Here is a 112,806-nt window from a genome sequence, read left to right on the forward strand (position 1 = left end):
AACAGGCCCGTGACCGGCAGCTCGGAGGTGTCGCCGGTCTTGAGGTTGCGCAGGGTCAGACCGGAGAGCTTGTTGTCGCCGTGGATCTCGGCGACCTCGCTGTCCCACACGAACTTGATCTTCGGGTCGGCGAACGCGCGCTCCTGCATCGCCTTGCTGGCGCGCAGGGTGTCGCGGCGGTGCACGATGGTGACGGACTTGGCGAAGCGGGAGAGGAAGGTGGCCTCCTCCATCGCGGTGTCGCCGCCGCCGATGACGGCGATGTCCTGGTCCTTGAAGAAGAAGCCGTCGCAGGTGGCGCACCAGGACACGCCGCGACCGGAGAGTTCGTCCTCGCGCGGCAGGCCGAGCTTGCGGTGCTGGGAGCCGGTGGTGACGATGACGGCGTGCGCGCGGTGCACGGTGCCGGCCGAGTCGGTGACCGTCTTGATGGGCTCGGAGAGGTCCACGACGGTAACGTCATCGGGGATCAGCTCGGCGCCGAAGCGCTCGGCCTGGGCCCGCATGTTGTCCATGAGGTCCGGGCCCATGATGCCGTCCCGGAAGCCGGGGAAGTTCTCCACATCGGTGGTGTTCATCAGTGCGCCACCGGCGGTGACGGCGCCCTCGAACACCAGCGGCTTCAGCGAGGCACGGGCGGTGTAGAGCGCGGCGGTATAGCCCGCAGGCCCGGAGCCGATGATGATCACGTTACGGACGTCGCTCACGGGTGTCTTCCTTGTCTCTGCCGACTGCGTTGGGTGGGCTGGAGAAACTCTCATCCCACCCAACGGATCCTACGGGGCGAGCATTCCCGCAGTGTCCCAGCGCACCCGTAGCGGCCCGGAGCCCGGGGCCGGGCTCGGCGACTCAGTGGCGGGCATAGGTCCCGCTGAGCAGGACCTTGCCGGGCACAGGCGGTGAGGCCGAGATGCAGGACGCCGAGACGACGTAGGCGGAGACCCGGGCCCTGTCGGACGGATGGGGCAGCACGACGAGGTAGGCGTCCTTGCCCTGGTAGGTGTCGCGGCTCGCGGCCAACGGCTTCTCGGGCCGGGCGAGGCCCTTGCGCACGCAGGAGGGGATCGTGTCGTCCGCACCGCGCAGCGGCGACTGGGGCGAGCTCTGGGTGCCGACATCGGGGGTCTTGCTGCGGCCGGGCTCGGCGAGCAGATCGCGCACGTGACTGCCCAGAGTCGCGGAGCTGAGCGACCCGTCCGCAGGGCTCTGCTCGGTGGCGGTCACGCCGGGATCCTGGTCGTTCCCCGGGTTCGCGGAACCATTCTGCAGAAGGATGCCGCCGATGCCGAGCACGGCTGCGGCAGCCGCTGTGCCGAGCAGCACCTTGGGCCAGCGGTGCGCCCCCGCCGTGCGGGCGCCGGGGGCCTTGCGGCCAGGCCCGGTGGCGGCGCGAGGGTAGCCGACAGGGCGGTCCGCAGAGCTGCCACCGGAGCGCACCGGCGCTGTTTCACGTGAAACAGCGCTCCTTTTCTCCTCCACGGTTTCACGTGAAACAGCGCCATCATGCGTACCGGTCGACTGTCCAACGACGCGAAAGCTGTCGCCCGAGGTGGTCGATACGAGGGCGGCGTCACCGGCGGGCGCCGTGGCATCGAGTAGGGCTTCGGCCGCCAGGGCGGCGTCGATGCGACCGACGACGTCGTCGGGCATCCGTCCGGGACCCGGCAGCGTGCCGAGCAGTGCGCGGATCTCCTCCAGCGAGCTGTGGACGTCCTCACACAGCGGGCATCCGTCGAGATGCGCGCGAAGATCCGCCGCGCGGGCGGGCGAGAGCAACCCGTCCGCGAGCGCGGAGATCTCCGCGACCTCCGGATGCCCGCCCGTGTCGGTCGTGGCTGTCACGCTCGCCCACCTCCGCCCTTCACGGCCCCTGAGTCATTCGGTCCTGCCGTCTGTGGGACGGATGTCCCCTGCGCCCGGTTCCTTCCCCCGCCTGAGGTGCCCTTATCCCCCTCTTCGGCGCGCAGATGGGTGAGCATCGGGAGGAGCCGGGCCCGGCCGCGCGCGCACCGGCTCTTCACCGTGCCGGTGGGGACGCCCAGTACCTCGGCGGCCTCGGCCACGGGATAGCCCTGCATGTCGACGAGGACGATGGCCGCGCGCTGTTCGGCGGGGAGAGTGCGGAGGGCGCTGAGCAGTTCGCGGTGCAGGTCCTGGCGCTCGGCGGGTACCGCGGCGGATTCGTGCGGCTCGATGAGCTGTTCCAGCCGCTCGGTCTCCGCGATCGGCGAGGTGCGCCGGGAGGCGGCCTTGCGGGCCCGGTCCAGGCAGGCGTTGACCGTGATGCGGTGCAGCCAGGTGGTCACGGCCGACTGGCCGCGGAAGGTGTGGGCGGCGCGGTAGGCGGACACCAGGGCGTCCTGCACGGCGTCGGCCGCCTCCTCGCGGTCGCCGAGGGTGCGCAGCGCCACCGCCCAGAGCCGGTCACGGTGGCGCCTGACGATCTCGCCGAAGGCGTCGGGGTCGCCCTCGACATGGCGGGCGAGAAGTGCCTGGTCGGAGGGGCGGACGTTATCTGCCATGGCCCGCCTCGCAGGAGCCGGCCCGGTGCGGGCCGGGGAGCGCCGGCCGCGCGGACGGCGCCGCGGTGCACGCCCTGCCCGGGGCCGCCCGGGCACGGGCTTCGGCCGGGACGGCCAGGACACCGGCCGGACCGATCTTTCCTACGACGGCGGGCATCACTGCGCCATCACGCATAACCGAACCCCTGGCGTCAAGCTGTACACGGGAGCTTACATACGGGTGCTCGGCGGTACCAGGCTGCAGGAGGACGGCCACCGCGGCCGGCCGCGGGTGCGAAAGGAGGTCCGGGGAGCACCGGCGCCTCCTGGCCGCTGTCCGCATCGACATCCTGGCGCCCCCCTGCTGCCCACCCCTAGCTGCGGACCTTGATCTCCTTGATCTGGCCCCGGTAGTTGCCATCGTCCTTCAACGGGAGGTCGCTGAGCCAGACCAATACGTACTGTGTCTTGATCGGCTCCTTCGCCCGCAGCGTGACCGTCTCCCCCGAGCCGCCGGCGATCTTCTTGAAGCCGTCGAGGGACGTGGGCGCACCACTGCTGTCCTCGGGCGCGGCACGGAAGTCGAGCGAGGTGTCCCCGACGAGGTCGACCTTGACGCTGCCGACCTGCTGGACCTTGCCGAGGTCGAGAATCAGCCCCACGCCGTCCTTGAGGCCGCCGAGATCCGAGCGGCCGTAGTAATTGCGGGTCGGCCAGGACGTGGCGGAGTCCCCGTCGAGGGCCTTGGGGGCGTCCTGCGGGTTCTCCGTGCCGTCACCGCCCGGCGGCGGATCAAAGTCCACGACCTTGTCGACGCTGACGGTCTTGCCCGACGCCGTGCCGCCGTGGCCCCCGGTCGTCTCCGAGCTGCCGGAGTCGTCCTGGTTCCGGTCCTTGAGGAGCGTGTCGGCCAGCTGCCAGCTGCCCAGTCCCAGCGCGGCGATCAGCAGCGCGGAGACGCACCACTTGGCCGCCCTGCCGGTACGGCTCTGCAGCGGAGGCGGCGGGGTGGGAACGGGACGGGTGGCCGAAGCGCCGGGCCGGCCGGCGGCGGCCGGCTGGCCGTACGTGCCCTGCTGGTAGCCGGTGCGCTGGTAGGGCGGCGGGGTGGCGAAGGAGGACTCCGGCGGGCGGATGCGCGGCATCGCGCCGACGGCCTTGGCCAGCTCCTCCGGCGTGGTGCAGGGCTGCTCCTGGCGGGACGCGGTGGCGCCGTCGTTGACGAGCGCGCGCATGGCCAGCTCCGACAGGCCGCGGTGCACGCCGGCCCGTACCTGGTCGGGGGCGATCAGGCCGACGCCCTTGGGCAGCCCGGACAGCCCGTACGCGTCGTTCTCGTACGGCCAGCGCTGGGTGAGCGCGGCGTACAGCAGCGCGCCGATGGCCTCGGTGTCCGTGCGCTGCGGGTGGTCGCTGGTGATCCCGCGGAGCGCGGCCATGATCGCCAGGCCCCGGATGCGGTACTGGCCGGAGGAGGTGCGCAGGACGGACCCGGGGGTCAGCCGGAGGTGCGCCAGGCCCTCACGGTGGGCGGCGGCCATGGCCTGGGCGATCTGCGTCACGAGCTGGTAGGCGTCGTGCGGTTCGAGCGGTCCGGAGGCGAGCACGGCGGTCAGCTCGGTGGCGTCCGGGAGCCATTCGTGGACGACGTAGACCAAGTCGTTCTCCTCGACGGCGTCGAGGACCTGGACGAAGCGCGGGTCACCGAGCAGCGCGGCGGACCGCGCGGCGGAGAGCACGGGGCGGGCACGCGGGTGATCGGCGGGCAGGATGTGTACCCCGACGGCGCGGCGCAGCTTCTCGTCCACGGCACGCCAGCTGCTGAAGCCGTCCAGTCGGGTGACGCACTCCTCCAGGCGGTAGCGCCTGGCCAGCTTGTGACCGCTGTGCAGTTCGGGCGGCTGCGCCTCGGACGCTGTGGCGTTCTTCGCGCCGTCGTCCGCGGTGTCCTGTGCCGCCTCGGTCACCTTCTCGGCCTTCGTGCCGTCGGTCGTGGCCTCGTCCGCCTTGGCGGCGAGCGGTTCTGCACCGCTCGTGTCGGCCACGTCGACGGCAGCCGTGCTCCGTTCCGCCACCGTCGTTCCTGCCTCCCCATCCGTTGCATGCTCAAAAGAGCCAAGTCAATTGTGCCCACAGTCCGCCACTGTGCACGACACACGGTGGCGGACGAAGGTTGTGCTCGCTCAGCGCCCCAGCTTGCCGCGCACCATGCCGACCAGGGCGTTGAGTTCTTCGACGCGCATCTTCTTCGCAGCCGCGTAGAAGACCACCAGCAGGACGGCACCGCCGCCGACCAGCGCGACGAGCGATCCCAGCACGCCGGTACCCAGCCCCAGAATGATCCCGTACACGGCGGCGCCGGAGAACAGGGTGGCGGGGATGCTCGCACCGGCCAGTCGGGCGTACGTACGCACGATGTGTGCGCCGTCCAAGTCGCCGCCCATCCGCTTGCGCAGCCGCCGCCACGCCACACCGACGCCGATGATGTACGCCAGGCCGTAGGAGGCCGCCATGCCCACCACGGCCCACCGGACGGGCAGGACGAGGTAGCACAGGGCCGAGGCGGCCGCGTTGACCGCGGCGACGATCAGCGTGTTGTAGAAGGGCGTGCGGGTGTCCTCGTACGCGTAGAAGGCGCGCAGCACCACGTACTGCACGGAGAAGGGGATCAGGCCGAGGCCGAAGGCCATGAGCATGTAGCCCATGGAGACACCGGCATCGGAACCGGAGCCGGCGAAGATCAGGGTGCACAGCGGGATGCCGAGGGCGAGGAAGCCGAAGGAGATCGGCACGATGGCCACAGCGGACGTGCGCAGGCCCTGGGAGATGTCGTCGCGTACGGCACCGATGTCACCGTCGTGCGCGGAGCGCGACAGGCGCGGCAGCATGGCGGCCATCACGGAAACGGTGATGATCGCCTGCGGCATGTTCCAGATCAGCTGGGCGTTGGAGTACGCCATGTAGCCGGTGCCGGGGTGCCCCTGCCCGGCGGCCTTCTCACCGGCCAGGGTGGAGAGCTTCGAGACGACCAGGACGCCGGCCTGGTTGGCGAGCACGAACAGCACGGTCCACTTGGCGAGCTTGGCGGCCTTGCCCAGGCCGTGGCCCCGCCAGTCGAACCGCAGCCGCAGCTTGAAGCCGGCGTCGCGCAGGTACGGGATCATCGCCAGCGCCTGGACGACCAGGCCGAGCAGCGTGCCGATGCCGAGCAGTCGGATGCCGGCCTCGGGGATGGTCGTGACGCCGATGTGCGACGAGCTGGCGCTGCCGTACACCCAGATGAACAGCCCGAACGTGCTGATCATGACCACGTTGTTCAGGACCGGGGTCCACATCATCGCGCCGAAGCGGCCGCGGGCGTTGAGGACCTGGCCCATGACCACATGGACGCCCATGAAGAAGATTGTGGGCACGCAGTAGCGGGTGAAGGCGACCGCGACCTCGAAGCTTGCCGAGTCGGGGGCGAATCCGGACATCGCCCGCACCAGCCATGGCGCCGCGAACACGGCCACGACGGTGAGGGCGCCGAGGATGACCATCACCAGGGTCAGCAGGCGGTTGGCGTACGCCTCGCCGCCGTCCTCGTCCTCCTTCATCGCGCGTACCAGCTGCGGCACGAACACCGAGTTGAGGCCGCCGCCGATGGTCAGGATGAAGATCATCGTGGGCAGGGTGTAGGCGACCTGCCAGGAGTCACCGAGGACGGCGGCGCCGAGCGCGGAGGCGATCAGCGCGTTGCGGACGAAGCCGGTGAGCCGGGAGACCATGGTGCCGGCGGCCATCACGGCGCTGGACTTCAGCAGGTTGCCGGCCTTGCCGCCGGTGCGTTCAGCGGGCTCCGGCGGCTCCGGTGCGGAGGCCGGCTCGGGCTCGGCCGGGGGCACGGGCTGCGGCCCGCCCGCCGGCTCGTACTGTCCGTTGGCGGGCTCGTACTGCCCACCCGCCGGTCCGTACTGTCCGCCGGGCGGCTGGTACGGGCCCGGGCCGCTGTTCTGGGCCGGCGGCCGCTGCGGCTCCGGCGCCCGCTGGTCACGGTAGAGGTGGGCGAACGCGTCGGGCTCGACCGGCCGGTCGGCGGCCTGGGTGATCAGGTCGTCCACGCCGACGAACTGGGTGGTCGCCGTGGCGTCGCCGTACGGCAGCCGGTGCCCCGGGCCCTGCGGCTCGGGGGCCTGCGGCGCGGGCCACGCCTCCGGACCGGGGGTGTGCCGGGGAGCCGGCGGCTGCTGGTAGAGCGGGTGGTCCGGCGACGCCTGGTGCGGCGGGTGCGCCGCCCGGTCGTACAGCGCGTCGGCCACCGGGTCCTGGGCCGCGGGGTCCTGCGAGGGGAAGGGCGCCCGCGAGTAGGCGTCCTGCACATATGGGTCCGGTGCCTGCGGCGGCTGTGGGGGCCGACCTGCGGCGTCGCCGCTCACAGCCTGGCCGCGGTCACCGTCGTACGGCGCGTTCATAGCTGCCCCACCTCATCCGTCGCCGGCCATCCGGCCCCGCCATGTATCAACGGTCCACTTTCTCACCTGAGCCGGACGCGTCCGTGCTTTCCGAACCGGTGTCCGCAGCCGGGTCACCCGGCTGCTCGGATTCGCCGTCCGAGGGCCGGCCGTCCTCGTCCGTGCCGTCGGGGTCCGGGGTGCCGTCCCCGTCGTCCGAGCCGGCGCCGCCGTCGGTACCGCCGTCCGTACCGTCCCCGCCGTCCGTACCGTCGTCGTCCTCGCGGGCCGCCGCGCGCTTGCGCTGCAGGTAGATCCGTACGCCGGCGAGGACGAGCAGCAGCACGCCGCCCGCGATGACGAGCATGACCGTAGCGGTGATCTCGGTGACGTTCACCTCGAAGGTCATCGCCCGCCCGTAGCGCTTGCCGTCGGCGGTGTAGAGCTGCGCGGTGACCTGCACCGGGCCGTTCGCGTGCGCGGTGGTGTCGAACTTGAAGGACTGGCTGTGCCCGCCCTCGACGTCGATCGTCTGCGGTTCGCCCACGTCCAGGCGGTTGGGCTGGGAGGAGGTGAGCCGCAGCGTCATGCCCTCGACGCCCCGGACGAGGTTGTTCTGCACCGTGACGGGAATCGTGGCGCTGCGTCCGGAGAGCGTGGCGTCCGACTTCTGGATGAGGTGCACCTTGGTCGTCAGGCCGTCCAGGTAGCTGCGGACGGACTTGCGGAACGCCTGGGCGCCCTTCGCGTCGCCGCGCCACGACGTCGACATCATCCGCATGATCGCGTTGCCGAAGGGGGTCTCGACCCGCCACGGCTCGGCCAGGATGACCTCGAAGTCGTCCAGCGCGGTACGGGTTTCCTGCGCCTGCCGGAAGGCGGCCGCCGGCAGCTCGTGCTTGCGCAGCGAGGCCGGGTACGAGGCGGGGCCGGGCACCCGGCGGGTGGCGTTGCGGTCGGGCTTGGCCTTGGCCGCGTCGCTGAGGTCCTGCGCCTCGGCCCAGCCGCTGTCGTCCAGGGCCCGCACGGCCTTCGCCATGGCCTGGGCCTGGCTCGCGGTGGGCATCCGCTGGGGCGCCACCACGACGCTGCGCTGCCGCGACGGGTCCTGAAGGTTGACCATCAGGGTCTGGGAGAGGAAGTTCTGCACCGCCAGGGTCGCGGAGCCGGCCTTGGACAGGTCGCCGGTGAAGGCGGTGGACAGTCCGGCGTCCGCGACGACGGCGGTGTTGCCGCCACCGATGGGCCGGGCGGCGGTGGGGGTGTAGGACAGGCTCTCCCGCATGCTGTCGCTGCGGGCGATGACGTTGTGGGCGCCCGCCGAGGTCGCCACGTCCACGACGGAGGAGTCCACGGCGCCGTCGACGGGCCAGGCGAAGTCGTTGCGCGCCTTCACGCCCGGGAGGACGGTCTCCACGGTCTTCGACGCGAGCTCGGTGGCCGGGCCGAGGTGGCCCAGCGCGCTCGGTACGGCCTTGCCCTGGTGAGCGAGCGAGGCGATGTCGGGATCGCCGAACGGCAGCGCGATCACCTCGTGGGCCTGGACCGCCTGCTCCAGGTCGCTCAGCCACTGCTTGGCGACGTCCTGGTTCCGGCCCGGCCTGGTCGTGCCGTGCGGCCCCTCGACCTTGTACCGGCCGGTCATGGCGTCGACGGAGGCGAGCAGGTCGGGGTCGACGACGAAGGTGACCGGGAGGTCCTTGCCGAGGGCGACGAGCTGCTGCAGCCGGCCGCCCGGGGCGATCTCGGCCGCCAGCTTGTCGTCGCGGAAGATCGGGGTCTGCTGTTCGTCGCCCTCGGTCTCCGCGGTGAGGTGGGTCTTGGAGATCAGCGGCCACAGGTAGGTGAGGTCGGTCTTCTTCGACGCCTCGGCCTCCTGCCAGGGCAGGAAGGTGCGCTCGATGCCGAGCACCTGCTCGTACGGGGCGCTCTTGGACCGGCCGGAGAAGGAGACGCCGAGCTGGTAGACGCCGTCCTTGCTCAGGTGCAGCTTCTTGACCGGGACGCGCAGGGTGAAGGGCTGGGAGACGCCCGGCTTCAGCGCCTTGACCTTCTCGGTTTTGCCGCCGACCTCCTGGCCGTCCAGGCCCGCGGAGTAGCCGGTGCGCCGGGCCACGTCGTCGATGGAGCTGCGGTTGTTCAGTACGGGCCCGCGGCGCAGCCCGATGTGCCCGCCGGTGATCGTCGCGCGGCCCTCGTTGGTGATGCTGCCGGAGACAGTGACCGCGTCGTCGTCCTTGCCGGCCGCCGGCGGGGTGAGCGAGTCGATGTCGACGTCGACCGTCCGGGAGCCGACGGGGGCGGCGTGCGCTGCCTGCGCCGCGGGGACCTGCAACACCCCGGCCAGCAGTGGCGCGCCGGCGACCAGCGCAGCGGCCCGTCGCAGCCATCGACCACGCGGCCGTTCGGTCACCTGGAACCCTGCCGCCTCGGCCACGCGCTCGCCCGTCCCTCGTCGTCGTCAGTGGTCGTCGCTATGTGCGTCCACGCATGGTAACGATGACTGCTGTGGCGAAGTGCTGCGGACTGCTCCACCTGCTCGGACGGGCGGCCGGTCTCCACGGGCTCGTCCCCTTTATACGTGTCCGCCTCGCGCGGCGCGGGCACGTACCCTGTCCTGTTGTGCCGAACGCCAACAATGACACCCACGCCCCGCAGACCGAGAGCAGCGCACAGTCGACGCAGGCGCTGAACCAGGTACAGCGCCGCGCCGTCAGCGAGCTGCTGCGCGTGTCGCCCGTCGCGGACGATCTGGCCCGCCGTTTTCAGGAGGCCGGGTTCACCCTTGCCCTGGTCGGCGGTTCAGTGCGGGATGCCTTGCTGGGCCGGCTCGGCAACGACCTGGACTTCACCACCGACGCCCGGCCCGAGGACGTTCTGAAGATCGTCCGGCCGTGGGCGGACGCGGTGTGGGAGGTCGGCATCGCCTTCGGCACCGTCGGCTGCAAGAAGAGCTCCTTCGACATCGAGGTCACGACGTACCGCTCGGAGGCGTACGACCGGACCTCGCGCAAGCCCGAGGTGTCCTACGGCGACTCGATCGAGGACGATCTGGTGCGCCGGGACTTCACGGTCAACGCCATGGCGGTGGCGCTCCCGCAGAAGGAGTTCATCGACCCGCACAACGGCCTGGAGGACCTCGCGGCGCAGGTGCTGCGCACGCCGGGCACCCCGCAGGAGTCCTTCTCCGACGACCCGCTGCGGATGATGCGCGCGGCGCGCTTCGCCGCACAGCTGGACTTCACGGTGGCGCCCGAGGTCGTGGCCGCGATGAAGGAGATGGCGGACCGGATCGACATCGTCTCCGCCGAGCGGGTGCGTGACGAACTGAACAAGCTGATCCTGGGCGCGCACCCCCGCAAGGGCCTCGGGCTCCTGGTCGAGAGCGGCATCGCCGACCGGGTCCTGCCGGAGCTGCCGGCGCTGCGGCTGGAGCGTGACGAGCATCACCGCCACAAGGACGTCTACGAGCACTCGCTGACCGTCCTGGACCAGGCCATCGACCTGGAGGAGGACGGTCCGGACCTGGTGCTGCGGCTGGCGGCGCTGCTGCACGACATCGGAAAGCCGAAGACGCGGCGATTCGAGAAGGACGGGCGGGTCTCCTTCCACCACCACGAGGTGGTCGGCGCGAAGATGACCAAGAAGCGGATGACCGCGCTGAAGTACTCCAACGAGATGGTCAAGGACGTCGCGCGGCTGGTGGAGCTGCACCTGCGGTTCCACGGCTACGGCACGGGCGAGTGGACCGACTCGGCGGTCCGCCGGTACGTACGGGACGCCGGCCCGCTGCTGACGCGGCTGCACAAGCTGACCCGCTCGGACTGCACCACGCGGAACAAGCGCAAGGCCAACGCGCTCTCGCGGGCGTACGACGGGCTCGAGGAGCGCATCGCGCGGCTGCAGGAGCAGGAGGAACTGGACGCGATCCGGCCGGACCTGGATGGCAACGACATCATGCAGGTACTGGACATCGCGCCCGGTCCGGAGGTCGGCAAGGCGTACAAGCACCTGCTGGAGCTGCGGCTGGAGAACGGCCCGATGGGGCGGGACGCGGCGGTCGCGGCGCTCAAGGAATGGTGGGCCGAGCAGCAGAGCTGATCTCGGCGGCCGACGTGTCCGGCCGCTCATGTTTCACGTGAAACACCACACGCATCGCCCCGGTCGTCCTTCGGCCGGGGCGATGTTTCACGTGAAACGCGAGCGCGCGCCATGGTGAGCGCGACGGCCAGATGGACCACCGCCACCCCGGTGATCAACGCGGAAGAGCGGCCGTCGGGCGGCAGTATGAGGGCCGCCACCCCGGCCGCGCCGACGAAGGAGACGTGGAAGAGCACGTCGTAGAGGGCGAAGACCCGGCCGCGGAACGCGTCGTCGACGGCGGACTGTACTTCTGTGTCCGTGGCGATCTTCGCGCCCTGGGTGGCGAGGCCGAGGACGAAGGCGGCGACGAGCACGGGCGCCAGCGCGAAGGACAGGCTGAGCGCGGGGACCAGTACCGCGGCGATGCCGCCACACGCCGCGATCCAGCCGGTGGCGGTCAGCCGGGTGACGGCCCAGGGGGACAGCACCGCGGCGGCGAAGAATCCGGCGCCGGACGCGGCGACCGCGAGCCCCAGCGTTGTCATCCCGTCGGGCCCGTTCTGCGGCCAGTAGGCACGGCACAGCATCAGCACGGTGATCGTCAGCGCGCCGTAGCAGAAGCGCATCAGCGCCATCGCGGCCAGGGCTCGGGCGGCGGACCTGCGTCGGCCGAGATGGGCCAGCCCTGCGGCGAGCCCGCGAGCGGTGCTCAGCAGGGCGGCGGAGACACGTGGCGCGACCCGGCGGGGATCCGGGCCGAGGAGCGCCGCGGGGATGCGCAGCGCGACGAGTGCGGCGCAGAGATAGAGGACGGCACCGATCAGGACGGCGATCGCGTCGGATTCGGCACCGGCGAGCCGTATGGCGAAGGCGAGGCCGCCGCCTGCCGTGGCGGCGAGCGTGCCGGCCGTGGGGGACAGGGAATTGGCGACCACCAGCGCCTCGGCGTTGTCGACGACCCGGGGCAACGCGGCCGACAGGCCGGCCAGGACGAAGCGGTTGACCGCGGTGACGCTCAGGGCGGAGGCGTAGAAGAGCCAGTCCGGCGCGCCGGTCAGAAGCAGCAGCGCGGTCGCGGCGGCCAGGACCGTACGCAGCAGGTTCCCGTGGAGCAGGACCTGGCGGCGGCGCCAGCGGTCCAGGAGTACTCCGGCGAACGGCCCGAGCACGGAGTACGGGAGTAGCAGCACCGCCATGGCGGAGGCGATGGCCGCGGGGGACGCCTGCTTCTCGGGGGAGAAGACGACGTAGGAGGCGAGGGCGACCTGGAACACGCCGTCGGCGGCCTGGGAGAGGAGCCGGACGGCCAGCAGCCGGCGGAAATCGCGGCGGCGGAGAAGTACGCGGAGGGCACGCACGGCGGACATGGGCCACAGCCTCACACAGGCCGCGGGCCCCTGGGGAGACTCCCAGGGGCCCGCGGTCAGGACGGTGCGGTCGCGGCGGCGTCCGCGGTCGCGCTGTGTCAGCGCTCGATCTCGCCCTTGATGAACTTCTCGACGCTGTCCCGGGCCTCGTTGTCGAAGTACTGGACCGGCGGGGACTTCATGAAGTACGAGGAGGCGGAGAGGATCGGGCCGCCGATGCCGCGGTCCTTGGCGATCTTCGCGGCGCGCAGCGCGTCGATGATGACGCCCGCGGAGTTCGGGGAGTCCCAGACCTCGAGCTTGTACTCCAGGTTCAGCGGGACGTCACCGAAGGCACGGCCCTCCAGGCGGACGTAGGCCCACTTGCGGTCGTCCAGCCAGGCGACGAAGTCCGAGGGACCGATGTGGACGTTGTCCGCACCCATGTCGCGGTCGGTGATCTGGGAGGTGACGGCCTGCGTCTTGGAGATCTTCTTGGACTCCAGGCGCTCGCGCTCGAGCATGTTCTTGAAGTCCATGTTGCCGCCGACGTTCAGCTGCATCGTGCGGTCCAGGACGACGCCCCGGTCCTCGAAGAGCTTGGCCATCACGCGGTGCGTGATGGTGGCGCCGACCTGGGACTTGATGTCGTCACCGACGATCGGGACGCCCGCCTCGGTGAACTTGTCCGCCCACTCCTTGGTGCCGGCGATGAAGACCGGGAGGGCGTTGACGAAGGCGACCTTGGCGTCGATGGCGCACTGGGCGTAGTACTTCGCGGCGTCCTCGGAGCCGACGGGGAGGTAGCACACCAGGACGTCGACCTGCTGGTCCTTGAGGACCTGGACGATGTCGACGGGGGCCTCGGCGGCCTCCTCGATGGTCTGGCGGTAGTACTTGCCGAGACCGTCGAGGGTGTGGCCGCGCTGCACGGTCACGCCGGAGCGCGGCACGTCACAGATCTTGATGGTGTTGTTCTCGCTGGCGCCGATGGCGTCGGCGAGGTCGAGGCCGACCTTCTTGGCGTCGACGTCGAAGGCAGCCACGAACTCGATGTCCCGCACGTGGTAGTCACCGAACTGCACGTGCATCAGACCGGGCACGCGGCTGTCCGGGTCGGCGTCCTTGTAGTACTCGACGCCCTGCACCAACGACGCGGCGCAGTTGCCCACGCCGACGACGGCTACGCGAACCGAACCCATTCCGGTTGCTCCCTGTTTGTTCTCGACGCGGCTCCGCGGCTGCGGAGCCTCATGTGGCGGTGTCATCGGACGGATCCGGCCGGGATCCACCCCGGTGTCGGGGCAGGCCGCCCGTCTCTCCTGACTCGTGACGGTCCGGGGCTGCGGCATCCGGGGCACGCTGGTCGCGCCCGGCCCGCTCGCTCTCGATCAGCTCGTTCAGCCAGCGCACTTCGCGTTCCACGGACTCCATGCCGTGCCGCTGCAGCTCGAGGGTGTAGTCGTCGAGCCGCTCGCGGCTGCGGGCCAGCGAGGCGCGCATCTTTTCGAGGCGCTCCTCCAGGCGGCTGCGCCGGCCCTCCAGTACGCGCATGCGTACATCGCGCGAGGTCTGCCCGAAGAAGGCGAACCGGACACCGAAGTGCTCGTCCTCCCAGGCGTCGGGCCCGGAGTGGGAGAGCAGCTCTTCGAAATGCGTCTTCCCCTCCGCCGTCAACCGGTAGACGATCTTGGCCCGGCGCCCCGCGAGTGACGCGGCCGGGGCGGCGCCCTGGGCCGTGTCTCCCCCGGTCTCCTCGGCCAGCCAGCCATGGGCGACCAAGGATTTCAGGCAGGGGTAGAGGGTGCCGTAGCTGAACGCTCGGAAAACACCCAGTGAAGTGTTGAGCCGCTTCCGCAGCTCGTACCCGTGCATGGGGGACTCGCGCAGCAGGCCGAGCACGGCGAATTCGAGGATGCCGGACCGTCTGCTCATCCTCCGCCTCCCCAGCTGTGTGCGCTCTTTATGCCGAGCTGATGTATCGACTCGATACATCCAGACGATAGAACGGGCTGCTGGGTGGGACAAGGGCGGGGACGGTGAACGGCATCACATCGCCGATTCGCCGTAGCCAAGGTGACTGATTTGGAGTGAATTTTGAGCCTGGGCAGGTTTTGGCCGTGCGTAGTCTGTGCGGCATGCAAACTGCCGGGAACCAAGTGGCGAGAAGTGGCGTCTCCGTCCCCGGTGTAGTGCGGCCCGTTCGACCAATGCGGGCCGTGTTGTCGGGGGGACCTGAAGTGAACTGCCGCCTTCAGGCGATGAGATAGCGCGCCTGCCCGAGGAGTAACCGTTCCATGAGCGAGCACCGTCGCAAACCGCCGCAGCCGCAAGGTGGCGGACGTGCCGCGGCCCGACGCGCCGCACAGCAACAATCGAGTGGCCGCCGAGCCGCGCCGTCGCGCGGTTCCAGCAGGGCGTCCGCTTCCGCTGCCGCTTCCCCGTCCGGCGTGCCTGAGCAGGAGCCTCCCTACCAGGGGCGGGCGGCGGCGCGCCGGGCCGCGCAACGCGGTGGGCGCCGGCGGGTGCCCGAGGCGGCGGCCGGAGGTGGCGGTCGCGGCGGCCGGCGCTCCGGCGGCGGTGCGGGCGGTGACGGCCGCCCGCCCAAGAAGCGGTTCATCGACTACCCGCGCGCGGGCAAGGACGGGGCCCGCCGCTGGGTGCCGTCCTGGCGCCTCGTGCTGGGCAGCTGCCTGGGCTTCATCGCGTTCGTGCTCGGGCTGTCGGGCATTGCGCTGGCGTACGTCGACGTTCCCGACGCGCAGAAGCTCTCGAAGGTGCAGAAGAACGTCTATTACTGGGGCGACGGCAAGCAGATGGTCGTCGCCGGCGGCGGTGAGCTCAACCGCCAGATCGTGCCGATCAGCCAGATCCCCAAGGCGATGCAGAACGCGGTGATCTCCGCGGAGAACGCCTCGTTCGAGACGGACTCCGGCGTCGACCCGATGGGCATCGCCCGCGCGGTGGTCAAGATGGCCATGGGCGGCGAGACCCAGAGTGGCTCGACGATCACCCAGCAGTACGTGAAGAACACGTACCTGAACCAGGAACAGACGCTCAAGCGCAAGATCACCGAGCTGTTCATCTCGATAAAGGTGGGCGCCTCGGAGCCCAAGCCCAAGATCCTGGCCGGGTACCTCAACACGGCGTACTACGGGCGTGGCGCCTACGGCATCCAGGCGGCGTCGCGCGCCTACTACAACAAGGACAGCGAAAAGCTCACCACGAGCGAGAGCGCCTTCCTCTCCTCGCTGCTCAACGGTCCCAACCTCTACGACCCGTACGTCACGACGGAGAGCAAGAACGCGAACCTCCAGCGGGCGAAGGCGCGCTGGTCGTGGACGCTGGACCGGGAGGTCCAGGTGGGCCGGCTCTCCAAGGCGGCACGGTCCAAGATCCACGACGACGACTTCCCCATGCCGCGGCCGCCGAAGAAGGCGATGGACCTGCGGGGCCAGAAGGGCTACCTCGTCGACCTCGCCAACAATTACATCACCGCCAACACCAATATCTCGGACGCCGAGCTGAAGCAGGGCGGCTATGCGATTCACACCACCTTCGACCGGAAGAAGATGGGTGAACTGACCAAGGCCGTCGAAAAGGTCTCCAAGCAGGCACTGAAGCCCGACCAGCGCGCGGTCGACAAGTACGTGCAGTTCGGCGGGGCCTCGGTCGATCCGAAGACGGGCAAGATCGTCGCCATCTACGGCGGCAAGGACGCGACGGAGCACTACACCAACAACGCCGACTACACCGGTGTCCAGGTCGGCTCCACGTTCAAGCCGTTCGTCCTCGCCGCCGCGATGGACAAGGGCGTGAAGGACCCGAACAACCCGGCCGTCCGCACCCCCGTGTCGCCGAACAGCATGTACAACGGCGACAACAAGGTGCGGCTGCTCAACTACGACCGGACCGTCTGGCACGACCGGGACGGCAAGGAATGGCACCAGGCCAACGACGGCAATGAGGACAAGGGCCGCATCAGCCTGCGCACCGCCATGCAGTACTCGGTGAACACGCCCTACATCCAGCTGGGCATGGACGTCGGCACCGATGTGGTGAAGCAGGAAGCCATCGCCGCCGGTCTGCGGGACGACAACAGCATGGCGCGGACCACGCCGACCTTCTCCCTGGGTACCTCGGCGCCCAGTGCGATCCGGCTGGCCGGTGCGTACGCCACCTTCGCCGCCAGCGGCCAGCAGACCGACCCGTACTCCGTCGAGTCGGTGACCAAGGACGGCACGAACTACTACAAGCACCCGACGAAGACCAAGACGGCCTTCGACCCGAACGTGGCCAACAACGTCACGGACGTGCTCAAGAACGTGGTCAAGAAGGGCACCGGTACGGCGGCGCAGCTGCCGGACGGCCGCGAGGCGGCCGGCAAGACCGGAACCACCGACGACAACAAGTCGGCGTGGTTCGCGGGCTACACCAAGCAGCTGGCCACCACGATCGGCATGTGGCGCGTCAACGACCAGGCGAAGTCGCAGCGCTTCCTGAAGATGTACGGCGTCGGCGGCGAGGAGAAGATCCACGGAGCTTCGTTCCCCTCGCAGATCTGGCGCGACTACATGACGCAGGCGATGCAGGGCGAGCCGATGGAGGCGTTCCCGCAGCCGCAGCCGATCGGCAAGGTCGTCTACGGCGAGAGCGCCAGCCCGACGCCGACCCCGACGAAGACGGAGGACAAGCCGACGGAGGAACCGTCGGAGACGCCTTCGGAGAGCCCGAGCGAGTCCTCTCCCAGCCCGTCGGCGAGCGACACCTGCTCGCCCTGGGACCTGGGCTGCCAGGACAACGGAGGCCAGGACAACGGCGGACCGACCGGCGATCCCGGTGATCCCGGTGGCGAGACCTCGCCGCCGGCGACCGAGCCGCCGGGCGGCGATGACGGCGGTGGTTTCTTCGGAGGCCCGGACGGCTTCGATAACTGACCGCGCGCTGTTTCACGTGAAACGCTCGACCGGTTTCACGTGAAACAGCGGATGCGAAACGACGAGCCCCCGACCCGGCATGCCCGGGCGGGGGCTTCGCCGTCTCCGGCACAGGGACGTGCGGCAGGATGACCCCCATGACGAGCGTGCGACAGGACGAGCCCGTACGGCCGACGCAACGGGACGAGGTGGCGGCGGCCGGCAGCGAGCTGATCGGCGGCCCGTTCGGCCGCCGCGTACTGCTCGGTGCGAGCTGGTGGACGCCGGTACGCGTCATCGCTCTGGTGGCCCTGGGCACGTTCGCGCTGGGAATGGTGCAGAAACTGCCCTGCTACAACGGCGCCTGGTTCTTCGGCGCGACCAGCCAGTACACCCACGCCTGCTACTCGGACATCCCGCACCTCTACGTCGGACGCGGGTTCGCCGAGAACCTGGTCCCGTACTTCGACCGGCTGCCCGGTGACATGCAGTACCTCGAATACCCCGTGCTGACCGGCGTGTTCATGGAGGTCGCCTCGTGGCTGACCCCGCACGGCGGCACGATGCAGCACCGCGAGCAGATCTACTGGCTGGCCAACGCCGGGATGCTCATGGTCTGCGCCGCCGTCATCGCTGTCTGCGTGGCCCGCACGCACCGCCGCCGGCCCTGGGACGCCCTGCTCGTCGCCCTGGCGCCCGCCTTCGCGCTGACGGCCACCATCAACTGGGACCTGCTCGCCGTCGCGCTGACCGCGGTGGCGATGCTGCTCTGGTCGCGCAGCCGCTCGCTCGCCGCCGGGGTGTTCATCGGGCTGGCGACGGCGGCCAAGCTCTACCCCGTCCTGCTGCTGGGGCCGCTGTTCGTCCTGTGCTGGCGGGCCGGGAAGTGGCGGGCGTTCGGCGCGGTGGCGGGCGGCGCGGTCTTCTCCTGGCTGGCGGTGAACCTGCCCGTGATGCTGCCCGCCTGGGACGGCTGGCAGAAGTTCTACACCTTCAGCCAGGAACGGCCGATCGACTTCGGCTCCGTCTGGCTGCTGATCTCCCAGCGCACCGGCAATCCACTGGAGTACGCCAACACCTATGCGACGCTGCTGATGATCGTCGGGTGCGGGGCCATCGCGCTGCTCACGCTCTACGCGCCGCGCCGCCCGCGCCTTGCCCAGCTGGCGTTCCTGGTCGTCGCGCTCTTCATCCTGACCAACAAGGTCTACTCGCCGCAGTACGTGCTCTGGCTGGTGCCGCTGGCCGCCCTGGCCCGGCCGCGCTGGCGCGATTTCCTGGTGTGGCAGGCGTGCGAGGTCATGTACTTCCTCGGTATCTGGCTGTACCTCGCGTACAGCGGCAGCGGGGACAAGCACCAGGGCCTGCCGCCCGAGGGATACCAACTGGCCATCGTCCTGCACCTGTTGGGGACCCTGTACCTGTGTGCGCTGGTGGTCAGGGACATCCTGCTGCCGGACCGGGACGCAGTGCGTCGCGAAGGTGCCGACGACCCCTCGGGCGGCGTCCTGGACCAGGCGCCCGACGTGTTCGTGCTGGGGCGGCAGCACCACTCACCGCGGCACGCCGCCCCGTTCGAGGGCGCGGCACGGGTCGAATGGGGACCGGCCGGGGACTGACCACAGGCAGCGGCGCGCGCCGGCAGGTCGGCCGGAGAAACGCGGCGGGCCCGGACGCACGGCGGGGAGCCGGGCGTCCGGGCCCGTTGTCATGGGCCGGAAGGCACAGGTCAGCGGTCCACGAGACGGTCGAACTGCGTGGTGGTGTGCCGCAGATGGGCCACCAGCTCCTCGCCGACCTTCGGCTCCGGCGCGTCGCTGGGCACGAACAGGATGGAGACCTGCATGTGCGGCGGCTCCGCGAACCAGCGCTGCTTGCCGGACCACACGTACGGCGAGAGGTTGCGGTTCACCGTCGCCAGGCCGGCCCGGGCGACACCCTTGGCGCGGGGCATCATGCCGTGCAGCGCCTTGGGGGCCTCCAGACCGACGCCGTGCGAGGTGCCACCGGCCACCACGACGAGGTAACCGTCGGAGGCCGCCTTCTGCTGGCGGTAGCCGAAGCGGTCGCCCTTGGCCACACGGGTGACGTCCAGGACCGCGCCGCGGTACTCGGTCGCGTCGTGGTCGCCCAGCCACAGCCGCGTGCCGATCCGGGCGCGGAAGCGGGTCTGCGGGAACTGGGCCTGCAGCCGGTGCAGCTCGTCGGCCTTGAGGTGGCTGACGAACATGGTGTGCAGCGGCAGCCGGGCGTTGCGGAGCCGGTCCATCCAGCCGATGACCTCGTCGACCGCGTCGGTGCCGTCGGTGCGGTCCAGCGGGAGGTGTATGGCGAAGCCCTCCAGCCGTACGTTCTCGATCGCGGACGCCAGCATCGGCAGCTCCTCCGGCGTGACGCCGTGCCGCTTCATGCTGCTCATGACCTCGACCACGACCCGCGCCCCGGCCAGTCCGCCGAGCCCCTGGACTGAGGAGACCGAGCGGATCGCCCGGTCCGGCAGCGGCACCGGCTCCTCGCCGTGCCGGAACGGCGTCAGGACGAGCAGGTCACCGCTGAAGTAGTCCTTGATGCGGGCCGCTTCGTACGTGGTGCCGACGGCCAGGAGGTCGGACCCCAGACGGGTCGCCTCGTCGGCGAGACGCTCGTGGCCGAAGCCGTAGCCGTTGCCTTTGCAGACCGGGACCAGCCCCGGGAACTGCTGCAGCACCTGCTGCTGGTGCGCCCGCCAGCGCGCGGTGTCGACGTAGAGGGTGAGCGCCATGGCCGGCCCGTGAACCTTTCTCGTTGCTGTGCTGCGTCGGATCTGTGGGGAACGTCGCGGGCGAGCGGTCAGCGCCGCGACATGTAGATGTCCAGCGCCTTGTGCAGGAGCTTGTTCAGCGGGAAGTCCCACTCGCCCAGGTACTCCGCCGCCTGCCCACCGGTACCGACCTTGAACTGGATCAGGCCGAAGAGATGGTCGCTCTCGTCCAGCGAGTCGCTGATGCCGCGCAGGTCGTAAACGGTCGCGCCGAGCGCGTAGGCGTCCCGCAGCATCCGCCACTGCATCGCGTTGGACGGGCGGACCTCGCGGCCGATGTTGTCGGACGCGCCATAGGAGTACCAGACGTGGCCGCCGACGACGAGCATCGTCGCCGCGGAGAGGTTCACTCCGTTGTGGCGGGCGAAGTACAGCCGCATGCGGTTGGGGTCCTCGCTGTTGAGGGCCTTCCACATACGCTCGAAGTAGCTCTGCGGCCGCGGGCGGAAGTGGTCACGCACCGCGGTGATCTCGTACAGCCGCTGCCACTCGGTGAGGTCCTCGAAGCCGCCCTGGACGACCTCGACGCCGGCCTTCTCGGCCTTCTTGATGTTGCGGCGCCACAGCTGGTTGAAGCCCTTGTGGACGTCCTCCAGCGAGCGGTTCTCCAGCGGCACCTGGAAGACGTAGCGGGGCTGCACGTCACCGAAGCCCGCGCCGCCGTCCTCGCCCTGCTGCCAGCCCATGCGGCGCAGCCGGTCGGCGACCTCGAAGGCACGCGGCTCGATGTGGGTGGCCTCGACGTCCCGGAGCCGCTTGACGTCGGGGCTCTGGATGCCGGACTTGATCGCGGCGGCGTCCCAGCGGCGGATGACGACCGGCGGGCCCATCTTCACGGAGAAGGCCCCCTGCTGCTTGAGATGCGCGAGCATCGGCTGCAGCCAGTCCTCCAGGTTCGGGGCGTACCAGTTGATGACGGGGCCCTCGGGCAGGTACGCGAGGTACCGCTTGATCTTGGGCAGCTGTCGGTAGAGGACCAGACCGGCGCCGACGAGCTGACCGGTGGAGTCGAACCAGCCCAGGCTCTCGGAGCGCCACTCGGACTTCACATCGGCCCAGGCCGGGACCTGCATGTGACTGGCCGCGGGCAGGCTCTGGATGTACGCCAGATGCTGCTCTCGACTGATGGTCCTCAGGGTCAGGGTCATGCGGGGCGCTCCTCGGCAGGTTTGTCCCCGTGGTCGGGGCTCCGGCTCTCGCGCCGAAGCCTACTGCGCCAAGGGAGCGCCCCGTCTGGGCCTACGGACGCACGGGTCCGTACGTCATCCGTGCGGCTAGCCCAGCACGCCTCCGAAGAGGCCGCCGTGCGCCATGCCGAGGAAGAACCCGAGTGCCGACGCGCCGAGGCCGATGATCAGCAGGAAGCGTTCCCCGGTCGTCACGGAGATGAATTGTCCCCAGGCACCCGTGCAGATGCCGATCAGACCGGCCCAGGAGCTGAGCAGGTGCAGGTGGGTGAAGTAGGCGGAGATGACGGCGACGAGGCCCAGCACCAGCGTCACCGCGGCGAGGGCGTTCTCGAGGGGGTGCGCCTTGCCGTCGCTGTTCAGCAGGGAGAGCGGGCCGTGCTGGGACTTCTGGGGCTGTACTGCATGTGCCATGCGGCACCTCCGTTGACAGGGCGGCGCACTGTAACGCCGCTCACACCCGTTGTGTTCCAGATTGGGGGGATCGGTGGCGTGATTTCAACCGGAAGCCTTCAGGCAGGTACTCTGTACGGTCTGCGCCCTTGTCTGTCTGCATTCGCTGTACGGACGGGGTGCGGAACGCATCACGACCCTCCTGCCACGGAACGACCGTGGCCGCTGAGTCCAAAGGAGGTGGGTTCCACATGCGTCACTACGAGGTGATGGTCATCCTCGACCCCGATCTGGAGGAGCGCGCTGTCTCCCCCCTGATCGAGAACTTCCTTTCCGTCGTCCGTGAGGGCAACGGCAAGGTCGAGAAGGTCGACACCTGGGGCCGTCGTCGTCTCTCGTACGAGATCAACAAGAAGCCCGAGGGCATCTACTCGGTCATCGACCTCCAGGCCGAGCCGGCCGTCGTCAAGGAGCTCGACCGTCAGATGAACCTGAACGAGTCGGTCCTCCGGACCAAGGTCCTCCGTCCCGAGACCCACTGACCGCGTAAGCGTTCAGCGGACATCGGGTTCGAGTAGCAACACAGCAGCCAGCAGCACACCCGCCGAGAGGTTCCCCTAATGGCAGGCGAGACCGTCATCACGGTCGTCGGCAATCTTGTCGACGACCCCGAGCTGCGCTTCACCCCGTCCGGTGCGGCGGTCGCGAAGTTCCGCGTCGCGTCCACTCCCCGCACCTTCGACCGTCAGACCAATGAGTGGAAGGACGGCGAGAGCCTGTTCCTGACCTGCTCGGTGTGGCGTCAGGCGGCGGAGAACGTCGCCGAGTCCCTTACGCGGGGTACCCGCGTGATCGTGCAGGGCCGCCTGAAGCAGCGGTCGTACGAGGACCGCGAGGGCGTGAAGCGCACGGTCTACGAGCTCGACGTCGACGAGGTCGGCGCGAGCCTGCGCAATGCCACGGCCAAGGTCACCAAGACCAGCGGCCGGGGTGCTCAGGGCGGCGGCTTCGGCGGCGGCCCGCAGGGCGGCGGCCAGGGTGGCGGCGGCTGGGGCGGCGGCCCCGGCGGTGGCCAGCAGGGCGGCGGCGGGGCTCCCGCCGACGACCCCTGGGCGACCAGCGCTCCTGCGGGCGGTGGCCAGCAGGGTGGCAGCGGTGGCGGCTGGGGCGGCGGCTCCGGCGGCGGCTACTCGGATGAGCCGCCCTTCTAGGCACGTACGTCTGGCACGTACACGCGGGGCTGTTTCACGTGAAACGCGGTTTCACGTGAAACGTGGTCCGGCGGCCTGAGGGCGCCAGCACAAACTTCTTGAAACTCACTGGAGAGAGACAATGGCGAAGCCGCCTGCTCGCAAGCCGAAGAAGAAGGTTTGCGTGTTCTGCAAGGAGAAGATCTCCTACGTCGACTACAAGGACACGAACCTGCTGCGGAAGTTCATTTCCGACCGCGGCAAGATCCGTGCCCGCCGGGTCACCGGCAACTGCACCCAGCACCAGCGTGACGTCGCCACGGCCGTGAAGAACAGCCGTGAGATGGCGCTGCTGCCCTACACCTCCACCGCGCGATAAGGGAAGGGTGACCGAAACATGAAGATCATCCTCACCCACGAGGTCTCTGGCCTCGGCACCGCCGGCGACGTCGTTGACGTCCGGGACGGTTACGCCCGTAACTACCTGGTCCCGCGCGGTTTCGCGATCCGCTGGACCAAGGGCGGCGAGAAGGACGTCGAGCAGATCCGCCGCGGTCGCAAGATCCGCGAGATCGCGTCGGTCGAGCAGGCCAACGAGGTCAAGGGTCAGCTCGAGGGCGTCAAGGTTCAGCTGGCCGTTCGCGCTGGCGACGCCGGCCGCCTGTTCGGCTCCGTCACCCAGGCCGACATCGCCTCGGCGATCAAGGCTGCCGGTGGCCCGGACGTGGACAAGCGCCGCGTCGAGGTCGGTTCGCCGATCAAGACCCTGGGCGCGCACCAGGTCTCCGTGCGTCTGCACGCCGAGGTTGTCGCCAACCTCGGTGTCGAGGTCGTCGCTGCCTGAGTGCAGCCCGATCGCACGGCCTGATCACGGGGCCGCGGGCAGCAGCCGCTGACCATGGCCCAGTGACCGAGTCGCGCTGAAGGGGCCGCATCCTTCCGGGATGCGGCCCCTTCGGTCGTCCGGAGCCGGTCGCGCAGCCCGGTGGGCGCGGCGACCGTCGGTGCGTACCGCTCGTCGGTGCGTACCGCCCGTGCGTCGTCAGCGGGCCGCGCCGGTCACGATCCAGCGGCCGGAGCGGGTACGGATCCACAGGGTCACCATGCGTACGGCCATCATCAGCGCCATCGACCACCACAGCGCGGTCAGCCCGCCGCCCAGCGCCGGTACCGCCAGCGCAACGGGTGCGAAGACCGCCAGCGTGACGAGCATCGCCCCGGCCAGGTACGGCCCGTCCCCCGCGCCCATCAGTACGCCGTCGAGGACGAAGACGATGCCGGAGACGGGCTGGCTCACGGCGACCACCAGCAGGGCCGGCAGCAGGACGTCCTTCACGGCCGGGTCGGCGGTGAACAGCGGGATGAACAGCGGCCGGGCCAGGGCGACCAGGATGCCGAGTACGACTCCGGAGGCGATCCCCCACTCGACCATGCGGCGGCAGGCGGCCTTCGCCCCGTCCACATCCCCCGCGCCCAGATAGCGCCCGATGATGGCCTGGCCGGCGATGGCGATCGCGTCCAGCGCGAAGGCCAACAGCGACCACAGGGTCAGGATGATCTGGTGGGCGGCCACATCGGCGTCGCCGAGCCGCGCGGCCACCGCCGTCGCGATCATCAGGACGGCACGCAGCGAGAGGGTACGCACCAGCAGCGGCACACCGGCCTGTGCGGAGGCGCGGATGCCGGCGGCGTCGGGGCGCAGCGAGGCGCCGTGCCGCTTGGCACCGCGTACGACGACGGTGAGGTACACGGCCGCCATGCCGCACTGGGCGATGACGGTGCCCCAGGCGGAGCCGGCGATGCCCAGGCCGGCGCCGTAGACCAGGCCGATGTTCAGGGCCGCGTTGAGAGTGAAGCCGCCGATCGCGACGTACAGCGGGGTTCTGGTGTCCTGCAGACCGCGGAGCACGCCGGTGGCGGCGAGCACGACGAGCATCGCCGGGATGCCGAGGGAGCTGATGCGCAGGTAGGTGGTGGCGTACGGAGCGGCGGTGGGGGACGCCCCGAAGACGTCGACCAGCCAGGGAGCGGTGGGCAGTACGACGGCGATCACGGCGGCGCCCAGCAGGAGGGCGAGCCAGATGCCGTCCATGCCCTGACGGATGGCGGCGGAGAGATCACCGGCGCCGACCCGGCGGGCGACGGCCGCTGTGGTGGCGTAGGCGAGGAAGACGAAGACCGAGACGGCGGTCGTGAGGAGGGCGGCGGCGACGCCGAGCCCGGCAAGCTGCGGAGTGCCGAGGTGGCCGATGACGGCGCTGTCGACCATGACGAAGAGGGGTTCCGCGACGAGCGCGCCGAACGCGGGGAGAGCGAGTGCGATGATCTCGCGGTCGTGCCTGCGGCCGGTGCGCCGGGGCTTCGCGGGAGCCTGTGTCATGCACCCAATCTAATCTTCCACAGGTAAGAGACACAACTAGCTTGTGACCCTTACCTCTCGGGGTCCGAGATGCTCTTCTCCAGGGAGAATGCCGCGATCTTGAACAGGTTGCCGAAGTTTTTCTCCCCCACAGGCTATGGACGAAGAAGCCGCAGGTCAGAGGTGCCAGGCAGGGGTGATTGTGTGTTTGTCCACACTGATTTCCCCCGCGCCGTGCACAGGAACCGGGGAGTTCTCCACAGGTTGGGGGCAATCATCCACACGGCCTGTGGATAACCAGATTGGCGGACGGTCCCCGGCGGCCTACCGTTGTCCGGCGTCCCCTCCCCGTGTCGGTCCCTGGATTCATCCGAACTCGTCGCGCCGTAAGCGGAGTCGGGTGTCTCGATTGTCAGAGCCGTGCCGTAAGAAAGAAGGGCACAGCAAGGTCCGCGTCGCGGACGGGAGGAGGTGGGCGTGGTGAGCGTGCCTGAGCCCATGCAGCCCACGGAGGACCCCTGGGCCGACTCCGGCCCCGGTGACCGGCTGCCCGCCCGCTCCCGGCGGAACGACGGCAAGGGACGCGGCCGCGAGGACCGGTTCGACCGCGAGGACGGCGGTGGCGGGTGGTCCGGCGGCTTCGAGCGGGTCCCGCCACAGGACCTGGACGCCGAGCAGTCCGTGCTCGGCGGCATGCTGCTCTCCAAGGACGCCATCGCCGACGTGGTCGAGGTACTCAAGGGCCACGACTTCTACCGCCCGGCGCACGAGCTGGTCTACCAGGCCGTCCTCGATCTGTACGCCAAGGGCGAGCCGGCCGACCCGATCACCGTGGCCGCCGAGCTGACCAAGCGCGGCGAGATCGGCCGGGTGGGTGGCGCGTCGTATCTGCACACCCTCGTGCAGTCCGTGCCGACGGCGGCGAACGCCGAGTACTACGCGGAGATCGTCCACGAGCGGGCGGTTCTGAGACGGCTCGTCGAGGCCGGCACCAAGATCACGCAGATGGGATACGCCGCCGACGGCGACGTCGACGAGATCGTCAACAGCGCGCAGGCGGAGATCTACGCCGTCACCGAGCAGCGCACCAGTGAGGACTACCTCCCGCTCGGCGACATCATGGAGGGCGCGCTCGACGAGATCGAGGCGATCGGCTCCCGCCAGGGCCAGATGACCGGCGTACCCACCGGCTTCTCCGACCTCGACTCGCTGACGAACGGCCTGCACCCCGGCCAGATGATCGTCGTCGCGGCCCGTCCGGCGATGGGTAAGTCCACGCTCGCGCTGGACTTCGCCCGGGCATGTTCGATCAAACACAACATGCCGAGCGTCATCTTCTCGCTCGAAATGGGCCGCAATGAGATCGCGATGCGTCTGCTGTCCGCCGAGGCGCGAGTGGCGCTGCACCACATGCGCTCCGGCGCGATGACGGACGAGGACTGGACCCGGCTCGCCCGCCGGATGCCCGACGTCTCGGCCGCGCCCCTCTTCATCGACGACTCGCCGAACCTCTCGATGATGGAGATCCGGGCCAAGTGCCGCCGCCTCAAGCAGCGGCAGGACCTGAAGCTGGTGGTCATCGACTATCTGCAGCTGATGCAGTCCGGCGGCTCCAAGCGGGTCGAGAGCCGCCAGCAGGAGGTCTCGGACATGTCCCGTAACCTCAAGCTGCTCGCCAAGGAGCTGGAGCTCCCGGTCATCGCGCTCTCCCAGCTGAACCGTGGCCCTGAGCAGCGTACGGACAAGAAGCCGATGGTCTCCGACCTCCGTGAGTCGGGTTCGATCGAGCAGGACGCCGACATGGTCATCCTTTTGCACCGCGAGGACGCCTACGAGAAGGAGTCCCCGCGAGCGGGCGAGGCGGACATCATCGTCGGCAAGCACCGAAACGGTCCCACCGCGACCATCACCGTCGCCTTCCAGGGCCACTACTCCCGCTTCGTGGACATGGCCCAGACCTGACCCGGGCGCGTGGAGGTCCTCAAATCGGTGGAGGGCCTCAAATTCCGGGTCGGTATCTCACAGCTGGTGCCGGGCGGAAGTCGGATCCGACGTGTCGTTGAGACGTGCAGGTCGCGCTTGTACGTCGTTCGTGTGGAAACGCCGACGCCTGGAAGGCCAACCAGCCGCGCCGGGAACAGCCGGCCCGACCGGCGCTGTTGCATCAGCCGAGGCACCGGCGCCGCACGGGCGGGGAACACGGAGACCACAAGGTTGTCGCCTGCCGGAATTCGGGCCTCGGGATCGCGGTACGCACGCCGCGCACTCGGACCAAGACGTATTTCTGCAGGAGGACTGTTTCATGACTGACCGGCCCTTGACGCTCATGGCCGTACACGCCCACCCCGACGACGAGGCCACCTCGACCGGAGGAGTCCTCGCGCGCTACGCGGCGGAGGGCATCCGCACGGTTCTCGTGACGTGTACCGACGGCGGTTGTGGTGACGGACCGGGGGGCGCCAAGCCGGGCGATCCCGAGCACGATCCGGCGGCCGTCGCCTTGATACGCCGTCAAGAACTCGAGGCGAGCTGTGACGCCCTGAAGATCAGCGATCTGGAGATGCTGGACTATGCCGATTCCGGGATGATCGGCTGGCCGAGCAACGACGCCCCCGGATCCTTCTGGCAGACCCCCGTGGAGGAAGGCGCCGCCCGACTCGCCGAACTCATGCGGCACTACCGACCCGACGTGGTCGTCACCTATGACGAGAACGGCTTCTACGGCCACCCCGACCACATTCAGGCCCACCGCATCACGATGGCGGCGCTGGAGATGACCGCGCTGACACCGAAGGTGTACTGGACGACGATGCCCCGCTCGGGGATGCAGCGGTTCGGTGAGATCATGCGCGAGTTCCATCCGGACATGCCGGAGCCGGATCCTGCCGAGGCCGCCGCGATGGCCGAGATCGGCCTCCCCGACGACGAGATCACCACGTGGGTGGACACCACCGCATTCAGCGGTCAAAAGTTCGATGCGCTGGCCGCGCACGCCAGTCAGGGCGAGAACATCTTCTTCCTCAAGATGGGCAAGGAGCGGTTCGGCGAGTTGATGGGCATGGAGACGTTCGTACGTGTCAAGGACGCCACCGGCGCGGCCGTACCCGAGAACGACCTCTTCGCCGGACTGCGCTGATCCGCCCGTCCGGCCGGGACCTGGAAAAGCTCCTCGGCCGCACAGCGCGATCGAGCGTGTCACATACCCGGAGGTTTCTACGTAAGTTCCGCTTCGGCAGCCCACGATCAGACCTTCGGCCGGCGACGTTGACCTGTGCCCGCACGCCGACCTGACACCGCGCTCGCCCCCAAACCGCCTGGCAACCGCACAGTTGGGAGATCTGCGGGCAGCTGACTCGGAAGGTCCACGACAGCCCAGGTCACAAGCTCGGCGGTCTGCTCCGATCAGGGCAGACCGCCGAGGCAGCGATATGAAGCTGAGACTCCGGTGTCCGACACGCCATGAGACAGCGGAAGAAGAAGCCGCAGGTCACGAGGGCGGTCTCCGACGCGTCGGCCGCGGCACCCGACAGCGCGTGTGCCTGCGGACGGGTGCTGTTCACTCGGGTCGTGCAACCGCGGGGAAGTGCAGCCGCGGAGGAAGCGGCTCAGACGACGATGACCCGGCGCCCGCGCGTGTGGCCGGCCTGGCTGTCGATGTGCGCCGCCGCGGCCTCGGCGAGCGGGTACGACTTCTCGACCGGGATGTGGAGCTTTCCCCGCGAGATGAGGCCGGCGGCCTCGGCGAGCGCATCCGGCACGCTCCCGGCCACGCCGGAGAACCGGACGCCGAACTCAGGCGCACCGAGATCGGCGATGGAGATCACCCTCTGCGGATCCCCGGTCAGCTCGACAAGCTCGCGGATCACGCCCGAGCCGGCCAGATCGAGGGCCGCGTCGACATGGCCGAGCTGCCGCACCCGCTCGCCCCAGCCCTCGCCGTACGTCGTGGCGAGGGCACCCAGACTCCGCAGATAGTCCTGGTTCGCGGCCCCGGCGGTGCCGATCACCGTGATGCCGCGGTCGCGGGCGATCTGCAGCACCGCAGAGCCGACGCCCCCGGACGCGCCGCTGACCAGCAGCGTCTGTCCGGCCTCCACCCCGACCTCGCGGAGGATGCGCAGCGCGGTCTCCACCACGGAGGGGTACCCGGCGGCCTCTTCGAACGTCAGCCCCTCGGGCATACGGGCCCAGGCCGACAGCACGGCGAACTCGGCATAAGTGCTGGAGCCTTCGCCGAACACGTGGTCGCCGACCTCGACCCCGTCGACGCCCTCGCCGACCTCGTCCACCACCCCGGCGGCGTCCAGCCCGACCCCGGCGGGCAATTCGGTCGGATGGGCCCCCAGGACCTGGCCTTCACGGACCCTCCAGTCGACGGGGTTCACGCCCGCCGCCCGCACGGCGACGCGTACTTGGCCGGGGCCCGCGTGGGGCTCCTCGGCATCGATGAGTTGCAGAACGTCCGGACCGCCGAACTCGGCGAAGCTCACTTTCTTCATGCGGCGAAACGTAGCACTAACGGTTAGCGTTACGGAACGGATGCACCTTCGTAGCTGATAGCGTGAGCGCATGACCGTGCAGCCCGGACGCCGCGAGCGCAAGAAGGCCGCGACCCGCCAGAAGATCGCCGACACCGCCCTGCGGCTCTTCCTGGAGCGCGGGTACGACGCGGTGGGCATCCGCGAAGTGGCCGCTGAGGCCGACGTGGCCGTCACCACGCTCTTCTCCCACTTCGCCGCCAAAGAGGCCCTGGTGTTCGAGCAGGACGAAGACTTCGAGCAGCGCCTCACGCAGGCGGTCACCGGCCGGGCGCCGCACGAGCCGCTCATCCCCGCGCTGCGCCGCGAGATCCAGGCCCTGGTGCGGCATTGCACGGCGGACAGCGCCGCCCCGATCTGGCGCATGATCGACGAATCGCCCGCCCTGCGGAAGTACGAGGAGTCGATGAGGCTGCGCCACGCGGAAACGCTGGCAACGGCCATCGCCACCGATCCCGAACTGTCACAGACCGCGACGGCGAGCCGGGCGATCGCGAGGTTCGTGATCGACGCCTATTCGCTGGCCCGCGAGGCGGCCGATCCGGACGCCGCGCTGGACGAGATCTTCCGGATGATCGAAGCGGCCTGGGAGGCCACCTGCCCTTCTCGACGTGCGTGAGGAACTGTTCTTCCAGGCAGGACAGGGGCCGGTCGGGGATGGGCAGCTTCGTTTGGCCGTCGGGACGGCCGTCCCGCATCTGGGGAGGGTCGCTGCCATGACGCCGGAGTTCGTCTGAACGGTCAACGTCTGCCTTGCCTCGTTCCGGAAGACTGAGGCTGTCGGATTTGCGGGTGCGGTACGGGAGTTCGTCAGCGGGCGGCATGCCGGAGCAAGGGAAGGAGCGGGGCGCGTGAGTGGTGCGGCGGGCTGGAGTGGTGTGGCGGTGTCTTCGGACGAGGATCGTCGGGGCGCGGAGCTGTTGCCGGGTACCAGGCGGGGGCTGTGGCGGCGGCTGGCCGTGGGGCAGACGGAGGGGCGGGCGCCGTCCATGGTGGGGGCGGTCGTACGGGACGGGCAGCCGGTGTGGCTGGGGCTGCGCGGGGCGGTGGACGGCGCGGTGCCGCACGCCGACATGCAGTACCGCATCGGTTCGCTCACCAAGACGTTCGTGGCGGTGCTCGTCATGCGGCTGCGGGACGAGGGGCTGCTCGGCCTGGCCGATCCGCTGGGCAAGCACCTCGACGGTACGCCGGTACCGGACGCGACGGTCGCGCAACTGCTCGCGCACAGTGCCGGGCTGGCGGCCGAGGCGCGCGGGCCGTGGTGGGAGCGGACGCCGGGCCTGCTGCGGCCGGGCCCGGCCGACCTCTTCGGTGAGCGGCCGCGCCGCCACCCGGCGGGCCGCCGGCACCACTACTCCAATCCCGGTTACGCGCTGCTGGGCGCGCTCGTCGAGCGGCTGCGCGGCGGCGAGCACTGGGGAGAGGTACTGCGCCGTGAGGTGCTGGAGCCGTTGGGGATGACGCGGACGACCTTGGACCCGGTGGCGCCGCACGCGGCCGGCTGGGCCGTACACCCCTGGGCGGACGTGCTGTTGCCCGAACCGGCCGAGGACACCGGGCGGATGGCGCCGGCCGGCCAGCTGTGGTCGACGGCCTCGGACCTGTGCCGGTGGGCGGCGTTCCTGGCCCGGGGCGATGATCGGGTTCTCGGCGCGGCGAGCGTGGCCGAGATGCGGACGCCTGCGGTACCGGCGGAGGGCGACTGGAGCATGGGGTACGGCCTGGGGCTGCAGCTGCTGCGGACGGACGACGGCCGGGTGCTGGCCGGGCACACCGGCTCCATGCCGGGCTTCCTGGCCTCCCTGTGGGTCGGTACGGACGCCGGTACGGACGAGGGACTCGCGGGTGTCGCGCTGGCCAACTGCACGTCGGGCCCCGCGGTGAGCGGGATCGCCGCCGACTTGGTACGGATCGTGGCCGAGCGGGAGCCGCGAATTCCCGAGCCGTGGCGGCCGCTGACCGGACCGTTGGACGAGGAGCTGCTGGCGCTGACCGGGCCGTGGTTCTGGGGCAGCGCACCGTACGTTCTGCGGCTCCGGGCAGACCGGGAGCTGGAGCTGAGCCCGATGTCCGGCGGAGGCCGCAGCTCGCGGTTCCGGCCGGTGGAGGACGGGAGCTGGACGGGCCTGGACGGTTACTACGCGGGGGAGACGCTGCGCGCCGTGCGGGCCGGGGACGGTTCGGTGAGCCATCTGGACCTGGGCACGTTCGTGTTCACCCGCGCGCCGTACGAGCCGTCGGCACCGGTGCCGGGCGGCGTCGACGCGGGCGGCTGGCGTACGGAGGGGTGAAGACGGTGGGGTGAAGACGGTGGGGGTAGGCGCTGACGGTGCTGGGTGAGCCGGGGGGAGCCAGGCCGACGCGGTGCGGGCAGGGGGCAGCGGGCGCCGGAGTCGGGGTGACGGGGCGGACGTACAGTCGAGCCAGATATCAGGAGTGCCCGGGAACCGCCATCGTGCGGGGCCCGCTACCGCTGGAAGGCCACTGTGACTGCCGTGAACGATGCGACCGCGACCGCGAACTCCGACGCCCCGGTGCTGCTCGACCTGCCGCCCCTCACCGCGGCGCACTTCGCGCGGATCGAGGACAAGGTCGCCGCGCTGATGGGTACCGAAGCGGACGTCGTGGCGATGCAGGGCGAGGCGCTGCTGCCGCTCGAGGCGTGCATCCGCTCGGCCGTACGGCCCGGCAGCACCGCCCTGAACATCATCACCGGTCCGTACGGCGAGACCTTCGGCGGCTGGCTGCGGTCCTGCGGCGCCGAGGTGGTCACGATCACCGCCCCGTTCACCGGCGCGGTCTCGCCGCAGCAGGTCGCGGACGCGCTGCGGGAGAACCCCGCCATCGACTTCGTGAGCCTGGTGCACGCCGAGGCCGCGACCGGCAACACCAACCCCGTCGCCGAGATCGGCGCGGTGGTGCGGGAGCACGGTGCGCTGCTGATGCTGGACGCGGTGGCGTCGGTGGGTGCGGAGCCGCTGCGTACCGACGAGTGGGGCGTGGACCTCTGCGTCATCGGCGGGCAGAAGGCGCTGGCCGGCCCGGCCGGTGTCTCGGCCGCTTCGGTGAGCGCCCGTGCTTGGGAGCGGATCGCCGCCAACGAGCAGGCCCCGCGGCGTTCGTACCTCTCGCTGCTGGACTGGAAGGAGCGCTGGATCGACGGTGGCCGTACGGCGCTGCCGCACGCGCCGGCGCAGCTGGAGATGCTGGCGCTGGAGCAGGCCGTGGACCGGGTGAACGCCGAGGGTCTGGACACCGTCATCGCCCGCCATCGCGCGGCCGCTGCGGCGACGCGTGCGGGAGTACGGGCCCTGGGCGGCCTGACGCCGTACGTGCTCCGCGACGAGGACGCCGCACCGGCCGCCACGACGCTCCGGGCGCCGGAGGACGTGGACGCCCGCGAGATCGTGGCCGCGGCACTGGCTGCGAACGGCGGGGTGCCGCTGCAGGCCGCGGCCGGTGCGCTGGCCAAGGAGATGATCCGGCTGAACCACTACGGCCGGGCGGCGGACCGTGCAGTGGTCCTGTCCGCGCTGTCCGCGCTGGGCGAGGGACTGCGGACGCTGGGTGCGGAGCCGGACGCCGAGGCTGCCGTGGAGGCGGCGGGGGCCGCCTGGGATGCGGTGGTCGGGGGCTGAACGGGGGAGAGTGCAGGCGCTGGCGGAGAGGGTTCGCCGACCGCCGTGTAGGCCATTCGAGTGTCTGATGGGCCTGTAGGCCGGGGGATGGCCTGAGTGGGGCCGTGTTTCACGTGAAACATGGCCCCACAGTCATGTGGGGGGAGGGAGGCGGGGGGGAAGCAGATCCGAGCGCAGAAGTGGAATGAGTGCTCACCGAGGGACGGTGAGCATTCGTCGGCAATTCAGCTAAAAACGGAGCGCCGGTCCCTCTAATTGCCCTAGTTTATGGGCGAGTTGAGTGGTGGGTGGGTGGGGTGCGGGTGAGTCCCGCAGGGCGGCGAGTTTTCGGCCCGCCTCCGGGCAGTTCCCCGCCGGCCCCGGGCAGTTCCCGGCCGGTCTCCGGACAGTTCCCGGTCGGCTGTCGGGGGTGGTCCAGTCGCGTCTTCGTAAACGGAGGGAGCGGCCCGTTTCTGTTGCGGTTTCTCGTTGGCTCTTTTCGGCGGCGCGCCGGGTGCGCGGTTGTCGATCATGCTTTTAGCGGCCCTTAGAATCGGAACGCTCAGCCCGTTTATCCAGGTGGTTTACGAGGCAGAGACGCAGCCGTTTTTGAGGAGGTCGGGAGAATGCCGGAGACCGGGTCCGCCGCATTGCGCGCCGACGCGCGACGCAATCGGGCGCTCGTGCTGCAGGCGGCCCGATCCGCCTTTGAGGAACGCGGGTTGAGCGTTCCGCTTGGAGAGATCGCGCGGCGCGCGGGGGTGGGGGCGGGAACCGTATACCGCCATTTCCCTTCCAAAGACGCCTTGTTCAGGGCGACGGTCGCGGACCGGCTGCGGCTGTTCACCGACACGGCACGGGACTTGGCCGATGTGCCGGACCCGGGCGAGGTCTTTTTCCGGTTCATTTCCTCGGTGGTCAGGCTGGCAGCGCAGAACAAGGCGATGTCTGCCGCGCTGGAAGGGGCGGCAGCGGCCGATGTCCGTCCCGTACTGCCGGGACTGGAAGAGGAATTCTGGTCGGCGCTGGAAGTGCTGCTGGACAGGGCTCAGCGAGCCGGCGCGGTGCGCAAGGACGTGTCCATCGCCGATGTGCGGGTCCTGTTGACCGGGTGCATGGCCATGGAAGTCCGCCGGTCGGCGGCGTCCGGCGGACCGGCGGGGGATTCAGCGGACGACGTGGATTTCCCGGCCGGTACGAGGATGGCGGACGACGCGTCGGGCCGTATGACGGCCCTGATGTGCGACGGGCTGCGGGCCGGGCGGGACGTAACGAAACTCCCGTTCGAAGCCGCAGGAAGTAACGAAACTGTGTGCGAAGAATGCGGCGGACCTGTGCGTACGGCGCATACCGGCCGGCCCGCCCGCTACTGCGGCGGGGCCTGCCGGCAGAAGGCACACCGGACCCGGTCCAGGGCGCGTTCCGGAGATGCCGAAGTGCCTGAGGCGGAGCCCGCCGGTGGGTCCGCCCGTGGAGCTGCCGATGAGCCCGTCGATGGGCCCACAACCGGGGCCGCCGACGGTCCCGCCGAGGTCACAGCTGGCGCTTGAAGCCCAGGTGGGAGGCGTCGAAGCCGATCCGTTCGTAGAAGCGGTGGGCGTCGACGCGGGTCGCGTCGGAGGTCAGCTGTACCAACTCGACGCCGAGTGCGCGGGATTCGTCCACCGCCCAGTCCATGAGCCGGGTGCCCAGGCCGCTCCCCCGCTCCTCGGAGTGGATGCGCACGCCCTCGATGATCGACCGGGTGGCACCGCGCCGCGAGAGTCCCGGAATGACGGTGAGCTGGAGCGTGCCCACGACGCGGCCGGCGCGTTCGGCGACGACCAGGCGCTGGTTCGGGTCGTCGGCCAGGCGCTTGTACGCCGTACGGTACGGAGTCAGGTCGTCCGGGGACTCACGGGTGGCGCCCAGCGCGTCGTCGGCCAGCAGCGCCACGATGGCGGGGAGGTCCGCTTCGGTCGCCCGACGGATCTTGAAATCGCTCATGGGCGCGACCATATGCCGTGTGCGGGCCGCGTCCCAGAGGTAGTGCACGTCGCGCACGCCACGTTGTCCCGCGGTGCGCGGCGCGTGCCCACAGACGCGTCCTAAGCTTCGGCCGAGGCTGTCGTACCCGTAGCCATGCCCTCCACCGCCGCCACCAGAGGTGCCAGCTCCGGGCGCCGGGCGGCCTCGCGCAGGGCCTCGGACAGCGCCGCGTCATGCGTCGGGCGGGCCTCCTCCAGCAGTTGGTGACCCTTCTCGGTGACGTTCGTGTAGATGCCGCGGCGGTCGTCGGGGCACAGGTAGCGGGACAGCAGCCCGCGCTCCTCGAGCCGGGTGACCAGGCGCGTCGTCGCGCTCTGGCTGAGGACGACCGCGTCGGCCACCTGGTGCATGCGCAGGTGGCCGCCCACGCCGTCGTGCTGCTCACTGAGCACGTTCAGGACGGAGTACTCGCGCACGCTCAGCCCGTGCCCGTCCTGCAGGGCGCGCTCGATGTGCGCCTCGATCCGGCCGTGCAGGGCGGAGAGCGCGCACCACCCCTGAGCGAGGCCGGGTGCGCGGACCGTCTGCTGGCACTGCGTCATGAGAACCCTCCTTTGGGTCGTACTCCTCAGGGTAGGCCACCCGCGAAATAGCCCGCGCTTGCAAGTAACCCGCGTCTGCAATTATTGTGAACGCATCCAACCTCCCCCTGCAACGTTTTGAAGGGCCCAGTCATGCCTCTCGCACTTCTGGCGCTGGCCATCGGCGCCTTCGGAATCGGCACCACCGAGTTCGTGATCATGGGGTTGCTGCCGGAGGTCGCCGCCGACTTCGGCGTCTCCATCCCCACCGCCGGCTTCCTGACCACCGGCTATGCGCTCGGTGTCGTGGTCGGCGCCCCGCTCCTGGCCGTCCTCGGTGCCCGCGTCTCGCGCAAGCGAATGCTGATGCTGCTGATGGGCCTGTTCATCGCGGGCAACCTCGTGTCGGCCGTCGCCCCCGTTTTCGGCGTCATGCTGGCCGGGCGGGTGATCGCCTCGCTCGCGCACGGCGCGTTCTTCGGCATCGGCTCGATCGTCGCCGCGGGCCTGGTCGCGCCGCACAAGAAGGCCGGCGCGATCGCGATGATGTTCACCGGCCTCACCGTCGCCAACGTCGTCGGCGTCCCGGTCGGCACGTTCATCGGCCAGAGCGTCGGCTGGCGCGCGACCTTCTTCGTCGTCGCCGCGCTCGGCGTGCTCGGCCTGGCCGGAATCGCCGCACTCGTACCGGCCGACCGCCGCGAAGCGGGCGCCGCACAGCAGCGCACCCACCTCCGCGGCGAGCTCGCCGCCTTCCGCAACCCGCAGGTCCTGCTGGCCATGGCCATGACCGTGCTCGGCTTCGGCGGCGTCTTCGCCGCGATCACCTACATCGCGCCGATGATGACCAAGGCCGCCGGATACGCCGACACCTCCGTCACCTGGCTGCTCGTCCTCTTCGGCATCGGGATGGTGGTCGGCAATCTGATCGGCGGCAAGTTCGCCGACCGCGCGCTGATGCCGATGCTGTACGTCGCGCTCGCGGCGCTGGCCGTCGTGCTCGGGACCTTCACGTTCACCGCGTACGACAAGGTGGCCGCCGCCGTCGCCATCCCGCTGATCGGTGCCTTCGGGTTCGCGACCGTGCCGCCGCTGCAGAAGCGGGTGCTCGACCAGACCGCGGACGCGCCCACGCTCGCCTCCGCCGTCAACATCGGCGCCTTCAACCTCGGCAACGCGATCGCCGCCTGGCTCGGCGGCCTGGTCATCTCGGCCGGCCTCGGCGTCACGGCCCCCAACTGGGTCGGCGCGCTGCTCGCCGCCTCCGCGCTGGTACTGGCCTTCTGGTCGGCCGCGCTGGAACGCCGGGACCGGGCGGCCGCCGGCGGCACCGGCCGGGTCGTCGCGGGTGCGACGGCGGAGAAGAGCGCGGCGGAGCCCGCGCGGGCGTGACCTCACGGGAAGCGGCTCGGCTTCCCCCCCCCAGCCCTTTCCCTCTCATCAAGCAGCACTCTCACCCCCCCCACCCCAAGGAGCACCACCCCATGACCACCCCCGACACCATCCCCGCCGTCCGCCCGCTCACCACCGGGGACGTCGATGCCCTCGTCGAGGCCGCGCGGCGGGCCGCCGACGGTGAAGGCGTACGCGGCAGCGTCACCGTGCTGGACGCCGGCGGCCACCTGCTCGGCTTCCGGCGGGACGACGACGCCGTGCTGATCTCGGGGGAGACCAGCACCCGCAAGGCGTACACCGCGCTGCAGCTGGATGCGCCCACCGCTGACCTGGTCGACCTGGTCCGTCCGGACGGCCTCTTCCACACGCTGCCGACCGCGCTCGACCGGCCGCTGCTGTTCATCGCGGGTGGCGTACCGCTGCACCGCGACGGCCGGCTGATCGGCGCCATCGGCTTCGGCGGCGGCGCGCCGGAGCAGGATCACCGGATCGCCGTCGCCGCCCGTCGGGCCGCCGGCCTGGAGTGATCACTCCCCTGCGGTGATCACTCCACGGCCGCCCGGCCTGCCTTCTCCGGCCGCCGCCCGCGCTTCCCGCGCAGGCGGCGGCCGCGGGCTGTCATCCCCCAGGGCTTCAGTACGGAGACCGCGGTCAGGAAGACGTACAGCGTGAGCGCGACGGCCGGTGCCACGACGAGGTCGGTCTCCGGGGGCACCGGCCGGCCCGCCACCACCGCGCCGGCCGCGGCGTTGATCTGCGTACGCAGCGCGAGGACGGTGGCGACGACCGCGCCCAGCGTCAGCCAGAACTTGGTGACCACCCACCGGTACCGGGCCAGCCCCCACGGCGTGCCGAGCGACAGTACGAGGCCGGAGATCAGGGTGAGCAGCGCGAGCGGAATGATCAGCCAGTCGATGAAGATCTTCATCGAGCGGTAGGCGGCCGCGGCGAGTTCCGTGGCGTCGGCCGTTCCCGAACCGGTCACCGCGCCGGTTTCACGTGAAACACCCGCGGTCGATGCCGCGATGCCGAGCGCCAGCAGGCCGAGCGTCAGCCCGAGCCAGCCGACGGAGACGACGACGTGGACGACGAGGGTGGCCCGGCGCGCGGGACGGCTGAGCTGCTGCATGTCCCCACCGTCGCGCCCGGTGGCCCGCGGCGCGTCTGACGGCGGGAGTATCCGCCCGTACGCGCGGACGAGTACGGACAGCCGTACCGGCCGGATCCGGCCGACGCGCCCCGGCCCACCCGTCCCGCGTACGACGGCCTACCCTCGCCCCATGGCCAAGCTGCACCTCTTCGACCTGGACGGAACGCTGCTCTACCGGTCCGCCGCCGCCGTGGAGATCGCGCGGCAGCTCGGGCTGGAGCGGGAGACCGGCGAGCTGGAGCGCGCCTTCGCGGCCGGTGAGCTGACTCCGCCGCGCTTCGCACAGCTGGCCTGCGACCTGTGGACCGAGCTGACCCACGCCGACGTCGCGGCCGCTTTCGAGGCGGCGCCCTGGCTGGCCGGTATCCGGGACGTATGGGCCGACATCCGCGAGCGCGGGGAGCGCTGTGCGGTGATCTCCCTGTCGCCGTCGTTCTTCGTGGACCGGCTGCTGGTGTGGGGCGCCGACGCGGCGTACGGCTCGCGCTGGCCGGCCGTGCCGTTCCGGGAGCGGGTGGACCCGGCCGGCATCCTGTCCGCCGGGGCCAAGGTGCGGATCGCCGACGAGCTCTGCGCGTCCTTCGGGCTGAGCCGGGCGGACTGCGTGGCGTACGGGGATTCCCGCTCCGACGCGGAACTGTTCGCGGCCGTCCCGTCGTCCGTGGCGGTGAACGCGGACCATCACGTCAGCGAGCTCGCGACCTTCGCGTACGGGGGACGGGACTTGCGGGAGGCGTACGCGCTGACGCTCGGCGGGTAGGCCGTCGGGCGAGTCGGCCCACCGGCTCGCTCCACCGGCCACGCCACCGGCTCACCGGCCGATTCACCCGGAACTCACCCGGGCTTCACCGGGGCGTCGGCGAGCTGCCGCGGAACGGGACTTGTGGATTCGACCGCTGCCGGTATGGTCGACTCCGGTCCACCGGGCGGGCGCGCCGTGGGACAGCCGGGCGTACGTCGGGAGTCCGCCAGCCTACCGGCAACGAGCCGCTCGTTGCCGGGACTTCAGGCTGTTCGTCCGTCCGTACGGGCGCGGGCTGACATGCTGCGGAGGCGTGCGGAGACGGGAACCGCGGTGGATGTGACACCAGTCGGAGCTGCCCCGCTTTCGCGGGTATTGCCCGGCCAGCGGTTGCCGATCAAGAATGCGAAGACGTTCCACGACCGTTCGAGGCGAGGCAGACCATGGACGCTCCGACCACCGAGTCGGCCGGTAACGGCGCCGACGGTGACAGTGGCGCATGGGGTTGGTTCACTCCCTCTCCCGCCAAGTCACCGGAAGAGCCCACCGAAACAACCGCATCAGCCGCATCGGCCGCATCGGCCGCATCGACCGAATCCCCGGGCAGGTCGGCGGGGAATCCGGTACATCCGGACGCGCCCGCGGAATCTCCGGCAGCCGCCCAGGCCGCTCCTCCGACCGCTCCCCGTGCGACTCCGCAAGCCGCTCCTCGGACGGCCGGTCGGACCGCCACGCTCCCGCCCCGCCGTGAGGTCCCGGCTGCGGCCGGGCCCGTGCCGGAGTCCGCGCTGGAGGCGTCGGTCCGTACGCAGCGGCCCATGGCGACCGAGGCGTCCGCCGACGCGCTGCTCATCCGGCGCACGATGGCGGAGATCGAGCCGGTGGCGGAGCAGGTCACCTCGTACTTCTACGCGCTCCTTTTCGTCCGCCACCCCGACCTGCGCCAGCTCTTCCCGGTCTCGATGAACGAGCAGCGCGACCGGCTGTTCAAGGCGCTGCTCACCGCCGCCCAGCGGGTCGACGACGACGCGTCGCTCACCGAGTTCCTGGCACACCTCGGTCGCGGCCACCGCAAGTACGGCACGCTGCCCGAGCACTACCCGGCCGTCGGCGAGTGCCTGCTCGGCGCGCTCGCCCGGTACGCCACGCTCAGCTGGGACCGCGAGGCCGAGGCCGCCTGGATCCGCGCGTACACCAGGATCTCGCAGATCATGATCGACGCCGCCGCCGAGGACGAGGCCACCGCGCCCGCCTGGTGGGAGGCCGAGGTGGTCGCGCACGAGCTGCGCACGTCCGACATCGCGATCGTGACCGTGCGGCCCGACCAGCCGTACCCGTTCCTCGCCGGGCAGTACACCAGCGTGGAGACGCCCTGGTGGCCGCGGGTGTGGCGGCACTACTCCTTCGCCTCGGCGCCGCGCTCGGACGGCCTGCTCTCGTTCCACGTCAAGGCGATACCCGCGGGCTGGGTCTCGGGTGCGCTGGTGCACCGGGCGCGGCCGGGCGACGTCATCCGGCTCGGCCCTCCGGGCGGCTCGATGACCGTCGACCACACCACCGACAACGGCCTGCTGTGCCTGGGCGGCGGTACGGGCATCGCGCCCATCAAGGCACTGGTCGAGGACGTCGCCGAGCACGGCCGACGGCGTCCGGTGGAGGTGTTCTACGGCGCCCGCAGCGACCACGACCTGTACGACATCGACACCATGCTGCGGCTGGAGCACGCCCATCCCTGGCTGTCCGTACGCCCGGTGGTCTCCAGCGGACCGACGGGCGGTGTGTACAGGAGCATCAGCGGGCGGCTGCCGGACGCGGTGCGGGAGTACGGACCGTGGGGCGAGTACGACGCGTACGTGTCGGGGCCGCCCGGCATGATCCGCAGCGGTGTGGACGCGCTGGTCGGCGTCGGCGTACCGTCGGACCGCATCCGGCACGACGCCGTTGAAGAGCTCGTCGCGGCGGGAGAGTAGTACTTGAGCACCGAAGACAGCAGCCGCTGGGGTCACTCGGGCGAGCCCGCGGGCCCGTATCCGGACGAGTACGCGGTCCAGTACCCGGGCCGGTACGCGAGCGAGTACCCGGATGTGTACACCTATGAGCGGCCCAGCCCGGCTGCGCCCACGCACGAGCGGCCCGGTCCGGCTTCGCAGACGTACGAGCCGTCCGGTCCCGAGACGCATGCGCACGAGCGGTCCGGCCGGACCCCACGCGTGCCCGAGCAGTCCGCCGTGCGGCCGGTGCCCAGCTGGGCCGTCGACGAACCGGCCGAGCGGCCCGGCAGCGACGGCGAGCACCTCGTGCAGCAGCGGATGGGGACGACCGACCGCGCCGACCGCTTCTACCGCGATCAGGTCCTGGACCATCTCAACGCGCGGATGCGGGAGTTCGTCGGCCGTCAGGAGATGTTCTTCCTGGCGACCGCGGACGGGAGCGGCGAGTGCGACTCGACCTTCCGCGCCGGACCGCCCGGCTTCGTGCGGGTGCTGGACGAGCGCACCCTGATCTACCCCGAGTACCGCGGCAACGGCGTGCTGGCCTCCCTCGGCAACCTCTCCGAGAACCCGCGGCTGGGCATCCTCTTCGTGGACTTCCTGCGCGACCGGATCGGCCTGCACGTGAACGGGCGGGCCTGGGTCGTCCCGGACGAGGAGATGCGGGTGCGCCACCCCGATCTGCCGGTCGACCCGGTGCCCGGGCGGCGTGCACAGCTGTGGGTGGCGGTCGAGGTGGAGGAGGCGTACATCCACTGCGCCAAGCACATACCCCACCTGCAGAAGGCCCCCCGGCAGGAGCGTGGCGACCGGGCCTGGGGCACGGACGACGTGAAGCGCAAGGGCGGCGATTTCTTCGGCGCGGCGGCCGACGCGGCCGACCGGGCCCCCTACCGTCGTCGGGAAGAGACGCCGGAGACGCCGGCGGAACCGGCGCCGACCGGTCCCCGTACGCGCTACCCCTCTTCCTTCCAGGAGGAGGCGGAGCGAGTACTGGCGCTCGTGCAGCAGCGGGCACCGGCGGACTCCGGCGACTTCCGCGGCTGGTTCGGCTAGCCGATCGGAGAGCAGTCGATCCCTGTTTCACGTGAAACGTGAGGGAAACGGCACGATGCGGACGCGGATGTTTCACGTGAAACGGACGGTCCGCGCGGGGTGGCTGTCAGCCCAGGTCGGGTGCGTGCAGCGCCCGGACGCCCTCGATGTTGGCGTCGAGGTAGTGCCGCAGCGAGAGCGGTACGACCTCGACGGAGGCGATCCCGACGCGGGTGAACGGCACCCGCACGATCTCGTACTCCCCGCACGGCTCTTCCACCTCGGGGCCGTGCCGCCGGCTCAGATCCATGGAGTCGAGCCGGCAGACGAAGAAGTGCTGCACCTTCACGCCGTCCACGCCGCCGTCCGTGACGTGCTCGACCGTGTCGACGAAGACCGGGACGACGTCCTTGACCTTGGCGCCCAGCTCCTCGTCCACCTCCCGGTGGAGGGCGTCGATCACGGTGGCGTCCTCGGGCTCCACGCCGCCGCCCGGCGTGATCCAGTACGGGGCCCGCTCCGGCTTGGTGCGCTTGATCAGGATGAGGTCCTCACCGTCGAGCAGGATCGCGCGGGCGGTGCGTTTGACGACTGGCCGTACGGTCATAGGGGACAGATGCCGCTTTCGACGGCTGGTGAAACCCGCGTCTTGCGGGGCGCGTGACATCCAGCCGCGGAGACGCCGGATACGCCCCGGTCAGTGCCGGAACGAACCCCTCCGAGCCGCTCATCAGCGCGGCACGCACCCCTGCCCGCTGCTCACCAGGCCGCCGCGGCCCGCAGCAGCCACTCGTGCGCGCGGGCGATGTGCGGCAGGGCGAGCGTGCCGGTACGGACGACGAGGAAGTACGTGCGCAGCGGCGGTACCGGCGGGTCCAGCAGCGAGACCACCTCGCCGCGGTCGAGCGCCGGCGCGGCGAGGTAGCGCGGTACGACGGCGAGCCCGGCCCCGGCCGCCGCGCAGGCCAGTACCGCGCGCAGATCGGCGGCTATGACGGCGGCGGGGGCCGTGGGCCGGGTGTCGAAGACGGCGGACCAGTAGCGGGTGACCAGCGGCAGGCTCTCGTGGACCTCGACCACCGGTACGGAGTCGAGGGCCTGCGGGGCGCGCTCCAGGAGGTCGGCGGGGCCGCCGAGCCGGTCCGCCCAGCGGGGCGCGGCGACCAGGACGTGTTCCTCGTCGCACAGCGGGGTCGCGGTGAGCAGGCCGCCGCGCGGCCGGGCGGTGGTGACGGCGAGGTCGTGGTGGCCGGCGGCGAGCCCGGTGAGCAGCTCCTCGGCGGAACCGAAGGAGGTGCGGACGGCGAGGCCCCGGTCGATGAGCGGGGCGAGCGCCGGGAGGGCGCGTTCGGCGGCGAATTCCGGGGGCCCGGCGAGATGGAGGGTGCGGGTGACGGATTCCTCGTCGAGTCCGGCTTCGGTGATCTCGGTGAGCGCGTCGAGGTGCGGGGCGATCTTGTGGGCGAGTTCGTCGCCGACGGTGGTGGCGATGACCCCGCGCGGCCGGCGCAGGAACAGCGGGCGGCCGAGCTGGCGCTCCAGCGACCGTATCTGACTGGTCACCGCGGGCTGGGAGAGTCCGAGGAGGGCGGCGGCGCGGGTGAAGGAGCCGGCCCGGTGCACAGTGACGAAGGTGCGCAACAGCGCCAGATCCATCCATACCCCCTTCTCCTGAGAAGCCTGCTGGAGGGCCAACTATAAATTTGTCGATAGGGCTGTGTCGCTAGCGTGATTGGACACTGACGCTGAGTCAACTAGCCTTGATTGTGCGGTTCGTTGCGCATTGAACCGACGGCGGTCCGAGCCAAGAGGGGGGAGGCTCGGACCGTCTGCTGTGCGTACGGCCGGTCCCGGCCGAGCGGGCCCGCCGACCGGAGCCGTACCGGGCGGTACTAGCCCCGTGCGTCCCCGTCCAACGCCCCGTCCAGGGCCCGGAGTACGTCCGCGACCAGGTCTTCCGGGTCCTCGGCGCCGACGGAGAAGCGGACGAACCCGTCCGGTACGGCATCGCCGCCCCACCGTCCGCGTCGCTCGGCCGTCGACCGTACTCCGCCAAAACTCGTCGCGTCGTCCACCAGCGTCAGTTCGGCCAGAAAACGTTCCGCGTGCGCCCTGTCCGGCAGGACGAAGGAGACGACGCAGCCGAAGCGCCCGGGGCGCATCTGGGCCACCGCGCCCGCGTGCGCGGAGTCGGTCGGCAGCCCTGGGTGGCGTAGCCCCGTGACCTCGGGGCGGTCGCGCAGCGCCTCGGCGAGCGCCAGCGCGCCCACCGCCTGCCGCTCGACGCGCAGCGCGAGCGTGGCCAGCGACCGGTGCGCGAGCCACGCCTCCATCGGGCCGGGGATCGCGCCGACGGTCTTGCGCCACTGCCGTACGGAGTCGGCGAGTGCCTGGTCGCGGGTGGTGGCGTAGCCCAGCAGGATGTCGCCGTGGCCGGTCAGCGCCTTCGTACCGCTGGCGACGGAGAAGTCGGCGCCGAGGTCGAGCGGGCGCTGGCCGAGCGGTGTCGCGAGGGTGTTGTCGACGGCGACCAGGGTGCCCTGGGCGTGCGCGGCCTCGGCGAGCCGGCGGATGTCGCAGACGTCCAGGCCCGGGTTGGAGGGCGTCTCTAGCCACAGCAGCCTGGCGCCGTCCAGGACGTCGAGCTGGGCGTCTCCGGCGGTGGGGGCGGTGCGGACCTCGACGCCGTAACTCTCCAGGCGCTCCCGGACGGCGGGCATGAGCTGGTAGCAGTCGTTCGGCAGGACGACCACGTCGCCGGTGCGGACCTGCGAGAAGAGGACGGCGGAGATCGCGGCCATCCCGGAGGCGAAGACCGAGGTGTGGGCCGGCTCGCCGGGCGACTCCAGCTCCGAGATCGCCGCTTCGAGGAGGGTCCAGGTCGGGTTGGACTCGCGGCCGTAGGTGTACGGCCCGGTGGCGTCGCCCGGCAGGTGGTAATGGGCCGCGAAGACCGGCCCCGGGAGGGTCGGGTGGTACGCCTCGGCCTCGGGGAGGCCGGCCCGTACGGCCCGGGTGCTGTCGCCGGTCATGCGCGCGTCGTCGCCTGTCATGGGCTCGTCCCTGCCTTCTCGTCGTGCGTCTCCCGCCCGGCGAGCTCGGCCCGGACGACCGTGAGCAGGTCCCGCTCGAACCACTCCGGGCGGAATTGCCGGGCGCTGCGCTCCAGGCCGTACCCGGCCTCTTCGACGCGGGCGCGGAAGACGGCCTCGGCCATCGGGGAGCGGTCGGGGCGGGGCCGGGTCAGTCCTTGTCCGGCAGGATCACGTGCAGCGCCCACGAGACGATCGAGACGATCAGGCCGCCCAGTACCGCGGTCCAGAAGCCGTCGACGTGGAAGGCGAGGTCGAGCTTCCCCGCCACCCAGGACGTCAGCATCAGCATCAGAGCGTTGATCACGAGCGTGATCAGGCCCAGCGTGAGGATGAAGAGCGGGAACGACAGCAGCTTCACCACGGGCTTCACGATGACGTTGACCACACCGAAGATCAGCGCGACCAGGATCAGCGTCCAGACCTTGTTCCCGGTGTTGGTGCCGGTCAGCGTGATGTCGCTGAGCAGCCAGGTGGCCACGGCGAGTGCCGCGGCGTTGGCGATCGTCTTGACCAGAAAATTCTTCATGGTGGGATCGTCGCAGACACGACGGCGGCAGTGAGGGGTGCGCGAGTGATGAAGGCGTTCAAGCTGGAGGAACTGGAGGCGGAACGGGCCGCCAACGACGGCGCGTACCTGCAGTTCCTGCGGGAGCGGAACATGTCGGCCGGGCTGTACGCACTGGACGCCGGCAGCAGCGATCCGCAGGCGCCGCACCAGCAGGACGAGGTGTACCTGGTGGTGAGCGGGCGCGCGTCGATCACGGTGGGGGTGGAGACGACGCAGGTCGCGCGGGGCAGCGTGGTGTACGTACCGGCCGGGGTGCCGCACAAGTTCCACCACATCACCGAGGACCTGCGGGTCATGGTGATCTTCTCGCCGCCGGAGGGCTGAGCCGGAGCGCTGAACCGGCGGCCCCGCCTCGGCCTCCTCCCGGCAGCCGAGGCGGGCCTTCCGTACCCGTAGGGGAAGGCTCAGGGGACAGCCGGGGCCGCGGCGCCCCCATGTGGCCGGACATCGCCCTAGCATCGATGGTGCAGGGCGGGACCGGACAGGAGCCGGGCGGGCCGGGCGAGTACCGGGCGACGACCAGAAAGCAGGGCAGAGCAATGGCCGTGAAGGAGATATTCGGGGGACTCCCGTGGTGGGTGAAGTGGGTCGCGGTGCCCGTCATCCTGCTGGTCGTCTTCGGCGGGCTGATCGGCAGCGTGGTGGGCTTCCTCATTGGGCTGCTCTTCAAGATCCTGCTGGCGGTGGCGCTGATCGCGGGCGTGGTCTACCTCGTCCGCAGGTTCACCGGATCGTCGTCCTCCTCGCGCGGCGAGTGGTGACTTCCGCGGCCGCGCGGAATTGCCGGGCGTCCCGTTCCCCCGCCGGGGAACGGGACGCCCTTTGTTTGTCCCCTGCGAACAGGTGTCCGGAGCGCTCGCGGCGGGCGAGCTTCCGGCCAAGCCAAGAAATGCGCCGCCTGAGTTAATTCGCAAGCTAATCGACCTGCGGTCCGCGGCGCTCACGTTAGAGTGCCGACGCGGGGCATCTTCCGGATGCCGGCGTTCCGGAACGTCCGGCCGGACCGGGCGGCGCGGACGGTGTCCGGAAGCGCACGCGGCGCGGGCGCGGGGCCCGAGCCCGGGGTCGGCACCCCGGCGACCTGTCCTGGGGGTTGGTCTTGGCCACGGCGAACGACGCATCCACGACATCCCCGACGCTGATCGGCTCGGTGCAGCGGGCGCTGCGCCTCCTCGAAGCGGTGGCCGCCCACCCGGGCGGTGCCCCCGCCAAACAGCTGGCCAGGGAGACCGGTTACCCGCTCCCGACCACGTACCACCTGCTGCGCACCCTGACCCACGAGGGATACCTCCAGCGCGAGAACGGCGTGTTCCTCCTCGGTGAGGCCGCGGAGCTCATCGGCCGGTCCGGGGCCCGCCGCCGGCGGTACTCCCGGATCGCGCAGGCGCTGTCGGCCATGGGCCAGGAGGTGGGCGCCGCGCTGTACTTCGCGGTGTACCACGCGGGCGAGGTGGAGGTGGTCGCGGTGAGCGACGATCCGGAGCGGCCACCGGTCGAGGAATGGGCGGACTTCCGTACGACCGCTCACGCGCACGCGATAGGCCAGTGCCTGCTGGCCCAACTCGACGAGGAGCGGCGGAAAGATCATCTTTCCCGGCACCAAGTGCAGTCGCTCACGCCCCATTCCGTACGGACGGAGGGGGATCTGCTGCACCGGTTGAACACGGTGCGTAAGGCCCAACTCGCCGTCGAACGCGAGGAATATGCCGTCGGTACGGTGTGCGCGGCAATTCCCATTCGGGTCGGTTCGGTAGCGGCGACCGTGGCGATTTCCCTCCCCGCAGGTGAAGCGGAGAGACTGCTGGCGGTAACCGAAAAGGTACAGAGGATGGCGGAGTCGACCCTTATGACGCTGGCCTTCTCTATCAGTATCTGAAAAATTACTCCTTGTGATCCGTCGACGACTGGTCGACGATGGCGTCAATAGCGGTCGGCGGGTCATTACCGGCCACTTCGATCAAGTAGTGCGGGGCAGTGGTTGATGAGCCAAACAGTGCAGGCAGAAGTGATGATGAGCTTCATCGTCTCCGAGGAACTCGCCTTCCGGATTCCGGTGGAGCTCGATTTCGACAGTGCCGATCCCTATGCCGTGCGCTTCACGTTCGATCTCCCCGGCGATGCCCCGGTGACCTGGGCTTTCAGCCGGGAACTCCTCCTGGACGGCCTGAGCCGGCCGGCCGGTGAGGGGGACATCCACGTGGAGCCGGTCTCGGGCGCGCACCTCAGTGATGTCTTCGTCAGTCTGCAGGTGGGCTCCGAGCAGGCGCTCTTCCGAGTCGGCGCGGCTCCGCTGGTCGCCTTCCTGGACCGTACGGACCGGCTGGTGCCGCTCGGCCAGGAGGAGATCTGCGGCACGCTCGACGCGGAGCTGGACCGGATCTTCGCGAACGCGCAACGGGCGGGCTGAGCGCCGGTCCGGCCCGGTCAGCGCTTGCGGCGGCGGCCCCGTCCACCGCGCCTGCTGCCCGGCTGCCCGGGCCCCGGACCGGCCGCCCGGCCGTGCTCCGCGCTCGAACCGCTCCGGTTGCCGCGGTCCGCGGCGACCACCAGTACCGCCAGCAGCGTGGTCAGCGGTACGGACGCGACGAGCCCGATACTGCCCACGAGCGTCCGGATGATCTCCTCGGCCACCACTTCGCTGGTGGCGACCGTGCCGACACTGCTGCGCGCGATGGAGAACAGCAGGAGCAACGGGAGCGCGGCGCCCGCGTACGCCAGTACCAGCGTGTTCACCACCGACGCGATGTGGTCCCGCCCGATCCGCATCGCCGCCCCGTAGATCTGCCGCCGGCTCGCCGTCGGGTCGGCGTCCCGCAGCTCCCACACGGCCGCCGTCTGGGTCACGGTCACATCGTCCAGCACGCCCAGCGAGCCGATGATGATCCCCGCCAGCAGCAGGCCGCGGATCTCGATGCCCGGATAGAGGCTGTGCACCAGCCCCGTCTGGTCGTCCGTATTGCCCGTCAGCTGTCCCCAGCCGATGAACACCGATCCCAGCAGCCCGATCAGCAGCAGTGACGCCAGCGTGCCGAGCACCGCGACCGAGGTGCGGGCCGTCAGGCCGTGGCACATGTACAGCGCGATGAGCATGATCGCGCTGCCGCCGACCACCGCCACCAGCAGCGGATTCGAGCCTTGCAGGATGGCCGGCAGGATGAACAGCGTGAGGACGGCGAAGCTCGCCGCCAGCGCGACCAGTGCCAGCACCCCGCGCAGCCGCCCGACGACCACCACCGCCAGCGCGAACACCGCGGCCAGCACCCACATCGGGAAGGTGCGGTCCACGTCGGTGACCGAGTACTGCAGGTCCCGGGGCGCCTTGGGCGCGTACGCCACCACGACGTCCTGGCCCTCGGTGTAGCGGCGCGACGCGTCCGGCGTCACCACGGTCTTGAAGCGGTGCCCCGTGTCCTTGCCGGTGGTGACCTCGATGGTGGCCTGCTCGCAGCTCTGCGCGTTCTGCTGCGCGCCGCTGCCGGGACCCGTCGGCTGTTGCTGCTGCATCTGCTGCATCTGCTGCTGTTGCTGCGCGTTGACGTCCGCGCAGTCCACCTTCGTGAGCCGGACGACCCGGGCGGTCTGGGTCTGCTGGTCGAAGCCGACCCCCGACGGCTTGTGCGCGGGCGCGCCGCCGGGCCACAGGGCGATCAGCCCGACACCCACCGCCAGGGCGAACGGGATCAGTACGGCGGCGATGACCTTGCGCAGGTGGCGGGAGACGGGCGCGGCGGGTCCGTGGCCATGGCTGTGGCCGTGCGCATGTGGATGAGTGTGCGACTGGGGCTCGGGCTCGTTGCGGGTCACCGCCCGATCATCCAACAACTCACCGGGCCCCCTGTTCACCACGCGGCTCCGGCCGCTACCGTGGTGGCACCTTTGCAATCGCGGGAGCTCGGAGCACCGGGCTGAGAGGGCGCTGATCCTCGTCCCTGCGGTGTTTCACGTGAAACACCGAGAGACGGAAAGAGCTGCGTCGACCGCCGAACCTGTTACCGGGTAATGCCGGCGTAGGGAGTGGGTCTCAATGACTCTGCAGGATGCACGCACGCCCGAAAACGGCCAGGACGCTGCCGAGACGCAGCAGATCGGCTGGCACAAGGGCTATGTCTCCGGTACGCGCCCGGACCTCCGGGTCCCCGTCCGGCGAGTGCACCTCACCAATGGCGAGCACGTGACGCTTTACGACACGTCAGGGCCGTACACCGACCCCAATATCGAAACGGACGTCCGCCGCGGCCTCGCGCCGCTGCGGGAGAACTGGATCATCGCCCGCGGCGACACCGAGGAGTACGCGGGTCGGCCGATGCGTCCGGAGGACGACGGCCTCAAGCACACCTCGCCGCGTGGCGGCCTGAAGAACCTCGACGCGGTGTTCCCGGGCCGGCCCCGGCAGCCGCGCCGCGGCCGGGACGGCGCCGTCACCCAGCTCGCGTACGCGCAGCGCGGCGAGGTCACCGCGGAGATGGAGTACGTCGCGCTCCGCGAGAACTGCAGCCCCGAATTCGTGCGGGACGAAATCGCGGCCGGCCGCGCGGTGTTGCCGGTCAACGTCAACCACCCGGAGATCGAGCCGATGATCATCGGCAAGAACTTCCTGGTCAAGGTCAACGCCAACATCGGCAACTCCGCGGTGACCTCCTCCATCGAGGAGGAGGTGGAGAAGATGACCTGGGCGACCCGCTGGGGCGCCGACACGGTCATGGACCTCTCCACCGGCCGCAACATCCACACCACCCGCGAGTGGGTACTGCGCAACTCCCCCGTCCCGATCGGCACCGTCCCCCTCTACCAGGCCCTGGAGAAGGTCGACGGCAAGGCCGAGGAGCTCACCTGGGAGATCTACAAGGACACCGTCATCGAGCAGGCCGAGCAGGGCGTCGACTACATGACGGTCCACGCCGGGGTGCTCCTGCGGTACGTCCCGCTCACCGCCCGCCGCAAGACCGGCATCGTCTCCCGCGGCGGCTCGATCATGGCGGCGTGGTGTCTGGCGCACCACAAGGAGTCCTTCCTCTACGAGAACTTCGAAGAGCTCTGCGACATCCTTGCCTCCTACGACGTCACCTTCTCCCTCGGTGACGGGCTGCGCCCAGGCTCCATCGCCGACGCCAACGACGAGGCCCAGTTCGCGGAGCTGAAGACTCTCGGCGAGCTGAACACGATCGCCAAGGCGCACGGCGTACAGACCATGATCGAGGGCCCGGGCCACGTCCCGATGCACAAGATCAAGGAGAACATCGACCTCCAGCAGGAGATCTGCGAGGAAGCGCCCTTCTACACCCTGGGCCCGCTGACCACCGACATCGCTCCCGCCTACGACCACATCACCTCGGGCATCGGCGCCGCGATGATCGCCTGGTGGGGCACGGCGATGCTCTGCTACGTCACGCCCAAGGAGCACCTGGGCCTGCCGGACCGCGACGACGTGAAGACCGGCGTCATCACGTACAAGATCGCGGCCCACGCGGCCGACCTGGCCAAGGGTCACCCGGGCGCCCAGGAGTGGGACGACGCCCTCTCCGACGCCCGCTTCGAGTTCCGCTGGGAGGACCAGTTCAACCTGGCCCTCGACCCGGACACGGCCCGCGCCTTCCACGACGAGACGCTCCCGGCCGAACCGGCCAAGACGGCCCACTTCTGCTCCATGTGCGGCCCGAAGTTCTGCTCCATGAAGATCTCCCAGGACATCCGCCGCGAACACGGCGGCGACCTGTCCGTGGACCCCGAGGCCGGCATGGCCGAGAAGTCCAAGGAGTTCGCGGCAGCGGGCAACCGGGTGTACTTGCCGATCGCGGACTGATCGCCGGCACGACCTGAACGCATGACGAGGAGGCTCCGGGAGTACCCGGGGCCTCCTCGTCGTACTCGTCGTGCGGGGATCACTCCGGCTGGTGATCCGGCCCTCCGTAGTCCGGGCTGGTGAAGTCCGGGCTCGTGAAGCGGGGGCGGATGGTGGTGCGGTGATCGTCCTCCGGGCCGGAGAAGTGCGGGTGGGTGTAGCCGAGGGTGGGCATGCGGCCGACGTCCGGGCTGTGGTGCGCCACGTAGCGGTCGGCGGCCTCGGCGGGCGGCGGAGGCGCCGGGGTCCGGCCGTCGCCCGGCTTCTCGTCCGGGGCGACCGCCTCGGCCACGTCGGTCGACGCGTCCGGGGAACCGGACTCGGCCGACAGGCCGCTGCGCGATCCGGACGCGGGCAGGCCGTGCGGTACCGCGGCGCCCTTGTCCGTCTTCGGGGCGTGCGGCTCCGTCGGCGGTTCCGGGGCCGTCAGGGCTTCCAGGAGGAAGGGGCGGAGGCCCCGTTCCTGGAGCGCCTGGAGCCAGCGGGCTTTCGCCCGTTCGACCTCCTGGGCCAGCTCGCTGGGACGGGAGGCGCGCAGGGATGTGGCGCCGTTGCGGAGAGCCGTGACGACCAGGCCGCCCATCGCGATGAGGATCGTCGCCGCGGTCAGGGCCGCGAAGACCCAGCCGACGCTGATCAGCGGCTGGGCCAGGGACTCGTCGGGGCTGACGGTGTGCACGATGTAGCCGATGAGGAGGAAGAGGACCGCGGCGATGCCTGCCAGGACGGGCGCGAGGACCGTGACCATGGCGGCCAGTCCGGCGCCGGTGGCCTCGGCCACCTCGCCCATCGTGGTGAGGCCGACGCCGGCACCACCCGCGTCGTCACCGCCGCCCTCGCCCGGTTCGCCACCGGCCGTGGCCGGGCGCGCGGAGGCGGGCGCGCGCAACTCCGCGCGCAGCGCGACGTAATGCTGGTACTCGGCCGTCGCGCACGCGGCGATGGCGGTCGTGGCGCTGAGCGCCATGGTGCGCAGCTGCTCGATGTTGAGGCGCATGCCCGTCGCGGCGAGGTCCGGGCGGTCGGCCGCGGCGTGCAGTGCCTCGTCGAGGGCCCGCCGGAATTCCTCGCGGTCCTCGTTCAGCAGGTGCGGAGCGCTGTTCATGTGCATCCCCCGATGCTCCGTAGGGCCGTACGGGCCGGCGTGGACCGGGCAGTTGGCGGGAAACGGAGGAGAGCCTGCTACGGATAGACCGATGGTAGAGCGCCTCCAGCACGGCGTGACAGAGGATTTCGGAAATTCGCTCCGCCCGTGACAAGCCCTCCCCGGCCGCCCGGCACGTCCCGCCGCCGGCCTGCGGTACCCCTGCCCCGATACGGGTCAGGCAGTCAGGGGAAGTTGGACGACGAGCAGCTTTCCGGCCATCGTGACGCCGCCGTCCATGGCGACCGCCAGGCCGTCGGCGTACACGTGCGGCTCTTCGACGGTGGGATCCTCGCCCTCGCCGTCCTCGGTGCCGACCTCGCCGAGGAGGTACGGGATGGGGCTGTGGCCATGGACGATGCGCTCGCCGCCGTACATGGCGAGCAGTTCGCGCACGGCCTGCGGCCCGGACTCGTCGCGGAAGGCGAAGCGCTTGGTGAGCTTGCGGAAGAGGTCCCAGACCTCGTTGGCGTCGCTGCGCGTCAGGACCTCGTGGACGGCGTCGTTGACGGCCTCGATGGAGTCGCCGTAGTCGAGGTACGCGGTGGTGTCGGAGTGCACGAGGAGGTGGCCGTCCTCCTCCGTGACGGCGTCCAGCCGGGCCATCCACTGCAGGTGGTGGTCCTGCAGGCGGTCCATGTCGGTCTTCTGGCCGCCGTTGAGCAGCCAGGCGGCCTGGAAAGAGGCGGTGCCTGCGCCGGACTGCACGGGGGTGTCGCCGAACCGCTTGGCGCCGAGGAGGAGCAGCTCGTGGTTGCCCATGAGGGCCTTGCAGTAGCCGCCGGCCGCCGCGGCCTCGGCGGACAGCTGCATGACCAGGTCGATGACGCCGATGCCGTCGGGGCCGCGGTCGGTGAAGTCGCCGAGGAACCACAGCCGGGTGTTGCCGGCCGCCCAGTGGCCCTCGGCGTCGATCAGCCCCTCGGTGAACAGCGCCGCGCGCAGCTCGTCGTAGTAACCGTGCACGTCACCGACGACGTACAGCGGGCCGCCGGCCTCGCCCTCGCCGACCTGCTGGAGTTCGATGGCGGGGTGATCGACGAGCGTGTCCGTGTACGCGGTCGGGGTGCCGTCAGGGCCGACGACGGGGATGTCGCGCTCGGTGGGGGTGTAGTCGGCGGGCAGCTCGTCCGGCGGCAGCGTGGCCTGCGGGCCGGTGCCGTAGGTGAGGCGGGCGTACGGCCGGGCCCTGGTCCGCACGCGGACCTCCGGGTCGAGGCGCTCCTGGGGAGCGGCCACGTCCTGGCGGACCTGGCCGGTTTGCAGGCCGTAGCCGTCCTGGGGGACGTACCCCTCTTGCGGGGCGTACGCGCCATCGGCGGCGTACGCGTCCTGCGGACGGCCGTCCGGTGCGGCCCCGGGAGCCCCGGGAGTTCCAGGAGGAACGGGCGCAGGAGGTTGTGCTGCCATGGTCCGCACCATGGGTCCCAGACCGGCCCCCTGAGTCATCGACCCCTCCACCGTCGCGCCGCCGTGCACCTAGCGGACCTTGCCTGGTCGACGGCGGTCCGTGGTGTCGTGCGCCCATCATAGGAACGCCGCTCGCGGGTTGTGACGCACCCGGGGGTGGTCAATCGTTCGGAGCCCGGCGTTCCCTGCTGTTTTCTCCCGGCTTCGCCCTGTTTTTCCCTGCGCGGCCGTGGCCGTCCGGCGGAACGCTCAGTCGCCGGACGGGTTGCGCGGTGGGCTTACCGTCGTACGCGGGGACCTCCGTTGAGACGAGGTGCGCACGATCAGGTCGGTCGGTATCACCTGCTCGACCGGGCGTCCGCTGTCGAGCCCCTCGATGGCGTCGATGAGCAGCTGGACGACGGCGGTGCCGATGCGCCGGGGCTTGAGCGAGAGGGTCGTGATGGGGGGCTCTGTCGTGGCGTAGACCGTGGACTCGCTGCAGCACACCAGCAGGAGATCGTCGGGGACCCGGAGGCCGTACCGGCGGGCGGCGGCGAGCAGGTCGGTGCCGTTCGGGTCGAAGAGGCCGTAGACGGCGTCCGGGCGGTCCGGACGGGCCAGCAGCCGGTCGGCGGCGACGGCGCCCGCGCACGGGTCGTGCGCGGGGTAGGACTCGTACACCGGGTCCTGGCCGACCCGCTCGCACCACCGGAGGTACGCGGTGGTGGACAGGCGGGTGTAGGTGTCGGTGGTGGTGCCCGTGAGGAGGCCGATGCGACGGGCGCCGGCGTCCGCGAGGTGCTCCAGGAGCCCCATCACGGCCGCTTCGTGGTCGTTGTCGACCCAGCCGGTGACGGGGAGGGTGCCGCCGGGGCGGCCGTCGGAGACGACGGGGATGCCGTGCCGGACGAGGTCGGTGACGACCGGGTCGCCGTCGGCCGGGTCGATGACGACCGTGCCGTCCAGGGCGACGTTGGACCAGACGTCGTGGCGGGAGGTCGCGGGGAGGATGACCAGGGCGTAGCCACGGGCCAGCGCGGCGGAGGTGGCGGCGCGCGCCATCTCGGCGAAGTACGCGAACTCGGTGAAGGTGAAAGGTTCATCCCCGTACGTGGTGACGGTCAGGCCGATGAGGCCCGACTTGCCGGTACGGAGCGTGCGGGCGGCGGCGGAAGGGCGGTAGCCCAACCGGTCGGCGACCTCGCGGACGTGGCGACGGGTGGCGTCCGGAAGCCGGCCCTTGCCGTTGAGCGCGTCGGAGACAGTCGTGATGGAGACACCGGCTGCGGCGGCCACGTCCCGGATGCCTGCCCGCCCCAACCGGCGTCCGGTCGACCGGCTCACCTGGTGCTTCCCTGCTGCTGTCATGGCGAGCCGATAGTAGGGCTCGGAGGGGGCCATCGCGGGGCTTCCTTATGCGCAGACGAAAGGCACGTTTCTGCATGCCGAAGGGCCGTCAATCTCCTTGGAAAGCAAGGACGTTGGAGGTCAGGGCGCGATTCTGTCCGGTGATCGTCGGGGTTGACCTGCAGATTGCGTCAGGTATCGAAGCGGTCTCAAGTCACCTTCACGGGTGATGCGCGCCACGGCGTGAGCCACCGGCGCGTAACGGAGCGGGAGGCGCTCCGCAAAGGCCCTGCGCCCTGAGCTGGGAAATGGCGTCGGTATATGACATGCGCATGCCCGTACGAGCCCCGGAGGGTGCCGGAGGGCGGAGGGCCCTACGCCGCACGGCTCAATCCTCATAAGGTGTGCGGTATTGGTGACGAGCGGGACGGTCGAGGAGGACCTGCGGTGAGCGAGAAGACCCCGAAGCTGCGTGCGGCGCTGGACGGCGTCCCCACCTACAAGCCCGGGAAGCCGGCCGCCGCGGGTGGCCCGGTGGCGTACAAGCTGTCCTCCAACGAGAACCCCTACCCGCCGCTGCCCGGCGTCCTGGAGACCGCGGTGGCCGCCGCCGGCGCCTTCAACCGGTACCCGGACCTGGCCTGCACCGGGCTGATGGCGGAGCTGTCGGAGCGGTTCGGCGTGCCGGTCGAGCACCTGGCGACCGGCACCGGCTCGGTCGGCGTGGCCCAGCAGCTGATCCAGGCGACGGCCGGGCCGGGCGACGAGGTGATCTACGCCTGGCGCTCCTTCGAGGCGTACCCGATCGTCACCCAGGTCTCGGGCGCCACGTCCGTGCAGGTACCGCTGGACGCGGACGAGGTCCATGACCTGGACGCGATGCTCGCCGCGGTCACCGAGCGGACCCGGCTGATCTTCGTGTGCAACCCGAACAACCCGACCGGCACCGTGGTGCGCCGTGCCGAGCTGGAGCGCTTCCTGGACGCGGTGCCCTCCGACGTGCTGATCGTGCTGGACGAGGCGTACCGCGAGTTCATCCGTGACGCCGAGGTGCCGGACGGCATCGAGCTCTACCGCGACCGCCCGAACGTCTGCGTGCTGCGCACCTTCTCCAAGGCGTACGGCCTCGCCGGTCTGCGGGTGGGCTTCGCGGTGGCGCACGAGCCGGTCGCGGCGGCGCTGCGCAAGACGGCGGTGCCCTTCGGCGTGAGCCAGCTCGCGCAGGACGCGGCAGTCGCGTCGCTGCGCAGTGAGGACGCGCTGCTGGAGCGGGTGGACGCGCTGGTGGCCGAGCGGACCCGGGTGTCCGAGGCGCTGACCGCGCAGGGCTGGACCGTGCCGGAGTCGCAGGCCAACTTCGTGTGGCTGCGGCTGGGGGAGCGCACCGTGGACTTCGCGCGGGCGTGCGAGCAGGCGGGCGCCGTGGTGCGGCCGTTCCCCGGCGAGGGCGTGCGGGTGTCGATCGGCGAGGCCGAGGGCAACGACATCTTCCTGCAGACGGCCGAGGCGTTCCGCAAGGAGATGTGACCGGCGGGCGTGCGTGCGGCGGGGTGGCCGCGGTCCTTGTGGGCCGCGGCCACCCCGTTTTTCTTACGCCGGGCTCGGCGTTTGTCTTACGCCGGGCTCGGCCGGCCGCGCACGGAAGCGCTGGTCAAGCGCGCTCGACCCGGACCGGGTCGCCGTCGCGGACGGTGGCGAGGCGGCGCGGGTCGCCGTCGACGCGGCCGAGGATGTTGCAGGGGGAGGCGAGTCGGGACTCGTCCCCGCGGGAGATGGGCGTCGGGCCGTACGGCAGGGCCAGCGCGTCGCCGTCGGTCCAGAACGCGACCGTGCCCGGCTCGACGACCTGCTGGGCGCCGGCCTCCAGCGCGGGGGAGACGGGGGTGGCGAAGTAGACCTCCTCGCCCCAGGTGCGGGCGGTGGAGGCGAGCGGGAGCGCGGCTTCCAGGGCGGTGACGGTCGGCGTGTCCTCCAGGGTGGCGGTCAGGTGACCTGCGGGCCATGAGATGCGTATCTGCATGGCGCCAAATTCAACAATATGTTGAAGGTTGGCGGAAGAGGGGCCGACGGAAAACGGCGTGTACACGTTCACTAACGGCCTGCCCGGCGGCCGTTCTTCAGGCCGTACCAAGGTTTTCCGCGCGACGGAATACCGCGTGACCACGGTCACGTACCCCCCGATCCGATGAGCGGAAAGTCATGGGAGATAATTGCTTGTGAATGTGAACGCGTTCACAAGCGCCTCCCTTTTTGCCCCTCTTTATGTGGGACAAAAGGTGCAGGAGGTGTGGCGAGAACGGCGACCGTAAGGAGACATCGACGTGGAACTGGCGTTGGCGCCAGAGACCCTGGCGCGATGGCAATTCGGCATCACGACCGTCTATCACTTCCTCTTCGTGCCCCTGACGATCTCTCTCGCCGCCCTGGTGGCCGGACTGGAGACGGCATGGGTCCGCACGGGCAAGGAGCGGTACCTCAAGGCGACCAAGTTCTGGGGCAAGCTCTTCCTGATCAACATCGCGATGGGTGTCGTCACCGGCATCGTCCAGGAGTTCCAGTTCGGCATGAACTGGTCCGACTACTCGCGCTTCGTCGGTGACGTCTTCGGCGCGCCGCTCGCGTTCGAAGCCCTCATCGCGTTCTTCTTCGAGTCCACCTTCATCGGACTGTGGATCTTCGGCTGGGACAAGCTGCCCAAGAAGATCCACTGCTTCTGCATATGGATGGTCTCGATCGGCACGATCCTGTCGGCGTACTTCATCCTCGCGGCCAACTCCTGGATGCAGCACCCCACCGGCTACAAGCTCAACAAGGCCACCGGGCGCGCGGAGCTGACCGACTTCTGGAAGGTGCTGACGCAGGACACCACCCTGGTCGTCGTCTTCCACACCCTCACGGCCGCCTTCCTGGCGGGTGGCGCCTTCATGGTCGGCATCGCCGCCTACCACCTGCTGCGCAAGAAGCACGTCAAGGTCATGCGGACCTCGCTGCGGCTCGGCCTGGTGACGCTGATCGTGGCCGGTCTGCTCACCGCCATCAGCGGTGACCTGCTGGGCAAGGTCATGTTCAAGCAGCAGCCGATGAAGATGGCCTCGGCCGAGGCGCTGTGGGACGGGCAGTCACCCGCGCCCTTCTCGGTCTTCGCCTACGGAGACGTGTCCAAGGGCCACAACACCGTCGAGGTGGAGATACCCGGCCTGCTCTCGTTCCTCTCCCACGACGACTTCTCCTCGTACGTGCCCGGCATCAACGACGTGAACAAGGCCGAGCAGCAGAAGTTCGGGCCCGGGGACTACCGGCCCAACATCCCGGTCGCCTACTGGGGCTTCCGCTGGATGATCGGCTTCGGCATGGCCTCCTTCGCGCTCGGCGTGGCCGGCCTCTGGCTCACCCGCAAGAAGTTCTGGCTCTCGCAACGGCTGCGGACCGGCGATGACGAGGTGCCGCACCTCGCGCTCACCAAGGACAGGGCGCTCGGGGACGGGCTCACCAAGTGGGCCTGGCGGATCGCCGTGCTCACCCTCGGCTTCCCGCTGATCGCGAGCTCCTGGGGCTGGATCTTCACCGAGATGGGCCGCCAGCCCTGGGTGGTCTACGGCGTGCTGCGCACCTCCGACGCGGTCTCCCCCGGCGTCTCGCAGGGCGAGGTGATCACTTCGATGGCCGTCTTCACCACGCTGTACGCGATCCTCGCCGTAGTCGAGGTCAAGCTGCTCGTGAAGTACGTCAAGGCCGGACCGCAGGAGCTGTCGGAGTCCGACCTCAACCCGCCCACCAGGATCGGCGGCGACGACAACGACGCCGACCGGCCGATGGCCTTCTCGTACTAGGGGGCAGCTGTGCACCTTCACGACGTCTGGTTCGTCCTCATCGCCTTCCTGTGGACCGGGTACTTCTTCCTCGAAGGATTCGACTTCGGGATCGGCGTCCTCACCAAGCTGCTCGCCCGTGACCGGAGCGAGCGGCGGGTCCTCATCAACACCATCGGCCCGGTCTGGGACGGCAACGAGGTCTGGCTGCTCAGCGCGGCCGGCGCGACCTTCGCCGCCTTCCCCGACTGGTACGCCACGCTCTTCTCGGGCTTCTACCTGCCGATGCTGCTGATCCTGCTGTGCCTCATCGTGCGCGGCGTGGCCTTCGAGTACCGCCACAAGCGGGACGAGGAGCGCTGGCAGAACAACTGGGAACACGCGATCTTCTGGACCTCGCTGCTCCCGGCGGTGCTGTGGGGCGTGGCCTTCGGCAACATCGTGCGGGGCGTGAAGATCGACGCGCACAAGAACTACGTCGGGTCCCTGCTGGACCTGCTGAACCCCTACGCGATCCTCGGCGGCCTGGTCACCCTGGCGCTGTTCACCTTCCACGGCGCGGTCTTCGCCTCGCTGAAGACGGTGGGCGGCATCCGGGAGCGGGCGCGCGTCACGGCTTCGTTCCTCGGCATGATCGCCGCGGGCCTGGCGCTCGTCTTCATGGTCTGGACGCAGATCGACAAGGGCGACGGCAAGAGCCTGGTCGCGCTGGTCGTCGCGGCGGCGGCGCTGCTCGCGGCCCTGGTGGCGAACGCGCTGGGGCGGGAGGGCTGGTCCTTCACCTTCTCCGGCGTCACCATCGCGGCCCTGGTCGCGATGTTGTTCCTGACGCTCTTCCCGAACGTCATGCCGTCCTCGCTGAACGAGAGCTGGAACCTCACGGTCAGCAACTCCTCGCCCAGTTCGTACACCCTGAAGATCATGACCTGGGGCGCGGGCTTCGCGGCCCCGCTCGTGATGCTCTACCAGGGCTGGACGTACTGGGTGTTCCGCAAGCGCATCGGCACGCAGCACATCGCCGACGCGCACTGATCCCCTTCCGTTACGCACGCCAGGACGGATGTTTCACGTGAAACCGATCGACCCGCGCCTGCTTCGGTACGCCCGCGCCACCCGCTTCTTCCTCGCCGCGGTGGTGGTACTCGGCCTTGCCGGGGCGGGCCTGGTCATCGGCCAGGCGATGCTCATCGCCGAGGTCGTCGTCGGCGCGTTCCAGCGCGACCTCGACCTCGGTGGCCTGAGCACGCCGCTCCTGCTGCTCGCGCTGGTCTCGGTCGGCCGGGGGCTCGTCTCCTGGCTGACCGAGCTGGCCGCGCACCGGGCGAGCGCGGCGGTGAAGTCCGAGCTGCGCACTCGGCTGCTGACGAAGGCCACGGGGCTCGGGCCCTCCTGGCTGGGGACGCAGCGAATCGGCGAGCTGACGAACCTCGCCACCCGTGGCATCGACGCGCTCGACGACTACTTCGCGCGCTACCTGCCGCAGCTCGGCCTCGCGGTCGTCGTGCCCGTCGCCGTGCTCGTACGGATCGTGACCGGCGACTGGATCTCCGCGGCGACCATCGTCGTCACGCTCCCGCTCATCCCGCTGTTCATGATCCTCATCGGCTGGGCGACCCAGTCGCGGATGGACCGGCAGTGGAAGCTGCTGAGCCGGCTGTCCGGCCACTTCCTCGACGTCGTCGCGGGCCTGCCCACGCTGAAGGTCTTCGGCCGGGCCAAGGCCCAGGCGGACGCGATCCGCACCATCACCGGCGAGTACCGCCAGGCCACGCTGCGCACGCTGCGCATCGCCTTCCTGTCCTCCTTCGCCCTGGAACTGCTCTCCACAATCTCGGTCGCGCTGGTCGCGGTCGGCGTCGGGATGCGGCTCGTGAAGGGCGACCTCGACCTGTCCACCGGGCTGATGGTGCTGATCCTGGCGCCCGAGGCGTATCTGCCGCTGCGGCAGGTGGGCGCGCAGTACCACGCGGCGGCCGAGGGGCTGGCGGCCGCCGAGGAGATCTTCGCGGTACTGGAGACCGAGGCGGGGGCCGGGCACGGCGGGACGCGCGAGGCCCCGGCGGGCACCGGGATCGTGGTGGACGGCCTGGTCGTACGCCACCCCGGGCGTCCCGAACCGTCGCTCGCGCACACCTCGTTCGAGGTCGCGGCCGGCGAGACCGTGGCGCTGACGGGGCCGTCCGGCGCGGGCAAGACCACCCTGCTGAACGTCCTGCTCGGCTTCGCGACGCCGGCCGCCGGCCGGGTGCTGATCGACGGCGTGGACCTCACCACGCTCTCCCCCGACAGCTGGCGCGGCCGTATCGCCTGGGTGCCGCAGCACCCGTACCTCTTCGCGGGCACCGTCGCCGAGAACGTGCGGCTGGCCCGGCCGGACGCCGACGACGCGGCGGTGCGGACCGCGCTGCGCGACGCCGGCGCGCTCGGCTTCGTCGACGCGCTCCCCGACGGCCCGGACACCCGGCTCGGCGAGTCCGGCGCGGGCCTCTCCGCCGGGCAGCGCCAACGGCTCGCGCTGGCCCGCGCGTTCCTCGCCGACCGCCCGGTGCTGCTGCTCGACGAGCCCACCGCGAACCTCGACGGGGAGACCGAGGAGTCCGTCGTGGACGCCGTGCGCCGGCTGTCCGAGGGCCGCACGGTCCTGCTCGTGGCCCACCGCCCGGCCCTGCTCGCGGCGGCGGACCGAGTGGTACGGGTGGACCCCGAGGGCCACGCACCGGCCCGTACGACCTCTGAACTCCCGCGCCCGCGACGGGCCGAGGACCGCATCGCGGCCCAAGCGCCGGACCAGGAAACGGACTCGCACGGCGACCGCGCGCAAACCGCGCTGCCCGCACGCGCCTTGGCGCGGCTGCGGCGCACGGCGCGGGCCCACCGTCGCCGCTTCGCCCTGGCGCTGCTGCTCGGCAGTTGCGCGCTCGGCAGCGCCGTCGGGCTGATGGCCACGTCCGGGTGGCTGATCTCGCGGGCCTCGCAGCATCCTCCGGTGCTGTACCTGATGGTCGCGGTCACCGCGACCCGCGCGTTCGGCATCGGCCGGGCCGTCTTCCGGTACGCCGAGCGGCTGGTCGCGCACGACGCGGTGTTCCGGATGCTGGCGGACGTCCGGGTGGCGGTCTACCGGCGGCTGGAGCAGCTCGCGCCCGCCGGACTGCGCGACCGCAGCCGCGGCGACCTGCTGTCCCGGCTGGTGGCGGACGTGGACGCCGGGCAGGACTACTTCCTGCGCTGGCTGCTGCCGGCGGGCGCGGCCGTCGTGGTCGGCGCCGGTTCGGCCGGGTTCACCGCCTGGCTGCTGCCGGAGGCCGGCGCGGTGCTCGCCGCCGGGCTGCTGCTGGCGGGCGTCGCCGTACCGCTGGTGTCCGGCGCGCTGGCGAGGCGGGCCGAGCGGCGGCTGGCCCCGGCCCGCGGCGTGCTCTCGGCGCGCGTCGTCGACCTGCTCACCGGTACGGCCGAACTCACGGTCGCGGGCGCGCTGCGGGAGCGGCTGGCCGGCACCCGGCGCGCGGACCGCGACCTGACGGCGGTCGCCTCCCGGTCCGCCGCGGCGGCCGGTGCCGGCGCCGGGCTGATCGCGCTGCTGACCGGGCTGACCGTTGCGGCCGCCGCGGTCGTCGGCGTACAGGCCGTGCACGACGGGCGGCTGAGCGGGGTGAGCCTGGCGGTGGTCGTGCTGACGCCGCTGGCCGCGTTCGAGGCGGTCGCCGGGCTGCCGCTGGCCGTGCAGTACCGGCAGCGCACCCGCCGCGCCGCCGAGCGGGTCTTCGAGGTACTGGACGCGCCGGCGCCGGTCGGCGAGCCGGCCGAGCCGGTGGCGGTACCGGAGTCGCCGTTCCCCGTGGTGGTGAGCGGGCTGACGGCCCGCCACCCCGGGCAGCCGCGGCCGGCGCTCGACGGGGTGGGCTTCACGCTCGCGCCCGGCCGCCGGATCGCGGTCGTCGGCCCGTCGGGCTCGGGCAAGACCACGCTCGCGCAGGTGCTGCTGCGCTTCCTGGACCGCGAGGCCGGTACGTACACCCTCGGCGGGGTGGACGCGCAGCAAGCGGACGGCGACGCGGTACGGCGGCTGGTCGGCCTGTGCGCGCAGGACGCCCACCTCTTCGACAGCTCGGTGCGGGAGAACCTCCGGCTGGCCCGGCCGGACGCCGACGAGGCGGCCCTCTGGGCGGCGCTGGCGGGCGCCCGGCTCGCGGACTGGGTGCGCGGGCTGCCGGACGGGCTGGACACGCTGGTCGGGGAGCACGGCGCGCGGCTGTCCGGCGGGCAGCGGCAGCGCCTCGCGCTGGCCCGCGCGCTGCTCGCCGACTTCCCCGTACTGGTGCTGGACGAGCCGGCCGAGCACCTGGACCTGGCCACCGCCGACGCGCTGACCGCCGACCTGCTGGAGGTGACCAGCGGCCGGACGACGGTCCTGATCACGCACCGGCTGGCCGGTCTGGAGGCGGTCGACGAGATCCTCGTACTGGACCGCGGGCGCGTGGTGCAGCGCGGCCCGTACGAGGAGCTGGCCGCGGCCGACGGCCCGTTCCGCCGGATGCGGGACCGGGAACGGGCGACGGACGCGCGGTACGCGGCGGCGGCTCGTCCGTAGAGCCCCGCGGTACGCCGGGCGGCCCGTCCGGAGAGCCATGCGGCAGGCCGGTCGGCGAGCGTGTCCCGCCGCGGCAACCGAGCGCGACTTTCCTTGGCAAAAGGGACTTACTAGGCTCGGGGCATGGCAGCCACGGCAGGATCAGCGAGCGGGCCCGGACCGGCGGAGAGTCCCGCGCACGGATCCGATGCCGACACCGCCGACACCATGGACGCCGCCACCGAGGCGACGCGCAGCCTCCAGGGGCTGGCCCCGCAGATCACCGCCCGGCTGCCGCGCCTCCTGGAGGCCATGCGGACCGTCGGCGCGGGCCTGGACCTGCACGTCACGCTGGACCGCATCGTGGAGACCGCGGCCGAGCTGGCCGATGCCCGGTACGCGGCGATCGGCATCGTGGACGAGGCGCGCGAGGGCCTGTCGGACTTCGTGACGTACGGCGTGAGCGGGGAGGACCACCGACGGATCGGCGCACTGCCCGACGGCCACAAGGGCCTGCTCGGCGCGCTCATCCACGACCACCGGCCGGTGCGGCTGGCCGACCTCACACAGGACCCGCGCGCGGCCGGTTTCCCGCCCGGGCACCCGCCGATGCGCACGTTCCTCGGGGTGCCGATCCGCGTGCAGGGGGAGATCTTCGGCAACCTATACCTGACGGAGAAGCGCGGCGGCGGCGAGTTCAGCGAGGGCGACCTGCACATGGTGCGGGTGCTCGCGACCGAGGCGGGCCTGGCGATCGGCAACGCCCGGATGTACGCGGCGACCCGGCAGCGCGAGCGCTGGATCGACGGCGCGGCCGCCGTCACCACCGCGCTCCTCGCGGGCAGCGGTGTGGACGAGTCGCTGGCCGTCGTCGCCGAGCAGGCCCGGCGGCTGGCGGAATCCGCGGCCGGGATCGTGCTGCTGCCGATGGCGGACGGCGGGCTGGAGATCGTGGCCGCGGCGGCGGACGACCCGGTACGGCTCACGGGGACGCACATCCCGCCCGACAGCCCGGTGACCGCCGCCCTCCTCGCCGGGGAACCGGTCTTCGTCGAGGACTCGGCGACCGATCCGCGCATGGTCACCGAGGTCGCGCCGTACTTCGGGCCCAGCATGATGCTGCCCCTGAAGAGCGGCGGCCGCGTCCTGGGCACCCTCGCCACGCCACGGGCCCGCGGCGCGCGGCAGTTCACCGCTGCGGAGCGCACGCTGGCCACCCAGTTCGCCCAGCAGGCCGCGCTGGCGCTGGTCCTGGCGGACGCGCGGCGCGACCGCGAGCGGCTGGCCGTCTACGAGGACCGCGACCGGATCGCCCGGGACCTGCACGACCTGGTCATCCAGCGGCTGTTCGCGACCGGGATGATGCTGGAGAGCGCCGCGCGCAAGGCCGTGGTGCCCGAGGTGCGGGACGGCGTCGGCAAGGCCGTCGACGAGCTGGACGTGACGATCCAGGAGATCCGTACGGCGATCTTCGCCCTGCAGCAGGGGCCCGCCGAGGCGCCCGCGGGGCTGCGCACACGGGTGCTGCGCGAGATCGGCACGGCGGCGGTGCCGCTGGGCTTCACGCCCTCGGTGAACTTCGTCGGCCCGGTGGACTCCAGGGTCGGCGAGTCGACCGGCAAGAACCTGATCGCCGCGCTCCGCGAGGCGCTGTCCAACGCCTTCCGGCACGCCCACGCCTCCCGCATCGAGATCGTCGTGGACGCCACGGCCACGCTGCCGGACGGGCGGGACGCGGTACGGCTGACGGTCGCCGACGACGGCGTCGGCATCCCCGAGGGCGGCCGGCGCAGCGGCCTGAAGAACCTCGCCCGCAGGGCGGAGGCGCTGGGCGGGTCCAGTACGTACGGGCCGGGGCTCGGCGAGGAGGGTGCGGGCACGATGGTGACGTGGGAAGCGCCGCTGTAGGAGGCGGAGGTGCCGCTGATTCCGAGTGGCCCGAGGGCCGCGGCTCCCCCAGGTGGCCGGACGCCTGTGCTCCGTTCGGTGGCTTACGGGCGCGAGCGGGAACCGCGATCCCTCGCCCGGCGTCCTGATCGCGCCACTATCTGCCCATGCATCCAGGTCTGTCGTGCCGTCCGGAGGCACGCGCGCCGCATCGGGGCCGCGCCGGCCGGCCGCGCGCCCGCCGGCGCGGTGCCGTCGTGTGCGCGTTCACGATCGTGCTGGGCGGGCTGCTGCCCGGCGGACTGCTCACGGACGGCGCGCCCGCGGGCCCGGCCGTGGCCGCCACCGCGTACGAGGGCGCGGCGCTGCCGGGGCGCGTGGCGCCGCTGTCGCGCGCGGTGCGCCACGAGGGCGCGGCACTTCATACGGGCGCGGCGCGGCAGGGGGCCGGGGCTCGGGCCGGTACCGAGGTACGGCGCGCGGGCGGCGCGCGGTACGAGAGCGGCGGGTCCGGCCGTACTGCGGCGCGCGACCGTACTGCGGTGCGTGACCGTACTGCGGTGCGTGACCGTACCGCCGCGCGCGGGCGGGTCGGCCGGCTGGCCCGGGCTCGGCTGGAGGTGCAGCGGCTCGACGCGGCCGCGAGCCGGGCCGTCCGCTCGTACAACGACGGCCTGCGCGCCGCCAGGGCGGAGCGTGCCCGTGCAGGGCGGCTGACCGAGCGGCTGCGCCGGGAACGCCGTAACGCGGCGGCGCTGCGCCGCACCGCCGGGCGGATCGCGGCCGAGCAGTACCGCACCGGCAGCGGGCTGTCCTACGCCGTGCGCGTGCTGGCCGCCGCGTCCCCGGAAGACCTGCTGCGCGGCCACCGGCTGGCCGAGCGGCGGGAGCGCGCGGTGGCGGTCCGGGCGCGTACGGCGCTGCGCGCGAGCCGGAAGCTGGCGGCGGGGAGTGCCGCGGCGGCCGGCCGTACGCAGGCCCTCGACGCCCGGCAGCAGCGGCTGGCCGGTGAGCGCGCGCGCATCGGGCGCAGCCTGGACCGGGCGCGCGGGCGGCTGTGGCGGCTGGTGACCGGGGCGGCCGGGTCGTCCGGCGGCTGTGCCGGGCCGCCGGACCGGGTGGCCTCGGCCGCCCGGCTCCTCGCGCCCGCCGCCGCGCCCGCCCATGGGTGGACCCGGCCGGTGACGAAGTACTCGCTGTCGGCCTCGTTCGGCGGCGCCGGTGCGCACTGGGCGCACCGCCACACGGGGCAGGACTTCGCGGTGCCGGTCGGCACGCCCGTGCGGTCGGTGGGCCGCGGCCGGGTGACGGCGGTGGAGTGCGGGGGCCCGTTCGGGATCAGCGTGCTGGTGCGGCACGGCGCGCACACGTACACGCAGTACGCGCACCTCTCGGCGGTACTGGTGCGCCCGGGGCAGCGGGTGCGTCCCGGGCAGCCGATCGCGCTGTCCGGGAACACCGGGAACTCCACCGGGCCGCACCTGCACTTCGAGGTGCGGCGCGGCCCCGGTACCAATGCGGCGATCGAGCCGCTCCACTGGCTGCGGGGGCGCGGCGTACGAGTGTGAGGTGCTGGCCGGTCAGCGGTATTGGTGTGAGGCGCCGCTGCCCCGGCAGTACGGCCGTGCGGCGCGGGCGGGTCAGCTGCCGGACCGTTCCTTCAGTAGCTGGTCGATCAAACGTTCGATGATGAGAGCGACGCCGTCCTCGTTGTTGGCCGCCGTGCGGTGGGTGGTCGCGGCCAGTACGTCCGGATGGGCGTTGGCCATGGCGTACGCCGTACCGGCCCAGGTCAGCATTTCGAGGTCGTTCGGCATGTCGCCGAACGCCACCACCTCGTGCGGTGCGATGCCGCGTTCGGCGCAGCAGCGGGCGAGCGTGCCGGCCTTGCTGACGCCCGCGCCGCTGATCTCCAGGAGCGCGGTCGGGCTGGACCGGGTGAACGAGGCGAGGTGCCCGGCGGCCTCGCGGGCCAGGGCGAGGAACGCGTCCGGGTCCAGCTCGGAGTGGTGGGCGAGGACCTTCAGTACGGGCTGGCCGGCCTTCTCGAACTCCTCGCCGAGCAGCTTCTCGACGGGCGCGATCAGCGCGGCCGGGTCGAGGTGGAACGGCGGGTACTGCGGCTCGTAGTGGATGCCGCCGGTGCGCTCGACGGCGAACGACGTACCCGGTGCCGCGGCGCGCAGCGCCTCTACGACGCCGACCGCCGCGCTCCGCTCCAGCGCGCGGACCTCGACGATGCGGCGGCCGCGGTGCAGGTCGACGACGGCGGCCCCGTTGGCGCAGATCGCCAGGCCGTGTCCGTGCACGTGGTCGCTGACGACGTCCATCCAGCGGGCCGGCCGGCCGGTGACGAAGAAGACCTCGATGCCGGCCTCCTCGGCGGCGGCGAGTGCGGCGATCGTACGGTCCGAGACGGTCTTGTCGTCGTGCAGCAGGGTGCCGTCGAGGTCCGTGGCGATCAGCCGGGTGCGGCGGCCGGGCAGCGGTGGCTCGGCGGCGGGATCGTCTGTCACAGGGCCATCAGTCACGAGGCCATCTTCCCGCATATGCACGCACAGGCGTGCGCTGGGTCGCGCGCATGAGCTTTACGCGCTTCCGGTCCGCGTCCACCGTAGGCTCGTTGACATGCGACTGAGCACCGTGATCCTCCCCGTCCGCCGCTGGTCCGAAGGTGGTCGGGAGGTGTGGCAGCGCGCCGAGGAGCTGGGCTTCCACGCCGCGTACACCTACGACCACCTCTCCTGGCGGGTGCCCTTCCGGGACGGGCCGTGGTTCGGTGCCGTGCCCACGCTGACCGCGGCCGCCGCCGCGACCTCCCGCATGCGGCTGGGCACCCTCGTGACCTCCCCCAACTTCCGGCACCCGGTCACCCTCGCCAAGGAGCTGATCTCGCTGGACGACATCAGCGACGGCCGGATCACGCTCGGCATCGGCGCGGGCGGCAACGGCTTCGACGCGTACGCCCTGCTCGGCGCCGGCGAGGAGCCGTGGACGCCGCGTGAACGCGCCGATCACTTCGCCGAGTTCGTCGCCCTGCTGGACCGCCTGCTCACCGAGGACGCGGTCACGTACGAGGGCGAGCACTACAGCGCGCACGAGGTACGCAACGTTCCCGGGTGCGTGCAGCGGCCGCGGCTGCCGTTCGCGGTGGCGGCCACCGGGCCGCGCGGGCTGCGGCTGGCGGCGCGGTACGGCCAGGCGTGGGTCACCACGGGCGACCCGAAGGTGTCCGCCGCCGGGACGCCCGAGCAGTCGCACGCCGCGATCGCCGGGCAGATCGAGAAGCTGGGCGCGGCGTGCGAGGCCGCCGGCCGGGACGCCGGGAAGCTGCCCAAGACCCTGCTGACCGGCTTCACGCCGGACCGGCCGCTGGACTCCGTCGACGCGTTCGTGGACTTCGCCGGGCGCCACGGCGAGCTGGGCATCGACGAGATCGTCCTGCACTGGCCGATCGATGACACGATCTTCGCGGCGGACCTGTCGGTGTTCGAGCGGATCGCGGCCGAGGCCCCGGCACAGCTGGCGGCGTAGGGGCCGTAGGGGCGCCGGCGGGCGAAGCCGGCTGGTGCCGGCGCGGGGGCCGGAACACCCGGAGCGGGGGGAATGATCAAGGCCCTTTTACCCCGCCAAGAGGAATCAAAGGGGAATCAAGAGGGAGAATCGGGGCAGAGGCGTCGTCGTACGGGTGGTCGGCTGGACCGTCCGGCTGGAGGTCCTGATGGCACAGACCCGATTCGCCCCGGACCGCGGACTGACCTCGCGCATGGTCATGACGATGTTCTTCATCGGCCTGCTCTACGTTGTGGTCGTCGGCGTGCTGGTGGTGCTGCTCAAGGGCGCGTGGGTGATCGTGCTGGTGATCTCGGGCGCGCTGTTCATCGCGCAGTTCTGGTTCAGCGACCGGATCGCGGCGTTCGGTATGGGCGCGCGTGAGGTCACCCCCGAGCAGGCACCCGAGCTGCACGGCGCCGTGGACCGGCTGTGCGCGCTCGCGGACATGCCCAAGCCGAAGGTCTGCATCGCCGACAGCGACGTGCCGAACGCCTTCGCCACCGGGCGCAACCAGAAGAACTCCCTGGTCTGTGCCACCACCGGGCTGCTGCGGCGGCTGGAGCCCGAGGAGCTGGAGGGGGTGCTCGCGCACGAGCTGTCGCACGTCGCCCACCGGGACGTGGCGGTGATGACCATCGCCTCGTTCCTGGGCGTACTGGCCGGGATCATCACCCGGGCGGCGCTCTGGAGCGGCGTGGGGCGCAGCAACCGGGACAACAACGCCGCCCTCGCCATTCTGATCGTCACGGCCGTCAGCGCGGTGGTCTACGTCATCAGCTTCCTGCTCACCCGGCTGCTGTCCCGCTACCGCGAGCTGTCCGCCGACCGGGCCGCCGCCCTGCTCACCGGGCGGCCGTCCGCGCTGGCCGCCGCGCTCACCAAGGTCACCGGCCAGATGGCGCGGATTCCGACCCGCGACCTGCGCAAGGCCGAGCCGTTCAACGCGTTCTACTTCGCCCCGGCCTTCTCCAAGGAGAACGCCGTCCAGCTGCTGTCCTCGCACCCGACGCTGGAACAGCGCCTGGACCAGCTCGGCCGCATCTCCGCCCAGCTGGGCCGCCCGTGAACGGGACCGGAAACCGTCCCGGGTGCGGCACCGTCCCGGGCGCGGCACTGGCCCGGGTGCGGCACTGGCCCGGGCGCGGCATTGGCCCGGGCGCGGCAATGAGTCCCCTCCTGCCCCTCCGCCCTTGGGAGCCATTCGATGGGTTTTCTGGACGTGATCCTCGGCCGCAGCAAGGCGGTGCGCCCCGACCTCGACCAGCTCTTCGCGCTGCCGTCCGCCGCGATCACCCTGCAGGCCGCGACCGGGTTCACGCCGACCGGCCGGGGGTCGGTCTGCTTCGCGAGCGTCGAGGGCGGGGCGTTCGCCCGCATCCAGGCCGACGTACGGGCGCTGCTCGGCCCGCCGGTGGAGTTCAGCCAGGACCAGTACGGCTATACCTGGATGCTCGCCCGGCACGCCGCCGAGGACACGGCGGGCCTGGTCAACGACCTGCACGCGGTCAACACCGCGCTCCAGGACGAGGGCTTCGGGCCGCAGCTGCTCTGTTCGCTGATCGGCTTCCGGGACGAGCGGGACCGCTCGCTCGCCCTGGTCTACCTCTACAAGCGCGGCACGTTCTATCCCTTCGCGCCGCTCTCCGGCTCCGGTGAGAAGCGCGACAACCCGCTCGAACTCCAAGTACGGTCCCTGCTCGGTGACGACCTGACCGTGGAGAAGGACCTGAGCCGCTGGTTCCCGGTGTGGGGAGCGCCGGGGCTGTAAGGGCCTTCGCGTCGGGGCAGTCGACGGCACAGCGGGTGTTTCACGTGAAACGGACGGTCCCTCTCGTCCGGACGGTCCCTCTCATCCGGACGGTGCCCTCACCGCACGCGCGAGCTGAGCCACGGTGTCAGGCCGGGCCCGGTGACCAGTTCCTTGTACGTCTCGTCGCCGGGGAGCGGCACCACCAGCCACCAACCGGGCGGAAAGAAGCGGCCCTTGACGTGGGCGAGGTCGCCCAGCACGGCGTGCAGAAAGGCCGGGACGGCGTCGCGGGGCAGATCCTGGAAGGGGATGCCCTCGACGGTGACGGTGGCGTCGTCCTCCGAGAACACTTCGACCGCGATGTGCGGTGCCCCACCGGACAGTTCGACGTACGCCTCGTGCGGCAGCGAGCCGTCCGGGTCGGCGACGGCGAACGCACCGGCGGACAGCCGGCGGCCTGAGCGGTCCGCCCCGATGTCGTGGGTCACTTCGATGTCGCGGCCATGCGCACGAGCGGCCTCACGAATGGCGCCGACGACGGCTTCGGTACTGGGCAGATGCGGACGGTCCATGGGGCGATGATCGCACCGGCCGGGCCCACACGGCTCTGAAGCAGGGCTCTACGCGCCCACGCCGAAACCGGCTCAACGCCGCCGGGACCGGGCTCTACGCGCCCACGCCGAAACCGGACATTCCCTAGGCCCCCGCGCCCGCGCCCGTGTCCTCGCCGGCCGTGCCCGGTCCCGACCCGCCGGCGTGCGTGACCATGGCATCCATCCGGCGGGCGCTCACCTCGCGGTCGGTGGCCGCGGCGACGAAGGCCGCGACGCCCGCCGGGCCGACGAGGTCACGGACGGACCGCACCGTGGCGGCCGGCAGCGGTACCTGCTCGGTGGCGGCCTGCCGCTCCGGGGCCTCGCTGTGCAGCTGATGGCGCAGATAGCGGCTCGCCAAGGACCGCATGGCCCGGGCCAGTTCGGCGTCCACGGTCTGCTGGGCCAGTGGCCGCAGCCGGCGGACCAGTCCCGCCGCCTCCTCCGCCTCGGCGTCGCTCGGCGGGTGGTCGAAGTACTGCTGGAAGACGTGCTCGGTGGTGAAGTCCAGGAAACGGGAGGCTATGTGCTCCACCTGCACCCGCAACTCCCTCAGGTGCCCGGAGATGGCGGGCAGTGGCACGCCGGCGGCGTGCAGCTCGGCCGCGACCGCGAGCTCCTGCGGGCTGGGCACCAGGAACTCCTCCGGACTGCCCGGCACCGGCTCCAGCACCCCCAGCTCCACCGCGTCGGCCACCGCCGCCTCGTCGGGGCTGCCGCCGAAGGCCGCGTCCAGCTCCTCGCGGGAGATCCGGCCGCTCTCCTCGTCCGTCCAGGGCCCGTCGATCTCGGCGACCAGGCCCAGCACCCCGCTCAGCCCCCGCCCCGCGTCCCACGCCTCCAGCAGGTCCTTGATGCTGGCCAGGGTGTACCCGCGGTCCAGCAGGTCGGAGATCTGCCGCAGCCGGGCGAGATGCGCGTCGGCGTAGACGTTCGCCCGGCCCCGGCGCTCCGGCTTGGGCAGCAGCCCACGGTCCTGGTACGCGCGGATCGTACGGACCGTGGTGCCGCTCCGGTGCGCCAGCTCCTCGATGCGGTACTCGGCCGGGGGGCTGTGCTGCTCGGTCAATGCGGTGCTCCTCACGAGATGGCCGCGCGCCCACCGTGCCCGCGCCGCCCGGGCGGCCGGGGAGTACGCGAGGTACCGGGCGGCCCTGCGCAGCGACCCTTCCTGCGAGGGATGGTACGACCGCGTGCAGCGGCGCGGTAACGTCCCGGCCGACTCGCGCCACCCCGGCATCGGACCCGTCCGACCCGTCGCGACGCTTCCTACAGCGGCTCGATCCGGGCTATCGCGCGCAGGGCGCGCGGCGCGAAGCGGGACAGGGCGCGGGAGCCGCGCGCCTCGGGGGTGACCGGAACGACCGCCTGGTTGCGGACCACCGCGCGCAGGATGGCGTCGGCGACCTTCTCCGGTGGGTAGTTGCGCAGGCCGTAGAGGCGCGCGGCCTTGGACTGGCGGCGCTGCTCCTCCTCGGCCGAGACCCCGGCGACGTGCGAGGCGCTGGTGATGTTGGTGTTCACCAGGCCGGGGCAGATGGCGCTGACGCCGATGCCCTGCCCGGCCAGCTCGGCGCGCAGGCACTCGCTGAGCATCAGCACCGCCGCCTTGGACGTGCTGTACGCGGACAGCGTCCTGGAGGGCTGGAACGCGGCGGCCGAGGCGGTGTTGACGATGTGGCCGCCCTGGCCGCGCTCGGCCATCTGCCTGCCGAATATCCGGCAGCCGTGGATGACACCCCAGAGGTTGACGTCCAGGACCTTCTTCCAGTCCTCGGAGGTGGTCTCCAGGAACGAGCCGGACAGGCCGATGCCCGCGTTGTTCACCAGGACGTCGACCGTGCCGTATTCGGCGGCGACCTTCTCGGCGAGCTTCTCCATCGCCGCCTCGTCGCTGACGTCCACCGCCTCCGACCAGGCGGCGCCGGCCCCGATCAGCCGCGCGAGGTCCGCCGTACGGGCCGCGCCCTCGGCGTCCCGGTCCACCGCGACCACCCGCGCGCCGGCCTCGGCGAACGCGAACGCCGTGGCCCGCCCGATGCCGCTCGCCGCGCCGGTCACCAGCACCAGACTGCCGCCGAACCGGTCCGCGTACCGCCCGCGCGGCGCTGCCTCCTTGGCCGGATCGCCCTCCTCCTTGGCGGTGACGAACTCCTCGATCCAGCCGGCCAGCTGGTCCGGGCGGGTCCGCGGCACCCAGTGCTTGGCGGGCAGCGTGCGGCGGGTGAGCTGCGGCACCCACTGCTCCAGCTCGTCGTACAGCCGCTCCGACAGGAAGGCGTCACCGGTCGGGGTGATGAGCTGGACCGGGCAGTGCGCGAACGCGTCCGGGCGCGGGCGGCGCAGCCGGGACCGGACGTTGTCCCGGTACAACCAGGCGCCGTGCGCGGCGTCGGTGGGCAGGGACGCGGTCGGGTAGTCCCCGGCCGGTACCTTCTCGACGCGCTCCAGGATCTTCGGCCAGCGCTTGCCCAGCGGGCCCTTCCAGGCCAGCTCGGGCAGCACCGGGGTGTGCAGCATGTAGACGTACCAGGACTTGGCGCCCTGGTTCAGCAGCTGGGCGGCGCGGCGCGGGGTGGGCCGGGCCATCCGCTTCTTGATCCAGTGCCCGAAGTGGTCCAGGGACGGGCCGGACATCGAGGTGAAGGACGCGATCCGGCCCTGGGTGCGCTCGACCGTCGCGAACTCCCAGGACTGCACCGAACCCCAGTCGTGCCCCACCAGGTGGACCGGCCGGTCCGGGCTGACGGCGTCGGCCACCGCCAGGAAGTCGTCGGTCAGCTTCTCCAGGGTGTACCCGCCGCGCAGCGGCTGCGGCGCCGTGGACCGGCCGCAGCCCCGGACGTCGTACAGCACCACATGGAAGCGCTCGGCCAGCAGCGGCGCGACCCGCGACCAGACCTCCTTGCTGTCCGGATAGCCGTGCACCAGCATCACCGTGGGCCGGGACGGATCGCCCAGCTCCGCCACGCACAGCTCCACGCCGCCCGTGCGGACCCGGCGCTCCCGCGCGCCCTCGAGTCCCGTGCTCACGATCGCTTCCCCGCTCTCACCACGTGCCCTGCTCACGCCGCCTTCTCCTCCTGCCAGCGCCGCACATGCGGCAGATCGTCGTCCAGCCAGAAGGCGCTCTCCTCGGGGTCCTGGGAGTCGGTGACGACCAGGATCTCCTCGAACTTCGCGCCGGTGCCCCGGAAACCGAGGTGCGGTTCGACCGCCCACAGCCCGGGCTGCGGCGGATGGTCGGAGAAGCGGTACGGGCTCCACAGCGGGGACCAGCCCTCGCGGTGACCGTGCAGCGCGTCGGACGCCAGGCCCTTGAGCGACTGGGTGCCGAAGCCGAACAGCGTGGGCGACCAGCGGCGTTCGCGTACGCGGTCGACCTTGTGGGCGATCACGCCGAAGGGGTAGGCGCGGTGCCTGTTCGCATACCCCTGGCGGACCATGAGGCGCTCGACGTCCTCGTATATCTCGCGCAGCGGCCGGCGCTCGCGCACCTCGCGCAGGATCAGCTCGCGGTGCGCCTCCAGGTCGGCCAGCAGCCGGTCGTGCAGCGGGCTCAGGCCCAGGCAGCCGGAGTATCCGATGTCCGCGGTGTAGCCGTTGTACACCGGGGCCATGTCGAGGATGAACGGCATGCCCGGCTCCAGCACCCGGTTCGTGGGGAAGAACTGCAGCGGGACGCGGAAGTTCGCGAAGGCCGTGCGGTCGCCGAACCAGGCGAAGGGCAGGTGGAACCAGTCCGTGACGCCCCGCTCGCGCAGCCAGTGGCGCTGCATGCGGGCCGCCTCGCGCTCGGTCACCCCCGGCTTGAGCTGCGCGGCCACCGCCTCGGCGCAGGCATACGCCAGCCGCTGGACCTCCCTGAACCCGCCGAGCTCAGCGGCCAGGCTGCTGCCCGCTGCTGTCGTCACCCTCGCTGCTGTGGTCATCGCCAACCGTTCCGTCGCGGTACGTGCGCGTAACTTGACACTGATGAATGTGACAATGGTCGGCGGCTGCGTCAAGAGCCTGTCGTCGGCTGTGGAAAACTTCCCGCTGAAGCCCTCAGACCCCCGTACGACCCCCTACGGGGCGCTACGCCTGGAGTCGGACGAACATCCAGCCGTCTGGGGTGACGTCTGATGTGGCGCCCACCACTAGCGTCGAACGCGTGACTGTGATCGCGACCGAAAGCCTCAGCAAGCGGTTCCCGCGGGTGACCGCACTGGACCGGCTCTCCGTTGACATCGCCCCCGGCGTGACCGGCCTGGTGGGTGCCAACGGCGCCGGAAAGTCCACCCTGATCAAGATCCTGCTGGGCCTGTCGCCCGCCAGCGAAGGCACCGCCGCGGTCCTCGGCCTGGACGTGGCCACCGAAGGCGGCGCCATCCGCGAGCGGGTCGGCTACATGCCCGAGCACGACTGCCTGCCGCCGGACGTCTCGGCGACCGAGTTCGTCGTCCACATGGCGCGGATGTCCGGACTGCCGCCGACCGCCGCCCGGGAGCGGACCGCCGACACCCTGCGCCACGTCGGCCTCTACGAAGAGCGCTACCGCCCCATCGGGGGCTACTCCACGGGCATGAAGCAGCGCGTCAAGCTGGCCCAGGCGCTCGTCCACGACCCCCAGCTGGTCTTCCTGGACGAGCCCACCAACGGCCTGGACCCGGCGGGGCGCGACGAGATGCTCGGCCTGATCCGCCGCGTCCACCGCGACTTCGGCATCTCCGTACTGGTCACCTCGCACCTCCTCGGGGAGCTGGAGCGCACCTGCGACCACGTCGTCGTCATCGACGGCGGCAAGCTGCTGCGCTCCTCGGCCACGGACGAGTTCACCCAGGCCACCACCTCGCTGGCCATCGAGGTCACCGACTCCGACGCGCACCCGGACGGGCTGCGCGCGCTGCGCGAGGCGCTGACCGCCGCCGGCGCGGTGGCCGCCCCCGCGGCCGGCCCCGGAGAAGGGCACCCGGCCGCGACCGGCCGCCTGCTGTACATCGAGGCCGCCGGCGAGGAGACGTACGACCTGGTACGGGACACCGTCGCGGAGCTCGGCCTCGGCCTGGTCCGCATGGAACAGCGCCGACACCGCATCGCGGAGGTCTTCCGCGACCGCGACCACGAGAGCGACCAGGTGAGCGGTCGCGAGAGCGGCCACGCCGCCGCCCCGGCCCGTACGGACGCCACCGCGCGCACCGCAGCCCCCGAAGCAGCCCCCGCAGGAGCCCCCGATGCCTGAGTCCACCACCGCGCCCACGGGCGGCCCGGGCCCCGCCGCCTCGATCCACAACATCGGGTACCGCCACTACGACGGCGCCCGGCTGGGCCGCGCGTACGCCCGCCGCTCGCTCTTCTCCCAGAGCCTGCGCGGCGCCTACGGGCTGGGCCGCTCGGCGCGCACGAAGGTGCTGCCGATGATCCTGCTGGCGGTGATGTGCGTACCGGCCGCGATCCTCGTGGCGGTCACGGTCTTCACCAAGGCGCACGCCCTGCCGCTGGACTACACCCGTTACGCGGTCTACCTGCAGGCGGTCATCGGCCTCTTCCTGGCCGCGCAGGCACCCCAGTCCGTCTCCCGCGACCTGCGCTTCAAGACCGTGCCGCTGTACTTCTCGCGGCCGATCGAACGCGGCGACTACGTGGCGGCCAAGTACGCCGCGATGAGCGGCGCGCTGTTCCTCCTCACCGCCGTGCCACTGCTGATCCTGTACGTGGGCGCGCTGCTGGCCAAACTCGACTTCGCCGAGCAGACGAAGGGGTTCGCCCAGGGCCTGGTGTCGGTTGCCCTGCTCTCGCTGCTCTTCGCTGCGATCGGGCTGGTCATCGCCGCGCTCACGCCGCGCCGCGGCTTCGGTGTCGCCGCCGTCATCGCCGTACTGACCATCCCGTACGCCGCTGTCAGCGCCATTGAGGGCATCGCCTTCGCCCAGGGGAACATCGATGTCATCGGCTGGCTGGGGCTGTTCTCGCCGATCACCCTCATCGACGGCGTGCAGAGCGCCTTCCTGGGCGCGACCTCCGCGGCCCCCAATGGGATCGGCCCGTCCACGGGCGCGGGGTTCGTGTACCTCCTCGTCGTGCTGGGCCTCATCGCCGGCTCGCTCGCCCTGCTGATGCGCCGCTACCGAAAGGCCGGACTGTGACCACGCTCCATATCGACCGCGTCTCACGCTGGTTCGGAAACGTCGTCGCCGTGAACGACATCACGATGACCATCGCCCCCGGCGTGACCGGCCTGCTCGGCCCCAACGGGGCGGGCAAGTCGACGCTGCTCAACATGATGGGCGGCTTCCTGGCGCCCTCGAGCGGCACCGTCACGCTCGACGACCGCACCGTCTGGCGCAACGAGTCCATCTACCGCGACATCGGCATCGTGCCGGAGCGCGAGGCGATGTACGACTTCCTCACGGGGCGCGACTTCGTGCTCGCCAACGCCGAACTGCACGGCCTGGGCCGCAAGGAGGCGGCCCGCGCGCTGGCCACCGTCGACATGGAGCACGCGCAGGACCGCCGCATCTCCACGTACAGCAAGGGCATGCGGCAGCGCGTGAAGATGGCGTCGGCGCTGGTGCACGAGCCGTCCGTGCTGCTGCTCGACGAGCCGTTCAACGGCATGGACCCGCGCCAGCGCATGCAGCTGATGGAGCTGCTGCGGCGGATGGGCGACGAGGGCCGCACCGTGCTGTTCTCCTCGCACATCCTCGAAGAGGTCGAGCAGCTGGCGTCCCACATCGAGGTCATCGTGGCCGGCCGGCACGCCGCCTCCGGTGACTTCCGCCGGATCCGCCGGCTGATGACGGACCGGCCGCACCGTTACCTCGTACGGTCCGACGACGACCGGGCGCTGGCCGCCGCGCTGATCGCCGACACCTCGACGTCCGGCATCGAGGTCGACCTCGAAGAGGGCGCGCTGCGTATCCAGGCCGTCGACTTCGGCCGCTTCACCACCCTGTTGCCGCGCGTCGCCCGCGACCACGGCATCCGGCTCCTCGCCGTCTCGCCTTCGGACGAGTCGCTGGAATCGGTCTTCTCCTATCTCGTAGCGGCCTGAAGCCGTACCGAAGCGGTCGCATACGACCTGAAAGGAGCCCTGACGCGATGTCATCGCTCGTCCACCCCACCGTCGCCCGGCTGACCTACCGGGCGCTGCTCGGCCGTCGCCGCGCCGCCATCCTCTTCGCGCTGCCCGTCCTGCTGCTCGTCATCGCCGTCGCCGTACGGGCGCTGACCGGCGCCGACGACACCACGGCCAACACCGTCCTGGGCAGCTTCGCGCTGGCCACGATGGTGCCGCTGATCGGCGTGATCGCCGGTACGGGCGCGATCGGCCCGGAGATCGACGACGGCTCGGTGGTGTACCTCCTGGCCAAGCCCGTACGGCGGTCGACGGTCATCGTCACCAAGCTGCTCGTCGCGATCGGCGTGAGCGTCGTCTTCTCCGCCGTGCCCGTACTGATCGCGGGCTTCGTACTGAACGGCAACAGCCAGCAGCTCGCGGTCGCCTACGCGCTCGCCGCGGCGGTGGCCTCCGTCGCCTACAGCGCCCTCTTCCTTTTCCTCGCCACGGTCACCAGGCACGCCGTCGTCATCGGGCTGGTCTACGCGCTGGTCTGGGAGGCGGTCTTCGGCAGCCTCGTCCCCGGGGCGCGCACCCTCAGCGTCCAGCAGTGGGCACTCGCGCTCGCCCAGAAGGCCGGTGCCGAGGGCGCGGTCACCTCGGACGTGGGCCTCGTGCCCGCCGTCGTGCTGCTCGTCGTGGTCACCGGCGCGGCGACCTGGTACGCGGCCCGCCGGCTCAAGTCGCTGACGCTGGCCGGGGAGGAGTAGGCACCAGTAGGAGCGGCGGAGCAAGCACCAGGAGGGGCGACGGCGTGGGCACCCGTAGGGCACCGGCTAGCCGCTCTTCTCTTGCCGCGCGTTGAACTCCCGGACGTTCTTGCGGTGTTCCTCGTAGTCGGCGGTGAAGCGGGTGTCGCCGGGCCGCACCGTGACGAAGTACAGCCAGTCGCCCTTCGGGGGCGAGATCGCGGCCCGCGTCGCGTCCTGCCCCGGATTGCCGATCGGCGTCGGCGGCAGCCCCTCGTGCCGGTAGGTGTTGTACGGGCTGTCCGTACGGGTGTCCGCGTGGCTGGTGCGCAGAGTGGACCGGCCCAGCCCGTAGTTGAGGGTCGAGTCCATCTGGAGCGGCATTCCCTTGGCGAGCCGGTTGCGGATGACCCGGGCGACCTTGCCCATGTCCTGCGGGGTGTCCGCCTCGGCCTGTACGACGGAGGCCACCACGACCGTCTCGTACGCGCTCAGGCCCCCGGGGCGCGCCGACGGCGGCAGGCCGTCCGCCGCGTACTTCTGGCGCGCGGTGTTCACCATGAAGGACAGCAGGCCTGCCGGGGTGGTGTCCTCGTCGACCGGATACGTCGCCGGATAGAGGTACCCCTCGGGGTTGCCCTTCGCCTCGGCCGGCAGGCGCAGCCGCTTCGCCGGGTTCCGGGCCGTGGCGGCCTTCCTGGCGGCCTTCTCGGTGGTCCCCGCGGCGACGTGGAGCGCCTTGTCGACGGCCGCGTACGCCTGGGAGGCCCGCCGGCCCTCCGGGAGGGTGAGCTTCTCCGCCCGCGCCGGCCGCTCGTCCCCGGGCAGGAGCACCAGGAGGAGGACGACGCCGACGACGAGGACGGCGCACCCGGTCAGGAGAAGCCGCGCCCTCCGAGTGAGGCGTGCGCGGCGCCGACCACCGGAGTGCTGCGTATCGTGCACATCGCTCATGAGGGCACGGTAGGCCAGACCGTAGGGTGACGTGGGTGACCCCGCCCATACCGCCGCTCCCGGTGCGCACCGTGCGGCACCTCGACACCACGGACGGCCAGAGCCTCCCCGCCCTCTTGTGGCGCCCGGGCCCGGGCCACCGGATGATCTCCAGCGCGGTGCTCGGCGGCGGCCTCGGCGACCGCTCCTGGGTACTCAACGCCCAGGTCGCGCACGGCTATACGCGCCGCGACCCACAGGCACACCTCGCGGAGATCGCCGCCGCTTCCGGGGCGACGGGGCCTGGCGTCGGCATGATGACGGCCGCGGACATCCTGCGCACCCGCTCGTCGGCGTACGACGGGGGCGCACAGGCGCTCGTCACGGCGGGAACAGGCGTGCACGGCTGGGCCGCGGCACTGGACGCCGCGGCACCGGACGCCGTGGCGCCGGACGCCGCGCCATCGGACGCCGCGGCATCCGCGTACCACCCCGGCACGATCAACATCCTCGTCACGCTGCCCGTGGCGCTCAGCGACGCCGCGTTGGTCAACTCCGTGATGACGGCGACCGAGGCGAAGGTCCAGGCCCTCCTCCACCACGGCCTGGACGCTTCGGGCACGCCCACGGACGCGGTGTGCGTCGCCGCGCGCGTACCGGCACCGGGGGAGCCCGCCGAGGACTTCGCCGGGCCGCGCTCCCTCTGGGGCGCCCGCCTGGCGCGCGCGGTGTACGGGGCGACGCTGCGCGCGCTGGAGCAGGAACGCGGCAATACGCACCAGGACGGGCGTACGGAAGCTCAGGCGCCGATGCGGCGGTCCCGCCCGGCACCGAGCCCCAGCAGTACCAGCGCGGCGCAGACCACGAGCAGCAGCGCGAGCGGCAGCGTCCAGCCGCCCGTCGCCTGGTGCACCGCGCCCAGCGCCAACGGGCCGACGGCGGCCAGCAGATAGCCCCACGTCTGCGCCATGCCGGACAGTCGTGCGGCGGTGTGCGGATCGCCGGCCCGCAGCACCATCATCGTCAGCGCGAGGCCCAGCGCCCCGCCCTGCCCGACGCCGAGCAGCGCGGCCCACACCCACGCCCCGGCCACCGGGGCGACGAGCAGACCCGTGCAGGCGAGCGCCATCAGCAGCGCGACGCACGCCGCCAGCAGCCGCTGCCGCCGCATCCGCCCGGCCAGTACCGGCACCACGAACGAACCGGCCATCTGCACCAGCGTGCTGAACGCGAAGACCAGCCCGGCCCGGGCCTTGTCCATCCCGTGGTCGGTGAGGACCGTCGGCAGCCAGGCGATCGCCACGTACGCGATCAGCGACTGCGACCCCATGAAGAGCGTCACCTGCCAGGCCAGCGGCGAGCGGCCGAGCTTCGGGCCGGTCCCGGCGGCGGGCTTCGGGGCCGCGGCGGCCTGCCCGTGCCGCGCACCGCGCCGCGCGATGACCACCTGCGGGATCCAGACGAGCGCGGCCACCGCGGCGAGCAGCCCCCAGGAGACCAGCGAGCCCTGCCAGCTGCCGAGCGCGTTCTCCAGGGGCACGGAGGTGGCCGCCGAAACGGTTGCGCCGAGGATCATCGCCGTCGAGTACAGCGCGGTCATGGGTGCGGCCCGGTCGGGGAAGTCCCGCTTGATCAGGCCGGGCATCAGCACGTTGAGCAGGGCTATGGACCCGCCGACCAGCGCACAGCCCGCGAACAGCGCCACCAGCGGCGGCGCGACCCGGACGACGATGCCGGCGCAGAGCAGTACCAGTGCGCTGAACAGGACGGTCTCGGTACCCCAGCGCCCGGCCAGCTTCGGCGCCACGTAGGAGCCGAGTCCCATGAAGACCAGCGGGATCACGGTCACCAGGCTGCCGGCGGTCGCGTTCAGCCCGAAGTGCTCGCCGATCTCGCCGAGCAGCGGCGATACGCCCGCGAGCGCGGCCCGCATATTGAGGGACGCGAGCACGATGCCGAGGAGCAGCAACGCGGGATGCGTACGCAGCCGGCGCCGGGCGGCGGCGAGCGGGGGTGCGGGGGCGAGGTCTTCTTCGGCGTCGATCAGAGGTACCTCGCTGCGCAACGTGGTGGCGTCGGTCGGCGGGGCATCGGGGCTGGGGGCGGGCATGGGTGGGTGAATCTCCTGTCGGTGGAAGGGCGGGATGCGCGTAGGGCTGCTCTGTGGCTCTGACCTGCGAAACATTCAACGTGAATGTTTCAACCGGGAGTTATCCACAGGTCGCATGCACTGTCCTCAGCCGTCGGCGAGCAGTGCCTCCACCGCACGCTTCGGCCGGTCCAGCAGCGTGCGGGCGGCCGCCTCCGCGGCGTCCGGGTCGCCCGAGGCGATCGCCTCCAGGACGGCGCGGTGATCGCCGTGCAGGATCTGCGGCATGTCCCGGTCGCCGAGCCCCGAGACGAGCGCCTCGCGCACGGAACTGCTGAACCATTCGTACGTGGCGCTCAGCGCGGCGTTGTGCGCGGCGGCGACGACGGCTCGGTGGAACGCGACGTCGTGGTCGGCGTACAACTCCAGGCTGTCGGCCACGGGTTGGCCCGCGGCGTCCTCCAGCTCCCGCTGTGCGTCCAGCGCGGCCTGCATCCGGTCCAGGTCCGCCGGCTCGTGCCGCAGGGCCGCGAGCCGGGCGGCCTCCGCCTCCAGCGCGATCCGTACTTCGAGGACGTCCCGTACGCCGGACCGCTGCACCCCGCGCATGACCGCGGCCGGGTCGGCGGCCGAGACAACGAAGGTGCCCTCGCCCTGGCGCGACCGCAGCATCCCGGCGTGCACGAGTACGCGTACGGCCTCGCGCACGGTGTTCCGCCCCACCTGCAGTTGCTCGGCGAGGGCGTGCTCCGTGGGAATGCGGTCGCCGACCTTCCACTCCCCGGCGCTCAGCTGCGCGCGGAGCGTGTCGACGACGATGTCCACGAGCGACTGCCGTCCTGCGGCCTGCAGGGTCATGCGTTGCCTCTCGTGGCCTGGTACCTCTGGGGCGATCGGTTGCCCGGTCATCCTACAAGTGGTCGCCGTGGACGGTGCACGAGATGTCTGGCGGACACCCCGTGCACCGGCGCAGCTACCCTGTGGATAACTGCTCCGTCTTTAAGCTTCAACTTGAAGCTTAAAGACCTTCGCAGGTCAGCGGCGTCGCCGTCGCAGCTCCGACTTCACGTCCCGCATGTCGTCGCGTAGATCGTGTACCTCTTCACCGAGGTTGTGCACACGCACGCTGAGTGCCGCGACGATGTGGTTGGTGGCGTCGAGACGCCGGTCCATGTGGTCCAGGCGGTGATCGACACGGTCCAGCCGGGCCGAGATTCTGCCGATCACGGGGCCCAGCTCCTGCAGCGCCCGACCGAGGTCGACGAAGCCGGACGAGCTGGTGGTGGATACCGTCGGCCGGGGCTGGGGCTCCCGAGATGCCGCCTCGACGTCCAGCAGGTACATCCGGACCCGGCGCGCGACGTCGCTGTCCCGCAGCAGCATCGCGATGTTCAGGACCGTACGGCGGCTGTACACAGAGAGTTGTGCACGGCCCTGTGGATAACTCTTGTTTGAAGTAGGCAAGTTGCCTACTTCAAACTCTTGCAGGTCAGAGCCTCGCAGCAGGCGCAAGCCGTTCTCCGACAGCTCCGGGCGATGACGCTTCACGACGCTGTGGATGATGCGCTCACCCACCCCGAAATACTCCGCCACCATCCGCGTAGTGACATGCAGCCCATCGGGCAGCATCACCAACGCCTTGACCTTGTCCAGGACTTCTATTCGTCCGACGACGCTGTCGCGCATCGTGCGCGACTCCAGCAGGACTGTTTCCGATGGCATGACAATGCCTTCTCTCGAACCGGAACGGTTGGGGTGTTGCCCGTGTCCAGGGCTCAGGAGCGAAGGCTGCTCACGGATGCCACGTACTCATTGACCGATTCTCAGGACCGGCCGGCCTCAACTTCACGCACTCTCGTCGTCACGTACTCACTGTGCCTTCGCGCAATGTGTACAACGACCGGACAAGCGTACGGTTACGCGGCGTAGTCGCGCCGCATCACAGGGCGACGAAGCGCTCCAGTACCGCCGCGATGCCGTCGTCCTCGTTCGAGGTGGTGATCTCGTCGGCGACGGCCTTCAGGTCGTCGTGCGCGTTGGCCATGGCCACGCCGTGTGCGGCCCAGGCGAACATCGGGATGTCGTTCGGCATGTCGCCGAAGGCGATGGTGTCGGCGGCCTTGGCGCCCAGCCTGCGGGCCGCGAGGGAGAGGCCGGTGGCCTTGCTCAGGCCGAGCGGCAGCAGTTCGACTATCCCGGGGCCCGCCATGGTCACGCCGACCAGGTCGCCGGCCACCTCGCGGGCGGTCGCCGCGAGCGCGTCGTCCGAGAGCTCGGGGTGCTGGATGTAGACCTTGTTGATCGGGTCCGCCCACAGGTCGGCCAGGTTGTCGATCATGACGTTCGGCAGCGGGCCCTCGTGGACCCGGTAGCCCGGCGCGACTACGACGGCGCCGTCCAGCCCGTCCCGGCTCGCCGCCAGGTACAGCGGGCCGACCTCCGCCTCGATCTTGGCGACCGCCAGCCCGGCCAGTTGGCGGTCCAGCGTCACCGACGTCAGCAGCCGGTTCTCGCCCGCGTGGTAGACCTGCGCCCCCTGCCCGCACACCGCGAGGCCCCGGTAGTCCAGGTCGGCCAGGATGTGCCGGGTCCAGGGCACCGCGCGGCCGGTGACGACGATGTGCGCCGCGCCCGCCGCGGTGACCGCGGCGAGCGCCTCGCGGGTGCGCGCCGAGACGGTGTCGTCGGGACGCAGCAGCGTGCCGTCGAGGTCCGTCGCGACGAGCTTGTACGGGAAGGAGGGGGCGGGCAGGGTCACTTGGCGACGGGCTCCAGGATCTCCCGGCCGCCCAGGTACGGACGCAGCATCTCGGGGACGCGCACCGAGCCGTCCGCGAGCTGGTGGTTCTCGAAGATCGCCACGATCGTGCGCGGTACGGCGCAGAGCGTGCCGTTCAGCGTGGCCAGCGGCTGCACCTTCTGCTTGCCGTCGACGGTGTCGCGCATCCGGACGGACAGCCGGCGCGCCTGGAACTCGTCGCAGTTCGACGCCGAGGTCAGCTCGCGGTACTTGCCCTGGGTCGGGATCCACGCCTCGCAGTCGAACTTGCGGGAGGCGGAGGAGCCCAGGTCACCCGTGGCGACGTCGATCACCTGGAAGGGCAGCTCCAGGCCGGTCAGCCACTGCTTCTCCCAGTCCAGGAGCCGCTTGTGCTCGTTCTCCGCGTCGTCCGGCGCGACGTACGAGAACATCTCGACCTTGTCGAACTGGTGCACCCGGAAGATGCCGCGGGTGTCCTTGCCGTACGTGCCGGCCTCGCGGCGGAAGCACGGCGAGAAGCCGGCGTAGCGCAGCGGCAGCTTGGCCGCGTCGACGATCTCGTCCATGTGGTACGCGGCGAGCGGGACCTCGGAGGTGCCGACCAGGTAGTAGTCGTCCTTCTCCAGGTGGTACACGTTCTCCGCGGCCTGGCCGAGGAAGCCGGTGCCCTCCATGGCGCGCGGGCGGACCAGCGCCGGGGTCAGCATCGGTACGAAGCCGGCCTCGGTGGCCTGCGCGATGGCGGCGTTGACCAGCGCGAGCTCCAGCAGCGCGCCGACGCCCGTCAGGTAGTAGAAGCGCGAGCCGGACACCTTGGCGCCGCGCTCGACGTCGATCGCGCCGAGCAGTTCGCCGATCTCCAGGTGGTCCTTGGGCTCGAAGCCCTCGGCGCCGAAGTCGCGGATCGTGCCGTGCGTCTCCAGGACCGTGAAGTCCTCCTCGCCGCCGACGGGGACGTCGGGGTGGACGAGGTTGCCCAGCTTCAGGAGCAGCGCCTGGGTCTCTTCCTTGGCCTCGTCCTGGGCGGCGTCGGCGGCCTTGACGGCGGCGGAGAGCTCGCCGGCCTTCTTCAGCAGCTCGGCCTTCTCGTCGCCGGTGGCCTTGGGGATGAGCTTGCCGAGCGACTTCTGCTCGGCACGCAGCTCGTCGAAGCGGACGCTGGAGGTCCTGCGCCGCTCGTCGGCGGAGAGGAGTGCGTCGACGAGCTCGACGTCCTCTCCACGGGCGCGCTGGGACGCGCGCACACGGTCGGGGTCCTCACGGAGCAGGCGAAGGTCAATCACCCCACCAGGCTACCGGGGCCGGACCGGGGCGCTCGACGCGATATTCCGCTGCGGGGCAATTTGTCCGCTTTAGAGTTGTTTATGTGGTGTTCTGGGAAGGCGGGGAATTGCGGGAAAGAATTCCTGCGGAGTGCCGCTCGTGAGTGCTGTTCGTTGCTGTCGGAAGAGTGGCGCAGAGGTGTTCCGGGGGTGTTCCGGCAGTGTTCCAGGGGTGTCCGCGACGCGTCGGGCAGGTGTCCCGGAGCGGTGACCGACCCTGCGTGAGCGGGGAGTTGGCGGACTGTGCACAGGTACTTGTCCACAGCTACGGGCGGCTCCCAAAAGTTATCCACAGGCTGTGCGTTGTCGCTGTGGAAGTAGGAAAGCGTGGCCCCGTTTCCTGAATCCCGGGCGAAGAAATCCTTGCTGAAACCCCGTTCGGGTACTCTTTCGTGTGGGATTTCCTCGCCCTAAAGGATTGTTCCTGGGAATTATGCTGACGGGCCCCGCAGTGGGCGGCTGTGAGTGCCTGTGGACGGGTGTGGGGTCGGTAGGGCGATTTGTCGACTGTGCGACGCCCCGGAATCGACTTGTCCCCAGGTCGAGAACGGGGCCTGTGGATAACTCTGTGGACAGGGTTGTGGGAAACCTGTGGACCACTGCGACGGGCCGGGTCAGGCCCGCCCGTCCAGGCACCGGGTCAGCCAGTCGGACGCCTCCAGGAAGGCGTCGTCGGCGGTCTCCGGACGGACCTCGGGGACGACCTCGTCCGCGCGCGGGTACGAGCCGAGGAAGCGCACGTCCCGGCAGATCCGCTTCAGCCCCATCAGCACCTCGCCCACCCGGCGGTCGGTGATGTGCCCCTCGCAGTCCACGGAGAAGCAGTACTGACCGATGCCGTCGCCGGTCGGCCGGGACTCGATCCGCATCATGCTGACGCCCCGGCCGGCGAACTCCTGGAGCAGCTCCAGCAGCGCACCGGGGTGGTTCTCGCGCAGCCACAGCACGACCGAGGTCTTGTCGGCGCCCGTACGGGCCGCCGGCCGCGCGGGCCTGCCCGCCAGGACGAACCGGGTCGCCGCGTTCTGCGCGTCGTGGATGTCGGTGACCAGCGGCTCCAGGCCGTACGTGGCGGCCGCGAACTCGCCGGCGAACGCCGCGTCGTACCGGCCCTCCTGCACCAGCCGCGCGCCGTCCGCGTTGGACGCCGCCGACTCCCACGCCGCCTCCGGCAGATGCGTGCCGAGCCACTTGCGCACCTGCGCCTGGGCCGCGGGGTGGCCGGTCACCGTCTTCACGTCCGAGAGCTTCGTACCGGGCCGGGCCAGCAGCGCGAAGGCGATCGGCAGCAGCACCTCGCGGTAGATCATCAGGTGCTCGCCGGCGGCCAGTTCGTCGAGGGTGGTGGTGATGCCGCCCTCGACGGAGTTCTCGATCGGCACCAGCGCGCCGGCCGCCTCGCCCGCGCGGACGGCGTCCAGCGCGGTGGGCACGGACACCATCGGCACCAGCTCGCGCGTCGCCGCCTCGGGCAGTGTGCGCAGGGCGGCCTCCGTGAAGGTGCCCGCGGGTCCGAGGTACGTGTAGCGGCTGGCCGACATCCGGTCACTCCTTCTCCGGGCTTCGCTGCTGTCCCGGGGGCTGGGGAACCTTTACCGTACTCGCCCGCGCGAGGCCGCCCGCCCGCACCGATGCGCCGCCCGCCACCCACAGCGACCGATCGAGCTCTCACCCCTCCAGCAGCGCCTGCCCCGCGTACCCCGACGGCTCCAGCGCCGGTACCGCGTACAGCCCGCTCGCCTCGTGCCGGAGGAACGGCGAGAGCGCGTCCCCCCTGTCCAGCTTCCGCTGGATCTGGGTGAAGGCGCGCAGCGGGTCGGCCTGCCAGCAGATGAAGAGCAGCCCGGCGTCCGGGGCGCCGTCGTCGCGGAAGCCGTCGTGGTACGAGAACGGGCGGCGCAGCAGCGCGGCCCCCTGGTTGGACTCGGGCGCGGCGATGCGGGCGTGCGCGTCGGCCGGGATGACGGGGAGGCCGTCGGGCCCGGTCCTGGTCAGATTCATCGGGGTGTGCTCGTCGCCGCCGGTCAGCGGCGCGCCGTCGGACTTGCGGCGGCCGATGACCTTCTCCTGCTCGGCCCGGGACTTCTTCTCCCAGTCGTCCAGCAGCATCCGGATGCGGCGCACGACCACGTACGAACCGCCGCGCATCCACTGCTGGTCCGTGTCGCGCCCCACGAAGATCCGCTCGTCGAAGTCCTGGTCCGACGGCTTGGGGTTGTTCGTGCCGTCGACCTGGCCCATGAGGTTGCGCGTGGTCATCGGGTGCGCCGTGGCGCCGGGGCTGCGGTTGAAGCCGTTCATCTGCCAGCGCAGCCGCACGGTGTCGCCGGCCTCCTTCTGGAGCGTACGCAGCGCGTGGAAGGCGACCAGTGCGTCGTTGGCGCCGATCTGGACCCACAGGTCGCCGTTGCTGCGCTTCGGGTCGATCGCGTCGGCCGAGAAGTGCGGCAGCGGGTCGAGCTGGAGCGGGCGGCGGGCGCTCAGCCCGGTACGGCCGAAGAAGCTGTGGCCGAAGCCGAAGGTGACGCTGAGGGAGGCGGGGCCCGCGTCCAGCGCCACGCCGGTGTCGTCGGCGGGCACCTTCCCGGCCATCAGCTGCTCGGCCAGCGCCGACCAGCGGCGCATCAGGGCGGCCGCGGCCTTGCGCCCGGCGCCGGGCGCGAGGTCGAAGGCGACGAGGTGGCCACTGGCCTGCACCGGGGTGGTGATGCCGGCCTGGGGCGTACGGCGGTCGGTGCGGAAGGCGACCTCGGTGGCGCCGAGCGTACTGAGCGCGGGCGCGTCGTCCTGGGCCGCGGAGACGCCGAACGCGCCGCCCGCGCCGCCGACGACGAGCCCGGCCGCGCCGGCCGCCCCGACGGTGCCGAGGAGCCGGCGGCGGGAGAGCGCGACGTTCGGCTCGGCCTCGGCGTCCTTGAGTTCCTTGGTGGTGTTCTCGGTCATCGGCTGATCTTCACGTTCCTGGTCTCGGTCACCTGATCGATGTCGGAGGTGCGGACTACAAGGGAGAGCTGCCAGGTGCCGGCCGCCGGCAGCTGGACACCCTCTGCGGTCCAGTGTCCGGTGCCGGTGCGCTTCAGTGCGGCAGGGAGCGGGCCGAGGTCCTTGGCCTTGGAGGTGAAGGACACCCGTACCTCGGGGACGTCCCGCGCGGCGCCGTCCGGACCGGAGATCCGCAGGTGCAGATCGTTGGGCTGGCCGCTGCGCGCCGGGTCGAGGTCGAGCCGCGCGGTGCCCTTGCCCTTCGGGCCCAGCGTGTCGAACGGGATGGTCACGGAGACGGGCCGGGCGGCCTCGGCGAACTGGCCCGAGTCCTGCACCGCCTGCTCCGTACGGGCCGGTTCCGTGGTGGTCAGGACGGTGGTCACGGCCAGCAGGACGACGGCGACACAGCTCTCGGCGAGGACGGAGCGGCGCAGCCCGTACCGCACCGGATCGGCGTCCCGGACACGCTTGCGCCGCGCGTCGGCGACGGCGGCCCGCTGCCGGGCGAGCTGCGCGGCGCGCTCGGGGGAGCGCGCCGCGTCGGCCGTTCCCTCCGTGGCCGCGTCGGCCGTTCCCTCGGTGGCCGTGTCGGCCGTCTCCTCGACGGCCGCCGACGCCACCGGTACGGGTTCGGGCTCGGGCGCGCCCTCCTGGGCGTTCCCCTGGGCGTCCCCCTGGGCCGGGAGCGCGGCAGCGGCCGGCTCGCCCAGCCGCCCCGTCCACCGCCGCGACACCCACGCGATCCCGACGAGCACGGCGACCAGGCCGACCTTGAGCAGCAGCAACTGCCCGTACGAGGTGTCGGTGAGGGCACGCCAGGACCCGACCTGCCGCCAGGACTGATAGACGCCGGTGGCGACCAGGACGAGTACGGACCCGAAGGCGAGGCGGGAGAAGCGGCGGACGGCCGCACCGTCGACGGCGGCCGGGTCGCGGTAGAGGGAGACCAGCAGGGCGGCCAGGCCGCCGAGCCAGCCGGCCACGGCCAGCAGATGCACGACGTCGACGGGCATCGCGACGGCCGTCTGCAGGCCGGTGGAGGCGTGTTCGGCCATCGCCCAGGTCGCGGCGAGCCCCGCCGCGACGACCGTGCCGCCGACCCCGAGCCCGAAGGCGAGGTCCTTGCGGCGCTTGTCGTCGCCCTCCTCGCCGGCCCGGGCGTACGCGCCGAAGAGCACGGCCATGAAGAGGGCGGCAGCGGCGAGCAGCAGCAGCCGGGAGACCAGCGCCGCGCCGGGCTTGGTTCCCAGTACCGCCTTGAGGCCGCCGAGGTCGAAGGCGTCGGTGAGGTCGCCGGACCCGGTGTACGGGGTGCGCAGCAGGAGCAGCACGATCGTGGCGGCGGTGAGCGTCGCCCAGCCGAGGACGACCAGCCGCTGCACGGGGCGGCTGCGCGCCGCCTCGGGCCGGCAGGCCAGTACGAAGCACGCACCGCCCACGAGCAGCGCGAACGCCGCGTACGCCAGGTACCGCACGATGCCGTACAGCGCGCCGACCAGCCCGCCGCCGGCCTCCTGCTGGGGCAGCACGGCGGCGGACTTGGAGGGCGCGCCGACGGAGAAGGTGAACGCGCCGGAGACCGGGTGGCTGTCGGCGGAGACGGCCTGCCAGGCGACGGTGTAGGTGCCGTCGGGGAGGCCGGGCGGCAGCCCCGTGCCGTACTTGACGGTGGAGCCGCTGCACAGGTCGAGCAGCTTGCCGCGGTCGACGCGCTTGCCCTTGGGGTCCAGTACGCGGATGGAGTCGTCGCCCATCGCGACGCCTTCGGAGAAGGAGAGCGTGACCTGCGTGGGCGCCTGCTGCACCACCGCTCCCTGCGCCGGGGAGCTGCCGGTCAGCGCGGCGTGCGCGGAGGCCGGCGCGGCGCCGCCCAGGAGCACGCCGAGCAGCGCGGCGGCGAGGACCAGCAGGCGCAGGACGGCGGTCCGGGCCGGGGGCGCGGCGCGGCGGCCGCGGTACGGCACGGCGGGCCGGCCGGCGCGGGGAACGGTGAGCGGCATGGCGGTTCTCCCCCTACTGGTGCCCGGCGTGCTGCGGGTCGTAGTTGGTGGCCTTGACGGGCAGTACGGCCTTGATCGGCTTCGCCTTGCCGAAGTGCAGCTCGACGGAGACCTTGTCGCCGTTCTCGGGCTTCTTCTTCAGTGCCATGAACATCAGGTGGTTGCCGCCGCGGGAGAGCTTCAGCTCGCCGTGCGCGGGGATGGCCAGGGAGTCGACCTGCTCCATCTTGGCGCCTGCGGTGCGGTGCAGGGTCACTTCGTCGGACAGGTCGCTGGTGACGGAGGTCAGCTTGTCGGCGGTGTCCCCGGAGTTCTTGATGACGAGGAAGCCGCCGGCCATGTCGTTCATGACGGGCTGCGGCATGTACGCGCCGGAGACCTTCAGCCGGGGCGCGCTGTCCCCGCCGCATCCGGCGAGGGCGAGGCCGGCGGTGGCGACGAGCGCGGCGGCGAGTGCGGTACGGCGGTTCACGGGTTCTGCCCCTTGATGATCTTGGGAAGGGCGTGCGCGTAGTCCTCGGCGCCCGCGTCCTTCATGCCCAGCCAGTGGATCCTGTCGTCCTTCGGGGACGCCAGCAGGACCTGCAGCCCGTGGTCGACGAGAATGTCGCCGTTCTTCTTCTTTTCCGGCTTGGAGATGCCGACGTTGACGGACGAGGCGGCGCCCTGGATGGTGGCGAAGTCGCCGGTCAGGCCGACGATGTCGGCACCGAAGCCGTTCAGCCAGGACTTCAGCCGCTCCGGGGTGTCCCGCTTCGGGTCGGTCGTGACGAAGACGATCCGCAGCTTCTTCTGCTCCGCCTCGGGCAGCTGCTTGCGCGCCACGTCGATGTTGCCCATGACGGCCGGGCAGGCGTCGGGGCAGTGGGTGTAGCCGAAGTAGATCAGCGTCGGCCGCCCCTTGGTCTCCTTGATCAGGTCGTACTTCTTGCCGTCGGTGTCCGTGAGGACGAGGTCCGGCTTCTCCATCGCGTCGTCGAGCGTGACGATCGGCTTCGACTGGGCGCCGGAGACGCTGGCGGCGGGGGCGCCTTCGTCACCGCCGCTGTCGCTGCCGCAGGCCGTGAGGGTGAGGGCCGCGACCGCCACGAGGGCGGCGGCGGCGAGCTTGGGTGTTCTGCGCATTGCTCAGTGATATCCCGTATGTCCGTGGTGGGTGCCGACCGGGGCGCACCGCCCGGGGTGCTCCGGGCTCGCCGGGGCGTACCCGGGCTCGCCGGTGCGGGCGGTGCGCCGTGCGTCAGGTGGTGCGGCGCCGGCCGTTCAGGTACGGCCGGTTCAGGTGGTGCGGCCGGTCAGGTGCTGCGGCCGGTTCAGGCGGTGCGGCGGCGGCCGGCGAAGATGCCGAAGCCGACACCGATGACGCCGACCACGATGCCGATCACGCCCAGCACGCGGGCGGTGTTGTCGGTGCCGCCGGCGGCGGCGGTCGTGCTGCTCTTCCCGGCGTCCGCGCCGTTCTTGGCGTCCTTGCCGTCCTTGGCGCCCGCGGTGTCCGTACCGCCACCCTGCTCGGCGGCGCCCGCGTCGACGAGCTTCAGGACCGGCGCGGGGTTCTCGGGCTCCGGCGCGCCCTCCTTCGCGGGCTCGATCCAGCGCACGACCTCCTTGTCGTCGTACGTCTGCAGCGCCTTGAAGACGAGCTGGTCGGCGTCCTCGGGGAGGGCGCCGACGGAGACCGGGAACTGCTGGAACTGGCCGGGCTCGATCTTGCCGCCGGTCCAGGTGATCTTGGTGACGGCCTCCGTGAGCTTCTCGCCGTGCGTCTCGATCGGCTTGTCGAGCTTGGTCTTGGTGACCTTCACGTCCCAGCCGGGCACCGGCTGCGGCATCGCGGACGCCAGCGGGTGGTCGGCGGGCAGGTCGACCTCCAGCTTCACGGTCGAGGCGTCGTCCTTCTCATTGGGGACCTTGAAGTTCACGGTCGCGTAGTCGCCCTTGGCGGCCTGTCCCGGCTGGATGGTGACGTGCGCGAACGCGGGGCCGGCGACCAGCAGGACAGCGCCCGCGGCGGCACCGCCCACGAGGGGGAGGCGGTGCAGCACGGTACGTCGGCGGGAGGGCGCGGCAGGCGCGTTGTCGGGCACGGTGGTGTTCGACATGGTGAGGGAGCTCCTCAAGGCAGGAGGTACAAGGGTTGACGGTCGGCGCGCATGCGGCGACGGCACGTCAGCCCGCCCCGGAACGCGTCCGGAGCCCCGTCCTGCGGGGTGTACGAGAGCTGCGCGTGTCGTCAGGCCGCGAGGGCGAAGTGGGGCGGTCCCCGCCTGACGACACTGTGCTGGAGCGCGAGCTCTTCGGGTCCGGCTTTGTCATGCCCGTACGAAGCGGAAGCGCGCGGCGTAGGGTTCGCGGCGCCCAGCAGCCCGGCGCACAGCGCGCGCACGAGGCGCAGCGCGGTACGCAGCGCGCCCAGCAACGCGGCCGTCGCGGCCTCCCGCGCGGCAGGCGCGGACAGCCGTACCAGCCGCCACAGCGCGGCCTCGCCGCGGCGCAGCAGCCAGCCGGCGGCCAGCGCCGCGAGCAGGTGCCCGAGCAGCATGGGCAGCGAGGGCAGCAGCCCGGCGAGGGAACCGAAGTCGAAGTGGTGCACGGCGGCGGACAGTCCGGAGTGGGCACCGGAGCCGGCGCCGCTAGCCGTAGCACCGTGCCCGGCCATGTCATGTCCGGCCGCGGCGTGCGCCGCGTGGGTGGCCGCGGCGGGGCCGATCCCGGCCCCGGCGAGCATCTGCCGCGCCTGCGCGGCGTCCAGCCGCCCGGTGCCGAACCCGCAGGTCATCTGGCGGGCGAGCCCGATCGCCGCGTGGTCGCTCAGGCCGCGTACGCCGTCGGCCGGCAGCTGTACGGCCATGCCGCGCTGTCCGGCCATGAAGAGCGCGTGCAGCGCGAGCTGTCCGAAGGCGAGGGCGACGGCGATGCCCGGCAGCGTGCGTTCGCGGCCGGCGAGGGGGGCTGCGACGGCCAGTACACCGACGCAGCCCGCGCCCAGCGTCCACAGCGGGACGGTGGCGCAGGAGCCGATCATGTGTCCCGCGGCGGCCAGCGCGACGCAGGCCGCGGTGAACACCGCGGCCCTGAGCAACCGCAGATCGGCCGCGGCGCGCCCCTCGGGAGTATGCATGGCGTCCGCCATCATCCCACTGCGCGTACCGGACGCCTACGGCAGGGCGGGCGGTCCCGGACAGCAGATACCGGGCGGGGTATGAGGGATCAGGTACCCGGCGGGGTATAGGGAAAGAGAGGCAAAGAGAGCGCGCGCGGCCGTCCAGAGGCCGTAGCCGCTTCCGGACATTCCGGCGGCCCGCCGGGTGGACGATCCGGCGGTGGCTACGGGCATCCAGACGGCGATGCCGCCCACGTATTCGAGCGGGTGTTCCCGACCGGCCACCCGCCGACAATCAGTAGAAAGTTGCAAACGGTCGTAGACGGACAGTAAGCGGTTTCAAACGGTCATCCGATGCGGGGTGCACATGCCCCGTGACCAGGGCGGTCGGCACGGCGGCGGCCCGTGTGCCCGGAGAACCCGCGGGAGATCGGCTGGAGTCCGGCTACCGCAATTGCAGGGGCGCGCGCAGGGGCGCGCCCACGGGCCTTTTACACCGGTACGCTCAATGGCCGCGTCCGCCGAATGGGCGGAGTCACGTCAAACCCACGCTTACCGACCATGGAGCGCGGCAATACGTATCGATATGTCGAGCCGCGGCCAGGAGGCTGGAGCGATGAGCATCTGGTGGTCCCTCCATCTTCGGCGGGAGGCAGCGAGCGTGCCGCTCGCGCGCCGGCTGCTGCTGGGGACGATGGAGACCGCGGGCGTCGACCCGGACGTCTGTTACGACCTTTCGCTCGCCCTCTCCGAAGCCTGCGCGAACGCGGTCGAGCACGGGGACGGCGCCGCCGAGGAGTACCGCGTCACGGCCTTCATCGACGGCGACACATGCCGCATCGAGGTGACGGACTCCGGCCCGGGATTCCAGGACCGGCCCACGGGCCCCGGGCCCCGCGACCGTTCGCCGCGGACGGAGCCCGCAGTGACCCGCCGCCACACCCCCGCCCCCGCCCAGGCCGAGCACGGACGGGGGCTCTTCTTGATCGAGGCCCTCACCGACCAGGTCCGGTACCGCAACCGGACGGGGCGCCGGGGCGCGGTGGTCAGCTTCGACAAGATCCTGAAGTGGCGCGAGGGCGCGCTGCTGCAGATGCCGTGACGTTTCGCCGGGCGCGGTGACGGCAGCCGCACGCGGCTTGCCGTAAAGCCCGTGAAGCCCTGACCAGGCATCCCGCAGTGATCTACGCTGAACTCCCGGGTACGGGGCGGGGGATGAACTCCCGCGTACGGGGCGGGGGGATGAACTCCCGCGTACACAACGGGAGCCGAACTCCCGTTCCGTGCAAGGCGGGAGGGGGAAACGGGTGAACGGCGAGCATCCCGTGGGCGGCGGCAACGACGTCCGGGCCATGGGCCAGGGCCGGGTCTACCAGGCGTCCGGCGACCAGCACATCATCGAGCACCACCACCATGGCTCCGAGGGCGGCGGTCCCGGCGGCGGGGGTGCGTGGTCCGGTCTGGACTCGGTCCGCTGGCCCTCCGTGGGCCGCGCGCCCACCGTGCTGCGCGACCGCACCGAACTGATGGACCGCCTGCGGTCCGCGGTCGGCTCCGACGCGGGTGGCCAGGTCTATGTCCTGCACGGCCTCGGCGGCTGCGGCAAGACGGCCGTCGCGTACACCCTCTTCCAGTACGCGACGTCCGAGGCGGGCCGCGTCGGCCTCTGGGTGAACGCCTCCGACACGGCGTCCCTCCGCGCGGGCATGCTCGCGGTGGCCGCGGACCGCGGCGCGGGCGACGGCGAACTGACGGCGGCCCGCAGCGGTCTGCGCGCGGCAGCCGACCTGGTCTGGGACCACCTCGACCGCTCCGACCGCCCATGGCTCCTGGTCCTCGACAACGCGGACGACCCCGCGGTCCTCCGCGACGGCGGCTGGCTCCGCACAAGCCCCCGCGGCACGGTCCTGGTCACCACCCGCCAGGCGGCCCGCCACTGGTGGCCGGGCGCGGAGCTGCTGCAACTGGGCGTACTGCCACGGGAGGACGCGGCACGGGTCCTGTGCGATCTGGCACCGGAGGCGGGCACGCTGGAAGAGGCCGAGGCCGTCGCCGAACGCCTCGGCCGGCTCCCTCTGGCCCTCACCCTGGCAGGCGGCTTCCTCGCCCACCAGGTCATCGACCCCTGGACGATGGCCCAGTACGGCCGCAATCTGGACGGCGGCGAGGGCGTGGACCCGATAGAGCTGCTGGACCAGGGGGCCGAGGCCGGGGGCGGTGACTCGCGTCATCTGGTGAGCAGCACCTGGCAGTTCTCCCTCAACGCCCTGGTGAGACAGGGTCTCCCCGAAGCCGTCACCCTGCTCCGGCTCCTGTCGTGCTGGGCGGGCGACCCGCTGCCCCTGTCCCTGCTGTCCGGGATCGACATGGGGGACGAACTCCCGGCGCGCCGCGTCGAGCTTGCCCTTCGGGGGCTGCTCGATCAGTCGCTGTCGGAGCTCGTTCCCGGGACGCTGCGCTGTCTTCGTAGCCATGGGGTGCTGCTCGACAGTGTGTGGCGGGACACGGCTCCCGGGCAGCGAGAAGAGCTGGCCGTAGCGGCAGCCCGGCAGCTGCTCGCGGTGCTTCCGGAGGCACCGCAGCGCGGCGATGTCGATCCCCGTACGAGCCTGCTCGCACCGCATGCGCTGGGATTGCTCCGACGGGTCGTCGGACAGCCCGGTGTGGGGCGCTCGACCGTGCAGACGGTCGCCGAGTCGTTGTTGCGCCTGGTGGTGGCCTTGCACCGGGCCGGCGACTACGCCCCCGCGCTGACCGTGGCGCAGACCGCGGTAGAGCTGGGGGCACTGCGGCTGGGCAGGGACGACCCCGCGGTCCTGCGGCTCCGGCAGCGCGTGGGGCGGGCCTTGTTCCGGCTCGGCAGGTTCGAAGAGGCGGAAACGGTGCACCGCGAGGCACTGGCGGATTGCGAGCGCCAAGGGCTCGATGCGGAGGTCTGGGAAAGCTGTCTCGGACTGTCGCGAGTCCTGTGCCAGAAGGGCGAACTGTCCGAGGGGGACGCATTGGTGCGGCGCGCCGTGGAGGGCCGTACAGCAGCACTCGGCCCGGACCACGCCTTGACACTCCGGGCAAGAACGGACCTGATCGAGATCCACGACGACACGCGGCTGGAGCAGGACACGAGAGCAGGAGCGGAACTGGTCGTGGACTGTGAACGAGCCTTCGGGCCACGTCACCAGATCACCCTGTTCGCGAAGCAGAGTTACGCACTCGTCCTGTTCTTCGCTGGGAGGGCGGCCGATGCCCTCCCGCTCGCCCGTGAGGTGTTCGCCGCGTACGAGAGCTCCTTCGAGCCGACGTACCAGATCACGCTGTCGGCCAGGACCCTCCTGGCCAGGGTCCTCGCCGCGCTCGGCGAACGAGCCGAGGCGATCGAGCAGGCGCAGGCGGTGGTCGAGGGACAGGCACGCTCGCTCGGTCCTCTGCACCCCTGGACGTTGGAGTCGGGCGAGCGGCTTGCGCAGTTCAGGACCATGTAACGCGCAAGCGCCCCAGGCGCGCCCCCATGCCGAGTCCCCCGTGCTCGGCGTCCCCCGGTGGGCGCGCCTCAGGGCGCAGCCGCTAACGCGAGGTGACTCGCGTTAGAGGTCTGGACAATACTTGTTGTGATCGATCGCTGGCAATCCGGAGTGCCTTCATGAGCACAGCGCAGCACCCCCCGGGCCGGTCCCGCCCCGGGGGCCGCACCGCACGTACGCGTACCGCCGTGCTCGCCGCCGTCTTCGACGAGCTGGGGGACAAGGGGTTCGCCGCGCTGTCGATGGAGCGCGTCGCGCAGCGGTCGGGCGTGCACCAGGCGACGATCTACCGGCGCTGGCGCACCGTGGAGGGCCTGGTCTGCGCGCTGCTGACCGAGCGCAGCGGGAGCAACCCGGTGCCCGACACCGGCTCGCTCTGCGGCGACCTGCGCGCGCTGGCCCGCGGCATCGCCGAGTTCTACGAGGACGCGCGCAACCGGGCGATGATCGAAGCGGTGGTCTCCGCCGCGGCCCGCGACCCGCGGGCGGAGGAAACGCTGCGGAAGTTCTTCGACGACCGGCTGGGCGTGGCGGGCGTCCTGGCGCGGCGCGCGGTGGACCGCGGTGAGCTGCCGCCCGGTACGGACGCGGAGGCGGTCGTCGGCGCCCTCGGCGCGCCGTTCTACTACCGGATGCTGATCGTGCGCCGGCCGGTGGACCTGGAGCTCGTGGAGTCGGCCACGCTCGCGACATACGCGGCGGCCAAGGCGGGCGCGTACGTCCGTACCGGAGAAGCGCAGGCCCGGGCGCAAGTACAAGCACAACGGGTGGGCGTTCCTGGGAACGCCCACCCGTAAGTGCGTCAGCCGACTGCCTGCCGGCCGTCGGCGCGGATCAGCCCTTCACGCGCGCCACCGAAGGTCAGCCCTTCACGCGCGCCATCCACGCCTCGACCTCGTCCGAGCGGCGCGGGAGGGCCGCCGAAAGGTTTCGGTTGCCGTCCGCGGTGACGAGGATGTCGTCCTCGATGCGGATGCCGATACCGCGGTACTCCTCCGGCACGGTCAGGTCGTCGGCCTGGAAGTACAGCCCCGGCTCGACGGTCAGGACCATGCCCGGCTCCAGCGTGCCGTTCACGTACGCCTCGGTGCGCGCTGCCGCGCAGTCGTGGACGTCCAGGCCGAGCATGTGGCCCGTGCCGTGCAGGGTCCAGCGGCGCTGCAGGCCCAGCTCCAGTACGCGCTCGACCGGGCCCTCGACCAGGCCCCACGCCACGAGGTGCTCGGTGAGCACGCGCTGCGCGGCGTCGTGGAAGTCGCGGAAGCCCGCGCCCGGCTTCACCGCCGCGATGCCCGCCTCCTGCGCCGCGTACACCGCGTCGTAGATCTTGCGCTGGAGGTCCGAGTAACGGCCGTTGATCGGCAGCGTGCGGGTGACGTCCGCGGTGTAGAGGGACGTCGTCTCCACACCGGCGTCGAGCAGGAGCAGGTCGCCGGAGCGGACCTCGCCGTTGTTGCGTACCCAGTGCAGGGTGCAGGCGTGCGGGCCCGCGGCGCAGATCGAGCCGTAGCCGACGTCGTTGCCCTCGACGCGGGCGCGGAGGAAGAACGTTCCCTCGATGTAGCGTTCGCTGGTCGCCTCGGCCTTGTCCAGGACCTTCACGACGTCCTCGAAGCCGCGGACCGTGGAGTCGACGGCCTTCTGCAGCTCGCCGATCTCGAAGTCGTCCTTGATCACGCGGGCTTCGGAGAGGTACACGCGCAGCTCTTCGTCGCGCTCGGCGGTGACCTTGTCGGTCAGCGCCGCCTCGATGCCGGCGTCGTGACCGCGCACGACGCGGACCGGACCGGTGGCCTCCTTGAGCGCGTCGGCCAGCTCCCGCACGTCCTTGCAGGGCATGCCGTACAGCAGCTCGGCCTCGGTGAGGCTGTGCCGGCGGCCGACCCACAGCTCGCCCATGCCGTTCAGCCAGAACTCGCCGTTCTCGCGGTCGGAGCGGGGCAGGCGGTACAGCGTCGCGTCGTGCCCGTCCGCTCCGTCCGCTCCGTCCGCGCCGTCGGCTGCGTCCGCTCCGTCCGTACGCGGCTCCAGGACGAGGACGCTGTCGTCGGTCTGGTCACCGGTGAGGTAGACGTACTCGGTCGCGGCACGGAAGTCGTACTCGGTGTCGTTGGAGCGCGTCTTGAGATTGCCCGCGGGGATCACCAGGCGCTCGCCGGGGAACCGGCGGGAGAGCGCGGCGCGCCGCTCGGCGGCGTTCGCGGCCTGCTCGATGGGCTTGAGGTCGCGCAGTTCCGTGTCGGCCCAGCCGGACTTCATGTTCTCGGCGAGCTCGTCGGAAACGCCCGGGTAAAGGCCGTTCTTGCGCTGCTTGATCGGCTGCTCGTCCTCGTCCGGGGTTTCCGGAGTGAGCTCGTCGGCCACGGTGCCTCCTCGTCATTATGGGACGCATTCCATCGTATGTGCGGAAGGAAGGCGGTCCAGAGGCGGGAAGCTGTGACCTGTCAGGCACTCCGGCCCGGGGCCGGGTGACCTCCGGCCCGGCGCGTGCCTACGGGGGCGGGGCCTCGGCCCGGCGCGTGCCTGCCTACGGGGCCAGGCCTCGGTCCGGCGGCGCGCCCACAGGGGCCGGCAGCGCGCCCACAGGGCCCGGACCTCGCCCCGCCCACCTGCCCACCGGCTCACCCCTCGAAGCGGACCGCCAGCAGTACCACGTCCTCCGGCGAGCTCTCGTCCGTCAGCCCCTGGGGCAGCAGCGCGCGGACGAGGTGGTCGACGAGGGCCTCCGGGTCCTGGCGTACGGATTTGGGCAGGGCGGCCGCCGCGGCGTGCAGCCGGGAGAAGGCGCGGTCCACCGGCTCCCCGGTGCGGTGCAGCAGCCCGTCGCTGTACAGGAGAAGGGTTTCTCCGGGGAGCGGTTCGAACTCCACGCTCGGCGCCTCCCAGCACGCGAGCATGCCCAGCGGCGCGGACAGCGAGGTCTCCACGAACTCCGTGCGGTGCTCGCCGATGATCAGCGGCGGGCAGTGGCCCGCCCCGGCCAGCACGATCTTGTGGGCCGGCGGCCCGCCGAGCGGGTCGGCCACCGGCGGCTCGGCGAACGCGAACAGCGCCGTCGCGCTGCGCGCCGGCTCGGTCAGCCGCAGCAGCAGTTCGAGGTCGGAGAGGACCGCGACCGGGTCCTCGCCCTCCATGACCGCGTACGCGCGCAGCGAGGCCCGCAGCCGCCCCATGGCGGCGACCGCGCTCGGCCCGGAGCCGGTGACGGAGCCGACGGACAGGCTCAGCGCGCCGTCCGGGAGCGGCAGCGCGTCGTACCAGTCGCCGCCGCCGTACGGCCCGGCGGCGTGCCGTACGGCGAGCCGCACGCCGGGCGCCCGCGGCAGCCGGGCGGGCAGCAGCTCGGCGCGCAGGGTCTGCTCGGCGTGGCGCCGGCGGTGCAGTTCGATGAGGCGGGAGACGTGCCGGGTGGCGTAGGCGCGGTACAGGCCGAGCAGGCGGCGCCCGCGCTCGCTGGGCTCGGCGGGCTCGTCGTAGAGCCAGACCACGGCCCCGAGGGGACGGCCGGCTCGCTCGGTCCCTTGGGGGCCGTCGGCCGGCGGGTCGGTGATCAGCGGTACCGCGTAGCTCGCCGCATACCCGAGGCGGGCGGCGACCTCGCGCAACCGGGGGTCGAGGCCGGGCTCGCCGGCGAGGTCGGGCTGCGCGAGCTCGGCGGGGACACCGGTACTCCCACCGGTACTCCCACCGGGCGGCGGCTGCCCGGCGACGTCCGCGCCCGCTTCCGCGCCCGCGCCCGGACCCGCTTCCGTGCCCGCGCACGCGCCCGCTTCCGCGCCCCCACTCCCGTCCCTGCCTCCGCCCCCCTCCGGAGCCGTCCGCAGCCCGTCCAGGATGCGGCCCAGCGGCATCGCGCGGCGCGGGACGGTCTCGAGGTGGCCGATGTCCGCGGGGCCGAGGCCCAGGCCGACGGTGGTCTCGGGGCCGAGGCCGTCGGGCGGTTCGAGGGTGACCAGGCCGCGGCGGGCGCCGACGAGGGCGGCACCGGCCCGCAGCAGTTCGTGGAGCGCCGCCTCCAGGGTGTCCGTACGGGCCAGCCGACCGGTGAGGTCGTGGAGGGCGGTGAGGTCGGAGGCACGGGCGGCCAGCCGCTCATGGGCGGCGGCGAGTTGAGCGAACGGACGGGTCTCCGGGGTGGCGGGGGCCGCAGTGTGCGCCGGGGCCGGAAGAGTGGGTTCGATTCCGGCCACTTTCGGGACGTGGGGGGTTGTCATGGCCGGCGGCTTACGTCGACCCGGACGTCATCCGAGGTGGAGGCGTCGTCCGGGGAGGTTCGCGGTGGTTTTGTGCGAGCAATTGTCTGATTTGCCCGCCAGATGTTTACGCTCAATAGCATCGCAAACCCCCATGTCATGCTGCTCCGCTATCAATGGGATCCACATGTACACGCACCGTTGTTGCGTGTCCAGCATTGCCCTGGTGAGGATTATGGTGTCAGTGTGGCGAACAGGTTGGCCGAAAAATAGCCCCTGGAAGGTCAATTTGCGGTCGACTGACGGCGATCAACAGCGCGTCATCTCCACCATGGGGGTACGTACTCGGATAGGTGCGGGGCCAGTTGGGGCCGTGCCGGAACTCTCCGAAGGGCGCGGGCGTCTTACGCGGTGACGACCGGGCCGCACCCCCACGTGGCGGGATTGCACCACAGGACAGCAAGCGCCATGCGCGCGCCACCCCCCGCCATGTTCCACGCTCGGCGTACGGCGTGATGCGCTGTCTTGTACGCGCAGTGACGACTGATCCACGTGGTGTGATCCGCGCCCGACGCGGCGGCGCACCGTACAGCGGCATGAACCGGCATGTAGTGCGATGGACATGGCCCTCGGCGTTTACGGAAAGGAACGAGCGCTCATGCGCGAGATCCTCGGAAGGCGACGCAAGTTCCAGTTCCGGCGCGGCGGACGGTCGGCACTGCTCGGCGCGGCGCTCCAGTGCGCCACCGAGTGGGGCTGGCCCGTGCTCCCCGGCGTCGGACTGCGTTCGGGCGGCAAGGCCGCCCGCGGTGCACAGCAGCAGCGGCCCTGCGGCTGCCCCGACCCGGACTGTGCGGTGCCCGGAGCACATCCCTTCGACCCCGGCCTGCTGGCCGCCACGACCGACGCGCGAATGGTGCGCTGGTGGTGGACGAACCGCCCGGACGCGCCGGTCGTACTGGCCACGGGCGGCAAGGCGCCGTGCGCCGTGAGCCTGCCGGCCGTGGCGGGCGCGCGGGCGCTCGCCGAGCTGGACCGTACGGGCGTGGCGGTCGGCCCGGTCGTGGCGACCCCGACCCGCTGGACGCTCCTGGTCGCGCCGTACTCCCTGCCCGAGCTGGGCGAATTGCTGTACGCGCAGGACCTGGTGCCCAGCTCGCTGCGTTTCCACGGAGAGGGCGGCTACATCGTCCTGCCGCCGTCGCAGACCGGCGCGGGCAAGGTGCGCTGGGAGCGCCCGCCGGCCGCGCGTGCCTCGGCAGCGCGCTCCGGCGCACCCTGGCTCCCGGACGTCGCCACGGTGGTGGACGCGCTGGTGGAGGCGAGCGCCGGCGCGCCGGGCGGCGGCAGCAGGCTCGCGTACTGACCGCACTCCCGCTCCCACACCCACACCCCCCACAGAACCGTTTCAGTCGCCCCGGCATCGCCCCCTCGTACCCCGCACGGATGTCACGGCGCGCGGAAGATTCACTCGTACGGGTGTGAGCGAGGCGTCCATTCTCGGGAAACGGGTGCGAGGCCCCCGAGAGGGCGCCCCGTCCTCGATATGTTCGGCCCACCGTCCAGCCGTTCGGGGTGCCCGGCGGCCCTCCACGTGCGTGGCGGAGGCCCACCGGACCTCCCGGAGGCGTATCCAGAGCCCGTGCGCGGTCCCCGGTCACCGGGGCGGCCCGCGCGCTCTCAACCGCAGGTGGGTCCCATGGTTCGCGAGTCGAACGTCCGCATGATCGCGCTCGCGAGCACCATCGCGCTCGCCCTCACCCTGCCGCTGGCCGCCGCCATCGCCGGCCCCTCGGGGCCCGGCGAACCGGCGCCCGGGGCGAAGCCGTCCGCGTCGTCGCAATCCGGCGGCGAGACCGCCGGCCGGCCTGCCGGGCAGGCCACCGCCGGGCGGGCCGCTGAACTGCCGCCGGGCACTCCCCGGGGCTCGGCGCAGGACGCCCCGCTGCCCGGCCGTCACGGGCCCGCGCAGGACGGCGCCCGGCACAGCGCCATGGCGGGGAACGCCGCGGCGCGGGCCGGCGACAAGCCCGATGCCCTGCTGAGGGACCTCGGGCTCGGATTCGGCGGGGGCGCGGGCGACGGCCGCACGGCCCGCTGCGGCCCCGAACTCTCCTCGCCGCACGGCATCCGTGCGCAGACCTGTGTGGTGGCCGAGGACGGCCGCACGAGGGGCGTCCTGTACTACCGCAACACCTCGGGCGTCCCGCTGCGCGCGGTGCTGACCCTGATGCGGCCGGACGGCCGGACCGTACAGACGCACTGCGCGCTGCCGGCGGCGGACGAGCCCGGTACGTGCGCGACGCCGTCCGGGGCGACGGTACGGGGGAGCGCGCCGTACGCGGCGGTCGCGGAGGTCGCGGACGTACAAAGTGATCGGCTGCTGCTGCGGGCGGGGAGCAACTCCGCGCCGCCCGAGGCGGATTCGGCCCGCTGAGCGAGTCCGGTCCGAAGCCGGACCGGGTCCGGACATGGAAGCGCCCGGTCGCTGGCGACGGGGGATGCACCAGCGACCGGGCTCCTAGAACGGTAACAAGAGATCGGCCGTTCGCAAATTCGATCGCGGAATTCCGGACGCTGTTTTACCGGCGGGTACGGCCGGTGTGACCGGAGTCACCGCAAACGTTTCAGGCGCGGTTACTGTCAGCTCAGCGTCACCTGACGGTTGGTGAGCCCGCCGCGCGCCCGGCGCTCGGCCGGCGTGAGGGGCGCGTCCGTGGCGAGCGCCTCCGCCAGCCGCTCGCCGAACTCCGTGGCCGGCTTGGTGATCTCCTCGGCGGTCAGGTCCGTCGGCAGGTCCCAGACCGGTACGACCAGGCCGTGCGCCCGGAACGAACCGACCAGCCGGGTGCCCTCGCCCAGCGAGGAGGCGTCCGCGGCGTGCAGCCGGGCGAGCGCGTCCAGCAGCTGCTCCTCGGGGTGGTCCATCACCCAGCGCAGGTGGTTCTTCTCGCCCGCGTCGCACCAGTACGCGCCCGTGAGGCCGGCCAGGCGGGCGGTGGGGAGGGCGGCCGCGTTGGCCCGCTCCAGGGAAGCGGCGACCTCGCCCGTGGCGTTCTCGGCGTTCTCGATCCAGAACTCGAAGCCGCTGTGCACGGTGGGCTCGAAGGCCGCGTCCCGGTCCAGCAGGTCCTGCAGGCGCGGGCCGTCGGCGGGGGCCCGGCCCGCCGCGACCGGGGTGCCCGGCTCGGCGGCCAGCGCGCGCTGGAGGGTGTCGGCGAGGTCGCGGCTGAGGTCGCCGGACGCGGTGTCGTTCTGCAGGCCGAGCAGTACCGAACCGTCGTCGCGGCGCAGCGCGGGCCAGGCCATCGGCAGTACGGTCGCCAGCGTCACCGAGGGAACGCCCTCGGGCAGGCCGTCCTTCAGGGCCAGCTCGGCGGTGGCGGCCGGCACGAGCTCGCGCAGCGCCACCCAGTCGCACTCGCCCGGCAGGCCCTCGAAGGGGCGCTGCACCAGCTCGGTCACCGCGTGCGCCGCGGCCCGTCCGTGGCATGCCTTGTAACGGCGGCCGGACCCGCAGGGGCAGGGCTCGCGGGCGCCGACGACCGGCACCTCGCCGTCCGTGATCTGCGGGGTGACGGCCTTGGTCTGGGGACGGCGCTTCTTGCCCATGGCGAGGGGTTCTCCTGGTCGTTCCGACGCGTGTCGGCGCGAGCCTAGGGCATGTGCCGCGTCCTGGCCCGGCCTTGGTGTCGGCGCCGACCCGGCCCCGGGACCCGGCGTCGGCCATGGCCCCAGCGTGCCGCGCACGCGCCGCGCGCACGGCGCGCCAAGCGCCGCTCATGCGCGGCGCTACGCCGGCTCGTCCAGATCCGCCAGGGCCTTCGTCAGCTCGGCCGGGAGGCCTGCCGCGAGATCCATACGGGTCGCGAAGGCGTCGTGCAGCGACAGCGTCGCCCACACCGTGACCTCGCCGTGCCCGTCCCGTACGCCCCAGTCCTTGGCGAGCGAGCGGATGATGGCCAGTCCCCGGCCGCCGCGCGCGGTGACCGAGGGAGTGGCTGGAAGTGGTCGGGTCGGGCCACCGCCGTCGGTGACCGAAACGGTCAACTGGCCTCGCGCGTCGATGCGCCAGGCGGCCCGCACCGCATTGCCTTCGCCATCCGGTGAGCCGTCCGCGCATATCGGACGCGCGTGTCTGCAGGAATTGCTGAGCAGTTCGGAAAGAATGAGTACGGCGTCGTCGACGACCGTGTCCTGAACTCCACTTGTCAGCAGCTCATCGCGCATACGCCGCCTGGCCGAGCCCACGCCCGCAGGACCATGGGGTACGGCCATGGTCGACGACGTCGGCACCTCCTGTGCCACCACCAACGCCACCCCCGAGACCTCCTTTGCCCCACGCCACGGGATGAATGCCCCATTGGGATGGACCGGAAACCGGCCAATCCGTGTCCGGTGACGCACTCGGGACGATCAGCCACGGTCTGAATGCGCCGGTGCACTCCCTGTGAACAATGAGCGGCCGACGTGTCCGCTCAGGGATTTCCCGGACCGCCGTTTATCAGTTGTCGTCCCTTACGTCAGATACAGCAGATTCCTCACCTGCTTGGGGCGATTCGTAATGATTGCGTCCACTCCCAGCTCGCGGCAGAGGGCGACATCCGCCTCCTCGTTCACGGTCCACACATGCACCTCGTGCCCCGCGTGGTGCGCCTTGGCCACGTAATCGGGGTGCGCGCGCAGTATCCGGATGCTGGGCCCGGCGATCCGCACCCCCGGAGGCAGCCGTCCTTCCCGGTGCCGGGGGGTGATGAACTGCATGAGGTACACGGCGGGCACGGCCGGGGCCGCGGCCCGTACGCGCTGCAGGGAGCGGGCCGAGAAGCTCATGACGCGGACGGCCGACGGCGTGCCGGACGGCGGCTTGGTGTGCCCGAACCGCTCCAGCAGCTCGACCAGCCGCTCCTCGACCTGGCCGGCCCAGCGCGTCGGGTGCTTGGTCTCGATGGCCAGCTCCACCCGGCGGTCGGCGTCGGCGACCAGCTCCAGCAGCCGCTCCAGGGTCAGTACGGACGTACGCTCGGTATCGCCCGCGGCTTCGTGGTCGCTGCCCTGCTCCGGGTGGCGGCCGTCGGGCGCCTCGCCGGCCGCGTCGTCCTTCCAGGAGCCGAAGTCCAGCGCGGCCAGATCGGACAGCTCCAGGGCGGAGACGGCGCCGCGTCCGTTGGAGGTGCGGTTGATCCGGCGGTCGTGCACGCACACGAGGTGGCCGTCGGCGGTCAGCCGGACGTCGCACTCCAGGGCGTCAGCGCCGTCCTCGATGGCTTTGCGGTACGCGGCCAGCGTGTGTTCCGGGGCGTCCTCGGAGGCCCCGCGGTGTGCGACGACGGAAATGGCGGGCGAGTCGGGGTGGACACCTTGTACCGAGCGCGCAGTGGTCACCGAGTTATCGTGCCATCGCGCGGTGACGGGCCGTCGGGTCGGCACCTGAAGCATTGCCAGGAGATGCGCTGAGCATTACCAGGAGGTGCGCCGCAAATGTCCGGGATAAAGGATGAAGGCAAGGACACAGCCTCGGCTTACGGTGCCCTGACGCCCCGTGGGAAAGGCTTGAACCGGACACTCCCGTATAACGTCACGCCGACATGTCACCGTCAAGCCGATACGCCACGCATCGCTCGAACATGCCGGCCCCGTCATCGGGCCGGAATGGTCAGGAAGCTGAGGAGAGAGCTGTGAGCACCGAGAACGAGGGCGCCGCCGTCCCGCCGGAGGCGGAGCCGCAGGCACCCGCCGGGGCCCAGGGGTCGGCCGCGCCTGCGTCCGGCGCGCAGGCTCCGCACGCGCCCCAGGAGTCGGCCGCGCCTGCCTCCGGCGCGCAGGCTCCGCACACGCCCCGGACCGCACCGCCCCCGCCGGTCTTCGCGCCGGAGGTCGGTTCCGATCCCGCGCCCCGCCAGTCACCGAGCGCCGGCGCGCCGACCGGCGCTCAGCCGCCCGCTCTCACCGGCGCGGACGCCGGCGCGCAGCCGCCGATGGGCGCTGGTGCCCAGCCGCCCGCGAGCGCAGGTGCTCAGCCGCCCGCGGCCCCCGGCCCCGGCCCGCAGGGCGGCCTCGCTCCCGGCCACGGCCCGCAGGGCAGCTCCGCTCCCGGCCCCGGCCCGCAGGGCGGCTCTTCGTCCGGTTCTTCGTCCGGCTCTTCGTCCGGCTCCTCCTCCGGCTGGTCGCAGGACCCGCAGCACACGGCGGCCTTCCCGCCCGTCCCGCCCGGTGGCGGTGCCCCGCACGGCGGTGGCGCCCCGCACGGTGGCGGCGCGGGCGGCTGGGGCGGCCCGCCGCAGCCCCCGTACGGCGGTGGCGGCTGGGGCGCCCCGGCCGGCCCGCCCGCCGACAAGCCGCGCCGCCGCGGCGGCCTGATCGCCGCCGTACTGGTCGCGGCGCTGGTCGCGGGCGGCGTCGGCGGCGGCATCGGCTACTGGGCCGCCGGCCAGGACGACACGGCCTCCACGACCGTCTCGGCCTCCGGCGACCCCCAGGCGCTGAACCGCAAGCCGACCTCGGTCTCCGGCATCGCCCAGCGCGCGCTGCCCAGCGTCGTGACCATAGACGCGCAGGGCGCCGGCGGCGAGGGCGGTACGGGCACCGGCTTCGTGTACGACAAGCAGGGCCACATCCTCACCAACAACCACGTCGTGGCGAGCGCCGCGGACGGCGGCAAGCTGACGGTGACGTTCTCCAACGGCAAGAAGTACGACGCCGAGGTCGTGGGCCGCGCCCAGGGCTACGACGTCGCCGTCATAAAGCTCAAGAACGCCTCCGACGCCAAGCTCAGCCCGCTCCCGCTGGGCAAGTCCGCGAACGTCGCGGTCGGCGACGCGACCATCGCCATCGGCGCCCCCTACGGCCTGTCCGGCACGGTCACCACCGGCATCGTCAGCGCCAAGGACCGCCCGGTGGCGTCCAGCGACGGCGGCGGTACGAACGCCTCGTACATGTCCGCGCTGCAGACGGACGCGTCGATCAACCCCGGCAATTCCGGCGGCCCGCTGATGGACGCCTCCGGCAACGTGATCGGCATCAACTCCGCGATCCAGTCGGCGAGCCAGGGCGGCGGCGGGTTCGGCGGCGAGAGCCAGTCCGGCAGCATCGGCCTGGGCTTCGCCATCCCGATCGACCAGGCCAAGCGGGTCGCCGACGACCTGATCCGTACGGGCAAGCCGGTCTACCCGCAGATCGGCGTGCAGGTCGGCATGCGGGAGTCCAGCGACGGCGCGACGATCGCCGACCGAGGCAACGGCGGCACGGCCGCCGTCACCCGCAACGGCCCGGCCGACAAGGCCGGCCTCAAGCCCGGCGACAAGATCACCAAGCTCGACGACACGGTCATCGACAGCGGCCCGACCCTGATCAGCGAAATCTGGCAACACCGCCCCGGCGACAAGGTAACCCTCACCTACGACCGCAACGGCAAGCAGCACACCACAGAGGTAACCCTCGGCCAACGCGTCGGCGACAGCTGACCCGGCACCGGGCCCGCGCCGGCAACAGCGGATCCCCGCGCCGGGCCCGCGCCGGAACCGCTGATACCCGCGCCCGGCCCCCCCGGAAACCGCTGACGTGCTCGAACAGCACGCCCGCCGACGCCGGCCACCGCGCTCGGACAGCGCACGGAGCGAGCTGACGCGCTACCCTGATCCCCGCGTCACCGTCGGCCGGCCGCCGACAGGTGCCGCGGGGAGGCTTGCCCGAGCGGCCTAAGGGAACAGTCTTGAAAACTGTCGTGGCGGCAACGCCACCGTGGGTTCAAATCCCACAGCCTCCGCCACAGGCCACATAACTGCAGGCCAAAAGGGGTGCCCGAGTCGAACGGGCACCCCTTTCGCGTTGATCTTGTCTCACCTCGTAACGCGTGGATCTCGCTTTGGATCAGGCCGTGTGGACCAGGCGTGGACCAGAATCAACGGTTCGAGCGCGGTGACTCGACTTCCCGCTCGCGTCGGCTGGGCGGAGAGCCACCGCTCACGCAACCTGCTGACCAGCAGGCATCTCCTGCAGCCCAACCGACCCGAAGACCGACAGGCACGCTGGGCTGCCTCCTCTTCGATCACTACCTGACCGGCTCCATCGGTGCCGTACTGAGCGGCGGGTCGCCTGGCGCCAGGGCAGCGGTCCGTCTAGTCCGGGATGTGCGTCGAGGACGGGGCGGTGCCCTCACCGGTCTCCGGGGGCGTGCCGGGCGGCACCGCGCGGGAGCGAGGACGGAGCTTGCGGACGCTCCAGGCGCTGGCGGTAAGGACGAGGGCGGCGCCCAGGCTACCGAGGAACTCGGGCAGGGCAGCACGGAGAAGGTTGTACACGGGCAGGCGACGCGCCACAGGGGCGGGGCCGACCGCGCGTCTGCTCCTTCGCGTACGAGGGGATCGTCGGCACCACGCCCCGACCCGAGGACGCTGGCGGGCGGCCCCCGTAGGCAAGAGGCCGTCTGTGCCAACGAGCAGCATGCCGGACGCGCGACCGCCACGAGGTCGGTTCGGCGTTTTCTCCCCGTCTGGCCCGGACAGTGCGCCAAGGCAAGGACGCTGAGCTCGCGACGAAGCGGGGTTGCAGCTCGCGGGCACTGGCCGCAGGGCGGGAGCGCCTTCCCTGACGCGCGAAGATGGTCTGCAGAAGAGCCCCATGGTGGGGCAGATACAAGGGGGGCGCGTGAGCGAGCGACTGGAGAGCATCTTCGTTCCGGACGATGGCCCGGAAGCGCCGAGTGAGGCCAAGAGCCAGGCGCTGAATTTCGTGTGGACCTGGGCGGAGGAAGTCCTCCGGCAGGTGGAGCGGGTGGAGACGACACGCGGCAGGATGCGGAGCGCCGATCGGATGCACGGGGACGAGCCGGGCATCGACCAGGTCTACCTGGATGGGCTCTTCCGGGAGCTGTGGGCCGCGGAGCACACCCTGTTGTGGGCGGCCTACCAGCTCGAACGCTGGCGAAAGCGGCTTGACCGGGAGCGGGGGCACACCGAGCGGGAGTACGACAGGGCTCTGCAGGCCGCCCGCAACGTCCTGGAGCACCTGGATGCTGCCGACTTCGCCGGCGGACGGGCCGTCGCCCCGCCCTGGGAGCCTCCGCAAAAGCAGCGGAAGCCGCAGGATCCGTACCGGAGCCTGCGCAAGCGTGGCGGTTTGGACCTGGGCATCGCCGACGATGGCGCGTTCTGCGGTATCCCCAGTGCTGAACTGCGCGAGCGCGCGCTCGGTGTCGTCCACTCTGTCGAGGACGATCTCGCGGACGAAGTAGTGGACCATCTCGTTGAACTGCACCGCGGGCGCTGAGGCACTCGGCACAATAGACGGCCTCGGTCCGTACTGACCGGGTCCGTGTAGCGAGAGGGGGTCGGGCTACCGCTCTCCGGCCCGCCCCAAGTTCAGCTCGGGGTAGCTGCGGACGTTCTCGTCGAAGCTGCGGTGCTCGTCGGCGAGGGACGGCACTTTGGGTCAAGGGGGTTCGCCAAACCGACCCGGCACCCCCAACTGCGCTTGCATATCCACGGCTTGACACGAACCCGCCAGCTGCGGCAGGCTCGGTGCCCACAACCGAATACAGGCGCACGAGGTTGAGCTCTAGCTCCCTCAAGCGCGACCCGCCCGAGGTGACGCACCACGAGGTCCCTTGGGCGTAGCAACTAGCACAACAAAGGCAGCACTACCGGGGTCGATAGCACCATCTCAATCCCCCGGGCCCAACGGTTTCATCCCGTGGGCACGCCACCACCGGGGTCGATGCACCTCCGTCCCCCGAGTTCCCACATCCCGCACATAGCTCTGCGCGACCCCGATTGCCCTCCGGCGGCCGGGGCCGTTCTGCTGCCCGCGCAGGGATCACAGGTTCGGCACCGTCGTGGTTGCCGAGCTAACTGTCGCCTGGCTCAAGGTTGCAGCCGTGCGGCCCAATCCGTTCCGCCACTCTGCCCCGCGTCCCCGTCCCGGACGCCCGAAAACGAAGGAGACCGCCCATTCCGCCACCCCCGCCGACCCGTCCCCCTCGCCCTAGCCCGAAAGCAAGTACAAGGCCCCGCTCAGCGGGGCCTTTGCCTTTCCGCGGCGGCTTGCGGGGCTAACCCGCCCCTCCTCCACGGTGCCGTAAGTGCCGCCGGGCCGGGGCTCGCCCAGAGCCTGACCGCAGCAGAACGGAGCACGCACGCGGTCCCGCGCCGCAGCTTGCGGGGCTAACCCCCACACCGGCCACGGTGCACCCACCCGCCCCCAATGGCGCCCACGGGGGCGGTGCCCACTCACCTCTACACCTGAAGGAACAACCACCATGACCGTCAGCCACACCGACCCGTCCCCGAGCCCTGACCCGTCCCCGCGGCCGCCCCGGCGCTGGGCCGTCCTGCTCTGGGCGA

94 protein-coding genes, 1 tRNA gene and 1 pseudogene (2 of these 96 running past the window's edge) are annotated in these 112,806 nt (G+C 71.5%); 46 read left to right on the forward strand and 50 right to left on the reverse strand.

Features of this window, described 5'->3' with window-relative positions; genetic code table 11:
• The 6 genes from trxB to ACZ4MH_RS03915 all read right to left on the reverse strand — a co-directional run.
• Positions 1–707 carry the 5' portion of a thioredoxin-disulfide reductase gene (gene trxB, locus ACZ4MH_RS03890; RefSeq protein WP_351586896.1) on the reverse strand. Its footprint begins 286 nt before the window's first position, so only the first 707 of its 993 coding nucleotides appear in the window; it begins with the start codon at positions 705–707; its stop codon lies beyond the left edge, outside the window.
• A 142-nt stretch (positions 708–849) separates the two neighbouring features.
• Entirely contained in the window at positions 850–1,842 is a 993-nt protein-coding gene (locus ACZ4MH_RS03895) for an anti-sigma factor family protein (protein WP_351586898.1), read from the reverse strand.
• On the reverse strand, positions 1,839–2,522 hold the full coding sequence (sigM, locus tag ACZ4MH_RS03900; protein WP_351586900.1) for an RNA polymerase sigma factor SigM: 684 nt from the start codon (positions 2,520–2,522) through the stop codon (positions 1,839–1,841). Before sigM ends, ACZ4MH_RS03895 begins: the two co-directional genes overlap by 4 nt.
• 353 nt (positions 2,523–2,875) lie before the next feature.
• Positions 2,876–4,576 carry a protein kinase family protein gene (locus ACZ4MH_RS03905; protein WP_351586902.1) on the reverse strand — a complete coding sequence of 567 codons (1,701 nt, stop codon included), beginning with the start codon at positions 4,574–4,576 and terminating at the stop codon, positions 2,876–2,878.
• A 108-nt stretch (positions 4,577–4,684) separates the two neighbouring features.
• On the reverse strand, positions 4,685–6,952 hold the full coding sequence (gene murJ / locus ACZ4MH_RS03910) for a murein biosynthesis integral membrane protein MurJ (protein ID WP_351586905.1): 2,268 nt from the start codon (positions 6,950–6,952) through the stop codon (positions 4,685–4,687).
• A gap of 46 nt (positions 6,953–6,998) precedes the next feature.
• Complete coding sequence (locus tag ACZ4MH_RS03915) at positions 6,999–9,368, reverse strand: DUF6049 family protein (protein ID WP_351586907.1); 2,370 nt, start codon at positions 9,366–9,368, stop codon at positions 6,999–7,001.
• 185 nt (positions 9,369–9,553) lie between these two features.
• On the opposite strand from ACZ4MH_RS03915, the gene ACZ4MH_RS03920 reads away from it, so the two are divergent.
• Positions 9,554–11,032, forward strand: a complete 1,479-nt coding sequence (locus tag ACZ4MH_RS03920; RefSeq protein ID WP_351586909.1) for a CCA tRNA nucleotidyltransferase — start codon at positions 9,554–9,556, stop codon at positions 11,030–11,032.
• A gap of 26 nt (positions 11,033–11,058) precedes the next feature.
• Here ACZ4MH_RS03920 and ACZ4MH_RS03925 read toward each other — a convergent pair whose 3' ends face one another.
• The 3 genes from ACZ4MH_RS03925 to ACZ4MH_RS03935 form a co-directional block, all read right to left on the reverse strand.
• Entirely contained in the window at positions 11,059–12,381 is a 1,323-nt protein-coding gene (locus tag ACZ4MH_RS03925) for an MFS transporter (RefSeq protein WP_351586911.1), read from the reverse strand.
• Between the two features lie 98 nt (positions 12,382–12,479).
• The gene (locus ACZ4MH_RS03930; protein ID WP_351586913.1) at positions 12,480–13,562 is read right to left on the reverse strand and encodes an inositol-3-phosphate synthase; all 1,083 of its coding nucleotides are present in this window, start codon (positions 13,560–13,562) and stop codon (positions 12,480–12,482) included.
• A gap of 49 nt (positions 13,563–13,611) precedes the next feature.
• A complete protein-coding gene (locus ACZ4MH_RS03935; RefSeq protein WP_351586915.1) occupies positions 13,612–14,295 on the reverse strand; it encodes a PadR family transcriptional regulator in 684 nt (227 codons plus the stop codon).
• Between the two features lie 362 nt (positions 14,296–14,657).
• Here ACZ4MH_RS03935 and ACZ4MH_RS03940 point away from each other — a divergent pair, with 362 nt between their 5' ends.
• Positions 14,658–17,297, forward strand: coding sequence for a transglycosylase domain-containing protein (locus ACZ4MH_RS03940; protein ID WP_467754001.1), 2,640 nt, complete (start codon positions 14,658–14,660; stop codon positions 17,295–17,297).
• A gap of 137 nt (positions 17,298–17,434) precedes the next feature.
• The gene (locus ACZ4MH_RS03945; protein ID WP_351597367.1) at positions 17,435–18,895 is read left to right on the forward strand and encodes a glycosyltransferase family 87 protein; all 1,461 of its coding nucleotides are present in this window, start codon (positions 17,435–17,437) and stop codon (positions 18,893–18,895) included.
• A gap of 110 nt (positions 18,896–19,005) precedes the next feature.
• Here ACZ4MH_RS03945 and ACZ4MH_RS03950 read toward each other — a convergent pair whose 3' ends face one another.
• The 3 genes from ACZ4MH_RS03950 to ACZ4MH_RS03960 all read right to left on the reverse strand — a co-directional run bounded on the left by ACZ4MH_RS03950 (position 19,006) and on the right by ACZ4MH_RS03960 (position 21,677).
• Positions 19,006–20,037 (reverse strand): alanine racemase, encoded by a 1,032-nt coding sequence (locus tag ACZ4MH_RS03950; protein ID WP_031049956.1) that lies wholly within the window; start codon positions 20,035–20,037, stop codon positions 19,006–19,008.
• Positions 20,038–20,105: 68 nt separating this feature from the next.
• Complete coding sequence (locus ACZ4MH_RS03955) at positions 20,106–21,224, reverse strand: lipid II:glycine glycyltransferase FemX (RefSeq protein ID WP_351597371.1); 1,119 nt, start codon at positions 21,222–21,224, stop codon at positions 20,106–20,108.
• Positions 21,225–21,350: 126 nt separating this feature from the next.
• Positions 21,351–21,677 (reverse strand): hypothetical protein, encoded by a 327-nt coding sequence (locus tag ACZ4MH_RS03960; protein ID WP_351597373.1) that lies wholly within the window; start codon positions 21,675–21,677, stop codon positions 21,351–21,353.
• Between the two features lie 230 nt (positions 21,678–21,907).
• Here ACZ4MH_RS03960 and rpsF point away from each other — a divergent pair, with 230 nt between their 5' ends.
• From rpsF to rplI, 4 genes are all read left to right on the forward strand, one after another.
• Positions 21,908–22,198, forward strand: a complete 291-nt coding sequence (rpsF, locus tag ACZ4MH_RS03965) for a 30S ribosomal protein S6 (RefSeq protein WP_003978891.1) — start codon at positions 21,908–21,910, stop codon at positions 22,196–22,198.
• Between the two features lie 78 nt (positions 22,199–22,276).
• Positions 22,277–22,867, forward strand: a complete 591-nt coding sequence (locus ACZ4MH_RS03970; protein WP_351597377.1) for a single-stranded DNA-binding protein — start codon at positions 22,277–22,279, stop codon at positions 22,865–22,867.
• Positions 22,868–22,988: 121 nt separating this feature from the next.
• The gene (rpsR, locus tag ACZ4MH_RS03975; protein ID WP_003978893.1) at positions 22,989–23,225 is read left to right on the forward strand and encodes a 30S ribosomal protein S18; all 237 of its coding nucleotides are present in this window, start codon (positions 22,989–22,991) and stop codon (positions 23,223–23,225) included.
• Between the two features lie 18 nt (positions 23,226–23,243).
• The gene (gene rplI / locus ACZ4MH_RS03980; RefSeq protein ID WP_031049936.1) at positions 23,244–23,690 is read left to right on the forward strand and encodes a 50S ribosomal protein L9; all 447 of its coding nucleotides are present in this window, start codon (positions 23,244–23,246) and stop codon (positions 23,688–23,690) included.
• A 198-nt stretch (positions 23,691–23,888) separates the two neighbouring features.
• Here rplI and ACZ4MH_RS03985 read toward each other — a convergent pair whose 3' ends face one another.
• Positions 23,889–25,226 carry an MATE family efflux transporter gene (locus tag ACZ4MH_RS03985; RefSeq protein WP_351597380.1) on the reverse strand — a complete coding sequence of 446 codons (1,338 nt, stop codon included), beginning with the start codon at positions 25,224–25,226 and terminating at the stop codon, positions 23,889–23,891.
• A gap of 477 nt (positions 25,227–25,703) precedes the next feature.
• On the opposite strand from ACZ4MH_RS03985, the gene dnaB reads away from it, so the two are divergent.
• Entirely contained in the window at positions 25,704–27,167 is a 1,464-nt protein-coding gene (gene dnaB / locus ACZ4MH_RS03990; protein ID WP_351597428.1) for a replicative DNA helicase, read from the forward strand.
• 340 nt (positions 27,168–27,507) lie between these two features.
• On the forward strand, positions 27,508–28,341 hold the full coding sequence (locus ACZ4MH_RS03995) for a PIG-L family deacetylase (protein ID WP_351597383.1): 834 nt from the start codon (positions 27,508–27,510) through the stop codon (positions 28,339–28,341).
• Positions 28,342–28,810: 469 nt separating this feature from the next.
• On the opposite strand, the gene ACZ4MH_RS04000 is transcribed toward ACZ4MH_RS03995, so the two are convergent.
• Positions 28,811–29,704, reverse strand: a complete 894-nt coding sequence (locus ACZ4MH_RS04000; RefSeq protein ID WP_351597385.1) for an NADP-dependent oxidoreductase — start codon at positions 29,702–29,704, stop codon at positions 28,811–28,813.
• A gap of 70 nt (positions 29,705–29,774) precedes the next feature.
• Between ACZ4MH_RS04000 and ACZ4MH_RS04005 the strand changes: the two genes are divergently transcribed.
• The 4 genes from ACZ4MH_RS04005 (at position 29,775) to ACZ4MH_RS04020 (ending at position 34,913) form a co-directional block, all read left to right on the forward strand.
• Positions 29,775–30,362, forward strand: a complete 588-nt coding sequence (locus ACZ4MH_RS04005) for a TetR/AcrR family transcriptional regulator (RefSeq protein WP_351597388.1) — start codon at positions 29,775–29,777, stop codon at positions 30,360–30,362.
• 265 nt (positions 30,363–30,627) lie between these two features.
• Positions 30,628–32,037, forward strand: a complete 1,410-nt coding sequence (locus tag ACZ4MH_RS04010; RefSeq protein WP_351597431.1) for a serine hydrolase domain-containing protein — start codon at positions 30,628–30,630, stop codon at positions 32,035–32,037.
• 195 nt (positions 32,038–32,232) lie between these two features.
• The gene (locus tag ACZ4MH_RS04015) at positions 32,233–33,384 is read left to right on the forward strand and encodes a pyridoxal-phosphate-dependent aminotransferase family protein (RefSeq protein WP_351597391.1); all 1,152 of its coding nucleotides are present in this window, start codon (positions 32,233–32,235) and stop codon (positions 33,382–33,384) included.
• A 605-nt stretch (positions 33,385–33,989) separates the two neighbouring features.
• A complete protein-coding gene (locus ACZ4MH_RS04020) occupies positions 33,990–34,913 on the forward strand; it encodes a TetR/AcrR family transcriptional regulator (protein WP_351597394.1) in 924 nt (307 codons plus the stop codon).
• On the opposite strand, the gene ACZ4MH_RS04025 is transcribed toward ACZ4MH_RS04020, so the two are convergent.
• Both ACZ4MH_RS04025 and ACZ4MH_RS04030 read right to left on the reverse strand, forming a co-directional pair.
• A complete protein-coding gene (locus tag ACZ4MH_RS04025) occupies positions 34,897–35,349 on the reverse strand; it encodes a GNAT family N-acetyltransferase (RefSeq protein ID WP_351597397.1) in 453 nt (150 codons plus the stop codon). The genes ACZ4MH_RS04020 and ACZ4MH_RS04025 overlap by 17 nt on opposite strands.
• A gap of 101 nt (positions 35,350–35,450) precedes the next feature.
• Complete coding sequence (locus tag ACZ4MH_RS04030) at positions 35,451–35,933, reverse strand: MarR family winged helix-turn-helix transcriptional regulator (protein WP_351597400.1); 483 nt, start codon at positions 35,931–35,933, stop codon at positions 35,451–35,453.
• A 132-nt stretch (positions 35,934–36,065) separates the two neighbouring features.
• On the opposite strand from ACZ4MH_RS04030, the gene ACZ4MH_RS04035 reads away from it, so the two are divergent.
• Positions 36,066–37,304, forward strand: coding sequence for an MFS transporter (locus tag ACZ4MH_RS04035; RefSeq protein ID WP_351597403.1), 1,239 nt, complete (start codon positions 36,066–36,068; stop codon positions 37,302–37,304).
• 92 nt (positions 37,305–37,396) lie between these two features.
• Positions 37,397–37,834 carry a GlcG/HbpS family heme-binding protein gene (locus ACZ4MH_RS04040; protein WP_351597406.1) on the forward strand — a complete coding sequence of 146 codons (438 nt, stop codon included), beginning with the start codon at positions 37,397–37,399 and terminating at the stop codon, positions 37,832–37,834.
• Between the two features lie 17 nt (positions 37,835–37,851).
• On the opposite strand, the gene ACZ4MH_RS04045 is transcribed toward ACZ4MH_RS04040, so the two are convergent.
• Positions 37,852–38,436, reverse strand: coding sequence for a DUF2269 domain-containing protein (locus ACZ4MH_RS04045; RefSeq protein ID WP_351597408.1), 585 nt, complete (start codon positions 38,434–38,436; stop codon positions 37,852–37,854).
• 151 nt (positions 38,437–38,587) lie between these two features.
• On the opposite strand from ACZ4MH_RS04045, the gene ACZ4MH_RS04050 reads away from it, so the two are divergent.
• The 3 genes from ACZ4MH_RS04050 (at position 38,588) to ACZ4MH_RS04060 (ending at position 42,246) form a co-directional block, all read left to right on the forward strand.
• Positions 38,588–39,217, forward strand: coding sequence for an HAD family hydrolase (locus ACZ4MH_RS04050; RefSeq protein ID WP_351597410.1), 630 nt, complete (start codon positions 38,588–38,590; stop codon positions 39,215–39,217).
• Between the two features lie 425 nt (positions 39,218–39,642).
• Complete coding sequence (locus tag ACZ4MH_RS04055; RefSeq protein WP_351597413.1) at positions 39,643–41,169, forward strand: globin domain-containing protein; 1,527 nt, start codon at positions 39,643–39,645, stop codon at positions 41,167–41,169.
• Between the two features lie 339 nt (positions 41,170–41,508).
• Positions 41,509–42,246 carry a pyridoxamine 5'-phosphate oxidase family protein gene (locus ACZ4MH_RS04060; protein ID WP_467754183.1) on the forward strand — a complete coding sequence of 246 codons (738 nt, stop codon included), beginning with the start codon at positions 41,509–41,511 and terminating at the stop codon, positions 42,244–42,246.
• Positions 42,247–42,352: 106 nt separating this feature from the next.
• On the opposite strand, the gene ACZ4MH_RS04065 is transcribed toward ACZ4MH_RS04060, so the two are convergent.
• The 5 genes from ACZ4MH_RS04065 to ACZ4MH_RS04085 form a co-directional block, all read right to left on the reverse strand.
• Positions 42,353–42,832 (reverse strand): NUDIX hydrolase, encoded by a 480-nt coding sequence (locus ACZ4MH_RS04065; protein WP_351597419.1) that lies wholly within the window; start codon positions 42,830–42,832, stop codon positions 42,353–42,355.
• Between the two features lie 152 nt (positions 42,833–42,984).
• Entirely contained in the window at positions 42,985–43,881 is an 897-nt protein-coding gene (locus ACZ4MH_RS04070; protein ID WP_351597422.1) for a LysR family transcriptional regulator, read from the reverse strand.
• 236 nt (positions 43,882–44,117) lie between these two features.
• Positions 44,118–45,257 carry a cystathionine gamma-lyase gene (locus tag ACZ4MH_RS04075; RefSeq protein ID WP_467754185.1) on the reverse strand — a complete coding sequence of 380 codons (1,140 nt, stop codon included), beginning with the start codon at positions 45,255–45,257 and terminating at the stop codon, positions 44,118–44,120.
• 17 nt (positions 45,258–45,274) lie between these two features.
• Positions 45,275–45,442, reverse strand: a complete 168-nt coding sequence (locus ACZ4MH_RS04080; RefSeq protein WP_351602067.1) for a hypothetical protein — start codon at positions 45,440–45,442, stop codon at positions 45,275–45,277.
• Positions 45,443–45,468: 26 nt separating this feature from the next.
• Entirely contained in the window at positions 45,469–45,846 is a 378-nt protein-coding gene (locus ACZ4MH_RS04085; protein WP_351602070.1) for a phage holin family protein, read from the reverse strand.
• Positions 45,847–45,894: 48 nt separating this feature from the next.
• Here ACZ4MH_RS04085 and ACZ4MH_RS04090 point away from each other — a divergent pair, with 48 nt between their 5' ends.
• The 4 genes from ACZ4MH_RS04090 to ACZ4MH_RS04105 all read left to right on the forward strand — a co-directional run bounded on the left by ACZ4MH_RS04090 (position 45,895) and on the right by ACZ4MH_RS04105 (position 48,295).
• A complete protein-coding gene (locus tag ACZ4MH_RS04090) occupies positions 45,895–46,212 on the forward strand; it encodes a cupin domain-containing protein (RefSeq protein WP_351602073.1) in 318 nt (105 codons plus the stop codon).
• A gap of 215 nt (positions 46,213–46,427) precedes the next feature.
• Positions 46,428–46,649, forward strand: coding sequence for a DUF5326 family protein (locus tag ACZ4MH_RS04095; protein ID WP_351602076.1), 222 nt, complete (start codon positions 46,428–46,430; stop codon positions 46,647–46,649).
• Positions 46,650–46,987: 338 nt separating this feature from the next.
• Positions 46,988–47,764: an IclR family transcriptional regulator gene (locus tag ACZ4MH_RS04100; RefSeq protein WP_351602079.1), complete on the forward strand. Its 777-nt coding sequence runs from the start codon at positions 46,988–46,990 to the stop codon at positions 47,762–47,764.
• Between the two features lie 105 nt (positions 47,765–47,869).
• Entirely contained in the window at positions 47,870–48,295 is a 426-nt protein-coding gene (locus tag ACZ4MH_RS04105; RefSeq protein ID WP_351602082.1) for an SsgA family sporulation/cell division regulator, read from the forward strand.
• Between the two features lie 17 nt (positions 48,296–48,312).
• On the opposite strand, the gene ACZ4MH_RS04110 is transcribed toward ACZ4MH_RS04105, so the two are convergent.
• Complete coding sequence (locus ACZ4MH_RS04110; protein ID WP_467754014.1) at positions 48,313–49,692, reverse strand: YibE/F family protein; 1,380 nt, start codon at positions 49,690–49,692, stop codon at positions 48,313–48,315.
• Between the two features lie 220 nt (positions 49,693–49,912).
• Here ACZ4MH_RS04110 and thiC point away from each other — a divergent pair, with 220 nt between their 5' ends.
• Complete coding sequence (gene thiC / locus ACZ4MH_RS04115; RefSeq protein WP_351600252.1) at positions 49,913–51,688, forward strand: phosphomethylpyrimidine synthase ThiC; 1,776 nt, start codon at positions 49,913–49,915, stop codon at positions 51,686–51,688.
• Between the two features lie 79 nt (positions 51,689–51,767).
• Here the strand turns inward: thiC and ACZ4MH_RS04120 are convergent, their stop codons facing one another.
• From ACZ4MH_RS04120 to ACZ4MH_RS04130, 3 genes are all read right to left on the reverse strand, one after another.
• Positions 51,768–52,838 (reverse strand): hypothetical protein, encoded by a 1,071-nt coding sequence (locus ACZ4MH_RS04120; RefSeq protein WP_351600253.1) that lies wholly within the window; start codon positions 52,836–52,838, stop codon positions 51,768–51,770.
• A gap of 210 nt (positions 52,839–53,048) precedes the next feature.
• Entirely contained in the window at positions 53,049–54,281 is a 1,233-nt protein-coding gene (locus tag ACZ4MH_RS04125) for a metallophosphoesterase (RefSeq protein WP_351600255.1), read from the reverse strand.
• 249 nt (positions 54,282–54,530) lie between these two features.
• The gene (locus tag ACZ4MH_RS04130) at positions 54,531–55,631 is read right to left on the reverse strand and encodes a LacI family DNA-binding transcriptional regulator (RefSeq protein WP_351600257.1); all 1,101 of its coding nucleotides are present in this window, start codon (positions 55,629–55,631) and stop codon (positions 54,531–54,533) included.
• 426 nt (positions 55,632–56,057) lie between these two features.
• On the opposite strand from ACZ4MH_RS04130, the gene hisC reads away from it, so the two are divergent.
• The gene (hisC, locus tag ACZ4MH_RS04135) at positions 56,058–57,137 is read left to right on the forward strand and encodes a histidinol-phosphate transaminase (RefSeq protein WP_351600259.1); all 1,080 of its coding nucleotides are present in this window, start codon (positions 56,058–56,060) and stop codon (positions 57,135–57,137) included.
• Positions 57,138–57,261: 124 nt separating this feature from the next.
• On the opposite strand, the gene ACZ4MH_RS04140 is transcribed toward hisC, so the two are convergent.
• A complete protein-coding gene (locus ACZ4MH_RS04140; RefSeq protein ID WP_351600261.1) occupies positions 57,262–57,630 on the reverse strand; it encodes a cyclophilin-like fold protein in 369 nt (122 codons plus the stop codon).
• A 301-nt stretch (positions 57,631–57,931) separates the two neighbouring features.
• Here ACZ4MH_RS04140 and ACZ4MH_RS04145 point away from each other — a divergent pair, with 301 nt between their 5' ends.
• The 5 genes from ACZ4MH_RS04145 to ACZ4MH_RS04165 all read left to right on the forward strand — a co-directional run bounded on the left by ACZ4MH_RS04145 (position 57,932) and on the right by ACZ4MH_RS04165 (position 67,444).
• Positions 57,932–59,440, forward strand: a complete 1,509-nt coding sequence (locus ACZ4MH_RS04145; protein ID WP_351600262.1) for a cytochrome ubiquinol oxidase subunit I — start codon at positions 57,932–57,934, stop codon at positions 59,438–59,440.
• 9 nt (positions 59,441–59,449) lie between these two features.
• Entirely contained in the window at positions 59,450–60,451 is a 1,002-nt protein-coding gene (gene cydB / locus ACZ4MH_RS04150) for a cytochrome d ubiquinol oxidase subunit II (RefSeq protein WP_467754019.1), read from the forward strand.
• A gap of 28 nt (positions 60,452–60,479) precedes the next feature.
• Positions 60,480–64,010: a thiol reductant ABC exporter subunit CydD gene (gene cydD, locus ACZ4MH_RS04155; RefSeq protein WP_467754021.1), complete on the forward strand. Its 3,531-nt coding sequence runs from the start codon at positions 60,480–60,482 to the stop codon at positions 64,008–64,010.
• A 207-nt stretch (positions 64,011–64,217) separates the two neighbouring features.
• Complete coding sequence (locus ACZ4MH_RS04160; RefSeq protein ID WP_467754187.1) at positions 64,218–65,897, forward strand: sensor histidine kinase; 1,680 nt, start codon at positions 64,218–64,220, stop codon at positions 65,895–65,897.
• A gap of 146 nt (positions 65,898–66,043) precedes the next feature.
• Complete coding sequence (locus ACZ4MH_RS04165; RefSeq protein WP_467754023.1) at positions 66,044–67,444, forward strand: M23 family metallopeptidase; 1,401 nt, start codon at positions 66,044–66,046, stop codon at positions 67,442–67,444.
• Between the two features lie 72 nt (positions 67,445–67,516).
• Here the strand turns inward: ACZ4MH_RS04165 and ACZ4MH_RS04170 are convergent, their stop codons facing one another.
• Positions 67,517–68,425: a Cof-type HAD-IIB family hydrolase gene (locus ACZ4MH_RS04170; RefSeq protein ID WP_467754025.1), complete on the reverse strand. Its 909-nt coding sequence runs from the start codon at positions 68,423–68,425 to the stop codon at positions 67,517–67,519.
• A 79-nt stretch (positions 68,426–68,504) separates the two neighbouring features.
• On the opposite strand from ACZ4MH_RS04170, the gene ACZ4MH_RS04175 reads away from it, so the two are divergent.
• From ACZ4MH_RS04175 to pspAB, 3 genes are all read left to right on the forward strand, one after another.
• Positions 68,505–69,410, forward strand: coding sequence for an LLM class flavin-dependent oxidoreductase (locus ACZ4MH_RS04175; protein ID WP_351594660.1), 906 nt, complete (start codon positions 68,505–68,507; stop codon positions 69,408–69,410).
• Between the two features lie 187 nt (positions 69,411–69,597).
• Positions 69,598–70,497, forward strand: coding sequence for a zinc metalloprotease HtpX (gene htpX / locus ACZ4MH_RS04180; RefSeq protein WP_351594658.1), 900 nt, complete (start codon positions 69,598–69,600; stop codon positions 70,495–70,497).
• Positions 70,498–70,635: 138 nt separating this feature from the next.
• Positions 70,636–71,199, forward strand: a complete 564-nt coding sequence (gene pspAB, locus ACZ4MH_RS04185; protein WP_351594656.1) for a PspA-associated protein PspAB — start codon at positions 70,636–70,638, stop codon at positions 71,197–71,199.
• A gap of 98 nt (positions 71,200–71,297) precedes the next feature.
• Here the strand turns inward: pspAB and ACZ4MH_RS04190 are convergent, their stop codons facing one another.
• From ACZ4MH_RS04190 to ACZ4MH_RS04205, 4 genes are all read right to left on the reverse strand, one after another.
• Positions 71,298–71,753, reverse strand: a complete 456-nt coding sequence (locus tag ACZ4MH_RS04190) for a hypothetical protein (RefSeq protein WP_351594653.1) — start codon at positions 71,751–71,753, stop codon at positions 71,298–71,300.
• Positions 71,754–71,877: 124 nt separating this feature from the next.
• Complete coding sequence (locus ACZ4MH_RS04195; RefSeq protein ID WP_351594651.1) at positions 71,878–72,843, reverse strand: MerR family transcriptional regulator; 966 nt, start codon at positions 72,841–72,843, stop codon at positions 71,878–71,880.
• A gap of 200 nt (positions 72,844–73,043) precedes the next feature.
• Positions 73,044–74,807: an SDR family oxidoreductase gene (locus ACZ4MH_RS04200; protein ID WP_467754029.1), complete on the reverse strand. Its 1,764-nt coding sequence runs from the start codon at positions 74,805–74,807 to the stop codon at positions 73,044–73,046.
• 32 nt (positions 74,808–74,839) lie between these two features.
• A complete protein-coding gene (locus tag ACZ4MH_RS04205) occupies positions 74,840–75,706 on the reverse strand; it encodes a M24 family metallopeptidase (protein ID WP_351594648.1) in 867 nt (288 codons plus the stop codon).
• Positions 75,707–75,927: 221 nt separating this feature from the next.
• Here ACZ4MH_RS04205 and ACZ4MH_RS04210 point away from each other — a divergent pair, with 221 nt between their 5' ends.
• Genes ACZ4MH_RS04210 through ACZ4MH_RS04225 form a run of 4 tightly spaced genes read left to right on the forward strand, consistent with a single transcriptional unit; the run spans position 75,928 to position 79,583 of the window.
• A complete protein-coding gene (locus tag ACZ4MH_RS04210) occupies positions 75,928–76,995 on the forward strand; it encodes an ABC transporter ATP-binding protein (RefSeq protein WP_351594645.1) in 1,068 nt (355 codons plus the stop codon).
• On the forward strand, positions 76,988–77,899 hold the full coding sequence (locus ACZ4MH_RS04215; RefSeq protein WP_351594642.1) for an ABC transporter permease: 912 nt from the start codon (positions 76,988–76,990) through the stop codon (positions 77,897–77,899). The genes ACZ4MH_RS04210 and ACZ4MH_RS04215 overlap by 8 nt, the downstream gene beginning before the upstream one ends.
• Complete coding sequence (locus ACZ4MH_RS04220; RefSeq protein WP_351594640.1) at positions 77,896–78,807, forward strand: ABC transporter ATP-binding protein; 912 nt, start codon at positions 77,896–77,898, stop codon at positions 78,805–78,807. Before ACZ4MH_RS04215 ends, ACZ4MH_RS04220 begins: the two co-directional genes overlap by 4 nt.
• A 47-nt stretch (positions 78,808–78,854) precedes the next feature.
• Positions 78,855–79,583 (forward strand): ABC transporter permease, encoded by a 729-nt coding sequence (locus ACZ4MH_RS04225; protein ID WP_351594637.1) that lies wholly within the window; start codon positions 78,855–78,857, stop codon positions 79,581–79,583.
• Positions 79,584–79,649: 66 nt separating this feature from the next.
• On the opposite strand, the gene mltG is transcribed toward ACZ4MH_RS04225, so the two are convergent.
• Complete coding sequence (mltG, locus tag ACZ4MH_RS04230) at positions 79,650–80,516, reverse strand: endolytic transglycosylase MltG (protein ID WP_351594634.1); 867 nt, start codon at positions 80,514–80,516, stop codon at positions 79,650–79,652.
• 35 nt (positions 80,517–80,551) lie between these two features.
• On the opposite strand from mltG, the pseudogene ACZ4MH_RS04235 reads away from it, so the two are divergent.
• Positions 80,552–81,250 (forward strand): annotated as a pseudogene (locus tag ACZ4MH_RS04235) (adenosylcobinamide amidohydrolase); the annotation flags it as partial.
• 44 nt (positions 81,251–81,294) lie between these two features.
• Here ACZ4MH_RS04235 and ACZ4MH_RS04240 read toward each other — a convergent pair.
• The 12 genes from ACZ4MH_RS04240 to ACZ4MH_RS04295 form a co-directional block, all read right to left on the reverse strand.
• Entirely contained in the window at positions 81,295–82,605 is a 1,311-nt protein-coding gene (locus ACZ4MH_RS04240; RefSeq protein WP_351594632.1) for a CynX/NimT family MFS transporter, read from the reverse strand.
• A gap of 126 nt (positions 82,606–82,731) precedes the next feature.
• Positions 82,732–83,442, reverse strand: coding sequence for a FadR/GntR family transcriptional regulator (locus ACZ4MH_RS04245; RefSeq protein ID WP_351594629.1), 711 nt, complete (start codon positions 83,440–83,442; stop codon positions 82,732–82,734).
• Between the two features lie 177 nt (positions 83,443–83,619).
• Entirely contained in the window at positions 83,620–84,306 is a 687-nt protein-coding gene (locus tag ACZ4MH_RS04250) for a hypothetical protein (RefSeq protein ID WP_351594626.1), read from the reverse strand.
• 217 nt (positions 84,307–84,523) lie between these two features.
• A complete protein-coding gene (locus ACZ4MH_RS04255) occupies positions 84,524–85,342 on the reverse strand; it encodes an HAD family hydrolase (protein WP_351594624.1) in 819 nt (272 codons plus the stop codon).
• The gene (gene serS, locus ACZ4MH_RS04260) at positions 85,339–86,628 is read right to left on the reverse strand and encodes a serine--tRNA ligase (RefSeq protein WP_351594622.1); all 1,290 of its coding nucleotides are present in this window, start codon (positions 86,626–86,628) and stop codon (positions 85,339–85,341) included. Before serS ends, ACZ4MH_RS04255 begins: the two co-directional genes overlap by 4 nt.
• Positions 86,629–87,281: 653 nt before the next feature.
• The gene (pheA, locus tag ACZ4MH_RS04265; protein ID WP_351594619.1) at positions 87,282–88,208 is read right to left on the reverse strand and encodes a prephenate dehydratase; all 927 of its coding nucleotides are present in this window, start codon (positions 88,206–88,208) and stop codon (positions 87,282–87,284) included.
• Positions 88,209–88,335: 127 nt separating this feature from the next.
• Positions 88,336–89,610 carry an iron uptake transporter deferrochelatase/peroxidase subunit gene (gene efeB / locus ACZ4MH_RS04270; RefSeq protein ID WP_351594616.1) on the reverse strand — a complete coding sequence of 425 codons (1,275 nt, stop codon included), beginning with the start codon at positions 89,608–89,610 and terminating at the stop codon, positions 88,336–88,338.
• Positions 89,607–91,652 carry a copper resistance CopC/CopD family protein gene (locus tag ACZ4MH_RS04275; RefSeq protein WP_351594613.1) on the reverse strand — a complete coding sequence of 682 codons (2,046 nt, stop codon included), beginning with the start codon at positions 91,650–91,652 and terminating at the stop codon, positions 89,607–89,609. The genes efeB and ACZ4MH_RS04275 overlap by 4 nt, the downstream gene beginning before the upstream one ends.
• A 13-nt stretch (positions 91,653–91,665) precedes the next feature.
• A complete protein-coding gene (locus ACZ4MH_RS04280) occupies positions 91,666–92,124 on the reverse strand; it encodes a copper chaperone PCu(A)C (protein WP_351594610.1) in 459 nt (152 codons plus the stop codon).
• A complete protein-coding gene (locus ACZ4MH_RS04285) occupies positions 92,121–92,777 on the reverse strand; it encodes an SCO family protein (protein WP_351594607.1) in 657 nt (218 codons plus the stop codon). The genes ACZ4MH_RS04280 and ACZ4MH_RS04285 overlap by 4 nt, the downstream gene beginning before the upstream one ends.
• Before the next feature lie 188 nt (positions 92,778–92,965).
• Positions 92,966–93,754: a YcnI family copper-binding membrane protein gene (locus ACZ4MH_RS04290; RefSeq protein ID WP_351594604.1), complete on the reverse strand. Its 789-nt coding sequence runs from the start codon at positions 93,752–93,754 to the stop codon at positions 92,966–92,968.
• A 131-nt stretch (positions 93,755–93,885) separates the two neighbouring features.
• Positions 93,886–94,773: a hypothetical protein gene (locus ACZ4MH_RS04295; RefSeq protein ID WP_351594601.1), complete on the reverse strand. Its 888-nt coding sequence runs from the start codon at positions 94,771–94,773 to the stop codon at positions 93,886–93,888.
• Positions 94,774–95,371: 598 nt separating this feature from the next.
• On the opposite strand from ACZ4MH_RS04295, the gene ACZ4MH_RS04300 reads away from it, so the two are divergent.
• The 3 genes from ACZ4MH_RS04300 (at position 95,372) to ACZ4MH_RS04310 (ending at position 99,070) form a co-directional block, all read left to right on the forward strand.
• On the forward strand, positions 95,372–95,857 hold the full coding sequence (locus ACZ4MH_RS04300; protein ID WP_351594598.1) for an ATP-binding protein: 486 nt from the start codon (positions 95,372–95,374) through the stop codon (positions 95,855–95,857).
• A 250-nt stretch (positions 95,858–96,107) separates the two neighbouring features.
• On the forward strand, positions 96,108–98,234 hold the full coding sequence (locus ACZ4MH_RS04305) for a tetratricopeptide repeat protein (protein ID WP_351594665.1): 2,127 nt from the start codon (positions 96,108–96,110) through the stop codon (positions 98,232–98,234).
• Between the two features lie 158 nt (positions 98,235–98,392).
• Positions 98,393–99,070, forward strand: coding sequence for a TetR/AcrR family transcriptional regulator (locus tag ACZ4MH_RS04310; protein ID WP_351594595.1), 678 nt, complete (start codon positions 98,393–98,395; stop codon positions 99,068–99,070).
• A 64-nt stretch (positions 99,071–99,134) separates the two neighbouring features.
• Here ACZ4MH_RS04310 and ACZ4MH_RS04315 read toward each other — a convergent pair whose 3' ends face one another.
• Positions 99,135–100,637, reverse strand: a complete 1,503-nt coding sequence (locus ACZ4MH_RS04315) for an aminopeptidase P family protein (RefSeq protein ID WP_351594592.1) — start codon at positions 100,635–100,637, stop codon at positions 99,135–99,137.
• Between the two features lie 257 nt (positions 100,638–100,894).
• Positions 100,895–102,487, reverse strand: a complete 1,593-nt coding sequence (locus tag ACZ4MH_RS04320) for a PP2C family protein-serine/threonine phosphatase (protein WP_351594589.1) — start codon at positions 102,485–102,487, stop codon at positions 100,895–100,897.
• Between the two features lie 637 nt (positions 102,488–103,124).
• Between ACZ4MH_RS04320 and ACZ4MH_RS04325 the strand changes: the two genes are divergently transcribed.
• Positions 103,125–103,832 (forward strand): bifunctional DNA primase/polymerase, encoded by a 708-nt coding sequence (locus ACZ4MH_RS04325; RefSeq protein WP_351594587.1) that lies wholly within the window; start codon positions 103,125–103,127, stop codon positions 103,830–103,832.
• Positions 103,833–104,165: 333 nt separating this feature from the next.
• On the forward strand, positions 104,166–104,903 hold the full coding sequence (locus ACZ4MH_RS04330) for a hypothetical protein (protein WP_351594585.1): 738 nt from the start codon (positions 104,166–104,168) through the stop codon (positions 104,901–104,903).
• A gap of 206 nt (positions 104,904–105,109) precedes the next feature.
• On the opposite strand, the gene ACZ4MH_RS04335 is transcribed toward ACZ4MH_RS04330, so the two are convergent.
• The 3 genes from ACZ4MH_RS04335 to ACZ4MH_RS04345 form a co-directional block, all read right to left on the reverse strand.
• Entirely contained in the window at positions 105,110–106,078 is a 969-nt protein-coding gene (locus ACZ4MH_RS04335) for a DUF5926 family protein (protein ID WP_351594582.1), read from the reverse strand.
• Positions 106,079–106,258: 180 nt separating this feature from the next.
• Entirely contained in the window at positions 106,259–106,873 is a 615-nt protein-coding gene (locus tag ACZ4MH_RS04340; RefSeq protein WP_351594579.1) for an ATP-binding protein, read from the reverse strand.
• A gap of 111 nt (positions 106,874–106,984) precedes the next feature.
• Positions 106,985–107,851, reverse strand: coding sequence for a glycerophosphodiester phosphodiesterase family protein (locus ACZ4MH_RS04345; RefSeq protein ID WP_351594576.1), 867 nt, complete (start codon positions 107,849–107,851; stop codon positions 106,985–106,987).
• Between the two features lie 293 nt (positions 107,852–108,144).
• On the opposite strand from ACZ4MH_RS04345, the gene ACZ4MH_RS04350 reads away from it, so the two are divergent.
• From ACZ4MH_RS04350 to ACZ4MH_RS04365, 4 genes are all read left to right on the forward strand, one after another.
• Positions 108,145–109,929, forward strand: coding sequence for a S1C family serine protease (locus ACZ4MH_RS04350; RefSeq protein WP_467754042.1), 1,785 nt, complete (start codon positions 108,145–108,147; stop codon positions 109,927–109,929).
• A 215-nt stretch (positions 109,930–110,144) separates the two neighbouring features.
• A tRNA-Ser gene (locus ACZ4MH_RS04355) sits at positions 110,145–110,234 on the forward strand.
• Between the two features lie 878 nt (positions 110,235–111,112).
• Positions 111,113–111,733 carry a hypothetical protein gene (locus tag ACZ4MH_RS04360; RefSeq protein WP_351593521.1) on the forward strand — a complete coding sequence of 207 codons (621 nt, stop codon included), beginning with the start codon at positions 111,113–111,115 and terminating at the stop codon, positions 111,731–111,733.
• 988 nt (positions 111,734–112,721) lie between these two features.
• Positions 112,722–112,806, forward strand: the start of a protein-coding gene (locus ACZ4MH_RS04365) for a hypothetical protein (protein WP_351593519.1). It continues 146 nt past the right edge of the window; only the first 85 of its 231 coding nucleotides appear in the window; the start codon lies at positions 112,722–112,724; its stop codon lies beyond the right edge, outside the window.

This window comes from Streptomyces sp. NPDC026301 (assembly GCF_055567935.1).

What these genes read in the sequence shown, in the direction of transcription:
- ACZ4MH_RS04075 (WP_467754185.1), bottom strand. Translation starts at nt 45,257, where the DNA reads ATGACCGGCGACAGCACCCGGGCCGTACGGGCCGGCCTCCCCGAGGCC.
- ACZ4MH_RS04165 (WP_467754023.1), top strand. Translation starts at nt 66,044, where the DNA reads ATGCATCCAGGTCTGTCGTGCCGTCCGGAGGCACGCGCGCCGCATCGG.
- ACZ4MH_RS03925 (WP_351586911.1), bottom strand. Translation starts at nt 12,381, where the DNA reads ATGTCCGCCGTGCGTGCCCTCCGCGTACTTCTCCGCCGCCGCGATTTC.
- murJ (WP_351586905.1), bottom strand. Translation starts at nt 6,952, where the DNA reads ATGAACGCGCCGTACGACGGTGACCGCGGCCAGGCTGTGAGCGGCGAC.
- pheA (WP_351594619.1), bottom strand. Translation starts at nt 88,208, where the DNA reads ATGTCGGCCAGCCGCTACACGTACCTCGGACCCGCGGGCACCTTCACG.
- ACZ4MH_RS04175 (WP_351594660.1), top strand. Translation starts at nt 68,505, where the DNA reads ATGCGACTGAGCACCGTGATCCTCCCCGTCCGCCGCTGGTCCGAAGGT.
- ACZ4MH_RS04040 (WP_351597406.1), top strand. Translation starts at nt 37,397, where the DNA reads ATGACCACCCCCGACACCATCCCCGCCGTCCGCCCGCTCACCACCGGG.
- ACZ4MH_RS04090 (WP_351602073.1), top strand. Translation starts at nt 45,895, where the DNA reads ATGAAGGCGTTCAAGCTGGAGGAACTGGAGGCGGAACGGGCCGCCAAC.
- ACZ4MH_RS04295 (WP_351594601.1), bottom strand. Translation starts at nt 94,773, where the DNA reads ATGCATACTCCCGAGGGGCGCGCCGCGGCCGATCTGCGGTTGCTCAGG.
- ACZ4MH_RS04225 (WP_351594637.1), top strand. Translation starts at nt 78,855, where the DNA reads ATGTCATCGCTCGTCCACCCCACCGTCGCCCGGCTGACCTACCGGGCG.
- pspAB (WP_351594656.1), top strand. Translation starts at nt 70,636, where the DNA reads ATGGGTTTTCTGGACGTGATCCTCGGCCGCAGCAAGGCGGTGCGCCCC.
- efeB (WP_351594616.1), bottom strand. Translation starts at nt 89,610, where the DNA reads ATGACCGAGAACACCACCAAGGAACTCAAGGACGCCGAGGCCGAGCCG.
- ACZ4MH_RS04030 (WP_351597400.1), bottom strand. Translation starts at nt 35,933, where the DNA reads ATGACGCAGTGCCAGCAGACGGTCCGCGCACCCGGCCTCGCTCAGGGG.
- ACZ4MH_RS04105 (WP_351602082.1), top strand. Translation starts at nt 47,870, where the DNA reads ATGAGCCAAACAGTGCAGGCAGAAGTGATGATGAGCTTCATCGTCTCC.
- ACZ4MH_RS04305 (WP_351594665.1), top strand. Translation starts at nt 96,108, where the DNA reads ATGGGCCAGGGCCGGGTCTACCAGGCGTCCGGCGACCAGCACATCATC.
- ACZ4MH_RS04205 (WP_351594648.1), bottom strand. Translation starts at nt 75,706, where the DNA reads ATGACCACAGCAGCGAGGGTGACGACAGCAGCGGGCAGCAGCCTGGCC.
- ACZ4MH_RS04190 (WP_351594653.1), bottom strand. Translation starts at nt 71,753, where the DNA reads ATGGACCGTCCGCATCTGCCCAGTACCGAAGCCGTCGTCGGCGCCATT.
- ACZ4MH_RS04050 (WP_351597410.1), top strand. Translation starts at nt 38,588, where the DNA reads ATGGCCAAGCTGCACCTCTTCGACCTGGACGGAACGCTGCTCTACCGG.
- ACZ4MH_RS04140 (WP_351600261.1), bottom strand. Translation starts at nt 57,630, where the DNA reads ATGCAGATACGCATCTCATGGCCCGCAGGTCACCTGACCGCCACCCTG.
- ACZ4MH_RS04065 (WP_351597419.1), bottom strand. Translation starts at nt 42,832, where the DNA reads ATGACCGTACGGCCAGTCGTCAAACGCACCGCCCGCGCGATCCTGCTC.
- ACZ4MH_RS03935 (WP_351586915.1), bottom strand. Translation starts at nt 14,295, where the DNA reads ATGAGCAGACGGTCCGGCATCCTCGAATTCGCCGTGCTCGGCCTGCTG.
- ACZ4MH_RS04245 (WP_351594629.1), bottom strand. Translation starts at nt 83,442, where the DNA reads ATGACCCTGCAGGCCGCAGGACGGCAGTCGCTCGTGGACATCGTCGTC.
- ACZ4MH_RS04070 (WP_351597422.1), bottom strand. Translation starts at nt 43,881, where the DNA reads ATGGATCTGGCGCTGTTGCGCACCTTCGTCACTGTGCACCGGGCCGGC.
- ACZ4MH_RS04120 (WP_351600253.1), bottom strand. Translation starts at nt 52,838, where the DNA reads ATGCACATGAACAGCGCTCCGCACCTGCTGAACGAGGACCGCGAGGAA.
- ACZ4MH_RS04240 (WP_351594632.1), bottom strand. Translation starts at nt 82,605, where the DNA reads ATGCCCGCCCCCAGCCCCGATGCCCCGCCGACCGACGCCACCACGTTG.
- cydD (WP_467754021.1), top strand. Translation starts at nt 60,480, where the DNA reads ATGTTTCACGTGAAACCGATCGACCCGCGCCTGCTTCGGTACGCCCGC.
- ACZ4MH_RS03940 (WP_467754001.1), top strand. Translation starts at nt 14,658, where the DNA reads ATGAGCGAGCACCGTCGCAAACCGCCGCAGCCGCAAGGTGGCGGACGT.
- ACZ4MH_RS04250 (WP_351594626.1), bottom strand. Translation starts at nt 84,306, where the DNA reads ATGCCATCGGAAACAGTCCTGCTGGAGTCGCGCACGATGCGCGACAGC.
- ACZ4MH_RS03970 (WP_351597377.1), top strand. Translation starts at nt 22,277, where the DNA reads ATGGCAGGCGAGACCGTCATCACGGTCGTCGGCAATCTTGTCGACGAC.
- ACZ4MH_RS04285 (WP_351594607.1), bottom strand. Translation starts at nt 92,777, where the DNA reads ATGCGCAGAACACCCAAGCTCGCCGCCGCCGCCCTCGTGGCGGTCGCG.
- ACZ4MH_RS03995 (WP_351597383.1), top strand. Translation starts at nt 27,508, where the DNA reads ATGACTGACCGGCCCTTGACGCTCATGGCCGTACACGCCCACCCCGAC.
- ACZ4MH_RS04025 (WP_351597397.1), bottom strand. Translation starts at nt 35,349, where the DNA reads ATGAGCGATTTCAAGATCCGTCGGGCGACCGAAGCGGACCTCCCCGCC.
- htpX (WP_351594658.1), top strand. Translation starts at nt 69,598, where the DNA reads ATGGCACAGACCCGATTCGCCCCGGACCGCGGACTGACCTCGCGCATG.
- ACZ4MH_RS04125 (WP_351600255.1), bottom strand. Translation starts at nt 54,281, where the DNA reads ATGGCAGCACAACCTCCTGCGCCCGTTCCTCCTGGAACTCCCGGGGCT.
- rpsR (WP_003978893.1), top strand. Translation starts at nt 22,989, where the DNA reads ATGGCGAAGCCGCCTGCTCGCAAGCCGAAGAAGAAGGTTTGCGTGTTC.
- ACZ4MH_RS03955 (WP_351597371.1), bottom strand. Translation starts at nt 21,224, where the DNA reads ATGACCCTGACCCTGAGGACCATCAGTCGAGAGCAGCATCTGGCGTAC.
- ACZ4MH_RS04080 (WP_351602067.1), bottom strand. Translation starts at nt 45,442, where the DNA reads ATGGCCGAGGCCGTCTTCCGCGCCCGCGTCGAAGAGGCCGGGTACGGC.
- ACZ4MH_RS04000 (WP_351597385.1), bottom strand. Translation starts at nt 29,704, where the DNA reads ATGAAGAAAGTGAGCTTCGCCGAGTTCGGCGGTCCGGACGTTCTGCAA.
- ACZ4MH_RS04325 (WP_351594587.1), top strand. Translation starts at nt 103,125, where the DNA reads ATGCGCGAGATCCTCGGAAGGCGACGCAAGTTCCAGTTCCGGCGCGGC.
- thiC (WP_351600252.1), top strand. Translation starts at nt 49,913, where the DNA reads ATGACTCTGCAGGATGCACGCACGCCCGAAAACGGCCAGGACGCTGCC.
- ACZ4MH_RS04300 (WP_351594598.1), top strand. Translation starts at nt 95,372, where the DNA reads ATGAGCATCTGGTGGTCCCTCCATCTTCGGCGGGAGGCAGCGAGCGTG.
- dnaB (WP_351597428.1), top strand. Translation starts at nt 25,704, where the DNA reads ATGCAGCCCACGGAGGACCCCTGGGCCGACTCCGGCCCCGGTGACCGG.
- ACZ4MH_RS04060 (WP_467754183.1), top strand. Translation starts at nt 41,509, where the DNA reads ATGGGGACGACCGACCGCGCCGACCGCTTCTACCGCGATCAGGTCCTG.
- ACZ4MH_RS04275 (WP_351594613.1), bottom strand. Translation starts at nt 91,652, where the DNA reads ATGCCGCTCACCGTTCCCCGCGCCGGCCGGCCCGCCGTGCCGTACCGC.
- ACZ4MH_RS04310 (WP_351594595.1), top strand. Translation starts at nt 98,393, where the DNA reads ATGAGCACAGCGCAGCACCCCCCGGGCCGGTCCCGCCCCGGGGGCCGC.
- ACZ4MH_RS04045 (WP_351597408.1), bottom strand. Translation starts at nt 38,436, where the DNA reads ATGCAGCAGCTCAGCCGTCCCGCGCGCCGGGCCACCCTCGTCGTCCAC.
- ACZ4MH_RS04335 (WP_351594582.1), bottom strand. Translation starts at nt 106,078, where the DNA reads ATGGGCAAGAAGCGCCGTCCCCAGACCAAGGCCGTCACCCCGCAGATC.
- ACZ4MH_RS04005 (WP_351597388.1), top strand. Translation starts at nt 29,775, where the DNA reads ATGACCGTGCAGCCCGGACGCCGCGAGCGCAAGAAGGCCGCGACCCGC.
- ACZ4MH_RS04160 (WP_467754187.1), top strand. Translation starts at nt 64,218, where the DNA reads ATGGACGCCGCCACCGAGGCGACGCGCAGCCTCCAGGGGCTGGCCCCG.
- rplI (WP_031049936.1), top strand. Translation starts at nt 23,244, where the DNA reads ATGAAGATCATCCTCACCCACGAGGTCTCTGGCCTCGGCACCGCCGGC.
- ACZ4MH_RS03985 (WP_351597380.1), bottom strand. Translation starts at nt 25,226, where the DNA reads ATGACACAGGCTCCCGCGAAGCCCCGGCGCACCGGCCGCAGGCACGAC.
- rpsF (WP_003978891.1), top strand. Translation starts at nt 21,908, where the DNA reads ATGCGTCACTACGAGGTGATGGTCATCCTCGACCCCGATCTGGAGGAG.
- ACZ4MH_RS04035 (WP_351597403.1), top strand. Translation starts at nt 36,066, where the DNA reads ATGCCTCTCGCACTTCTGGCGCTGGCCATCGGCGCCTTCGGAATCGGC.
- ACZ4MH_RS03945 (WP_351597367.1), top strand. Translation starts at nt 17,435, where the DNA reads ATGACGAGCGTGCGACAGGACGAGCCCGTACGGCCGACGCAACGGGAC.
- ACZ4MH_RS03960 (WP_351597373.1), bottom strand. Translation starts at nt 21,677, where the DNA reads ATGGCACATGCAGTACAGCCCCAGAAGTCCCAGCACGGCCCGCTCTCC.
- ACZ4MH_RS04170 (WP_467754025.1), bottom strand. Translation starts at nt 68,425, where the DNA reads ATGCGGGAAGATGGCCTCGTGACTGATGGCCCTGTGACAGACGATCCC.
- sigM (WP_351586900.1), bottom strand. Translation starts at nt 2,522, where the DNA reads ATGGCAGATAACGTCCGCCCCTCCGACCAGGCACTTCTCGCCCGCCAT.
- ACZ4MH_RS03930 (WP_351586913.1), bottom strand. Translation starts at nt 13,562, where the DNA reads ATGGGTTCGGTTCGCGTAGCCGTCGTCGGCGTGGGCAACTGCGCCGCG.
- ACZ4MH_RS04095 (WP_351602076.1), top strand. Translation starts at nt 46,428, where the DNA reads ATGGCCGTGAAGGAGATATTCGGGGGACTCCCGTGGTGGGTGAAGTGG.
- ACZ4MH_RS03950 (WP_031049956.1), bottom strand. Translation starts at nt 20,037, where the DNA reads ATGGCGCTCACCCTCTACGTCGACACCGCGCGCTGGCGGGCGCACCAG.
- mltG (WP_351594634.1), bottom strand. Translation starts at nt 80,516, where the DNA reads ATGAGCGATGTGCACGATACGCAGCACTCCGGTGGTCGGCGCCGCGCA.
- ACZ4MH_RS04020 (WP_351597394.1), top strand. Translation starts at nt 33,990, where the DNA reads ATGCCGGAGACCGGGTCCGCCGCATTGCGCGCCGACGCGCGACGCAAT.
- ACZ4MH_RS04290 (WP_351594604.1), bottom strand. Translation starts at nt 93,754, where the DNA reads ATGTCGAACACCACCGTGCCCGACAACGCGCCTGCCGCGCCCTCCCGC.
- ACZ4MH_RS04085 (WP_351602070.1), bottom strand. Translation starts at nt 45,846, where the DNA reads ATGAAGAATTTTCTGGTCAAGACGATCGCCAACGCCGCGGCACTCGCC.
- ACZ4MH_RS04130 (WP_351600257.1), bottom strand. Translation starts at nt 55,631, where the DNA reads ATGACAGCAGCAGGGAAGCACCAGGTGAGCCGGTCGACCGGACGCCGG.
- ACZ4MH_RS04330 (WP_351594585.1), top strand. Translation starts at nt 104,166, where the DNA reads ATGGTTCGCGAGTCGAACGTCCGCATGATCGCGCTCGCGAGCACCATC.
- ACZ4MH_RS04215 (WP_351594642.1), top strand. Translation starts at nt 76,988, where the DNA reads ATGCCTGAGTCCACCACCGCGCCCACGGGCGGCCCGGGCCCCGCCGCC.
- ACZ4MH_RS04320 (WP_351594589.1), bottom strand. Translation starts at nt 102,487, where the DNA reads ATGACAACCCCCCACGTCCCGAAAGTGGCCGGAATCGAACCCACTCTT.
- ACZ4MH_RS04055 (WP_351597413.1), top strand. Translation starts at nt 39,643, where the DNA reads ATGGACGCTCCGACCACCGAGTCGGCCGGTAACGGCGCCGACGGTGAC.